Source organism: Clostridium sp. UMB9555A (assembly GCF_030222355.1).
GTDB classification, from domain to species: Bacteria; Bacillota; Clostridia; order Clostridiales; family Clostridiaceae; genus Sarcina; species Sarcina perfringens.
This window is the reverse complement of sequence record NZ_JASORQ010000003.1, coordinates 346030-435621: the sequence shown is the minus strand read 5'-3', so window position 1 is coordinate 435621 and position 89592 is coordinate 346030. Positions and strand designations below refer to the sequence as shown.

Genomic DNA, 89592 nt, shown 5'->3' with positions numbered 1-89592 from the left:
GAACACGACGGTTAAGCCTTTAGAAGCCGATGGTACTGCACGGGAGACTGTGTGGGAGAGTAGGTGGTCGCCAGGTTTTTATTTTATGGCTCGATAGCTCAGTCGGTAGAGCAGAGGACTGAAAATCCTCGTGTCGCTGGTTCGATTCCTGCTCGAGCCACCAAAAGCTTAGTGAATTATTCACTAAGCTTTTTTTGTACATAAATTTCAAACTCTTATTTAAAATAAGGAGTTCTAAATAAGAAATTATAATATTATATTGAAATTTGAATAAGTCATAAATATCTATAAAATAGTTAGCTTACAATAAGACTATAAGTATAAAAATATATATATTTGTTTTTATTAAATATAGAAAAGTTTTAGTGATAGTATAATTATTTTCTACATACATAGAGGCTATTTTTTATAGAGCATAAAAAATATTTTTATATGAGATTATTAAAATGTAAAATAAGAATATAATTTATATTTTTATTTTATACTTTGAATTTATATTTTGAACTTATGTTGAAAATCAAAAGAGGATCTTAATAAGATCCTCTTTTAATTTATTTCTTTTAATTTATCTAGAACTTTTTCTATGTGTCCTTTAACTCTTACTTTTCTGAATTCTTCTACTAATATTCCTTCTTTATTTATTAAGAAAGTGCTTCTTTCTACACCCATATATTTTTTGCCGTACATATTTTTTTCTTTTATTACATCATATAATTTACAAACTGTTTCATCTGGATCACTAAGTAATACAAATGGAAGTGATAATTTAGTAATAAATTTATCGTGAGATGCTAAAGAATCTCTAGAAATACCTAAAATAATTGCATTTAAATCATGAAAGTTTTGTATGTTATCTCTAAAATCACAAGCTTCTGTAGTACAACCAGCCGTGTTATCCTTAGGATAAAAATATAAAATTATATTTTTTCCTTTGTAATCACTTAGTGAATGTTCTTTTCCATCAGAACCCATAAGTTTAAAATCTGGAGCTAATTTATTTATTTCAATTGACATAAGAATCCCTCCTTAAAATTATATATATTATATAATAATTACTATTCATTATCAACAAAGTGGAAGAGAGATATTCATACGTATAAAATTTAAATATAAAAATTAAAATTTTAGAGGAGGAATTTATAATTTATAAGTAAGAAATTTTTAATTATATATTATTAAAATATAAACTTATTTTATAGATTAGGAAAATACTCAGAATTTCTTTTTAATTCATTAAATGTATGTTAATATATGAAGTATAGGAAAATAAAACTTTAATTAAAAAGGAGATAATATATATGGAAAAGAAAGTTCTAGCAACAGTTGGAAATACAGAAATAACTTCAGACTATATAGATGAGATAATAGCAAGATACCCAGCTCAACAACAAGCTATGCTTGCTAGTGATGAAGGTAAAAGACAAGTTTTAGAGCAAGCTATTGCTTTTGAATTAATGTCTGAATTTGCAAAAGAAACTGGATTAGATAAGACTGAAGAGTTTAAAGATCAATTAAATAAATTTGCTAAAGAATTATTAGCTCAAATGGTAATGAAAAAGACTTTATCATCAGTTACTGTAACAGATGATGAAGCAAAAGCTTTTTACGAAGAGCATAAAGAAAACTTCGTTGAATTAGAAACTGTAACAGCTAAGCACATCTTAGTTGCATCAGAAGAAGAAGCTAAAAAAGTAGAAGAAGAAATAGCTTCAGGATCAATAACTTTTGAAGATGCTGCTAACAAATACTCAAGCTGTCCTTCAAAGGAACAAGGTGGTAACTTAGGTTCATTCTCAAAAGGAATGATGGTTCCAGAATTTGAAGAAGCTGCATTTAACTTAGAGTTAGGAGTAGTTAGTGCTCCAGTTAAAACTCAATTTGGATATCACTTAATAAAAGTTGAAGACAAAACAGAAGCTAAAACTAAAGCTTTTGAAGAGGTTAAAGAGCAAGTTGTTAATATGTTAATTCAAGAAAGACAACAAAAGAAATACTTAGAATTAATAAAAGAATTAAGAGAAAAATATGGAGTTAAATTAGCTTAATTTAAGACTCTATTAAAAAGTTAGGTGTAGAATTTTATTCTATATCTAACTTTTTTTATTGTTTTTAGTGTAGTAATATGTATAAATGACAATACTTAAGTTAGAGATTCTTAATGAACTTAATTTATATATTTTTAATATTAGAAAGTATTAAAAATATAAATTCTAAATTCTAAATTATAATTTATATTCTAAAATTTAGAATAATAAGAATGCCCTATGAACTTACTTCTTAATAAGATTAGTCTATATTTAGTATTTATATTTACTAGTTTTTAATTTAATTGGGTTTTATATGAATTTGATTTGTTGAAAGAAAATATTATATATATTTGTAGCTTTTAAGAAAAGGCTTAAATAAGAAGTATATTTTGCTACTTTGTAAGAGAAATGTATAAATATTTATTAAGTATTTGTGGTATAATTAGGTTTAGTTATTTTACAAAAAAATAGATGATAAGCAGAGGTGAACAACTTGAAGGATTGGCTTGAGATTGAGAAAAGTATTTTTTCTCATTGGAGAATGATATTTAGCATATCCAAAAAAGAATTTAAAAAAGAGTTTGCTGGTTCTAAGTTAGGTATGGCTTGGGCTATAATAAAACCACTAGCTATGATAACTGTTTTCTGGATGATATTTTCAACTGGAATGAAAACAACAAGTACAAATGTACAGGTTAATTATTTAGTTTGGCTAGTCTCAGCATACATACCATGGATATTTATTTCTGATGTAATTATGTCAGGTGCAGGTTCCATAAGGGTTAATTCCTTTTTGGTTAAAAAGGTTAAATTCCCTGTAGAAATATTACCTACTATAAGAATAGTAATTAGTTTTTACACATTTTTAATTTTGCTAGTAATAAGTTTTATAATATTTGCAGTCAATGGTAACTTAAATCTAATAAATATACCTAAATTGATTTATGCCATTATCATAACTATAATATTTTTGGCAGCTTTATCAAGATTACTATCTGCATGGGTAGTAATGTCAATTGATATATTACATGGAATATCTGTATTTATGCAATTTTTATTCTGGATGTGTCCAGTTATGTGGCAAGCAGGAGAATTACCTGTAGGTTCTAGTATGCCTTGGATTGAGAAAATACTAAAATTAAACCCTTTATATTACTTAGCTGTTTTATTTAGGGACGCATATTTAGGAACACATACAGTTAGTTTAGCATATGGAGTTTATTTCTGGGTAGTAACTATAATATTATTCATATTTGGATCTAAAGTATTTAAAAAATTTAGACCAGAATTTGATGATGTTTTATAAAAAGAGAGGTACAGAATATGTCTGTTGCTATAAGAGTTAAAGACTTAACTAAAAAATATAAGTTATATCAAAAGAGATCTGAAAGATTAGCGAATGCTTTTGGTAAAGAAAATAATATAAAAGAATTTTATGCTTTAAAGGGCGTTTCTTTTGAGATAAGCAAGGGAGAATGTGTTGGTATTATCGGTCATAATGGGGCCGGTAAATCAACACTTTTAAAATTACTAACAGGAGTGGCTTTCCCTACTTCAGGAGAGATTGAGATAAATGGAAGATTAGCATCTATGCTAGAATTGGGGTCAGGATTTAATCCTGAGCTTACTGGGATGGAAAATATTTATTTCAATGGTAGTTTAAATGGTTTAACTAAGGAAGAGATAGATGGAAAATTAAAGGATATACTTGAGTTTGCTGATATAGGTAATTTTATAGAGCAACCAGTAAAAAATTATTCAAGTGGTATGTTTGCTAGATTAGCATTCGCCGTTGCTATTAATGTAGACCCTGACATATTAATAGTTGATGAGATTTTATCCGTTGGAGATGTTGGTTTCCAAGTTAAATGTATGGAAAAATTCAATGAATTTAAGAAAAAGGGAAAAACAATACTTTATGTTTCTCATGGTCTTGGAACAGTAAAAAAGTTCTGTGACAGAGCAATTTGGCTTCAAAAAGGTGAAGTTGTAGATGATGGGAATTCTGTAATTGTAGTAGAGAGATATTATAATTTAAATTTTAATCCTGCTAATATAGAACAATTAAAAGATCATAAAAGTGACATAATAAATAGTATAGTAGTTAAATCTAATACAAAAAATGTAGAATATTTTGAAAAATTAGATTTAGAGGTTGAATATGATCTTATTTCAAATGACTTAAAAGACCCTAACATAGTTTTAGAGTTTAGAAAAACTGACTATGAGCCAGGTACAACTAGAGGAAATGATCAGTTTGTTTGTGGTATAAATAGTAAAGATAATATAAAAAATATTCCTTTTAATTTAGGAGTTAATAAGTTAAAGGTGTCTTTAAATAAGGTTAACTTAGTTGCTGGAGTTTATTATATTGACTTTGTTTTAAGAGATGGTGAAGAGGAAGTATATAGAAAAATAAATGCATATAGTTTTACTTTGAATGACAAGTATAGAGGAGAAGGTTTCTTAATACTGGGGCATTCTTGGGGTAATTAATCGGAGGAATAGTATGAGTGTAGGTAGAATTGCTAGGAGAACAACGGAAGTTCTTAAAGAAGATGGTTTAATAGAAGTTATAAAGAGAGTTTTAAGATATATAAAAAGACGTATTAAAGATAAATTAGACAATAATGCATTAACCTATAGAAAAAATTATGAAGAGGCTAATGCTATATTTCATAAGATATTAAAAAAAGAGAAATTCAAAGCGGTAGTAGTGTTTGATTCAAGAGTTGGATGGAATATTCCTTTATTCCAACGTTCTCAACACATGGCAAATGAGCTTACTGATGATGGATATCTTTATTTCTATAGAACTTCAGAGCAGTTTGATCCACATGTAAAGACTGTTGAAAAGCTGAAGGATAGGCTTTACTTAGTTAACATGGCTAATTTTGCTTTACAAAATGCTATGTTTGATCTTCTTAAGGAGTATAAAGGTCATAAATTCTTATCTCTTTATTCAACAGATGTTTATTTAGATGAGCAATATATTAAAGAGAAATACATCGATAATGGTTTTAAAGTAATATATGAATATATAGATGAACTTTCAGATGAAATATCAGGACACTTACCTGATTTTGTATATGATAGACATAAGAATATTATAGAAGATAAGAGTAATATAGCTGTAGGGTCAGCAGATAAGCTTATAGAAGAAATAGAAGAGATTAGAGGAAAAGAAAATGTTGCAATGATAACAAATGGAGTTCAATATGATCATTGGCAATATAGAAGTGATGAGGTTCCAGAAAAATTAAAAGATATAGTAAGCAAAGGTAATCCTATAATAGGATATTTTGGAGCTTTAGCAAAATGGTTTGACTATGAATTGCTTAAAAAAGTAGCTAAGGAAAGACCAAATTATGAGATTGTATTAATAGGATTTTTATATGATAACAGCTTTAAAGATAGTAAAATAGATGAACTTGAAAATGTTCATTATTTAGGTATTGTTGATTATAAGGAATTAAATCAATATTCTCAATACTTCACAATATCAACTATACCATTTTTATTAAATGATATAACTGAGTCTACAAGTCCAGTTAAACTTTTTGAATATATGGCAATGGGCCATCCTATAGTTACTACTGATATGAGAGAATGCAGAAAGTATAAGTCAGTATTAATAGGAAAAAGCCATGAAGATTTTATAGAAAAACTAGACTTTGCATTAACTCTTGATAAAAAAGATGAGTATTATAACTACCTAAAAGAAGAAGCTCTAGCAAATACTTGGAGAGAAAAGGCTGCTATACTAGATAGATTAATTGATAAAAACATTTAAGAGTGAGAGGGTAATAGTATGAGTTTAAAAAGAAGAGTAAAAAATTTATTAAGACCTATATTGAAGCCAATGTTGCTTAAATATAGAGAAAAAGGACATGAAGATCAAAAACAAGTATTTTTTGATGAAATAACTGGTGCAATAAAGAATGGAAATTATGATGCTATAGTTATATTTGATGTTTACTTTGGATTTGAGGTTAAAATGTTCCAAAGACCTCAACATATAGCATTAAACTTAGCTAAGGAAAATGTTTTATATTTTTATAAAGCATCACCTTATGTTGATAAGGATATTAAAACTTACAAGAAGATGGAAGAAAATCTTTATCTAGTTAATACAGATCTATATTGGTTACAAGAATGTTTAATAGATATAGTATCTCAAAGTGGAGTTCCTGCTTTTGGTCAAATATATTCAACTTCATTTGTTGAATATGACAGTTGGTTAAAGAAGTTTACAGATAGAAACTTTAAAATAATATATGAATATGTTGATGATTTATCAGATGACATTGCTGGATTTAAAATATCAGATGAAATTAAAGCAAGTCATAAGAGAATGCTTGAAGATACAGAAAAAGTTTATGTAGTAACTACTGCAGATAAGCTTTATCAAGAAGCTAAAGAGCTAAGAGGAGAAAATAAATTAGCCCTTGTAACTAATGGAGTTCAATATGAGCATTTTGCTAATATTGATTGCAAAAAGATTCCTGATAAGATGAAAAACATTGTTAAGAGCAAGAAGAAGATAATAGGATATTTTGGAGCCTTAGCTAGTTGGTTTGATTATGATTTAATTAAAGAGCTTGCAGAAGAATTTAAGGATGATTATGAAATAGTTCTTATAGGAATAGATTATGATCAATCTTTAGGAAAGAGCGGAATATTAAAATTAGATAATGTTCATTATTTAGGAACTGTTAACTATAATGAGCTTCCAACATATTCTAAGTTCTTTAATGTTTCTATAATTCCTTTTGTGGTAAATGAAATAACAGAAGCTACTTCACCAGTAAAATTATTTGAATATATGGCTTTAGGTAAGCCTATAGTTACAACAGCTTTACCAGAGTGTAGAAAATATGAATCACCTTTAGTAAGTGATTCACATGAAGATTTCATAAATAACATTAAGAAAGCTGCTGAGTTAGAGAATTCTAAGGAATATATAGAATTACTTAGAAAAGAAGGTAATCAAAATACTTGGAGACAAAAGGCAAAGGACATTAAGGAGCTTATACTAAACTCTTAATGGGGGAGAAATCATGGAAAAGGCAATAGAAGTAAAAAATCTTTGTAAAAATTACAGAGTTTATGATTCAAAATCAAGTAGAATAAGAAACATAATAAATCCTTTTGCAAAAAAAGAAGTTAAAGAGTTTAAAGCCTTAACTGATGTTTCTTTTCATGTAAATAAGGGTGAAATAGTAGGTATCATTGGAAATAATGGTGCTGGTAAATCTACTTTGTTAAAAATATTAACAGGAGTTTCATTTCCATCATCAGGAGAAGTTAATGTTAATGGAAGAGTATCTTCTCTTTTAGAATTAGGAACTGGTTTTAATCCAGAGCTTACTGGAGAAGAAAATATATATTTTAATGGAAGTCTCATGGGATTAACTCAAGATGAAATTGATAAGGTAAAGGATAATATTATAGAGTTTGCTGATATTGGAGAATTTATAAATCAACCAGTAAAAAGTTACTCAAGTGGTATGTATGCTAGATTAGCCTTTGCCGTTGCTATAAATATTAATCCAGATATACTTATTGTAGATGAGATATTATCCGTTGGAGATGTTGGATTCCAAAAAAAATGTATGGATAAGTTTAATGAATTTAAAGAGGCTGGTAAAACAGTTCTTTATGTATCACATGGCCTTGAAACTGTTCAAACCTTCTGTGAAAGAGCTATATGGCTTGAAAAAGGAAGAGTAGTTGATATTGGACCATCCTTTGATATAGTTGAAAAATATTATGATAAACTTATGAAAAGTGATGACAAAGAAGAGCTTGAAACAGGTAAGTTTGTTGAGCTTATCAATGTGGAAATATTAGATGATAAAAAAGTTTATAAAAAGGGCGAATCTATAGAATTTTTAGTTGAATATGAGGTGTTTAATCCATCAGTTAAAAATGCTGGTATTACTATTGAAATGAGAAAGGCATACAGAGAGCCTTGTGAGTATAGAAATGCAGATCAGTTTATATTCTCAGTAAATAGTAATGTTGATGAATTCACTATACCTTGGAAAAAGGGAAGAAATAAAATTACTTTTAAAATTGATTCTCTAGATGTTAAGGAAGGAATTTATTATTTAGATGCTATATTTTCAGAAAGCCAAAATCTTGTTGCTTTAGAAACACAAGAAGACGTAGTTTCATTTGAGGTGAAAAATGAAGGAGAGTCTGAAGGTTTTGTATTCTTAGATTCTACATGGACATAAAAAATAGAGGATATGACCATAGTTTATATGGCTTATATCCTCTTTTGTGTACTAATTATATGAAAAGATGTTAATAATGAAAAATATTAAAGTCTTTTGATAAGGAGAATTCTTATGAGTAATATTTTTGAAGTTATGTTAAAAAAGAATATTGGAGATTTTACATATGAAGAGAAAAGGGAATTAAATAACTGGCTTATAGAAAATTTAAAACTTAAAGAACTTATATATTCTGGATTAGAACTTACTAAAGTTATTAATGAGGATGGGGAAGAAACAGCATACTATGAGAATAAAATAACCGAAGAAGATATTTTATCAGGAAATTTCAATGAATTATGTTCTAAGACATCTAAATATATAGATGATGCTATAAGCTCAATATTATTTGAGGGACAATTTAATTGTTTTTATGAAAAGATTAAAAGCATATTGGAATTAGAAGACTTTGATGAAATTATTGTTTTTCATGCTTCCTTTGGATGGAATATAGAAATGAAGCAAAGACCTCAACATTTAGCAGAGGCATTAAGTAAAAAGAAAGTATTATATATATATAGAAGCGATGTAAAAAATGATAGCATTTATTCAATTAAAAAGATAAAGGACAATTTATATGTTCTTAATTTAGATATGTATAGTTTAAATGTGGCATTTTTTGAGGCAATAAAATCAATTAATAAGCCTAAATTTGTACATGTTTATGCTACATGTTTAAACTCAGTTGATTACGAAAAGATAAAAACATATATGGATAAAGGCTTTAAAGTTATATATGACTTTGTAGACGAGTTATCTAGTGAAATAAGTGGATATAACATAACTTCTAAAATGATAGAGGATCATGAAAAACTCTTGAGAGATAAAGAAAATGTATTAGTTGTTTCAACTGCAAAAAAATTAAAAGATATTGCAAATAAATTTAGGGGAGAAAATGAAAATAATATTTTAGCTCCTAATGCTGTTAATTTAGAAGACTTTAAAAATCATGGAAATGAAATAGGTGAAAAAATTCAGCCTATAGTTAATAAGAGAAAGCCTATAATAGGTTATTATGGAGCTTTAGCTAAGTGGTTTGATTATAAGTTAATTGAGCAATTAGCAAAGGAAAGAGAAGATTACGAAATAGTTTTAATAGGAATGGATTATGATGGGTCTTATGAGCAAAGTAATCTAAAAGATTATTCAAATATATCTTATCTTGGTATGATTGATTATAAAGATTTAATAAACTATTCAAGATATTTTGATGTGTGCATTGTACCTTTTATAAAAAATGATATAACTGACTCCACATCACCATTAAAAATATTTGAGTATATGGCTTTAGAAAAGCCCATAGTAACAACTGATATAAATGAGTGCAAAAATTATGAATCTTGTTTGGTTTCAAAGAATTATGATGAGTTTATAAAAAATATCGATAAGGCATTAAAACTAGAAGTAAATGACAAAGAGTATTTTAGCATCTTAAGAAGAGAATCTGAAGAAAATACCTGGAATAATAGAGCTGAATTAATAAAAGAGGCTATTAAAAACCTAGAATAAAATAAATTTTACAAAAAACTCAATTTAAAACTTAGTAATGTTTTAAATTGAGTTTTTATTATTATAACTACATAAGTAGTTTATCTTTTTATTATGTATTTTGAGTTTTATAGTTTTATAGTTTTATTATGTAAGTATAATATTAATTTACAAGTAAATCATTAAATGAATCTATGTATTCATGTACAATTTCTTTGATTTGTGCTTTTTCTTCTTCAGAAACAGTATGTTCTTCCACGGCGAAAACTTTCATTCCAGCACTAAGAGCTCCTTTAACTGCTGGCAATATATCTTCAAAGACTGCACACTCTTTAGGCTCTAATCCTAATCTTTCAGCAGCTAACAAGTAAACATCAGGAAAATCCTTTCCTCTAGTTACTTCACCTGTTATTGTTATTGAATCAAATAAATGAAAGATATCATTTGATTTTAAGCAAACTTCTAGTAAAGGATAAGAGTTACTAGTAGCTAATCCTATTTTTATATTAGATTCTTTTAATTGCTCAAGAAATTCTCTTGCACCAGATTTAAGTTTGATATTATTTTTATACTCTACATAGGCCATATCATGCCAAGTTTTCATTATTTCTTCTTCTGAACTTGCTATATTAAATCTTTTCTTAAAATATTTAGCAACTTCTTTGAAGCCTAAATGAGTGATTTCTTCTTTAAGGTTTTTAGGAACTTCAAGACCAAGATCAGTTAGGTAATCAGAATCTATTTTAGCCCATACTCCCATTGAATCAACTAAAGTTCCATCTAAATCAAAGATTACACCTTTTATATTGCTAAGCATTGTTGCCTCACCCCCAATACAGTTTAACATATAAATTATATAGAAGGTAAGGTTAAATATTAAGCTTATAAGTAAATATGTTTTAGAATTCTCTTTCAAAAATAGATATTTTTTCTTTATCCTCAAAAGACTTTAATGAATTTATTCCTAATCTTAATAGGACTTCATCCATAGTATGGCTATGAGTAGCAACTTTTATTGGAGAATTATAAGCAACTTCATCAACGTGTTTTTTACCTATGCTAGGATCTACTATTCTTTTGGGACCACCAACGCATCCTCCAACACATCCCATACCTTCAATAAAGTTTGCTTTTAATTCACCAGATTGAACTTTATTTAAGAGTTCTTTACATTCTTTAACTCCATTAGCTTGAACTGCCTTAAATATCTTAGCTTTATCAGGATAGAGTTCTTTAACCACATCATTTATGGCCTCTGATACCCCTCCAGTTCGAGCATAAAGCCTTCCACCTCTAGAGGTATATTCTATAGAGGGGACACCTTTCATAGATGATGGATCTATTTTTAATGCTTCAAATATGCCTTTTAATTCTTCAAAAGTTAAGACATAATCTATGGTACCAACTAAGTCTTTTTCTCTTGCTTCAGCTTTCTTAGCTATACAGGGACCTATAAAAACTACCTTAGCATCTTTATTTAATTTTTTTATTACTCTCCCAGCAGCTATCATAGGTGAAACAGAAGGGGAGACATCCTTTACTAAATCCTTATAACACTTTCTTAACATGGCCACCCACATAGGGCAACAGCAAGATGTTATTAATATATCTCCAGTTTTCTCTACATGATGATTAAATTCAACAGCTTCTTTAATTGAAAGCATATCAGCGGCAAATGCAACTTCAATCATATCTGAGAAGCCTATTTTTATAAATGCTTCTCTTAGCATATCTAAGGAGACATTTTCACCAAATTGTCCAGCTATAGCAGGAGCTACCGCGGCAATTACAGTCTCATTATTTTTTATTAAATCAATAATAGGAAGAAGTTCAATTCTATCTAGAAAGTGACCACTTTCGCATACCTGAACACATATACCACAATTTTGACATAGATTTGGATCTATATATTTACTATTATCTATAGGATCAGTCAGTATTGCATCAAAGGGACAAAGGCTTTGACATTTACCTTTACTTTCTTTTGAACAGTTTTTTGTACATACAGAAACTTTATCAACTATATTTTTTTTGATTTTGTGTGTTGTTATAGCTTTTCTTATGTCATAAGCAATATTATCTGAGTTTTTATCTATATCAACTCCACATAGGGATGAAAGAACATCAATAGCATCTTCTTTACTATTAAAATTATTTTTTACTATATCATTTAATTTTTCATCAAAGTTATCTTCTGAATAATATGAAGAGATAAGTTCTTTAAATAAAGAGTCATACTTTTTATTCATAATAGATAGATCCTCCTACAATCATTTTAATAAAATTATTATGTACAAAAATTCAAATTGTATTAGTAGAGTGTATAAATTTTTATGTTTTGGAAAGTATTTTAAGTAGATACTAATTTAAAAAGAGGGAGATATACAATGAAATATATTATATTAACTGTGATATTAGCACTTATATGGATGTTTTATATGGCTTTATTTACTGCAGCCGCAAAGGAAGATAGGTACTTTGAAGAAGAATTTGCAAAGAGTATTAAAGAAGAGGGAAATGATAATTTAGAATAAAAAATATGTTTAAGAATATAATTTATTAATAAGATTAAAGTAGATTATATATTTTATATTAAAATTATCTACTAATAAAAATAATACTCCAGTTAAGTCTAAATAGATTTAACTGGAGTATTAATATTAAAATTTTATATAAAATAAAAAAAGGAATTGCTGTTGCAATTCCTTTTGGTCGGGGTGACAGGGATCGAACCTGCGACCTCATGGTCCCAAACCACGCGCGCTCCCATCTGCGCCACACCCCGGCGACATTTATTATTATATGAGAAAATAATAAGGTTGTCAACAAAAAAATAAAAAAAGTTTAAAAAATTAAAAAATATTATATTCTACTTAAAATATATTATATTTCTGTGAGGATGTTATAATGTTAAGTAGTAATTTAAAAATTAAAAGATGAGGTGAAACAAATGAAGATAAGTTCAATTGTTATGCTAGCAGCTAGTTTTTTCTTAATAGTTGTTGGAATAGTATTGTTTGCAAACAAAAAAAGATTTGAAGGAGAAAATCAAGCAGGAAAATATAGTGCTAAGTACATACAAAGCAATGCAATAGGAAATATTTTTATAGGATTTTTAGGAACTATTTTAGGAGTACTTGATAACTTCGTTAATGGAAATTCAATAAAAATAGCTTTCGTAATTATTATAATTGGTGGATCAATTATACAGAAATTAATTGGAAAACAAATCTCAAAATAGTATATATATGTAAGAAAGAGTTAAAAAAGTGTAAAAAAAGTGAAAAAATTATATTTATTTAACAAAAAAATGACAAATTTATATTGTTACAAAAAGGTTTCAAATGCTATAATGTATAAGTGTAAAACTTTTAACATAGGGGAGGGATGAGTTCCTATTTTTCATTAAATGGGAGCAAGTAGATATGAAGAAAAAAATAATTTCAACAGTTCTTGCTGCTACAATGACATTTGGAGTAGGACATAGTGTATTCGCAACTCCACTTACAGATGATCAAAAGCAACAAATGGAACAAGGTCAAGATAAATATGCAGATATAAATAGTAAGATAAGAGAGTTAGAAGATAAAATAGATGGTTTATCAGCTAAAATAGAGCCTTTATTTTTTCAAGTAGAAAAAAATAAAGAAGAAATAGCTAAAACAGAGGAATCAATTTCAACTGTTAAAGGTCAAATTGAGGAATCAAAGAAGAAAATAGAAAAACAACAAGAAGTTTTAGGTCAAAGAATAAGAGCAACATATAAAAGTGGTGGACAAGCAAACTACTTAACTGCTTTATTAGATTCTAATGGAATTGGTGACTTCTTATCAAGAGTACAAGCTATAAGTAAAGTAATGGGTATGGATAAGCAAGTTATTGATGAATTAACTTCTGAAAAGGAAAAGCTTGATAGCCAAGTTAAAGAATTAGAAGATAAGACTGCCGAATTAAATAAGCTTAATTCAGAAACTCAATCAAAAATAGATGAGTTAAACAAAATGAAAGCTGAGCAAGAAGGCGTTATAAAAGACATGAAAGCTGAGCAAGAAAAAGTTGTTGGAGAATTAGCTCCACTAGAAAGACAGTTAATGGAGCCATGGACTTCTAAAATAAATTCAAATAGTTCAATAAATGATTTAAATCAAGCTGTGACAGCCTTAAGAGGTTTAAGAAATCAAATAAAAACTCCAGAGGTAGATGCAGAAGCAGTTCAAGCTATAGAAAAAGCTAAAGATTTAATCGAAACTAAAAAAGCAGAAGAAGCAGTAAGTAGCGCACCTAATAGAGGTGGAGATGTTAATACTGGTGGAAGCTCATCTTCAGCTAGTAATGGAAGTTCATCATCAAATAGTGGAGGAAGCACAGTAGCTCCACCAAGTGAAGGGGCAGCTTCAGCAGTAGTATCATACGCATACCAATTTATAGGAAGACCATATGTATTTGGTGCAACTGGTCCAGATTCATTTGACTGTTCAGGATTTACTAGTTATGTGTATAGAAATGCAGTAGGTAGAGAAATTACTAGAACTACTTATTCACAAATAAATCAAGGTAGACCTGTATCAAGAGATCAGTTACAACCAGGAGATTTAGTATTTACTAATGGTGTAGAACACGTTGGAATATATGTAGGTGGTGGACAAATGATTCACGCTGCTAGACCAGGTGTTGGTGTAATAGTAGGACCTATATATAATTACTCATCAGCAAGAAGAATATTATAATTAAAAATATATTTATGCCAAACAGTAGAAATAGCTGTTTGGCATATTTTTTTATAAAAGGTTAAGAATTTTGAGTATATGCTATAATATAGACTATAACAATTAAAGAGGCCTTAATTTATTTACTGATTTTACAGGTCTACTGATTATAATAAAGGTGAGTGTGAAGAAGTATGAATAAAACTTTAAAAGAGTTGGATTTAACTTTAGTTAACGAGAATGAAACCATTGATGATTTACAGTTAGATGGATTACATCTAATTCAGAAAAAAGAAGGGTTTAGATTTGGAGTGGATGCTGTTTTACTAGCTAATTTTGCTAATGTTAACAGAAAACATTCTGTATTAGATTTGTGCACAGGTACAGGAATAATTCCTTTTATTATTTACGGAAAAAAAAATCCTAAAGAAGTAGTTGGAATTGAGATACAAGAAGAATTTGCTGAAATGGCAAATAGAAGTGCAAAGATTAATAATATTCAAGATAGAGTATCCTTTGTATGTGGAGATTTAAAGGATAAAGAGCTTAGCAAATCAATGCCTAAATTTGATGTTGTTACAGTAAATCCTCCATATAAGTTAAATAATGCAGGTATTGTAAATCCAGAAGATAAACTTGCCATAGCTAGACATGAGATTATGTGTAATTTAGAGGATGTTATAGCAGCAAGTAGAAGATTTCTAAAGGATAATGGAAGACTTTATATGGTACATAGACCTGAAAGGTTAGCTGATATATTTTGTCTTATGAGAAAATATAAAATAGAGCCTAAAAGGGTTAGAATGGTTCATCCAAATACAAAAAAAGCTGCAAACATAGTTTTAGTAGAAGGTCAAAGAGACGGCGGAGCTTTCTTAAAATGGGAAGCACCTTTATATGTGTATAAAGATGAAGGTGGATATAGTGAAGAAATAGATAAGATATATGGAAGGGAGAGTAAATAAAAATGAGTAAAGTTTATTTAGTACCGACTCCAATAGGAAATTTAGGAGATATAACTTTAAGAGCCTTAGAGGTTTTAAAGAATGTTGATTTAATAGCTGCTGAGGATACAAGACAAACACTTAAGCTTTTAAATCATTTTGAGATTAAAAAGCCTTTAATTAGTTATCATAAGCATAATGAGCAAGGTAAAGGTGAAGAAATACTTAGAAGAGTTAAAGAAGGAACTTCAGTTGCTATAGTTAGTGATGCTGGAACTCCAGGAATATCAGATCCAGGAAGTGTAGTTGTTGAGAAATGTATAGAGGAAGGTATAGAATTTGAAGTTTTACCAGGAGCAACAGCTTTTACAACTGCTTTAATATATTCTGGATTAGATACAACTAAATTTATGTTTAAAGGATTTTTCCCAAGAGAAAATAAGGATAAAAGATCTTTTATTGAAGATATAAAGGATAGAACAGAAACAATAATAATATATGAATCACCATATAGAATATTAGATACTATAGATACTTTAAAAGAAGGATTAGGAAATAGAAAAGTAGCTATATGTAGAGAATTAACTAAGCTTCATGAAGAAATATTTAGAGGAACTTTAGAGGAAGCAAAAATTCATTTTGAAGAAAATGCTCCAAAAGGTGAGTTTGTTTGTGTAATATCAGGAAAAACAGATAAAGAAATAGAAGAAGAAAATACTTCAAAATGGATTAGTATGTCTATAGAGGAACATATAATACATTATATAGATAATGAAGGAATGAAGAAAAAAGATGCTATAAAACAAGTAGCAAAGGATAGAGGCGTTGCAAAATCAGAAATATATAAATTTTCATTAGATATATAAATTACTTTAGATTTAACATAGAGGATTTAAGTATTATAATATTTAATTTAAGATATGTGGTAACTTTTAATAAAATTATATTTTAACTAAAGGGAAATTTAGTATATATAATTATTTGATTAGGATTAACAAATAAAAAATACTAATTTATAATTAAAGAATTGTAATTTAAAGAAAATATTTATTAAAGTATAGATAAATAAAAATAAAGCACTTCATAGGGGATTATGAAGTGCTTTAACACTATAAGGGGATATAGTGTTAAAAATTATTATTGGTTAGGGTTAAAATGTTAATTAATTATTTATATTAAATAAGTTAATTACTATTTTTTTAATTCATCTAAACATTTTTGGCAGATGTTTTTACCTTTGTAGTTAACAACATCTCTAGCATCTCCGCAGAATATACATGCTGGCTCATATTTCTTTAATATGATTTGCTCTCCATCTACATAGATTTCTAAAGCATCCTTTTCTGCTATATCTAATGTTCTTCTTAACTCTATAGGAATAACTATTCTTCCTAATTCGTCTACTCTTCTTACTACACCTGTTGATTTCATTATACTTCCTCCTTGCATTTTACAACTTTCGACAAAACGCATTATAATATTAACAAACTTGTCATATTAAGTCAATATGTTTTGTCAAAAAAAATGTTTGTTTACAATTTTTTTTATTCTCAATCAATTATATATTAAATATACTACCATTTTTTTGAAAAGTCAAGGTAAAGATTAATTTATTTTACATAAATAGACTAATTTTTATTTGACAAAAAGTTAAAAAAAAGGATAAATATTGATATATTAATATAAATTTATACTTAGAAAATAACAATTAACTTATAAAATATATATTTAAAAATAAAATTGGAAAAAAATAATAAAAATGTCGTATAGAAAATTATTTAATTTATATAATATTCTATGATTAAATTAATATATTGTTTATTATTATTTAAGAAAATAGGGTAAAATATATGAATTTAAAAATTTATAATGAAATATTTACTTTTTAATAAAAAAAATACATTAATAGATAAAATATATTTAAAGTTTTTCAAAAAAATTTGAATATATTTTACTTATATAGTATTAAATATAAAAAGCTTTTGTAATAAATATGATTTATTCTATATATTGTTTATAAATTTAAGTTATGTAAAACAAAATAGAGGGTATTAACTTGTAATGTGATTATAAATACTATATAATACATAATAAGGGTTTAAAACGAAATTTGAGGTGTGCTATGGATATTAATAATTTTAATTCTGAACAAATAAAAGTTTTGGCAGAAGAGATGTCAAAAAACAGTATGGTTTCTTATGATGATTTGCCAAAGTATGATTTATTTCTTTCACAGGTTATAGACTATCTAAATGATAAGTTTACGGAAGATAAATTTACTAATAATATAGTGCAAAACTATATTAAAAGTGAGGTAATATCAAAGCCGGAAGATGGGAAAAAACGTGGATATACTAAGGTGCACTTAGCTCAATTGGTTTTATTAAGTTATATGAGACCCCTATTAAAAACCGATGAGATCAAAAAAGTATTTGCTTTAGCATTTAATGATATTAATGATAGAAGCGATGATATAATATCTTGGGAAACGGCTTATAAGATGTTCGGAGAAGTACAAGAAGAGAGCATAAAAAGATTCTTAGAGGTGCCATTAGTTGATAACGATAAAATAGAAGAAATAATACAGGTTTCTGATATAAAAGAAGAAGATAGAGATTGCATAGTGACTTTCCTAACTGTTATGACATTAATAGCACAAGCAAGTGTAGTAAAGAAAGTAGTGCAAAAAATAGTTAATGGATATCATAAAGAAGAAAAATAAAAAAGTTGAAGATAAAGCTTCAGCTTTTTTATTTTTTTATTCAAAGAAAGATATATTATAGTTACAATGGAATTCTTTATTAGGCATAAGTGACTGGATTGCAGCTTTATCCTTAAATTCTCCATTAAATCCATCAAAGTCTGCATGTCCAAACCAAGGTTCTATACAAACAAATGGAGCACCAGTATCTTTTGTCCATAATCCTAAGTAAGGAAATTCACCAAAATCAAATTCTAGGTACTTTTTATGATTTTTTGATTTTAATGAAATTTTATTTGATTTTAGATTTTTAAAAACTAAAGCATCATTTTTAAATAAATCAGTAGATAGATTTATTATATTTTCATCCTTTAAATATGGTTTTTCTTCTTTTGAGAAATAACCAGGACCAACTAATTGCATTATGCTTGCATTTTCTTTCTCATTAAATTCGAAGTAGTAATCATCAAATTTATCATTTTCAATAGGACACATAAATGCTGGATGGGCACCAATTGAGAAATACATTTCTTTATTATCTAAATTCTTTACAATATAGTCTATGCTTAAGTTTATATCATTTAAAGTGTATTTTATTATAAGTGAAAATTTAAAAGGATAAACTTTTAATGTATCTTCAGAGTATTTTAGTTCAAAAGATATTGAGTTTTTAGTTTGTTCTATCATTTCAAAGTCACGAACTCTAGCTAATCCATGTTGAGGAAGTTCATAAGTTTTACCATCAACTGTGTATTTACCATTAAATACTTTACCAACTATAGGGAAAAGTATTGGAGCATGATATTTCCAATAAGCTTCGTCTCCAGACCATAAAAATTCAGTATTATCTTTTTTTCCCTTTATACTATGTAATTCGCCACCATGATTACTTAAAGAGATTTTTAAGTGTTGATTTTCAAGAGTATAAATCATAATCTTATCCTTTCAGAGTAGTATATTTTAAAATAATTATATCATTAATTCTCTATAGTAAAAAAGCTGAAAAACAATCTTTTAAGATTATTTTCCAGCTAGTTAATATATTATTTTGGATTAACATCCTTATAGATATAGTCTTGTATTTGTTCCTTTGTTTTAGCTTCATCAAATGTTAAGTACCAAACGCCATCAATCATTTCACCTTTACAATATCCATCTAGAGGGAAACGCATATTTTCAACTGGTGAAATACCAGTTGAGGCTACAGAAGTAGCAATACTAAGTATTTTAGATGGAGTTAAGTTTGTTTCAACATAAGGTAAAAGTTTTTTTACTGTTTCAGGGTATTCAGAAGGCTTTAATGCAGAAAGTTTTTTTATGATTCCATCAAGAACATTTCTTTGTCTTTCAGTTCTTTCATAATCTCCATCTCCAACATAACGAATTCTAGAATATCCAACAGCTTGAGTACCGTTTAATACTTGTTCACCTTCAGTAACTGGTTTATATTCTGTTCCAGCAATTTCTGCAACATTTTTAGCATAATTATTAACTTCCTTAACTTCATAAGGTTTTATGTTTATTGAAACTCCACCTAAATAATCTATTATTTCTGCTAAATGATCAAAATTAACAGTTACATAGTCTTTTATATCTAATCCAAAGTTTTCGTTTATTGTTTTTAATGCTAAAGTAGGGCCACCGTAAGCATAAGCGTGAGTTAATTTAGTTTTACCATGCCCATCAACTTCAACATAACTATCTCTCATAAGAGATGTAAGTTTTATTTTATCATGCTTAGTATCTATTGTAGCTATTATTATGGAGTCAGAACGCCCAACATTATTATGTTCCCTACTATCTACTCCAAAAAGAGCTATATTTAAAATACCATCTTGGAATAGGTCTTTATTTGATTCATCAATACCTAAAGATTTATCATCTTGAGCTATTTTCTTTATGTCCATTTTATTTAATGTTGAGTAAACATATGTAGCTCCAAGTCCTATACCTATAATTAATAAGAAGAATAATGTTAATACTATTACTTTCACTTTACTTTTTTTCTTAGGTACATTGCTTTTACTATTAGAATTATTATTTTTTGCATGTTTGCCTTGCGACATTGATTTCACCAACCTTCACCATTTAAAATTTTACACAATTCACTAGTATAATTTTATTCCTATAGATTAACAGAAAAGTTACATTTTTATTAATTATACATATTAATTATAAATGTGTATAATTAATATATCTATAGTTAATTATAGAATTAGTATGATTTATAAGGAGCAAGTTATGGAGAAGAAATCAAAAGGTTTTTTGAGAAAAACCGTAATATTTCTTGTTATGTTTATAAAAAAAATAGGAGATGACGATATTTTTGCATTAGGAGCTCAATTGGCATATTATATGGTATTATCATTTATTCCTTTTTTAATGTTCTTAATGACCTTAGTAGGATTTAGTCATTTAAATAGTGATGCAGTTCTTAATTTATTAAGTAATGTAATGCCAACAGAAGCCTTTAATCTAATACAAAGTACTGTTATTGAAATAGTAGACAGAGAGCAAACAGGATTATTATGGATAAGTATAGCTTTAGCCATATGGGTATCATCTTCAGGGTTTAAAGCCGTAATAAAGGGGCTAAATAAAGCCTATGGAGTTAAAGAAACCAGGTCTTATATAAAGTTAAAATTAATTTCTATGATATACACAATTTTATTAGCATTAATTGTTATAGCTACTTTATTCTTATTTGTATTTGGTGATGTAATAGGGGATTTCTTTATGAAAGTATTAGAGCATCCAGAGTTTATATATTATATATGGAATATGCTAAGGTATGTAGTAGTTATTTTAATAATGATATTATTTTTTATGTTTTTATACAATGCAACTCCTTGTGTAAGGTTAGGATGGCTTGAGGTAATTCCAGGAGCCGTCATAACAACATTAGGTTGGATATCAATTTCATATATTTTTGCCTATTATGTAAATAATTTTAGTAATTACTCAAGATTATATGGAAGTTTAGGAGCCGTATTTATGTTTATGACATGGATGTTTATAACTTCTATGATATTGATTTTAGGTGGAGAAATAAATGCTGTTTTAGCTGAAAAAAATAGATTAAAAGATTTATAGAGAAATAAAAAAAGAGTCATTGCCTTAATGGTTAAATGACTCTTTTTATAATTATCATTTATTATTTTTCATATCCATTTGGATGGTTTTTATGCCAATTCCAAGCAGTTTCAATTATTGTTTCTAATGAATTGAATTTAGGTTTCCAATTTAATTCTTCAATAGCTTTATCAGATGAAGCTATTAATATAGCTGGGTCTCCAGCTCTTCTAGGAGCTACCTCAGCTGGGATTTGGTGTCCAGTTACTTTTCTTGCAACTTCTACAACTTCTTTTACAGTAAATCCAGTACCATTACCAAGATTGTATATTCTGCTTTCTCCACCATTCATTAATCTTTCTAGTGCTAATGAGTGAGCAGATGCTAAATCTGATACATGGATATAATCTCTTACACAAGTACCGTCTTTAGTATCATAATCATCTCCAAACATCATTATTTTATCTCTTTTTCCTAATGCAACTTGTAATATTAAAGGAATTAAATGAGTTTCAGGAGCATGATCTTCTCCAATTTTTCCGTTAACATGAGCGCCAGCAGCATTGAAGTATCTTAAAGCAGTGTATTTTATTCCATAAGCAGTATCACACCATTTTAAAATCTTTTCAACAAGAAGCTTAGATTCTCCATAAGCATTTGTAGGAAGATTTTTATCAGTTTCTAATATAGGAATATTTTCAGGTTCTCCATAAGTAGCAGCTGTTGAAGAGAAAACTATGTATTTTACATTATGATCTCTCATAGCTTCTAATAAACTTATAGTTCCTGAAACGTTATTATTGAAATATTTTAAAGGCTCTGTCATACTTTCCCCAACAAGAGAGTAGGCAGCAAAGTCAATAACAGCTTCTATGTTATTTTCAGTAAAAATCTTGTCTAATATTTTTCTATCTCTTAAATCACCTTTATAAAGTTTTCCGCCAAGAATAGCATCTTCATGTCCTTTTTCGAAGTTATCTAAGATAACAACTTCTTTATTGTTTTCAATTAATTCTGCAACCATATGGCTACCTATATAGCCAGCACCACCACAAACTAAAATTGCCATGTTAATACCTCCAGTAAATTTTATTCTAATAACATTATATACTATTTTAGGTAAAAGTTTTACTAAAATAAACGAAATTTAATATGAATTTTGAATAAATTTCACTTTTTTGGTTAAAATAACAGGTGAGAATTTTTTAGGAGGTCATATTAAATGAATAAAATAGTTTTATTAGGACGTTTAGTAAAGGATCCAGAGTTAAGATATGTAGAGGGTGGGGAGAAGGTATATACAAAATTCACAATTGCTGTGGCAAGAAATTTTAAGTCTTCCACAGGAGAAAGAAAAAAAGATTTTATTCCAATAATAATGTGGGAAAAAAAAGCAGAGATAGCTTGTAAATATCTAAAAAAAGGAGATCTTTTAAGTGTTAGTGGAAGACTTATAACAAGAAGCTTTGAGGATACTGAAGGGAAGAGAAGATATATTGTAGAAGTATCTGTAGAAGATTTTAAATGTGTTAATTTTAATCATGATAGGGTAGATAATAACTTTTAATATAAAAAAGTAGTAAGCAAATATTTACTTACTACTTTTTGGTTAATGTATATTTAGTATAATTTAAGTTAAGAATTATTTTAAAGCATTTCCTATTTCAACACCAAAGTCGAAAGCTTTTTGAGCTTCTTCTTCTGATGGCTTAAATTTAATTCTTAAACCTTCAACAGGCATTTTCATTCTTAATTCTTTTAATCTACTTTCTATTCTAGGAACAGCTTCACCACTCCATCCATATGAACCAAAGGCACCAGCTATTTTTCCACCATGAACTACAGGGTTAAGTTTTGCCATTAAGTCTCTTACTGGCTCAACAAGTTCATTTACGATTGTTGGAGAACCAAATAATATAGCATCTGATGAACCAACTTCGCCAACTAATTCTGTCATATCATGTTCTATTATATTAAATAGATTTATGTCTAAGTTTCCAGTAGATTTAATACCTTCAGCTATTTTTTCAGCTAATTGTTTAGTATATCCATATGCAGAAACATAGAATATTGAAGCTTTTTTAACTTCCTTAGCTGGAGCTGGAGTACTCCATTCTTTATAAAGATTAACCACTTTATATGGGTTAGATCTTAAGATTGGACCATGACCTGGACAGATTATTTCTATGTCTAATTCTTTTATTTTATCAAGAGCTTTTAAAACATATGGTTTAAATGGTCCCATTATACAATCAAAGTAGTATTTTAATGCTTCCATATATTCTTCTTCATTAGGAATTAAATCATCAAACATTTCTTCACAAGAATAGTGGCTTCCAAATGAATCACAAGTGATAAGAGTTTTATCTTCTTCTACGTAAGTGTAGATTGTATCAGGCCAGTGTAAGAATGGTACTGACATGAATTTTAAAGTTTTATTTCCTAAAGAAATTGAATCTCCATCTTTAACTGGGATTGATTCGAAATCTCCATTAACTATTTCTTTTATATAGTTAATAGCTATAGGTGATGCTACTATTTTAGCATTAGGAGCTAATTCTAATATTTTACCTATAGAACCAGCATGGTCAGGCTCAGTATGACTTACAACGATATAGTCAATTTCTGAAGGTTCTACACCTAAGTCTTTTAATCTTGCTATATATTGATCAAAGAATTCAGCTTTTACAGTTTCAAATATTGCTGTTTTTTCACTACCTTTTACAACATATGAATTATAAGTTGTTCCGTAAGGTGTGTACATTATTATGTCAAATACTCTAAGGTTTGGATCTAATGCTCCTACCCAAAATAAATCGTCTTTAATATTTAAGTGCTTCACTACATACGCTACATATTTTTTGTAGAATAATATGCAGCTACCTCCCTTCAAAATGTAATATTTTTTATAAATTAAGAATTATTTTATACATAAACCTAAAATGATATTAAATTAATTAAAAGTACAAATTATCTTTATATATAATTACCAATAATTATTTTACTATGTTAAATAACTTTATAAATTTTTGATAAAATGATATAAAAAAACTTAATTAACTTCTTAATTAATTAATAATATCAAATAATAAATTTTATTAATTGATATTATTAATTATACACTTTTAGGGTTAAAAGTAAATAGAAATTGGGCATTATTAACTGATTTTTAAACTAAAAAACAATTGAGAATTTTCAGAAAATTAGCATGGATATTTAATAAGTTTTAGTTGAAAATTGCATGAAACCATTGGTATAAACTGTAAAAATATCTTTGGGTATAAGTAAAAATAGCCATACTTTAGTATGGCTATTTTAAATTTATTTTTATTTATAATTCATTATTTATTTTCTTTTTTTCTTTAAAGTTAAATAAACACCAGCAGATGATAAAGCAATTCCAGTAGTAGCTAAAGCACCAGCCCCTATAGGTGATCCTGTATTAGGTAAATTTCCATTATCTTTTTTCTTTGTAGTAACTTCTAATGATATTTTATCTGATTCTTTTCCATCTTTATCAATTGAAGATACTTCAAAGTTATATTTAGTGTTAGGTTTTAAGTCTTTAACTAAGAATTCAAGTGGTGTTTTGTCAGTAGGAACTCTACCAATTTCTTTTCCATCTTGATAAACAACATATTCTTGAATTGATTCTACTTTTTCAGGAGCCTTCCAGCTTAGTAAAGCACTATTTTCAGTGATTTCTTTACTAACTAAAGCAGATGGCTCAGAAGGTTTTTCACCTGGATTTTCTGTATCACCAGGTTTGTTTGGAGTTTCTGGTTTTTCAGAATCGCCAGGTTGATCAGGATTAACAGGCTTATCTGTATTACCAGGATTATCTGGGTTTTCAGGTTTTTCAGGATTATTTGGTTTGTCTGGATTTTCTGGATTATCAGGATCAACTGGTTTATTTGAATCATCAGGGTTCATTACAGGTGGTAAATCTACATTTCCATCTAATCCCTTTACAGCAACCTCGTATATTCTAGCTGCAGAGTCTGCACCTTGAGTTGGCTGAATAATATTTAATCTAACATATCTAGCTTTAGTAACAGGGAAAGCATCATTGCTTATAGCCTTTGTATTATCATCTACATTTAATACAGGAGTAAAGTTTTCACCATCATTACTAACTTCAAAAGAGTAAGCTTTAGTGTTCATACCACTGCTTTCTCCCCCTGCTTCTGCATGGCTTATTTCTAATTCTCCTATAGTTTTAATATCCCCTAAATCTATTGTTAATGTATGAGGAGCAGAGCCTACGGCACACCATTTAGTTTTAACATTTCCATCTAAAGCATATTGAGGAGCTTCATTCTCGTTTACAAAGCTTGATGCTGTAGCTGATTTATTAAGTGATAAGTTTACTAAACCATCTTTTGCAGCATTTGTAACAGTTATAAGTTCAGTTTTAGTTTCCACATTTTCTCCAGAAGAATTTTTAGCAGTAAGTATTACTGGATAAACACCTTCCTTTTCATAAGTAACTGTTGGATTTTGTTCTGTACTACTTTCAACTTTAGCACCTGGGAATTTCCATTGGATTTCTTCTGTAACTTCAGAACTAGTGTTAGTAAAGGTTACTGATTGTCCTGGTGCTATTAGTGTATTTGAAACCTTAAATGATGCTGTTGGAGCAGGGTAAGCAGGCCATTCCATATTTATACTTTGGCTATTTCCTCTGTTAAAGTTTTTGTTAACAGCAACTACCTCAAAATTAGTATTTGTTTCTTTATCATTTCTTCTTAAATCACTAACATAATAACTTGTATTAGGAGTTGCACCTAGTAAAACTTTAGTTCCATCATTCATAACTCTGTAAACTTCATAATGATGTACATCAGAAGAATTTCCTTCAGGGCTCCATGAAAGTCTAGCACCTGCATATATTCCATCTTTAAAGTCAACATCATTTAATTTAGCATTAGATATATTTACTTTTGAACTTGAGTTAGGAATTTCTATTGTTATATTACCTAAGTTTGCTGAGAAGTTATCAACACATACTGGGCTTGAAAGTTTATAAGAAATAGTTTTAATTGATTTTCCTACATATGGTGAAACATCATAAGTAAGTTTAGTCCAATCAGTACCAAGTTTCTTATCAGCAGAAATAGTAGTTTCTGTACCATCATGGAATGTAAGAACTAAATCCATATCTACAGTATTTCCATTAGCCTTAGCAGTAGTAGTGAATTGTACACCTTCAGGTAAAGTCAAATCAGAACTATAAAGTTTTATTGTAGAAGATTTTCCTTCAGCTAGGTAACCAGAAAGTTTAATTGAGTTACCACCATAGTAAGCAGTAGTATAATCTATGTCAGCTTTTACATTATTATTTTCTTCATTTGAAATAACCCATCTGTAAGTTGGCATTATATCATTTAAACTTCTATTATTCCAATCTTGAGTAGATACTTTATTACCATCAACATAAAAATCATATCCATTACCCATATTAAAGTTAGTTGTAAATGGAAGGCTAGTTACAGCACTTTTTTCAACAGAGTATGTTGAAATTCCTCTCCAATCAACTCCTTGGGCATTAGTTGCTTTTGATGGATCACCATGTTCATTAACCCATAATTTGCTTTCATTTTCTTGGAATTGTTCTGGAGTTTTAGCATCAAAATAAGTCCAGCTTGGACAATATAAACCTAATGAAGTAAATGGAGCTTGCTCATCTCTTTGATAATGAGTCCATCTAAGAGGAGTTTTATATCCATTTGCTTGAACATCTATTCCAGCATATAAGTCATAAGGGTTTATTCCTATTTCTTTAGCTTTTTCGTTAGATACTCTTAATAAATCTTTATCTTTTAAACTGTTATTTGTCCACCAGAAATTTAAGAACATACTATCAGCAACTTTGTTTTTATCTCCATCTAATAAGAAATATTCATTTTTATCAGTTAATGCATTTTGCCAATCCATATCCCCATCTTTTGTCATTGAATCATACCACATGATTTCAAGTTTTCCATTAGACTTAGCTTTAAATTGCTTTATTAATTCTTGCATAAGCTTAGCATGTTCAGGAGTTAAAGGCTCTTGTTCAGTTCCTTCAGTTTCTTGATTTATGAACCAACCATCAAAGCCATAGTTTTCTGCAACTTCAATTAATTTATCTACTATAGGGAAGTTTCCATTAGAATCTTTTTCAAGGAATTTATTTAACCATTCCATTTTTCCGCCATGAGCTGTCATAGGGAAGAATACAGTACCTAAAACAGGAACCCCATTTCTGTGTGCTGAGTCAGTAACATCTGGACTTGGAGGAACTATTAATCCTTCTCCAGCTGATCCACCCCAGTAAACTAATTTATCTATGTATTGCCAATAAGAGAATGTATTAGCACTAAATTTATTTGAACCTTGTGATGGGTTACCACTAGTGTTAGCATTCATTATTGAAATTGCTACAACTTTAACATCTTTATTTTGAGTATCATTAATAGTGTCAAGTTTATCTTTTTCGACTCTTTTTGCTAATGGAACTGTACTTTTATTGAATTGTGCATCTTTATCATTGTTAGCACTCCATTTTAATAAATCTTCTGGATACCAATAAGATGAGATTGGTTGATTCTGAATTGAGTTTGAAGTTTCTTCTTGAGTTTGTATCTGATTTACAATACTTGTGTTTTGTTTAGGTGTTGCGTAAGCTATCTTTCCTAAAGGATTAAAAGAAAATGCAAATGCTGCAAAAACACAAAGTAAAGCCCTTCTACGCTTACGCATTTTTTGTTTGTTAGTCATAAAAAATCCCCCTAATATTTAATTTATGTATAACGATTACAGGAAGAATTATTACATAATTAGATATTTTCATAAATATAACTAATTGCATAATAAGTGGATAAATTATAGCTTTTATATCGTTTTCATAAAATTTATTACTGAATTATGAAAAGATAAAAAAATAAAGATAAAAAAGAAGAAATTTTCACAGAAAAATACAAAAAAAATGAAATTTGGGTTTTGATTAAGAGACTTATGTCGTTAAATAACGATAAAAAATATATTTATATGTGCATGATTTGACATGTTTTTTTTAATAAAGGTGATAAGATAAAGATGATTAAGGTGTACATGCATATAACATAGGGAAATAAGGAGGAAATTAAATGAAAATCGTAAAAAATCTGTATAAGGAAATAAATTTAGAAGATAAATGTTACAAATTCTGTTATAGATTAATAGAAACTTGTTTTAAGGGAACAACAGTGTATGGAATAGAAGTTGAAAGAAAAGATTTTAAGGATTCAGATTTAATTAATATAGAAAGAGATTCAGTTGATAAGATATCTCCAAATAAAGATAAGGTAGAAGTCTTAGTGGAGAAATTGCATAAGTACGAAGTATCACCTATACATCTAATTGATGTTATAGGTGAAGACGTTGATAACTGTGTGGCTGATTTTGCTTTCTAGTAGTATCATAGTAGATAAATATATTAATGATTAAGGGAGAGGATCTCTATGATAATAGGTATTGGTGTGGACATCATTGAAATAGAAAGAGTTAGACAAGCTATTCAAAATAATAAAAAATTTTTAAGTAAGTTATTTACTGAAAGAGAAATAGATTATTTTATTAGTAGAAACATGAATAGTGAGGTTATAGCTGGAAATTTTGCTGCTAAGGAAGCTGTAAGTAAGGCTTTAGGAACTGGTATAAGGGGATTCTCTTTTAAAGATATTGAAATTCTTAGAAATGAATTAGGAAAACCTGAAGTTATTTTGCATAGTGGTGCAAATTTAATAGGGAATAAACTAGTTGGAAATAATAATTCACTAAGGATACATTTAAGTATCTCTCATAATAATAGTAATGCAATTGCATATTCTGTTTTGGAGGGTGAATATTATGGAAATATGTAGTTCTAATAGCATAAGAAATATGGATAAAGATTATATAGAAAAGTTTAATATGCCAAGCATAGTTTTGATGGAAAATGCCATAATTAAATTTTTAGAAAATATAGATTTAACTAAGGAAAGTTTTACTATTATTTCTGGAAGAGGCAATAATGGTGGTGATGCCTTAGGCATTGCAAGACATCTATTAAATAAAGGTAAAAAAGTTTATGTACATATATTAGAGAAAGAAAAAGAAGGATCTGTAGATTATAAAACTAACCGCACTATATTAGAAAATCTAGGTTGCTATATACAAGATATATCTAATACTAAGCATTTAGAGATATTAAAAAATAACATAATAAATAGTGAAATACTTATTGATGGTATTTTTGGAACTGGACTCAATAAAGAGATTTCTGGAATATATTTTGAAACTATAAAATGTATAAATGAAAATAGTAAATTTACAGTTTCTATAGATGTTCCATCAGGTATAAATTCAGATGATGGTAGTATTTGTGAAATAGCTGTTAAGGCTAATGAAACCATAAGTTTTCAAGTTTATAAATTAGGATTTTTAAATTACAAAAGCTTTGAATATTTAGGTGATTTAAAAATTGTAGATATAGGAATACCTAAGAGTATAGTTTATAAAAACTCAGATAGTATAAGATTTACAGATAGAGAATACATAAGAAATAAATTTCCTTATAGAAATAAATATGGTCATAAAGGTACATATGGAAGATCTTTGATATTTGCTGGACATAAAGGGTTTATTGGAGCTGCTTACATGGTAGGGCAAGCAACCATAAAGACTGGAGCTGGTTTAGTTACAGTATTTACTCATAAAGATGTCCAAAGTGAATTATCTATTAAGTTAAACGAAGGAATGACAGGAACATATAATTCTAAAGAAGAATACGAAGAATTTATTGGTGGGGCAAATGTAATTGCTTTTGGCCCTGGTATGGGGAATAATGATTTAACATTTGAAGTGTTAAACAATATATTTAATATTTATAGTGGAAATATTGTCATAGACGCAGATGGAATCAATGTATTAGAGAGAAAAAAATCTATTTTAAAAGAGTTTAAAGGGAACATAGTATTAACACCACATCCAGGAGAGATGGCAAGATTATTAGGTCTAGAGATTAAAGATATTGAAAGAGATCGAATTGGAATTGCTAAGGATTTTGCAAAAGAAAATGGAGTTATAGTTCTATTAAAAGGATATAATACAATAATAACTGATGGGGATAAAGTATTTGTGAATCCTACTGGGAATAGTTCTATGGCATCAGGGGGAATGGGAGATACATTAACAGGAATTATAACCTCATTAATATCCCAAGGAGTAAATAGTTTTGATGCGGCTATTTTAGGAGCATATATACATGGATACGTAGGTGATGAATTATCAAAGGAGAATTTCACAGTAAGTGCTATGGAAATTATAAAAAATATTTCTAATAAAATTAAAGAATTGATTAGCTTTTAGAATAAAAAGGATTACTAATTAATAGTATGTAAGGTATAAGGTTTCATTGGGAGGATTTTCATGAAGAGTAAAAGAAATGCCATACTCATAATACTATTAATTATAATCTTAGGGGTTATAGGTGGACTAGCTATCTATCAAAGAACTTATAATTTAATACCAGAAGATATATTGGAAGATATGTTTTCTATAGAATCTTATGAAACAGAAATAATATATGATGTTAAAAATTCTAGAGGTCAGTTCCAAGAAAAAGGTAGAATTTATTATGACGAAGAAGTTGGCACAAAAATTGTTTTAGATGATAGAGAACAATTATTTGAAAAGGACAAAATAATAATAAACTACGTTAAAGATGAAAAGACTTATGAAGTTGGAAGAGACTATGATCAGTTCTATAGATTTATGTTCATAAATGAATTAAAGGATTTATGTAATGAAGAACATGAATTTACTTACAAGTGGAATGATGAAAATGAGAAGTCTGAAATAATACTAGAATTTAAAAATTTAAATGGGAATGAAAATTTTTCGAGAGAAGTAATGATTATAGATGCAAAGAAAAAAGTTCCTAAAGAAGCTACAATTTATGATAGGGATGATTCAGAAAGTGTTTCTATAAAGTTCAACAACTTTAGTAAAGTTAAAAATTAAAATTAATATTGTGATTGCTTTTTTAGCAATCACAATATTAAAAGATTATAAATTATTTATATTTAGATATAGTTTTACATATTCAATATATTTTATTAAGAAAAAATAATAGTAAACAAGTTTAATAATAAATATTATGTCAAAAAATATCATGTGCATAAGATGAAATCTTTGACAAGGTGGCATATTTTGTAATATAATCTATACATAATTTTATAACTCTTTTTACATTTAGGAGTGATGTACATGTCAGTATCAAAGATTAATAAACAAGATTCAAAAAAAGAAAAAAAAATCGAAAATTTTAGTCAATTAAAAGGAAGAAATATAATAACATATAGTGAGGACAAAAAAGAAGACGACTTTTACGAAGCAATGAAGGAAGGATATAAGGCTATGGCTTTAATAAATTCACAATATGCTGAAGAAGGAACTTCTGTAGAATACTTTGATCAAATAGAATATGAGACATGGCTTTGCGGAGTGTGATATAAATGGCTAGTTTGAATGTAAAAAGAGGGGATATATTTTATGCTGACCTTAGTCCAGTTGTTGGATCAGAGCAAGGGGGAATAAGACCAGTCATAATAATACAAAATGATATAGGAAATAGGTATAGTCCAACTGTAATCGTTGCGGCTATAACTTCACAAATAAATAAGGCAAAATTGCCTACACATGTAGAAATTTCTTCTGAGGAATATGGGTTAAATAGAGATTCTGTTGTTCTTTTAGAGCAAATAAGAACTTTAGATAAGAAGAGATTAAAAGAGAAAATTGGACATATGACAGAGGACGATATGAAAAAGGTAAATAAATCTCTGTTAATAAGTTTAAACTTACAATAATTAGATAACTTAGGCTATGATTAAATATTTAATCATAGCCTTAATTTTTTAGTCTTAAAAAGGAATTTTTCAATATTTTTTAGCTAATAATATATAAAATTAAAAAAAATAATTAATTGTAATCGATATAATTTTTGTATAGTATTAAAGCTATAAATGTGATACTCTAATTAAAACTTTTTCATATAAAAATTTATCCAGGATATACTATTATAGTCTTTAATATTAAAAAAATGAGCTTAAGCTATAAAAATTAAAGAAAAATAGAGTAGTCTAATTAGGTATTAGAATACTCTTAATGAAAGCAAAAAGCATAAAAAGATTAGCATAAATAAAAAATTACTATATGAAAAATCAATTTTTTATGATAGAATGAACTTGGCAAAAAGGTAAAACAATATTTTAAAAAAGTTTACATAAATGTACAGGAGGTCATTATGAGCAACAAGATACAAGAGTTAAAAAGCATGTCTAAGGTTATAAGAAAAGACATAGTAACTATGCTTACTGAGTCAGCATCAGGACATCCAGGTGGATCTTTATCAATCGCAGATATAGTAACAATTTTATACTTCGATGAAATGAATATTGATCCAAAAAATCCAAAGGATCCAAATAGAGATAGATTCGTTTTATCAAAAGGACATGCAGCACCAGTATTATATAGTGCTTTAGCAAGAAGAGGATATTTTGATCCAGCAGAATTAACAACATTAAGAAAATTTGGTTCAAACCTTCAAGGACATCCAAATATGAACGACTTACCAGGAATCGATATGTCAACTGGTTCTTTAGGTCAAGGTATATCAGCAGCTGTAGGTATGGCATTAGCTGGTAAATTAGACAACAAAGATTATAGAGTATTTACTATTTTAGGAGATGGAGAGTTAGAAGAGGGTCAAGTTTGGGAAGCAGCTATGTCAGCAGCTCACTACAGATTAGACAACTTAACTGCTTTCGTTGACTTCAATGGATTACAAATAGATGGTGACATTAAAGAAGTAATGAGTCCATGTCCAATAGACAAGAAATTCGAAGCTTTTGGATGGAATGTAATAGTTATAAACGGACATGATTATGAAGAAATAATGAATGCTATACAAAAAGCTAAGAGTACAAAAGGAGCACCAACTTGCATAGTTTGTAACACAGTAAAAGGTAAAGGGGTTTCATTTATGGAAAATGAAGCAGCTTGGCATGGAACAGCTCCAACTAAAGAGCAATGTGAGCAAGCTATAAAAGAGATCGGAGGGGACAACTAATGGCGAAAAAAATAGCAACTAGAGAAGCATACGGAAAAGCATTAGCTGCTTTAGCTAACGAAAATAAGAATATAGTAGTTTTAGACGCAGACCTTTCAAAATCAACTAAAACTGCTGATTTCAAAAAAGCATGTCCAGAAAGATTTATAAATATGGGTATTGCAGAAGGAAATATGATGTCAGTAGCAGCAGGTTTATCAACTTGTGGAAAAATTCCATTTGCTAGTACATTTGCTATGTTTGCTGCTGGAAGAGCATTTGAGCAAATAAGAAACTCAATATGTTACCCAAGATTAAATGTAAAAATATGTGCTACTCATGCTGGTTTAACAGTTGGTGAAGATGGAGCATCACACCAAGCTATAGAAGATTTATCTTTAATGAGAAGTATACCAAACATGACAGTAATATGCCCATCAGATGCAGTTGAAACAGAAGCTGCAATAAGAGCTATTGCTGAATACAATGGACCTTGCTACGTAAGATTAGGAAGAGCAGGAGTTAATGTAATAAATGATAGACCAGAGTACAAATTTGAAATTGGAAAAGGTATAGAATTAAGAGAAGGTAATGATGTAACATTATTTGCAACAGGTATAATGGTTGATGTAGCTATAGAAGCTGTTGAAGCTTTAGCTAAAGAAGGAATTAATGCTAGATTAATAAACATTCATACTATTAAACCAATAGATTCAGAGCTTATATTAAAAGCTGCTAAAGAAACTGGAGCAATAGTTACATTAGAAGAGCATAATATAATCGGAGGATTAGGATCAGCTGTAGCTGAGGTTGTTGGAGGAGAATATCCAGTACCAGTAGTTAGAGTTGGTGTTAAAGATACATTCGGAGAAAGTGGTAAACCAGACCAATTATTAAAGGCTTATGGATTAACTTCAGAAGAAGCAGTTAAGGCTGCTAAAAAAGCAATAAGCTTAAAAAGATAATCTATAAGATATAGAAAAGAAGCAGCATGAGTAATTTTTCTCATGCTGCTTCTTATTTTATACATAAAAAGACAAAAAAGTATTAATTTGAATTTTATTGCCAAAATATGAATATAAATGTTAATATTAAAAATTGAGGGCAATAATATAAATGATGAATTAATAATTAATTTAAAATGGGGAGAGCAAATTAAATATAAATCTATTTAAGAGGGGGTTTTTAAAATGAAGATTAGTATGAAAACATTAAAAGAGTATGGAATAATTACTTTAGGAGTAATTCTCCTAGCTGTATCTTTAGAATACTTTTATTATCCTAATGATATTGCTGCTGGTGGAGTATCAGGTTTAGCTCTAGTTATTAATAAGATAACAGGTATATCACAAGGAATGTTTATGAATATTGCTAACGTTATATTATTTGCTTTAGCATTTTGGCTTATAGGTGGAAGTTTTGGAGGACGTAGTATATATGCAGCCTTTGGATTATCCATAACAATAAGTTTAATAGAAAGCTTTTTACCAACTTTTGCAGTAACAGAAAATATGCTTTTAGCTACTATCTTTGGTAGCGTAGTTGGAGCCTTTGGAATAGCATTAGTGTTTAGCCAAAATTCTTCAACAGGGGGAACAGCTATTGTAGCTAAAATATTAAATAAGTATTTACATATTGAAATAGGAAAATCACTTTTATGTGCAGATTGTGTTGTTGTAGTATGTGCACTTCTAGTATTTGGAGTTGATAAAGCCTTATTTGGATTAATTGGTGTTTTTATAATGGGAATATTGATCGACAAAATAATAGAAGGTTTTAACTCATGTAAACAACTTCTAATAATTAGTGAAAAAAGCGAAGAAATTTCTCAGGTAATAATGAAAGAAATTGAAAGAGGATGTACTAAAATAGAGGGTACTGGAGGATATTCAAAGGAACCTGTGACAATACTTTATGTAGTAGTAAATAGAAGACAGTTTATAAGTCTTAAAAAGAAAATTAAGGAAATAGATCCAAGAGCCTTTATAACAGTAAATGATTCTAAAGAAGTCTTTGGAGAAGGTTTTCTTGATTTAGTAGAAATGTAGAACTTTGTTATGATATAATTAAGATGCTTTACATTAAGGTATGAAATATTAACAAAAATTAAGTAGATTAATGTAGAAAAGTAGGGTAAAATAGTAAAATAGATTAGTGTTGATAGCAATCGGGTAAATTTATATATATTTTTTCTAAATATTTGTTTAGATTTTAATTTGTTGAGTAGAAAAAAGTTATTAAGGAGTGTTAACAATGATAGAATTTAGGAATGTTAGCAAGGTCTATAATAAGAATGTCAAAGCGCTTACAAATGTCAATATAAATATTGATAAAGGTGAGTTTGTATTCTTAGTTGGACCGAGTGGTGCTGGTAAGTCAACTTTCATAAAAATGTTATTAAAAGAAGTTGAACCATCAACTGGAAACATAGTTATGGGAAATGAAGATTTATCTAAGATAAAAAGAAGACAAATACCTTATCATAGAAGAAAAATAGGAATGGTATTCCAAGACTTTAGATTAATACCAACTCTTAATGTTTATGAAAATGTTGCCTTTGCAATGAGGGTAGTAGGGGCTTCACCAAAAGAAATAAGAAAGAGAGTTCCAATGGTATTATCACTAGTTGGATTATCTAATAAATATAAAATGTTCCCAACTGAATTATCAGGAGGAGAGCAACAAAGGGTTTCAATAGCAAGAGCTATCGTTAATAATCCAAAAGTTTTAATAGCTGACGAACCAACAGGTAACTTAGACCCAGAAACAGCTAAAGAAATTATGGAATTAATAGATGATATAAACAAGGCAGGAACAACAGTAGTTATGGCTACTCATGCTAAAGAAATAGTTAACTCAATGAAAAAAAGGGTTATAGCTATAGATAAAGGTGAAGTAGTTAGTGATGTTCAGAAAGGAGGATATGAATATGAAGTTTAGTACTATAGGATATTTCATATCAGATGCTTTCAAAAGTTTAAAGAGAAATAGAACAATAAGTATAGCCTCTATAGCAACTGTTCTTACTACATTATTTATATTTGGAGCATTTTTATTAACTGCTTTAAATGTTAAAAATGGGGTTACAGATGTTCAAGACAAAGTTGAGGTTAAGGTTTTCCTTAAAGATGACGTAACACAAGAGCAAAGGGGTGCAGTTGAAGCAAAGCTTAAGACTGTTCAAGGGGTAAAAGAAGTAGAATTTGAATCTAAAGATCAAGCATTCGCAAAGATGGAAGGTTCAAGTGATTATAATAAAGAGATTTTAGCTGGATATAGTAAAGAAAATAACCCATTACCAGCTTCATACATAGTAAGATTAGAAAGCCCAGAAGTAGCTTCAAGCGTTGAAAGCGCTATGAAGACTGATAATAAGTATATGGCTGGTGTAGAAGATGTAGGTAATGACGAAGAGCTTATAGGTACTATAAACTCCTTTGTAAAAGTTATTAATACAGTAGGATTAGTTTTAGGTGTAGTATTCGTAGGTGTATCACTATTCCTAATAGTAAATACAATAAAGATAACAGTTTATTCAAGAAGAAGAGAAGTAGGAATAATGAAATTCGTTGGTGCAACTGACTGGTTCATAAGATGGCCTTTCGTAATAGAAGGGATTATAATTGGTCTTGTAGGTGGTATTCTTTCAACACTTTTATTATTCGCAGGATATAACTTCTTATATGGAAAAATTGTATCTTCATCATCACTATATATGCCACAATTTGTACAACCAATGTATGTTTTAACAACAATGTCATGGCAGTTTATACTAGCAGGTATTGTTATTGGTGCAATAGGTAGTATAATAGCTTTAAGAAAATTCTTAGACGTTTAATATCTAATATAGAATATAAAAAGCTTAAAATACGTAAACTATTTAAATATAGCGTATTTTAAGCTTTTTTTTGAAAGGGTGGGTTTTTATGAGTCGCAATAAGGATGAAAAAAATAAATATAATAATATTATTAAAAATCTTAAGAAGAAAAAAGGATTCAGAGCTTTAGCCATGAGTGTTGCCTTAACTTTAATAATTGGTGTTTCTGTATATGCAGGAAATAGACTAACTGCCTTTGGGATTTTACCTATAACTAGTGTAAGTGCAGTTCAATCTTCCTTAGAGAAGGTAAATGATACAGAAAATTTTAAAAAGGTATTAGAAATAAGGGAAATGCTTTATAGATGGTATGATGGAGAAATTGATGATAGTAAGTTAGCTGAAGGTGCTATAAAGGGTATGGTTTCATCTTTAGGTGATCAATATACTTACTATATGAATGGAAAAGAGTTTTCAGATTTTAAAGAAAAAAGTCAAGGAAACTACATGGGAATTGGTATTCAAGTGGCTGCTAAAGATGGTAAGATAGTAGTAATTTCTCCTATTCAAGGAGGTCCAGCTGAAAAAGCAGGAATAAAAACTGGAGATGTTATCTTAAAGGTAAATGGAGAGCAAGTTTCAGGAAATGAATTAGATAAAGCCGTTTCAATGATGAAAGGTACTACAAAAGAAAATATAAAATTAACATTATATAGAGAAGGTAAAGGCGAATTTGACGTTGATGTTATGAGAGATGTGATTAAAACAGTTAACGTTAAAAGTGAAATGATTGATGGAGATATTGGATATATAGAAGTTTTAGCTTTTGATGAGGGAACAGCTAAAGACTTTGAAACTCAATTAAAAGCTTTAGAAGACAAAGGGATGAAGGGGTTAATCCTTGATTTAAGAGGAAATCCAGGAGGATTTATGAAGGAATGTGTAGACCTAGTATCAAACTTTGTTCCAAAGGATAAGGTTATAGTGTCTACAATAGATAAGTATGGTAATAAAGAGGAAAGTATATCTAAGGGCGGAATAGCACAGGGAATGCCTTTAGTAGTTTTAATTGATGGAGGTACTGCTTCTGCCTCAGAAATAGTAGCAGGAGCTATTAGAGACTATGATTTAGGAACTCTAGTTGGAACAACATCCTTTGGTAAAGGAATAGTTCAAGTTGTTTTAGATAAGATAGGTCAAGAAAAAGATGGTACAGCTTTAAAAGTAACTATTTCAAAATACTATACTCCAAATGGAGAAAATATTCACAAAAAGGGTATAGGACCAGATGTTACAGTTGAATATCCAAAAGAGCTTAAAGAAAAGACATATTCAAGAAGTACTGATCCTCAATTTGAAAAAGCCTTAGAAATCATACAAGAAAAGATAAAATAAATAAATTTTTGGAGGACTTAAAATGAATTTACTTATAGAAAATATAAGAGGTATATCTTATGCATTAGTAAGTCCTACCTTGTCTTTAATGTTAATAGTAATAGCTATCATATTTTATTTTAAAAATAGGAAGATAGCTTTTATGCAGAAGTTAATGCTTGGGAGGAGTATTCAATCTCCTCTTGAGATGACTTTATTACAGATATTAATTGGCATATTAGGAGGGCTAATAGCCAGTTTATTACTAAGTATTTTAGGAGTAACCTTTGAAAATAGTTCTTTAATAGATGTTATTTTAACAGTATCAGTATTTTCTATTGTCTATAAGAATAGATTTATTAAATTTCCGTATATAGCAGCCTTGCTAGGTATTATAGGCGTTTTATTAAGCAAAAATACTGAATACTTTGGAAGAGGCTTTAGTTTTTCTATTAATTTAACTTCAATTATTGTGTTAATAGGTGTTTTTTCAATAGTTGAAGGTATCTTAGCAATGATAGATGGAGACAAAGGTTATTTACCTATCTTTACTCAAAAGGATGGAAAGTTAGTAGGTGGATTTGGCTTTAAAAGATTTTGGGCACTGCCTTTATGCTTGCTAGTTGTTTTAGGAGCTAATAGTGGAAATTCAATTATTAATGAAGTTAAAGATTTACCACAGTGGTTACCATTTTTTAATGGAGATAAAGCAAGAGCACTAATGAGTGTTGCAGCCTTAGGAACCTTGGCTGCTTATGGAGCAACTTCATATGAAGGAACTACGTTTACTCAAAGCAAAAGATGTAAGGTGATAACATCTGGATTAATTAATATTGCATATGGTATAGTGGTTATAATATTAGCTTATTTATTAAAAGAAAGCTTTATTTTTACTATTGTATTAATTATTTTAATTCCATTACTATATGAACTTAGAATAAGAATGGAACTAAAATTAGAATCTCTTAGAGAGCCTTTATATTTTTCAAATGATGATGAAATATGTATTTTAGATGTTTTACCAAATTCTATTGCATACAAGAAGGGATTAAGAAGTGGAGATAAAATAATTAAAATTAATGAAGAAATCCCTAAGAATGAAAAAGAAGTATTTATGGCAATAAAGAGAAATTTTTATGGTTTAGATCTTGAAATAAGAAAAAATAATGGGAATATTGAGAAGCATACAATTACAGGCGAGGATAGAGGCAAGCAGTTTGGCATAGTGTTAGTTCCTAAGGGAATATCCTTTGATAAAGAGATAGATGAATTTTTAGAAAAATTGAAAAAAGCCAGTAAGGATGAAGAAGTAAAAAATAAATAATGGTTAACTTGGCTGTATCTAATATGCACTTATTAAGGTGATAATTGTTTTAAGATACAGCCTTTTATAGTTAGGAGGGAAAACATTATGGGAGAATTTAAAATACAATCAAAATTTAAACCTACAGGAGATCAGCCTAAAGCAATAGATACTTTAGTTCAGTCTATTGAAAATGGTAATAGAGGGCAAACTCTTTTAGGAGTTACAGGCTCAGGAAAAACATTCACTATGGCAAATATCATAGAAAGAACTCAAAAACCAACCCTTATTTTAGCTCATAATAAGACATTGGCAGCTCAACTTTGTGCTGAATTTAAGGAATTCTTTCCCGACAATATAGTAGAATATTTTGTTTCATATTATGATTATTATCAACCAGAGGCTTATGTGCCTCAAACAGACACTTTTATAGAGAAGGATGCATCTATAAATGATGAGATTGATAAACTTCGTCACTCAGCTACTTCTGCACTTTTAGAGAGAAGAGATGTAATAATAGTTGCTTCAGTTTCTTGTATATATGGACTTGGTAATCCAGAAGAGTATAAAAAGCTTACAATATCTTTAAGACCAGGTATGATTAAGGATAGGGATGAAGTTATTAAGAAACTTATAGAAATACAATATGAAAGAAATGACATAGACTTTGCTAGAGGAACTTTTAGAGTAAGAGGAGATAATTTAGATATAATTCCTTCATCTTCCTCTTCTAAGGGTATTAGAATTGAGTTCTTTGGAGATGAAATAGATAGAATAAGAGAGTTTGATGTTCTTACAGGAAATATAATTGGAGAAAGACAACATGTTAGTATAACTCCAGCTTCTCACTTTGCTGCCTCTGAAGAAACCTTAGAAAAATCAATAAAGGTAATAGAAGATGAACTTGAAGATAGATTAAAAGTTCTTACAGCTGAGGATAAAATATTAGAGGCACAAAGGTTAAAGCAGAGAACAAATTATGATATAGAAATGATTAGAGAAATGGGATATTGTCAAGGAATAGAGAACTATTCAAGAATATTAGATGGAAGAATGCCAGGAACTCCACCTCAAACTTTACTTGATTACTTCCCAGAAGATTTCTTAATGTTTATAGATGAAAGCCATGTTACACTACCTCAAGTTAGGGCAATGTATGCTGGGGATAGATCTAGAAAGACATCTTTAGTTGACTTTGGCTTTAGACTACCTTGTGCATTTGATAATAGACCTCTTAAATTTAGTGAATTTGAAAGCAAAATAAATCAAGTAGTCTTTGTAAGTGCTACACCAGGAGAGTATGAACTAGATCATTCTGAGATTGTGGCGGAACAAATAATAAGACCTACAGGACTTTTAGATCCTGTAATTGAAATAAGACCTATACAGGGACAAATTGATGATCTTTATGGTGAGATTCAAAGAACTGTACAAAGAGGATTTAGAGTTCTTATAACAACTCTTACAAAGAGAATGGCTGAGGATTTAACTAAGTATTTAAAAGACTTAAATGTAAAAGCTACATACATGCATTCAGATATAGATACCTTAGAAAGAATGAAAATAATAAGAGAACTTAGACTTGGAGAGGTTGATGTATTAATAGGTATAAACCTTTTAAGGGAAGGCTTAGATATACCTGAGGTTGCTTTAGTTGCAATATTAGATGCTGATAAAGAGGGATTCTTAAGATCTGAAACTTCCTTAATACAAACTATAGGTAGAGCAGCTAGAAACTCAGAAAGTAAGGTGATAATGTATGCAGATAATATTACTAAATCTATGGATAAGTCTATTAAAGAAACTGAAAGAAGAAGAGTTATTCAAATGGAGTATAATGAGGAACATAATATTACCCCTACTACTGTAATCAAAGGAGTTAGGGATATAATTGAAGCTACTAAGGTCTCAGAAGAAAAAGAAAACTATGAAAGCGAAGTTAAAAAGGCAGCTAAGAAAGATATTCCAGTAGAAAAACTTATAGAGCAATATGAGGAAGAAATGAAGGAAGCGGCTAAGAATCTTCAATTTGAAAGAGCTGCTGAACTTAGAGATATAATAAAAGATTTAAAAGAAAACTCTAAATAAAGATTTTTTTAGATGTATTTACATAATTATGTTTATTAAAGTAATTATTGTATTGAAAAGAGTTTTACAAATTTAAATTAGATGTTAAAATGGATAATAGATTATAAAAATAAACATAAAACGAGATAAAATATAATACAAATAAAAAAAGCATAAGTATATAATTAAAGGCACTATTAGAGTTAATTAAATAGATGGTAATGTTTAATTTTATAGGGAAATCTAAAAGAGCTGAAAGAATGTATTTAAGTTTTAGGAGGAATATATGGCTGTTAAAGTAATTACAGATAGCACTAGTTGCATACCAAAAGATTTAGCAGAAAAGTACGGAGTAGAGATAGTATCTTTAAGCGTTATAATGAATGGAGAAAGTTATAAGGAAGTTGATATAGATAGTGAAGCTTTTTATGATGAATTATCTAAATGTGATAAACTTCCAACTTCATCTCAACCACCAATGGATGAGTTTTATAATGCTTTTGAAAAATTTGCTAAGGATGGTCATGATATAGTCGCAGCGTTTATATCATCTAAATTAAGTGGAACATACACAACATCACATATAATAAAAGATATGATTTTAGAAAAATATCCTGATGTTAAGATTGATCTTATAGATTCTCAAACTTCAGTAATGGCACTTGGAATTGGTGTCTTAGAAGGAGCTAAGGCAGCTCAAGAAGGAAAAGATTTTAATGAAGTTTCAAAAATAGTTAGAAATACTATAGAAGAATCAGAAATAATATTCATACCAGGTACTCTAGATAACCTTAAAAAAGGTGGTAGAATAGGTGGAGCAGCAGCTTTATTTGGAAAAATGTTAAAAATAAATCCAATTTTAACAGTTAAAGAAGGCGCTGTTGTTGTAATGGATAAGGTTAGAACTAAGAAGAGAGCAATAGATAAGATCGTAGATGTAGTTAAACAAGATTTAAAGGAAAAAGGAATAAAGCAAGCAGTTGTATGTCATATATTAGCTGAGGATGAAGCTAAGGATTTAGCTAAGAGACTTAAAGAAGAATTAGATTTAGACTCTATGATTGGTGAAATAAGTGCAGTTATAGGTGTACATGTAGGAGTTAAAAGTGTAGGAATAGCTTACGCTAGAGAATCTTAATTAAATATAAATTAAAAAATAAGCCTGATAAACTCTAATAAGTTTATCAGGCTTATTTTATTGTTTTAGGTAAATAGAACATATATTTATAAAAGATGAATTTATAAATTTACGTAAAATAAACTACTAAGTATTAAGAGGTTTTGTGGTTAAAATTGTATTTAAAACTATAATATGTATATATATTATGTTAAAATAATGTTACTAAAACATTAAGGAGGGTCAAGAGAGTGATTATTTTAAAAGGGGTAGATAAGGAGTATACACAGGGAGTAAAAGCTGTAGATAATTTAAATCTAGAAATTAAAGATGGTGAGATATTTGGTATATTAGGACCAAATGGAGCTGGAAAGACTACTACAATAAGTATGATCACAGGAATAACAGAGCCTACTATGGGAGAAATAAAAATAAATAATATTGATATAAGTAAAAATCCTGTAGAAGCTAAAATGCAATTTGGATATGTTCCTGATAGTCCAGATATGTTTTTAAGATATAAAGGAATAGAGTATCTTAATTTTATGGGAGACGTTTATAATGTTAGCGAGTCAGATAGAGAAGAAAGGATTAAAGACTTAGCTAAAAGGTTTGAAATGACTAATGCCTTGGGAGATAAAATTCAAAGTTATTCTCATGGAATGAGACAAAAAATAATAATAATGGGTGTTTTAATTCATAAGCCTAGTATTTGGATATTAGATGAACCTTTAACTGGATTAGATCCAAAATCCTCATATATATTAAAAGAGATGATGAGAGAGCATGCAAGTGAAGGAAATACTGTATTATTTTCTACACATGTCTTAGAAGTCGCAGAAAAGTTATGTGATAGGGTAGGCATAATAAAAAAAGGGAAACTTATTTTTGTAGGTACATTAGAAGAGTTAAAAGAAGAATTTAAGGGTGATGAATCACTAGAAAAAATGTTCTTGGAGATTACTGAAAATGAATAGAATTAAATTATTATTGAAATATTTTATAGGAAACTCTTTTAATAATGCTTCTAGTAACATAAAATCTAGAAATCTAGCTATAGTTATGTATATCTTAATAATAATAGGAATATCTACACCTATAGCTAATATGATAGATTCTATGTACCCTAACTTTGCTAGTATTGGACAAGAAGGATATCTTCTTTCAATTATATTTTTAATTGGATCACTAACTTTATTGGTTTTAGGAGTTTATGATATTTTAGATTCATTTTTCTTTTCACAGGATATAGAACCCTTAATGCCATTACCATTTAAAAGTGGTGAAATAATGATAGGGAAATTCATAACATGTTTAGTGGATATGTATATTTATTTAAGCATTACAATAATTCCCTTAATCTCTTTTGGATTAAATGCTAAGATAGGATTTTCTTATTTTCTTATGATTATTCCAGTTTATTTATTCGCTCCAATTATAATAGTAATATTTTGTATATTAATAACTATGATTTTAATGAGTTTCATAAATGTATCTAAATATCAAAATACTTTTAAAATAATATTTGGTACATTAGGAATAGTCTTAATTTTAGGAGTGTACTCTTTAAATTCAACAGGATTAAATTCAGAGAATGTTTCAGTGGCACTAAGAAATAAAACAGCATTGGTAGACTTAACTAATAAAATATTCATAACTACTACCTTTAGTGTAAAAGCATTACTTTATAGTAATTCTCTAAAGGGATTATTAAACTTAGGTCTTTTAATTGGTATATCAATAGTAGCTTTAATAATTGCATATTTCTTAGGAAAATCAATGTATAACAAGATACTAAGTAGAAATTTAAATGTATATAGCGAGAGAAAGAATATACTAGAAAATAATAAGAATAAGGTTGTTGTAAGGAGTTCAGTAAGAAAAGCAATGGTATTAAGAGAGCTTAGAACAATATTAAGAGACCCCAGTAACTTTATAAACTGTGTTGTTATGATTGTTTATATGCCTATATTTATATTTATTTTCTTTATTAAAGGAAATATTTTAGTAAATGATACTCAATTAGCAAAGGATACAATAATAATGGCGGCTACTTTTATAGTTACAGCATTAACCATATCAGGTAACTCAGTTGCATCAACAGCCTTAAGTAGAGAAGGAAAAGAAATACTTATATCAAAATACATTCCAGTAGATTATAAGGTACAGATTCAATCTAAGCTTATAGTTTCTTTCATAGTAAATGGATTAGCTTGCTTAGTAATAGGAGGGTTTAATATAGGTTTAATTGTTACCAAAAGCCCATTAATAGTATTTTTAATAGACATGAGTATTTTGCTAATAGTAAGCTTAGTTTTATATAAAATTCTTATGAAAAAAGGATTAGAGGTTTATAAAAGGTTATAATAATTTATAAAAACGTAACCTTTTTATAAATAATAAAATAAGAATATTTGATATTATTTTAGTAAAGAACAAATTAAAATTACAAAATTTTAATTTGTTCTTTTTAAATATATAGACAATTTAAGATATATGCAAATATCATTGGATATTCATAATGAGTTAAAGTGAATATTTAAATGAAATATAGGCGAAATTTAAATTATAAGGAGGGAGAGAATGAAAAAGTTTTTTAAAGTATTAGGAATTATATTACTAAGTTTGATAATTATAATTGGGGCTTTAGCTTATTATTTTAGAGGACAAATAGGTTTTTATATAAACATAGGAAAAGAGTATTTAGAGTTAAAGGAAAATCCACCTAGTATTGAGGACTTAAAGAATATTAAAATGAGTGAGGATATGGATTTTAAGGATGTAGTTTATAAAAATACTAATGGCAAACCTCAGACTTTAGATATTTATGGACCAGAAAAGAAATTAAGACATGGGTCGCCAGTAATTCTTTATGTTCATGGAGGAAGTTGGGTCTATGGAAATAAAGAAATACCAAATGTTATAGCACCTCTTTTAGATTCTTTTAGGAAAGAAGGATATACCATAATAAGTGTAGGATATGAACTTGCTACTGATAAGGTTGATTTTAAGAAACAAGCTTCAGATGTTAAGGATGCCATAAGGTGGGTTTATAAAAATAAAGAAACTTATGAATTTAACACTGATGAAATAGGAGTTATAGGGGCCTCTGCTGGGGCGCATTTATCCTTATTAGCAACATATAGTGGAGATGATGAATTTGTTGATGACAAGGAACTCTCTAACTATCCATCAAAGGTTAAATATGTTGTAGACTTTTTTGGACCAACTGACCTTAGTGCCTTAGACATGACTATGGCTTCATGGGATTTAAATAATTCAATAGAGAAAACTGAAAAGCAATTAAGAGGGAAAGAAAGTATAACAGAATACATGTATAAATACAGTCCAATAAATTATGTTAAACCTAACTTACCAAAGACTTTAATAGTTCATGGACGTCAGGATAAATTGGTTCCATACAGTAATTCAATGGACTTATATAATAAGAGCAAGGATATGGGAAATGATATTCAAATACTTACCTTAGAAAATAGCGGTCATGATTTTTCACAAGTTGATGTAAATGAAGTGTTTGAACTAGGTTTCAAAGTTTTAAACTTTATACTTTTTAACACTAAGTTTTAATAGAAAGCTAAATTTTTATATATTTTAATAACTACTTATCATATAAGTTTTTTAAAATTAAAATTTATAAGTTATATGATAATTAGTTCAAATTTCACTTTTATTATAAAAGAAGATATAATAAAAACATCAATTTTTTTATGAAGGGCAAGGAGTTTTTATGAATAAGGGGTTATTAAAAGTATTAAAGTATGACTATGCAGTGGAAATGGATAAAAAGAGAAACTTAAAAGCAATAAGAACACTATATGATATGAGTGAAAAAGAAGAATACCATATAGATGAACAAACATGGCATGACTTGGATTTAGATAAGGTTTATTCAAAATTAGATAGAAATTATAGTAGCTTAGGAGAAGCTGCACTTTATTCAATGCTTAGAAATCCATTAAATGATGAAGAAAAGTTAAATAATAGAAGAGAAGAAATAGAATATTTTAAGGAAAATGAAGAAGTAAGATTTAATATTATGGGCATATTTTTTGAGTTAGGAAGGGATAAAAAGAATAGCTTGTTAGATATGATTAATGAAAAGCTAATAGAATCTAATAAGTTTAAATATTATTTCTATACAATTACAGGAAAGATATTACCCTTAATATTAATACTTACTGCAATCTTTGTAAGCGTAAGTGCAATGCTTGGCTTAATGGCTGTAACATTCTTTAATATTTATATAAATAGTAAGGAAAGAGATAGAATTAAGGCAAATGGACTTATGTATTTAAGAAGAGTAATAAAGGCGTCTAAGCAGGTAGTTAAAATTAATGATAAAAATTTAGAGGCTTTTAATATAAAGATAAGAGAAAACTTAAAAGATTTAAAATCAATAGATAGAAATACTATAATGATTAGCTTTATTAATATGTGGGGCGGAGTATTTGAATTTATATCCGTATTGTTTTTGCTAGAAGAAACTGCATATTATAAAATTGCTGATTCAATAGAGAAAAATAAAGATTCAATTTTAAGCCTTTATAAAAATTTAGGTGAAATGGAAGCAATAATATCTATTGGAAGTTATGAAGAAGAAAAAAAGGATAAGATAACTAGACCTAACTTCATAAGAGAAACAACATTAGAAATAAGAAATGGAATACACCCAATTATAGAAAATCCAGTGGCTAACTCCATAAACATGAGTAAGAGAGGAATTGTTCTTACTGGAACTAATATGTCAGGTAAATCAACTTTTTTAAGGATGTTAGGAGTAAATATGATTTTTGCTCAAGCTTTTAATTTTGTTTTAGCAGAAAAATATGAGGGGCCAATATTTAATATAGTTACTTCAATTAGTCCAAATGATGATTTAAGTGTTGGTAAAAGTTTTTACATGGCTGAAGCAGAATCAATTTTAAGAATAATAAGAGCCTTAGATAAAGAGTTACCAGTATTTTGTCCAATTGATGAGATATTTAGAGGAACAAATCCAATAGAGAGAATATCAGCCTCAGCAGAGATTCTTACTTATATCAATAATAGAAACAGTATTTCTATAGTTGCAACTCATGATAGAGAATTAGTTGACATATTAAAAGAAAGTTATGAGTTTTATTATTTTAGCGAAAATGTTGATAGCAAGAATGGATTAAGCTTTGATTATAAGCTAAAAAGAGGAGTATCTAAAACTAGAAATGCTATAAAACTATTAGATTATATGGGTTATCCAAAAGATATAATAAACAAGTCATATAGAAGATCAGAAAAGCTAGAAGGCTTTATTTAGAAAGGATTGTTAGGATGTTTAAACCAGTTAAAAACATGAAAGTTTATGAGCAGGTTGTTGATCAAATAAAAGAAATGGTTAGAATAGGACAGATAAAAAAGGGAGATAAGCTTCCTACAGAGAGAGTTATGGCAGAAGAGCTTCAAGTAAGTAGAACTTCTATAAGAGAAGCCATGAGAGCTTTAGAGGTTGTAGGATTAATAGAAAGTAGACAGGGAGCAGGTAATTATATAAGGGAAGAGTTTGATGATGTATTATTAGAACCGCTTTCAATAGTATTTATGCTTCAAAATGGAACAAATAAAGATATATTTGAATTAAGAGAAGTTTTAGAATTGTCTACTATATTTTTATCTGTAATGAGAATATCTGATGAAGAATTAAAAAAGCTTGGTGAACTTGTGGAGAGGTTTAAGACATCTAGGGATGAAGAAGAGAATGTTAAAATTGATAGCGAATTTCACAGCATAATTGTTAAAGGAGCAAATAATGTACTTATAACTAATTTGTTAGAAGGGGTATCTGAGTTAGTTGATAAGTTCATAAGTGAAGGAAGAAGAGCTATTTTAAGTGATGAGGGAAATAGAGGAAAGCTATTAGATTTTCACGAAAAAATATATTTAGCTATAAAAAATAGAGATGCTTATTCTGCATATAAACATATGCAAGAGCATTATGAATTAATAAAGGAAAATATTTAGTAATAGAAACTTTATCTAAAATTAAAGTGAATTTTAATCTATTATAAGTCTATATAATAACTGTAAAAATTGACTAAAATATCTAAAAGGTATATGGTTAAATTAGGGTATAAAAAGAGACTTTTAGTTATAAATATTAATATAGCATATTATTTTAATATGCTATATTTTATAAAAGAAAATTGGTCATACCAAAGTTTTTTATGGTATAAAGGTTATTGTGAGGGGAAAAAGAATTTAATATGTATCTTATGTTTTTTCTTGCTCTTATACCTATAATAATTCTAATTATAGGTTTAGGAGTTCTTAAAATTCTAGCTCATAAAATATGTCCTATAGCTTTAATAATTACCATTTTGCTTTTCATATTTATTGGAAGATGCCTGTTATAGATTCTTTAACAGCAGTCTTACAAGGTATTGCTTTAGTAATATGACCAATAATGATAGTTATTATAGCAGCAGTATTTATTTATAACTTAGTAGTTCACACAAAGGTATATGTAATTTTATTAGGTGTAATAAGTTATTTAAGAAGCTTAATTTTTATGGGATTCTTGAAAACGTTTATTGATGTTTCTTAATTAAAGTCTCAATTATTAAAGTATTAAAAATTAAAGGATTTATAAAGGGAATGGAGTGATTTTTATGAAGATTATGGTTTGTATTAAACAGGTTCCAGGAACTTCAAAGGTTGAGGTTGATGAAAAAACAGGGGTTTTAAAGAGAGATGGAGTAGATTCTAAAATGAACCCTTATGATTTATATGCTTTAGAAACTGCATTGAGGATAAAAGAAAAGAAAGGTGGAAATATAAAGGTTATAAGCATGGGACCACCACAAGCTAAGGCAGTAATAAAAGAGGCTTACTCTATGGGAGCTGATGAAGGAACCTTAGTTTCAGATAGAAAGTTTGCTGGGGCTGATGTTTTAGCAACTTCATATACATTATCACAAGGAGTTAAAAAATGTGGGGATTTTGATATTATTCTTTGTGGTAAACAAACTACAGATGGAGATACAGCACAGGTTGGACCTGAAATGGCTGAATATTTAGGAATTCCTCATGTTGCGAATGTTAGAAGAATATTAGATGTTAATGATGATTTTATTAAAGTTGAAATGGATATGCCTAATACAATAGAGGTGCTAGAAGTAAAATATCCTTGTCTTTTAACTGTAGATAAAGATATTTTTCAACCTAGATTACCTTCCTATAAAAAGAAACTTGAAACAGATGAAAGAGAAATAAATGTAATATCTTTAAATGATTTTGAAGATAAAGATGAGAAAAAATATGGTTTAAATGGGTCACCAACTCAAGTTGAAAGAATATTTCCACCAAGCAATAATGATGACCATGAGATTTGGACAGGAGATTCATCTGAATTAAGTGAAAGAATGGAAGATAAATTAAGAGAGCTTAAATTTATATAGGGGGTAAGAGTTATGGGAAGATTAGTTGTTCATCAAGATAAAATAGAGGATGCAAATAGTGTAATAAAAATTTGTCCCTTTGGAGCTATGGAAATAGTTAATGGGAAAGTTGAAATAAATGCAAGTTGTAGAATGTGTAAGGTATGCGTTAGAAAAGGATCTAAGGGAGCCTTTGAGTTTGTTGAAGATGAGAATAAGGTCTTAGTAAATAAGGATGAATGGAAAGGTATAGCCGTTTATGTTGACCATGTAAATGGAGAAATTCATCCAGTTACCTTAGAACTAATAGGAAAAGCTAGAGAATTAGCTGATAAGGTTAATCAAAAAGTTTATTGTTTATTTATGGGGAATGGAATAAAAGATAAAGCCGGAGAGCTTTTACACTATGGAGTAGACGAAGTTATTGTATATGATTATAAAGAGCTTGAAAACTTTAGAATTGAGCCATATACAGCTGTCTTTTATGACTTTATAAACAAGATTAAACCTTGTTCAATTTTAGTAGGAGCCACTACATTAGGTAGATCATTAGCCCCAAGAGTAGCTGCTAGATGTAGAACAGGACTTACAGCAGATTGTACTATACTTGATATAAAAGAAAATACAGATTTAGTTCAAATAAGACCAGCCTTTGGTGGTAATATTATGGCACAAATAGTAACTCCAAATTCAAGACCTCAAATGGCAACTGTTAGATATAAAGTTATGTCTGCTCCTGAAAGAAATGAGGAATGTACTGGAGAAATTAAGTACTTTGAAATAGAAAAGGATAAATTAAAATCAGATATAGAAGTTAAAGAAATTAAACAAAAACCTAAAGAACACAGTATATCTGATGCTGAGGTAATAGTAGTAGCTGGTAGAGGAGTTAAATCAGAAAAAGATTTAGAAATGATAAAAGAGCTTGCTGATTTATTAGGTGGAGAGCTTGCAGTTACAAGACCTCTTATAGAAAATGGATGGGCTGATGCTAATAGACAAGTTGGATTAAGTGGAAGAACAGTAAGACCAAAACTTATAATAACTTGTGGAGTTTCTGGAGCTATTCAATTTGTAGCAGGAATGAACAATGCAGATTATATATTTGCCATAAATAAAGATGAAAAAGCACCTATATTCAAGGTTGCTCACTATGGAATAGTTGGTGATATTTATGAAATTGTTCCTAAACTTATTGAAAAAATAAAAGGGGAAGGGGTGCTTTAATATGAGTTATAACAAAATAAATGAAAGTGGAATTGAATTTATAAAAGGAATAATAAATGATAATGAAAGGGTATTTATTGGAGAAGAAATAAGTGAAGATTATTCTCATGATGAGCTAGGTTCAGAAAAGCATCTGCCTGATATTGTTGTTAAGGCTATGAGTAGAGATGAAATTGTAGAAATAATGAAATATGCAAATAATAATAATATTCCTGTAACAGTAAGGGGAGCAGGTACTGGGCTTGTTGGAGCAGCAGTTCCAATACTAGGAGGAATTTTATTAGATTTAAGTGGAATGAATAAAATATTAGAGTTAGATGAAGATAACTTAACTCTTACAGTTGAACCTGGAGTTCTTATTATGGAAATAGCTAAATTTGTTGAGGAACATGATTTGTTTTATCCACCAGATCCAGGAGAAAAAACAGCAACCATAGGTGGTAATGTTAGCACAAATGCAGGTGGAATGAGAGCTGTTAAATATGGAGTAACAAGGGATTATGTAAGAGGAATGGAAGTAGTTCTTCCTAGTGGAGAAGTATTAGAACTTGGTGGAAAAGTTGTTAAAAATAGTTCAGGATATAGCTTAAAAGATTTAATTATTGGATCAGAAGGGACATTAGGAATAATAACAAAAATAGTATTAAAACTATTACCACTTCCAAAGAAGGTAATAAGTCTTTTAGTTCCATTTAATGATTTAGAAAGTGCCATAGAAACAGTTCCTAAAATAATAAAATCTAAGAATATTCCTACAGCTATAGAATTTATGCAAAGAGATTTAATAATATCAGCAGAGGAATTCTTAGGAAAGAAATTTCCTGATAACTCATCAAATGCTTATTTAATATTAAGCTTTGATGGAAACTCAAAGGAAGAGGTTGAAGGATATTATGAAAAAGTAGCTGACATATGTTTAAAAGAAGGAGCTTTAGATGTATTTATATCAGATACAGAAGAAAGACAAGAATCAATATGGTCAGCTAGGGGAGCTTTCTTAGAAGCCATAAAGGCATCAACAAGTGATTTAGATGAGGTTGACGTTGTTGTACCAAGAAATAAGGTAGCAGAGTTTGTAAAATTCACTAATGAAGTAGAGAAAAAACTTAATGTTAGAATAAGAAGTTTTGGACATGCTGGTGATGGAAACTTACACATTTATATATTAAAAGATGAATTATCAGAGGAAGAATGGCATAAAAAGCTTAATGAAGCCATGGAAATACTTTATAGAAAACAAAGAGAACTTAATGGACAAGTTTCTGGAGAACATGGAATAGGCTTAGCTAAGAGACTATATCTAAATGAATCCTTAAATAAGGCCACAATGGATATTATGAGAGGAATAAAATTAGCCTTTGATCCAAATAATATTTTAAATCCAGGTAAGGTTTGTGAATAAAATAAATTAAAAATTTAATTAGCATATAAAATTTAATAATAAAAAATACTCCTTTTAAACTTAGTTTAAAAGGAGTATTTTTTATTATGATGTCATTCCGATATACATACCTACAAAGTATGGTATAAGCCATATGAACCAAACTACTAAACTGAATTTGTGGAATATAGCTTTTGCTTTTTCACTACCTCTGTTTAAAACAATTGTTGCCCAAACAGCATGTATAAGCATTAAAATAATAGCAAGCATACCTGTTGATTGATGTATTAATAAATCAGTTGGAGTAATACCTTTGTCAGTTCCAGATGCAACGATTCTACTCATTGTATAAGTTCCAAGAGTATCGCATACTAAACCACACCAAAAGATAATTACATGTTTTTTCTTTAAGATACCTGCTCTATGCTCGCTCCAAACACCAATTGTATAAAATATTAGTGCTAATGTTATAAATATAATAGCTGGAATTAATAATTTAGGCATAAAAAAACCTTCTTTCTTAAATTAGAATAATATTTTATAGCCTGTCCTTAAGTTGAAGTTTTCATATATTAAAAGAAATCTAAAGTTTGGATTTACTTTAATATGTGAAAATTAAATTACCATTATGGACTAGGTTCATATTAATAATAACATATTCACAAAAAATTCATAGACCTAATAAGAAAGTTTTGTTCACAATTTGTTTAAAAAATGAAATTTATTTTTAATTTAATATATTTATCTAATTAAAATTAATTTTTAGTGAAACAATTTGTATTTTAAAAGAAATTAAAGAAAAAAATGTATTTGGTGGTATAATATATTTAATTAATTATAATAAAAATTAGGTTTAGAAAGGGGAATAGGAATGGCTAAAAACTTAAAAGAATACGTAGTTATTATTTTTACAGCAATAGTATTAACACTTCTTATAAATAAATTTTTACTTTTTAAAATAGTAGTTCCAACTCCATCAATGGCACCAACTATTGAGCCAGGAGATCAACTTTTTGCTACAAGAATACATAATTTATCTAAGATGCAAAGAGGAGATATGATAGTTTTTTATTCAAAGGAATTTGATGAAAGGATGATAAAAAGACTTATAGGATTACCAGGAGATAATGTGGAAATAAAAGATGATGGAACAGTATATGTAAATAATGAAAAGTTAGATGAGCCGTATATAAAATATCCAGGTGGGAAAGTGAATATGAATTTTGAAGTTCCAGAAGACAAATATCTTTTATTAGGCGATAATAGAGATAATAGTAAAGATTCAAGGTATTGGAGTGATAAATATATAGGTGGTGATGATATATTAGGAAAAGCTCAAATAACAGTATGGCCTTTGAATAGGTTTAACTTTGCTAACTAAAGAATAAGATTAAGGGGGTTCCTATGAGCACATGGTTATTTATAGATTGCTTTCTTTTAATATTAATTATATGGTGGATTTATGATTTGCTTAAAGGAAAATTTCTAATTAATAAACTAGGAGCAAAGGCGAGTTTTAGATGGTTAATTGGACTTTTAATTACTACTATAATAACAATTATTATTACATTTCCTTTAGTAAAAAATACATATGAAATAAAAACTTCTATTAAAGACTCAAGATTAAATCAATATATATCAAGTTATAAATTATCGGGATTTAGAGACTCTACTGTTATAGCAAAAGGTAATAATAAATTTGAACAATTAGACAATGATTTAAAGTTTGAGTATATGGATTCTGTTAGAAAAAAAATAATTTCTATTGTTTCATCTAATTATGGCATTGGCGATGGTGGATATATTGAAATTCATGAGATGATTTCAGATATGAAAGTAGAAGTTGATGTTGGAGAAGATAAGTATGTAACTAAAGGAAGTGACTTGAAGTTAAATGGAGAGATATTATATAAAAATGATTTAAGTTTAAGTTTTGGAGGTATTGGCGTTTCTGGTGAGGAGGATTTAGAATATGTACCTATATATTTTGACATAAGGGTATTTAATAATTTAGATGAGGGGTTTATAGAAAATATAATTTTTGATCCTATTGTAAATGAAGCATTAGAAAAAAATATTTATAAAAAAGAGGGACTAATTTCGAGAGAATATATAAACACTAGTCTAAGTGCCAAAGAATCTAGTCAGTATGAATATTGTATTATATTTAAAAAGAATGGTTTTACAAAGAATGAGATTGTGGAATTGGCAAAAAAAACAAAATTTAATGTTAGCTATGTTAAGTGTAATGGCAATGATAAAAAGTTTGAGCAAAAGCAATGGAGTTTAGAGTAAAGAGATGAATTTTAATATTTTTATTTAAAATAAAAATTTATAAAACAAGGAATTAGTTTTCACTTATATAAGAGACTAATTCCTTATTTTGTGTTAAGGTTAAATAGTTTTTATAAAAACTAAATTAGTTAGTATATTTTGTTTATGAATTTGAATTAGAATACTATAAAGTTTTATTTAGTTATTTAAAATATCTAATTAATTTTAAAGCCTTAATTTTTTCTTTGTCTGATATATCAGGATTATTATATTGAACTTTCCAGACATAAGATTCAATTAAGTAATATATTAATCTATAAATATTTTTTCTAATAATCTTTTCAGGAGAATCTTTTAATTCAATACCATATCCTTTTAAAAAGGATTCATTTATAATCCAAGGGTTTGCAAAATCAAAATCTATATCACCAAATAAGGCTCTATCTATATCAATTATTGCTGCCACCTTAGGATTTTTTGAATTATAATCTTTAACTAATATATTGCCTGTCCATAAATCACAATGAACAAGGTGAGGTTCTTTAATTTCATCCAATACTTGAGAGTTATCACGTATTATGGATTCAAAACAATCTAGTTCTTCTGTAGTGAAAACTTTATATTCATGAAGTTTAATCCTTATTTTTTGAAATTCATTAAGCATGAATTCGCTCCATGAATTGAATCCATTGCCCTTTAAGACATCATAAACTCTTCCAAATTGGTTAGCTGTTATTTGATGTAACTTACGAGTATATTTACCGGTTTTTTTGTATAGAGAATTTTCAATTTCTTTATCAAGTTTTAATTCACAAAGTGGTTTACTATCTATATATTCGATAATCATATAATCTCTAGAAATTAAGTTTTTACTTTCATCACATTTTAAAACTTTTGAACTAGGAATATTTCTATCTTCACAAAGAGAATATACATATTCTTCTCCTTTCATTAGATTAAGTTCAAATGGTAGAAGTAGGTTAGTGTTTATAGGACCAACCCTCAGTATGAATTTTTCTTTAGTATTTAATAATTTAATAAGGTATGTTGTATTGAACAACCCACCATTTATTAGGTTTGCTTTGAATTTAGTATTATGACCAAAATGATTTGTAATTATTTTTCTTAGCTCAAAGTCTGTTAACTCTTTAAAAAGGTTTGAATCCTTATTCATTAATTAATCCTCTCAATAATAAAAATATTAGATTTTGTTTTAAAAAGTGTTTAAAACATATAAGATAATAGAGTTTATGATTAAATTTTAATATTAATAATAAGTTGTAGATAGAGTATTTATTTAAGATTAACTTGTAACATTTCATAAATTAAATAAATATATTAAAAATGGAGCCAAAAATTAATCTCTAGTTTAAGTGGCTATCTTTGAATGAAGACTGCTACAAATGCAGATTAAAGGACAACTACATCTGCTAAAAAAGTTTAAATGGAGATTTAAGAATAGCTTTTTCTAGTGGAGCAATAATAGGATTAGTAGCTGTTGGTTTAGCACTTCTTAATTTAGGAGTTTGGTAGTATATTTCGGTAGCTACAGGTAAAGGATTTTTAATAGGCTCAGATTTTCATAAGGCATATGTAGTTAGAGATACTGTAGAAGATCCATTTAAAGATACTACAGGACCATCTATTTAATATATTAATAAAATTAATGTCTATGATTTCTATTGTATTTGCATCATTAATACTTGCAATAGGAATATTTTAAGGAATATTTGAATATAAGATAATAAATAGCTTAAAGATAGAAACTTAAAGCTATTTATCACATAGTGGTTGCTATTGTAGATACCTCTTCTGGGCTCTAAGGTTTTTTGCTTACCTTAGGGCTTTTTTTTAATAAAAGCAAGTTTGTCTATAAAAGATCCAATTAATATTCCTATGGTGTAACAAAGTAAATCACTCCAAAGGAAGCCATGTCCAAGAACCAGAGAACCTAGGGTTGTAGCTCTAATATTATTAATCCACTTGGCTTGATATATTTGGCTAAATTCTATTCCAAAGGAGAAAATAATAGCAATTAAAAAAGAAGTATTAGTACTTAGTTTGGGAAATAGAAATCTAAAGCCAAAATAAACCATAGTTGCCCAAAGTATATCACCTAAGTATGGTGCTATTAAACTAGGAATATAGGACATGAATTTTCTAGATAAAAGACCAAGAATCATGGTTAAAATGGTTAATATAAAATATTTTTTTCTCATAAATTTATACCTTTCATTAAATTATATTTTATTAAAAAACTTTATAGAAATCATAATTAAGATTAGCTTAATTAGGTTCTTTTAAATCATGATTTAATAAAGAGATAAACTTTATAATTAGTAATAGATTTAAAAGGTTTATTACCTAAATCATAGTTTTATATGAATCCTATTGTTTAAATTATATCAGATAATAAAGTGAAATTTATATTTTAATATATTACTTAAGTTTTTGTGTTAATTATTGAAGATTATGAATAATATAAAAGTAATTAGATGTATTTAATTAAGCAATCAATTTTTAGGAGGCGCTATTTAGTGACTGATAGAGTAGAATGTAAACTAAAAGCCAAGGAATTATTAAGAGGAAGATGGGAAAATGCTGTAGGAGCATGTTTGTTATTTTTTGTTTCAACATTTTTATTAAGTTTTTTATTATCTCCAATACCTATATTCGGGTGGATTATAATTGCACTAATCTCAACATTTTTAACTGGAAGCTTTATAAAGTATTGTATTAAGCTAAATGAAACAGAGGAAAAAGTAAAATACTTAGAATGCTTAATAAGTTTCAAGACTACTCTTAAAATTTTATTGAGTGATATTTTAATTGGATTAGTTGTAGGAATAGGTTGGATTATATTTACAATGATATTTTCAGTTGCTTTTATAGCTAGTCAAAGCATAGTAGTAATTATTGTAGTTCTTATTATTTTAGTTGCTTTAGGATTTTTTATAGAGGCAATATTATTCCCTGTACCTATGATATTAACAGAAGACGAAGGTGTTGGAGTAATGGAAGCTATAGAAATGAGCTTTAATATAACTAAGGGATATAGATGGAAGTATATAGTTATGAACTTAAGCTTTATAGGATGGATGATATTATCTTTCCTTACTTTTGGAATAGGTATGCTTTGGTTACAACCATATATGATGTTAACTTTCTATCTTTTCTATAAAGGAATAAGAAGTGCTAACACTACTATCTAATAAAAATATATAAAGGAATAAAAATAAATTTTATCACAATTGATAAAACTATTATTTAATTAAAAAAAGATTAAATTAATAATTAATAGTGAAATAGATAATTTAGAATAAAATTTAAGATTGTTATTTAATTAAAAAAGACTGTGCTAAAACTAAGAAATAAGATTTTAGCATAGTCTTTTTAATTATAATTATTTTGATATGTTTTTTTCTTTTTTGAAAAACTTAAGATAAATGAAAATAATCACAGCAATAATTAAAATAGCTAAAGTGACAAAGGTGTATTTCTCCATTATTGAACTTATAAGTGGTAGATTATCACCTATAAAATATCCTAAGGAAACTAAAAAAATGTTCCAAATACTTATACCTAAAGAAGAGTATAAGATAAAATATTTTAAGCTGAATTTTTCAGCACCAGCTAATAAAGATACATATGTACGAGTAAGTGGAACTATCCTAGCTAGTAATACAGCAGGTTTTCCATATTTTTTAAACCATTTATTTAATGCTAACATACTTTTTTGACTGCTTGGGAATTTACGTCCTAACCATTCTTGAAGAGGGACACCACCATAGTAGCCAATGGCGTAACAGATCAATGAACCTAATAATCCACCTATAATACTAAATATTATAACTCCAATAAGTGAAAATTCTCCTTGAGATGCACTAAGACCAAAGAAGGTTAAAACCACTTCGCTAGGTAATGGGAAACAAGCATATTCTAACCCAACTATTAATAAGATTCCAAAGTATCCAAAGGAACCTACAATATCAATTAAAAATGTTAATAGAGATCCTAAAAACTCCATGCAAAATAATCCTCCTGTATATTCTTAATTGGTATTATTAGATATAAATATAGACCATGCTAATACCATTGGCATGGTCTATAGAAAACTATAATTAAGCTGCTTTATTTTCTTTATTTGATTCTTGAACAGTGTTTATTTTATTTTTGTTAAGTTTTTCTCTTATAAATTTAACAACTTGAACAACTATGAAAGTACATAATGATAATCCATATATAGTTAATAAGTTATTAAGTGTAAGTGGAGCAACTTGGAATAATTCTTCAAATACAGGTACTAAAAGAACAATGTTTAATAGTACAAATCCTATACCAAATGCAGCCCATAAATATTTATTAGAGAATAATTCTTTTGATAATACGTGTTTTTTAGATTTACTGTTAAATCCGTGAACAAGTCTTGATAAACATAAAGTAGCAAAGGCCATTGTACTTGCTAATAGAGGTCCACCTTGGTTTAATCCAATATGGAAGGCTATCATAGTAACAATAGTAATAACCACACCTTCAAATAAGACATCTGTAATGAAGTCTTTTGTTAGTATAGAAGCATTAGCCTTTCTTGGTTTTTCTTTCATAACTTCTTTTTTATGAGGTTCAAGACCTAAAGCAATTGCAGGTAAACTATCAGTTAAAAGGTTTATAAATAATAAGTGTACCGCAGCAAATGGAACTGGTAATGCTAATATGGAAGCATATAATACTGATAATATACCAGCAGTATTACCAGATAATAAGAATTTAATAGCATTCTTAATATTTGAGTAAATATTTCTACCATTTTCAATAGCTTTTACTATGGTTGCAAAGTTATCATCTGTTAAGACCATAGAAGCGGCATCTTTAGCAACTTCAGAGCCTGTAATACCCATTGCAACACCTATATCAGCTTGTTTTAAAGCTGGGGCGTCATTTACACCGTCACCAGTCATGGCAACTACATTGCCTTTTTCTTGCCATGCTCTAACTATTCTTATTTTATGCTCTGGAGAAACCCTAGCATATACTGAAATGTGTTCTACCATATTCTTAAGTTCTTCGTCACTAACTTTATCTAAAGCAGAACCTTCAATAGCTTCACTTTCATCTTTTAATATACCAATTTGTTTTGCTATGGCAGAAGCTGTTATTTTATGGTCACCAGTTATCATTACAGGTTTAATTCCAGCTTCTATACAAGCTCTTACGGCTTCAGCAGATTCTTCTCTTGGTGGGTCCATCATTGATATAAGACCTATGAAGGTTAAGTCATTTTCATCATCAAGTTTTATATCTGTTCTACTTTCAATATTTCTATATGCAAAAGATAAAACTCTAAGACCTGTTTTTGAGAATTCTTGGTTAATTTCTTCTATTTTAGCTATATCTTCTTTAGTTATAGGTCTAACCCCTTCAGAAGTTTCAATCTTAGTAGATCTCTTAAGAAGAACATCAACAGCTCCCTTAGTAGCTATAATATTTTCACCATGAATGTTATAAACAACACTCATAAGTTTTCTATCTGAATCAAAAGGAATTTCACCAAGTCTCTTAAATTTATCCCTTTGAACAAGTTCATCTACTCCGTATAAATCACCTAAGTTTACAAGGGCAACCTCAGTTGGATCACCTATTTCTTTTTCACAATCTGTAATTGCATCATTACAAAGTAAACTCATAGTTAATAAATCATTATCTATTTTCTTTTCTAAGTTTAATTCATTTGAATCTATTACTTTTCCATCAACAAAAATCTTTTTAACAGTCATTTTATTTTGAGTTAATGTACCAGTTTTATCTGAACATATAATAGATACACTACCTAAGCCTTCAACTGCTTGTAATTTTCTTATGATGGCATTTTCTTTAGCCATTTTTTGGGTTCCTAAAGAAAGAACTATTGTTACTATAGAACTTAAAGCTTCTGGGATAGCAGCTACTGCTAAGGCAACTGCAAACATGAATGCATCTATAATAGCTTCACCTCTATAAAGACTAAGAGCAAATACTATTGCACAGATAACAAGTATTCCAATTGCAAGCTTTTTACCAAAGTTATCTAAGTTAGCTTGAAGAGGAGTTTTCTTTTCCTTGGTATCATTTAATAACTGAGCTATTTTACCTATTTCAGTATCCATACCAACGGCTGTTGCTAAAATAGTAGCTCTACCATAAGTTACTAAGCTTCCAGAGAAGACCATATTTTTTCTATCACCAATAGGAATTTCTTCTCCTTTTATTATTTCAGACATTTTAACTATGCTTTCAGATTCTCCAGTTAATGAGCTTTCATTAACTTGTAAGCTATAGTTTTCAAGAATTCTACCATCAGCAGGAACATAGTCTCCAGCTTCAAGAAAGATAATATCTCCAACAACTACATCCTTTGAGTCTATTTCTATTCTTTCACCATTTCTAAGCACCTTAGTAGAAGGAGAGGAGAGAGCCTTTAAGCTACTTAAAGATTGTTCAGCTTTAAGATGCTGAATAGTTCCAAGAGTAGCATTTACTATTAATACGAATATGATAACAGCGGCACTTTCAATATCTCCTAAAAACATTGAAATAGCGGCAGCACATATAAGAATTATTATTAGCATGTCCTTAAATTGATCAAGAAATACTTGGAAAGTAGATTTTTTCTTACCTTCAACTAATTCATTTTTACCATATTTTTCTTCCATGCTTTTAACTTCAGTGTCATTTAAACCGTTCTTGTTTACACCGAGTTCTTTAAAAAGTTCTTCTTTTGATTTTGAATAAACTTTCTTCATATTATTGTCTCCTTTCTTTAATATAAATTATTGATTAAGGATAATTTCTAACAAATAATATCTATGTATAGGAGGCAAAAAAATAAGACTCCTAATATAATCTAAGGAATAGTACATAAAATACCTTAAATTCCTTAGATTATATTAAAAGTCTTGTAACCAAATTGGTGTATAATACCAGGTAACTTTTCGTTAACCGCGATGTTGATATTATAACTTGCAACTACTCCCTCTTAATACAATAGATATTAAATATTAATAAGTTTAATATCATATTATATCTCTTTGAGTTGTCTGTCAATAAGTTTTTATTACGAAAATACTATGATTTTATTAAGATTTTGAAAACCCTCTTAATAAATACTATGAGCTTATATAAAGATGTGTGAATAAAGGCTTTAGTATTACGAAAAGAATAATAAGGGCTTTATTTCTTGGAATATTTTTATTGTAGAAGTTATATATTCTATGATAGTATGTAAAATAAAATTATGATTTAGTGTTGGAATAGATTTATTTATTGGAGGATGTGTATATGATGAATTCACATGAAATTGACTTTGAACTTTTTGGAGATGATATGCAATTTGTAGAGATTGAATTAGATCCAAGAGAAACTGTTGTTGCCGAGGCTGGAGCAATGATGATGATGGATAGCAGCATAGAAATGGAAACCATTTTTGGTGATGGAAGCAATAGTAGTGGATCAGGTGGATTTTTTGGAAAGCTAGGAGGAGCTGCTAAGAGAGTTTTAACAGGGGAAAGCTTATTTATGACTGCCTTTACAAATATGGGAGTAGGCAGAGAAAAGGTTGCCTTTGCTTCACCATATCCAGGTAAGATAATTCCAGTAGATTTAAGAAATTATGGTGGTAAACTTATATGCCAAAAGGATGCTTTTTTATGTGCAGCTAAGGGAGTAAGTATAGGAATTGATTTTAGAAGAAAATTAGGAACTGGGTTCTTTGGTGGGGAAGGATTTATACTTCAAAAACTTGAAGGAGATGGTATGGCCTTTATTCATGCTGGTGGTACTATTGTTAGAAAGAGACTTCTACCAGGACAAAAATTAAAAGTGGATACAGGATGCTTAGTTGCTATGACAAAGGATGTAAATTATGATATAGAGTATGTTAAGGGAATAAAGAATGCTGTCTTTGGAGGAGAAGGGATTTTCTTTGCAAGTTTAGTAGGACCAGGAGAAGTTTGGATTCAAAGTTTACCATTTAGTAGACTTGCATCTAAGGTTGTTTCATCTGCACCTCAAGTTCCAGGATCTAGAGATGTTGGGGAAGGTAGCGTATTAGGAGAGTTTGGACGACTATTCCAAGACTAGATTTTAAATAAGATTATATATATATTAACTCTATTTTAAAATTATCAGAGTAAGTTTTAAAGTTTTCATTTTTAGAAAATATAAAATTAGTAATGTTTCATTTCTAAGATATAATAAATTAAATAGGTTCTTTAATGTTTATATGTTCATTAAAATTTTTTTAGTGATAAAACTTTACATTGAAAGAATAAGTAGTTATAATACTACTTAATAACTTAATATGTACTTATATAAGTATATCGTATATGCTCGACGATATGGGTTGAGTGTTTCTACTAGGAGGCCGTAAACATCCTAACTACGAATATATAGGTGATTTCTATATTTTTTTGTGAGATTATTATATATTCCTAGGCTTTTTGGCTTAGGAATTTTTTTAATTCATATAAAATTATTATGTAAAAGCTTTAATTAAGCTTTCTTTTTAATATGCTTATAGGAATTATCTTTGTAGTAAAGTAGGCCTCTACATAGAGCTTTAATAGATTCAATAAGAAAATTCTAAACATAGTTATTTATTATAATGAAATAATTTTTATAGCAGGGGGAAAATGAAGATGGAAGCATTAAAAGAAAAGATATTAAAAGAAGGAAAAGTTAGAGAGGGAAACATACTTAAAGTTGATTGTTTCTTAAATCACCAAATGGATATAAAATTCCTTAATGAAGTTGGTAAGGAATTTAGAAAAAGATTTGAAGGTGAAAAAGTAGATAAAATACTTACAATAGAAGCATCAGGAATAGCTATTGCAGGTATCGCATCTCAATACTTTGATTATGTTCCAGTAGTTTTTGCTAAAAAGACTGAAAGTTTAAATTTAGATAAAGATGTTTATGAATCAAATGTACATTCATTCACAAAGAAAAAAGATTACAAGGTTAGAGTTGGAAAGCAATTCTTAAATAAAGGTGAAAGAGTTTTAATAATTGATGACTTCTTAGCTCAAGGATGTGCAACTAAAGGAATGATAGACTTAGTTGAGCAAGCAGGTGCTGAGTTAGTAGGAATAGGAATAGTTATAGAAAAAGGATTCCAAGATGGAAGAAAAGTTTTAGAAGATTTAGGAGTAAGAGTTGAGTCTCTTGCAATAATAGATAAATTAGAAGATAATAAAGTTTACTTTAAATAATCATAGTAACTTTTAGCACATAAGTTAGTTACATAATAAATATAAAGATATTGTTTAAAGAAGTTGTATCAAAATAACTTGTAAATAAAGCTTAAAAATAGTATGAAGTTTTATATATTCATAAGTTTTATTTATTAGTTTTGATATAGCTTCTTTTTCTTTATAAAAATATAGAGCTTTAATTTGTTTTATGAAAGTGTTAAAAAAATTAATTTTATAAACTTAGTATTGAATAATTATTAAAATTTTCCTTCAAAAATAATATGAAACTGACAACTTTTAAGAAAGTAAAAAGTTTTTAATTTTAATCAAGAACCACATTATAAGCTAATTTGAGTAATTTTAAGATATAACAACTAAAATTATATAATAGGGCAGAAAATGAAAGTTAATAAAAGTAAAATGTCATTTTTGGAGCTTTTAAATTTTCTTAATAAGTATATAATAGAATTTGTGTTAAAAACTTAGAAAAAGAGGAATTATAATGAACAATAAGCAGAAGGGAATAAGTCTAGTTTTAATAGCCACAGTTTTTTGGGGCATAATGGGAATAAGTAGTAGAATCCTATATGAAGCGGGATTAAGCACAATGTTTATAGCTTTTAGTAGAAGCTTTTTATCTTCTATTTGCTTTTTTATTTGGATAATGATAACTGATAGAAAAATTTTAAAGATAGATCGAAGAGGTTTAGCTATTTCAGCATTATATGGAATAGGAACTTTTGCATTATGTTTTATTGGATATAACTTGTCCGTAGAATATATACCTATATCTGTAGCTACAGTATTGATGTTTACTAACTCAATATGGGTAACAATCTTTGGGGTATTATTCTTTGGTGAAAAGTTCAATATGAAGAAGGGATCTGTTATCCTATTAACTTTAGTAGGATGCATAATGGTTTCAAATATGTCTTTAGGACATTTTAATATGAGTGCAATAGGAATAGCTGCTGGATTAGGAACAGGATTTTTATTTGCTTTTCAAATAATATTTCCTAAATTTTTTAGTGGTTATAGAAAAGACACATTGCTTATTTATGGCTATATATTTGCAAGTATATTTATAGGTTTATTTACAGACTTTAAAGAATCATTTGATATAATTGCAAATACACCTAATATTGGTATGGTCATATTAAATATATTATCTATAGGTATTTTAAGTACATTTATATCTAATACATTCTATATAAAATCAACTGAATACATAGAGGCTAGTGTTACCAGTATATTAGCTTCTATGGAACCAGTATTATCAAGTATATTTGCTTTCTTTATTTTTGGAGAAGTATTAAATGGTAAGCAAATAGTTGGTGCTATATTAATAATTATAGCTGCCATAATATTAGAGTTGAAATTAGATAAAGAAAGAATAAATAATGTATTTAAGTTGAAATTTATAAATCAAAATTAATTAGCTAATAAGTTATAATATAAATTTTAAAAATCCCTGACTTAAAATGAATATTATAAATTATTGATTAGGCTGTATCTATTTAGATGCAGTCTTTTTTTATGCAATAAAATATTTCTTAATGATGAATAAAGTGTTAACATATAATGTATAAAGCGAAATTTACTAAATTTAAAAGGGTGATTAATTTATGGAGATTTTTAAAAAGCAAAGCTTAAAAAGAATACTTAGCGAAGCAAATGAAAATAAGGAAAGAACCCTAAGTGCTTTGGATTTAACACTAATGAGTGTTGGGTCAGTAATTGGTACTGGAGTTATGGTTTTAACGGGGATTGTTGCAGCTAAACAGTCTGGACCAGCTACCTCCATAGCCTTTATTGGAGGAGGAATTGCGGCGGCTATAATAGTTTTATGCTATGCAGAATTTAGTTCAAGTATTCCAAGTGCTGGAGGGTCTTATTCATTTACTTATGTCTCTTTAGGTGAGATTATTGCATATATATCAGGATTGTGCATTGTTATTGGATATACATTATCTACAGCCACAGTAGCATCGGGATGGGGATCTTATCTTTTAAGTCTTTTAGATATTCTAGGAATAAAATTACCAAAGACATTTACAGCTATTCCAAGTGAAGGGGGAATAGTAAATCTACCAGCAATGATATCAATTTTATTTATAGTTTTTGTAATATCTTTAGGTACTAAAGAAAGTAAGAAGGTTAATGATATTATGGTATTTATAAAGATTGCAGTTATTGCTTTATTCATAGGAGTTGGAGCTTTTCATGTAAATACTAGTAATTGGCATCCATTTGCTCCCTTTGGAGTTAAGGGGATAGTCACTGGAACAGCTTCTTTATTCTTTGCTTATTGTGGATTTGATGCAACGGCCTCAGCTGCTGAAGAGGTTAAAAATCCACAAAAATCTTTACCATTAGGGCTTATAAGTTCTTTAGTAATATGCACAATTATATACATAGCTGTCTCCTTAGTCTTAACAGGAGTAACCTCATATACTAATTTAAATGTTGGTGATGCATTATCCTATGCTTTAAAATTAGTAGGACAAAGGGGAGTTGCCTTTGTAGTATCCTTAGGAACTGTAATAGGAATCCTTGCTGTAATATTTGCAGGGAATTTTACAACATCACACATACTTTTAGCTATGAGTAGAGATGGATTATTACCAAAATTCTTTAGTAAAGTTGATAAAAAAGATGTGCCATATACAGCATTATGGACTGTTGGTATAATAGGTGCCTTATTAGCAGGATTTTTTAATCTAGGACAGTTAGCTAACTTTGCTAATATAGCCTTTTTATTAACATATACTTTAGTTTGTATATCTTTAATAGCCTTTAGAAAAAAATATCCTCATGTAAAAAGAGGCTTTAAAACTCCATTGGTACCATTTATTCCTTTACTAGGGGCATTTAGTTGCTTATTTTTAATGAGTAATTTATCAGAAGAAACATGGAAAATATTTATTGTGGTTTTAGTTTTATTAATCATAAGTTATTTAATTTATGGAAGAAAGCATTCATTAATCAATAAAAACAATGATAATTAAAATAAAAAGAGCTATAAAATTTATTTTAAAATCTTTTATAGCTCTTTATTTGTGTTTTATATTATGAAGTTTAAAGTTTTTTATTTTCTTTTAGAATAATTTTTTTAAATATTTTTTAAAAATTACTTTTTAGAAGTTCCTTAATATAAAAGCTATTGAGGTTTTGTATTTTCCTTATTTGAATCTTCTTTTTCAAAGTAAATTTTAGCATTTTTTAATTCAGGGTTAGATAGAATATAAGCATTAATAGCATCTTTATCAATATAATCTTTAGAGTGATTTATAATAAACACAGGCAATTCATTATCTAAAATTCCACTGTAAACTTTAGTTATGTCATCAAACTTTCCTGGTAAGGATGAAGTAACTGAGTTTAATGCTGATGTAACATTATTATTGCTATTAAAGTTATTTTTTCCTTTATTTATTTCTAAATCACCTATAAAACCAGAATCTTGCTCTTTGATTTTATCTAAATACATTTTTAATTCAGGGAAATTATCAGTTGACTGTTGAATTATAAGTTTATATCCACTGAAATTATAATATTTTAATGTCTCTTGTAATTTTTCTTCTTCTGAATTATCTATGGTGTTACCTATTATAACTAAGTCTATTGTTTTATTCTTTGTGTTTATTTCTTTGTTAAGAATATATTCAGAAGGCATTTCATTTTCAATAAAGTTACTAAGATTAGTATTGTTTAAAAAGCTATTAACCATAGTTGCTGCTGATATTAAACTTGGTATAGTAACTAAAATAGTTGAAACTATGAGCATTTTTTTTAGTTTCTTTTGTTTTACTTCTGACAAAGTATTTCTAGTTGGTATTTTCATAAATTTCACAACAAGTAAGGTTGAAAGTGCTATGAAAAATGAGTTTATAAAAAATAAGTAACCTGCACCTAAGAATATATGAATGTTTTTAGTTGCTAAACCATAACCGCTTGTACAAAGTGGAGGCATTAAGGCAGTTGCTATGGCAACTCCAGGTAAAATGTTTCCTGATTTTTTACGAGTTATACCTATTATTCCTGCAATTCCTCCAGTAAAAGCTATTATTACATCCCATATATTAGGGGAGGTTCTAGATAAAATCTCACTTCCTGCACTGGATATTGGACTTAAAGAAAAATAAATAGTGGCAGTAGTTATACTTATGAATATTTCTATTATTAGTATAATTGCAGATTTTTTTAAAAGTTTTAAATTATAAATTCCTACTGAATATCCTATGGCTATTATTGGCCCCATAAGTGGAGAAATAAGCATTGCACCTATAATAACAGCAGTAGCATTCATATTTAAACCAACAGAGGCTATTATTATGGCACACATTAATATGATAAAATTAGCCCCACCTATATTAACCCCATCTAATATATTTTCATGAATTTCATCATATGTAGCTTGATCTTTCTTAAATTCATTAAAGAATCTTTCCTTAGTAATACTCACATTAATTCCTCTTTTCCTTTAATTTAAAAATAAGTTCAATAACCTATATTTTAAGCTAATTAACATTGTATGTCACTTTTCAAATCTTATGTAAATAGATGATAACTTTAAGATGGATTGAAAAAGCTAATTAATTTAAAATTTTTTATAATGATAATATTTCTTTTAATTATATAATTTTCATGTTTATACAATTAAAATAGAATTAAATATTTAAAATAAGGCATAATCTTATTAAAGATAATTGTTTATTAATTTGGGGAGTGATTTTATGTTAAGTAAAGATACTATTAAAAAAGTACTTTCTGTAGCTCTTAGTACAGGAGGAGACTTTGCAGAAGTTTTTGTTGAAGAAAAGTTAAATAATAATATTGTATTAACTTCAGGGGCGGTTAAGGATATTATTTCAGGAAAAGATTATGGAATTGGTATAAGAATTTTTAAAGGACTAAAGTGCATATATGCATATACCAATGATGATTCCCTTATGAGTTTAGTTAATACTGCTAAAAAGGCGGCTTTAGCTTTAGGGGATGTTATAAATGGACATACAGTTAATTTAAATTTAGTTGAAAGAATAAATACCAATATTCATCCTATTTTATATGTTCCTTCATCTATAAGTTCAGCTAAGAAAATTGAGAAAATGAAGGAAGCTTATAAGGGAGCAAAGGGATATAGTCATGAGATATCTCAAGTTACAGTTACTATGAAGGATGAGGATCAAAGGGTTTTAATTGCTAATAGTGAAGGATTATTTACTGAAGATAGAAGAATAAGATCAAGAATAGCCATAAGTTCCATAGCTTCAAATGGAGTAGATAATCAAGCTGGAACAAGATCTCCAGGGGCATCTATGGGATTTGAATTTTTTGATACCATAGATTTAAGTGATTTAGGAAAAGAAGCCTCTAAGTCAGCAGTAACAATGCTTCATGCAGATTATTGCCCAGCGGGTAAGATGACTGTGGCTATTGAAAATTCCTTTGGCGGGGTTATATTCCATGAAGCTTGTGGTCATTCTCTTGAGGCAACTGCTGTTGCTAAAGGAAATTCTATATTCTGTGATAAACTTGGTATGCAAATAGCTTCTAAAAAGGTTACTGCAATAGATGATGGAACTATAGCTAATGCATGGGGTTCATTAAATATAGATGATGAGGGAGAACCAACTAGAAGAAAAGTTTTAATAGAGAATGGAATACTTAAATCATATATGATTGATAAGTTTAATGGAAGAAGAATGGGTATGCCTTCTACAGGAAGTGGAAGAAGGGAATCTTATAAATATGCTCCTACTTCAAGAATGACAAATACCTTTATAGCAAATGGCGAAGATGATAATGAGAAAATCATAAAATCTATAGAAAATGGATTATATGCTAAGCAAATGGGTGGAGGATCAGTAAATCCTATAACTGGCGATTTTAATTTTAACGTTCTTGAAGGATACTTAGTTAAAAATGGAGTTATTGATAGAGCTGTAAGAGGAGCTAGTTTAATAGGAAATGGTGCTGATATCTTAATGAACATAGATATGGTTGGGAAAAACTTAGACCATGGGCAAGGAGTTTGTGGTTCCTTAAGTGGAGCAGTACCAACTAACGTAGGTCAGCCACTTTTAAGAGTTAAAGAAATCACAGTTGGGGGAAGATAGGAGGTATTTGTTATTATGGAATTTAAGGATTTTAAAGAAAGATTATTTAATAGAGCTAAGGAACTTAATTTTGAAAAATATGAATTATATTATGGTAAAAGTGAATCATTAAATATTACTTCATCTAATGGAGAGGTTGAAAGATACGGCTTAAGTACATCTATAGGAGTTTCTTTTAGAGGTATATATAGTGGAAAAATGGGATACTCATATACAGAGAAATTAGATGAGGAATCAATAGAAATTTTACTTTTAAAAGCAATGGAATGTGCTGAACTTGTAGAAAGCGAAGATGAGGAGTTTATATTGGGGGATAAAGCTAAGTATGTAGAAGTGAATTCATATGATGAAAATATTCTTATCTTAACTCCAAAGGAGCAAATAGAAAAGGCTTTAAAGTTAAGTACTGAGCCATCAAAGATAAATTCTGAAATAATAAAAAGTGAGTACACTAAATTTAATACAGCTAAGTTAGAGAGAGTAATAGTTAATTCAGAGGGAATTGATTTAAAAGAAGAAAAAACTATTGTTCAAGCTACAATTTCTCCTATAGCTAAAGATGGAGAAAATATGATTGTAGATGGAGTTTCTAGGGTTTCAACTAAGTTAAATGATGTTAATATAGATGAATTAATGAAGAAAGCAATAAATAATACTTTAAGAAAAAAAGGAGCTACTTCAATAAAATCAGGTAAATACAAAGTTATTATAGATGGAGAGGTTATGGCTTCCTTAATAAGAACTATGGAAGATAATTTCTTAGGTCATATAGCTCAAGAAAATAAAACACTTTTAAAGGATAAAATTGGAGAGAAGGTTGCGTCTAATAAAATTACTCTTGTTGATGATCCTTTCTTAGAGGGAGGAATTTCAACTTGTTCCTTTGATGATGAGGGGGTACCTACAAGAGTTAAAAATATAATTGAAAATGGAGTTTTTAAAGGATTTTTACACAGTTTAAAAACTGCGAAGAAGTCAAAGATTAATCCAACTGGGAATGGTTTTAAAGCAGGATTTAAATCTACAGTAAAGGCAAGTCCTACTAACCTTTATATAAAAGAAGGGGATAAGTCCTTTGAAGAGCTTTTAAGTTCTGTGGAAAATGGACTTTATATAATAGACTTAGCAGGTCTTCATTCAGGTGCAAATGCAGTAACAGGAGATTTTTCCTTAGCTGCTGAGGGGATAAAAATAGAAAATGGAGTTTTAAAAGGGGCAATAAAACATATAACTATTGCGGGAAACTTCTTTGATTTACTAAATAATATTGAAGAAGTAGGAAATGATTTAGAGGAAAGTGGAGTAACTTCAGGATACGGTAGTCCAAGTATTCTTATTAAGGAACTTTCTGTAGCTGGAGAGTAATATTTTTTATTAATAGTTTTGTATTATAGGACTATACCAAAATAAGATTTAAGGGTTTGTATTAAAATAACTTTTTATAAAACTTACAAATAGTATAAAGAAAATACCTATATAATTTTCAGAACTATGTTTAGAGTAATAATTCTAAAATCTTAGTGGAATATAGTAATTATTAAAGGGATTGATTTTGTATCTTTATAGGAAAATTATGCTTAAATAATGTGAGAATTTAACCATAAAAGTTAACAAAGTGTTAAAATAAAGGTATAAACCATTTGGGGATAATTTACTATAAGGAGTGGTTATTCATGATAACAAAAGATCTTGAAAAAAAGCTAGAAGGATTAGGAGCTTTTGAAATTAGTAGCAAGATGTTAAAGTTAGCTAAAAACAATGAAAAACACAATAAATTTTTAAATGCAGGAAGAGGAAATCCTAACTGGATAAATACTGAAGGAAGACTAGCCTTAAGCAGAATAGTAGAGTTTGGTGTTTTTGAATCAAGAAGAACTATACATGAGGGAAATTTAGCTGGATACACCAATTTAGATGGTATATATGAAAGATTAATGGATTTCTTAGATGGTGGTCATGAAGTAGATAAATTTTTACGTGATGCCATAGATTATAGCATTAAAACTTTAAATGTTAATAAAGATGAATTAGTTAAGGAATTTGTAGATGGAGCAATTGGGAATGATTATCCAGTTCCAAATAGATGTTTAGTAAATACAGAAAAGATTTTAAAATTGTATTTAGAAAAAGAACTTTTTGGAGGAGTAAAATTAGCTAATGAAACTAATGTATTCCCAACAGAGGGTGGAACAGCAGCTATATGCTACATATTTAATTCATTAAAAGAAAATGGATTAATAAAAGCTGGAGATAAGATTGCTATAAACACTCCAATATTTACACCTTACTTACAAATACCAGAATTAAAAGATTATGAGATGGTTGAAGTAGATTTAATTTCAAAGGAAGAAAATAATTGGGTTATAGAAGATTCAGAATTAGACAAGTTAAGAGATAGGGAGATTAAAGCCTTATTTTTTGTAAATCCTTCAAATCCAGCTTCTAAGGCCTTAAGTGAAGAGGCTTTAAATCACATAGCTGATATAGTTAAAGAGCGTAAGGATTTAATGATAATAACTGATGATGTTTATGGAACCTTTGTTGAAAACTTTAAGACCATATATTCAGTAGCACCTCATAACACCTTATTAGTTTATTCATTCTCTAAATTATATGGTGTAACAGGATGGAGATTAGGATTAATAGCTGCTAATGAAAATAATGTTTTTGATGAGTTAATAAGTAAATTACCAGAGGAAAAATTACAGGATTTAGATAAAAGATATGGCCTTGTAACTTTTGAACCAAGAAAGTTTAAATTTATTGAGAGAATTGTTGCAGATAGCCGTTCAGTTGGCCTTTATCACACTTCAGGCTTATCAACACCTCAACAAATTCAAATGGCTTTATTTGCTTTAACTTCATTGATTACTAAGGGCAGAGATCCATATATAGAAAGCTCTAAAAAATTAGTGAGAGAGAGATATCATGATTTATGCAATACCTTAGGAATTAAAGAAGATGATAGTAGAGAAAATGCTAAATACTATTCATTAATAGATATTTATGAGTTAGCTGGAGATTTGTATGATGATAAGTTTAAGGAATATCTAAAGGAAAACTTTGAACCTATTGATTTCTTATTACGTTTAGCAGAGATAAATGGAGTAGTCTTAATGGAGGGAGTAGGTTTTGGAGCAGCACCAGGAATATTGCGTGTTTCTGAAGCTAACTTGCCAGATGAGGCATATAAGAAAATAGCAAAACAAGTTTTAGAATTGTTATCTGAATATTATAATCAATATAAATCACAAAATTAGTATAGAATAAGTTATATAGAAAAAAAGACAAGCTTAAAAATTAATAGTAGGTAAATAATAAAAGTAAGGCAAGTAATATTAGATATTATTTGCCTTATTTTTATATTTTAGAAGTTTTAGTTAAAAGCATTAGAGTTATGTTTATAACAATTATTATTAGTAGAATATATAAAATTTTATATGAAAAATATATAGTATAATTAATTTATATATTTAGCCGAACACTATTGATCTAGAGATAATAAATGCATGTTTAAATATTGATAATGTTAATTTTAGTTTAATATGTGTAAATAATTAAAAGGGAGATGATGTTTATGAAAGAAAGTTTAATAAAAAAGGGATATTACAATTCTCCTATAGGAATTTTAGAGATAATAGAGTCAGATGGATATATAGTAGAGATTAACTTTGTAGAAGATGATAATTGTTTAGAAGAATTTATTAGTGAAGAGATAGAAAAGTGTAAAATAGAATTAGAAGAGTATTTTAATGGTAGAAGAAGTGAGTTCTCAGTAAAGGTTGATTTAGCAAAGGGAACTGAATTTCAAAAAAAGGTATGGAATGCTTTAAGAGATATTCCCTATGGAGAGACAGTTTCATACAAAGAAATAGCTGAGAAAATAGGAAATCCAAAGGCTGTTAGGGCTGTAGGAGGAGCAAATAATAAAAATCCTATTCCTATAATAATTCCTTGTCATAGAGTTATAGGAAAAGATGGATCATTAACAGGATATGGTGGGGGATTAAGCAAAAAGGAATGTTTACTTAATTTAGAGAATGAAAATAAGTAGTATTTAGCAAATAATTTTGTTGGTTTATAAATTGGAAGGAGAGAAATATTGAATAGAGCGAAAGAGATTTTAAAAAGTTTTTACGGATATAGTGAGTTTAGAAAAGGACAAGAGGAAATAATAAATGAGATTATAAGTGGAAATGATGTTGTAGCTATAATGCCAACTGGTGGAGGAAAATCAATTTGTTATCAAATTCCTGCATTGATTTTAGAGGGGGTTACAGTTGTAATTTCACCACTTATTTCTCTTATGAAAGACCAAGTTGATGCCATAAATAGTATGGGAATAGAGTCAGCATATATAAATTCTACTCTTAGTAATGAAGAGATAAATAATATATTTCAAAGTGTTAAAGATGGATATATAAAAATATTATATGTAGCACCTGAAAGACTTGAATCTATGGAGTTTTTAAATTTAGTTTCTAATATAGATATTTCACAAGTGGCTGTTGATGAGGCTCATTGCGTTTCTCAATGGGGACATGATTTTAGAAGTAGTTATAAGTTTATTGGAAGGTTTATAAATCTTTTAAGAAAAAGACCTGTAGTTTCAGCCTTTACAGCAACTGCAACAGAGGAAGTTAGAAAAGATATTGTAAAATTACTTGAGCTTAATAATCCAAAGGTTTTTGTTTCTGGATTTGATAGAGATAATTTAAAAATAATAATAGAAAAGGGAGTTAACAAGGCTCACTATATATTAGATTATTTAAAAGAAAATAAGGATGTTTCTGGAATTATTTATTGTGCTACTAGAAAAGAAGTAGATTCCTTATGTGAACTTATAAATTCAAGAGGAATAGGGTGCACAAAATATCATGCTGGACTTTCAGATGAGGAAAGAAAGAAAAATCAAGAGGATTTTGTTTTCGATAAGGTAAGTGTAATGGTTGCTACTAATGCCTTTGGAATGGGCATAGATAAGCCAAATATAAGATATGTAATTCACAATAATATGCCCAAAAACATAGAGGGATATTATCAGGAAATAGGAAGAGCGGGAAGAGATGGAGAAAAATCAGAGTGTATTCTTATTTTTTCACCAGGAGATGTTCAGACACAGAAATATATAATAGAAACTGGTACCTTAAATCCTGAAAGAAAGATAAATGAATTAAGTAAGCTACAAACAATGATGGATTTAGTTTATTCTAATGGATGTTATAGAAGATTTATACTTAATTATTTTGGAGAAGACCTAGAGGAAGACTGTCATAATTGTAGCAATTGTGAAATGGAAGGAGAATTAGTTGATAAAACAATAGATGCTCAAAAAGTTATTTCCTGTGTTTATAGGATGAAAAGACCCTTTGGAATAGGGGTAATAATAGATGTTTTAAGAGCCTCAAAAAATAAAAAGATAATTGACTTAGGGTTAGATCAGCTAAGTACCTATGGCATAATGAAGGATTATTCTAAAGAAGGGCTTAAGGACTTTATAAACACTCTAATTTCGCATAGATATATAGATTATATAGGGGAGTACCCTGTAGTTAGACTTAATCAAAGTTCCATAGATATTCTTAAGGGTAATGAAAAAGTTATGTTTAAGGAAAAGATAAAAGCTAAGAGGGTATCTAAAAATAATGAATTGTTTGATTTATTAAGAAGCTTAAGAAAAGAAATTGCTTCAGAAGAAGGGGTACCTCCATATATAGTATTTGGTGATAATACACTTAAAGAGATGAGTGTAAGAATACCAGTAAATGAGAGTCAACTTTCAGAAATAAGTGGTGTTGGGGAAAAGAAAATACTTAAGTATGGAGAAATGTTCTTAAATGTAATAAAGGAATATGTTAAGGTAAACAATATTGAGGTTAAGTGGGAATCAGGATTAAAAATTAATAAGGATGAGCTAGAAGAAAAGTTTAAAAAAGGTAATGGTAAGGATGGAAAGAAAAAATCCTTTGAAATTACCATAGATATGCTTAGAGAAGGGGAAAAATTTCATAACATTGCAAAGGAAAGAGAACTTTCTATTACTACAGTGCTTTCTCATATTCAGCAATATTTAGAAGAGGGAAATAAAATAGACTTTGAAATAGATTTTGATTCCTTATTTTCAAAAAGGGAAGAAGAATTGGTTTTAGACGCCATAGAGAAGGTTGGGTATAGCAAGTTAAAACCTATTAAGGAAAATCTAGAAGAGGATGTTTCCTATGAAAAAATAAGATTTATAGTGACTAAATTAATTATAAACAATCTAAGAAAAGAATAGTATAAAGTAAAAGAAAAAATATAAAAAATTTTTATATTTAAGTTAGAATAAGGCTAAGTAAAATTAAGTACGATAAGATGATTTCTAATAATAAATCTAACTTTTGTTATAATAAAATTAAGAGGAACTATATATTTTTTATAGTTCCTTATTTATTATAAAGTATTATATTTTGAAACACAGCTTTGTTTTTACTTGTATTTTTATAGACATGGTTTTTATTAGCCATAAATCTAATTGAATGTTCCTTTTGAAGAACAAAAGTCTCAGTATCTATTTCAATTTCAAGTTCTCCTTCTGTAACTATGATATATTCTTCAACGCCATCATTATGAGGTTTTGATATGTGATTACATCCAGGTTCTAGTTCTATAGTAAAGACTTCAAATCCCTCTTTAGGATCAAAGGGGAAAATAGGATATAATTTCATTTTATTATCATCCTCTATTATTGGAGTAATATCTCTTTGATATATTACTTTTAAATCTTCTTTATTTTCATCAATAAACATTGAAAAAGATACTTTTAATCCATTAGCAATTTTCCATAAGGTTGAAACTGTTGGGTTTGATTGCCCTCTCTCTATTTGACCTAACATGGCCTTACTAACCCCTGTTATTTCAGAAACTTCACTTAAACTTAAATTTCTATTATTTCTTATAGTTTTTAGTCTATTACCTATAATTAAATTCAAATCTTCCATTACAAAACTCCTTATGTTTTAAGGCTTATATCTTTCATTAATATATATAATTCTATAATATTATGTTGCTTTTGTAAATTACATATCATACAATATAACATATTAAATATGTTATATTATACGATATTTGTTAGGAGGAGTAATTTTGAAAAAAGCACTTACATATGGAATAGGATCGGCGTTCTTTTTTTCATTCACTTTTATATTAAATAGAAACATGAATATTTCAGGAGGAAGTTGGATTTGGAGTTCATCTTTACGTTATATTTTTATGTTGCCTATTTTATTTTTTATTGTACTTACAAAGAATCAATTAATTGATGTTTTAAAAAGTATAAAAAATAGTCCTATTAAATGGATTCTTTGGAGCACAGTAGGATTTGGATTGTTTTATGCACCATTAAGTTTTGCATCAGAATATGGTGCATCTTGGCTTGTCGCAGGAACTTGGCAAATAACTATAATTGCAGGAGCACTTATGTCTCCGTTATTTTTTAAATACATAGAAACTGAAAGTGGAATAGTTAAAGTAAGAAATAAAATCCCCAAAAAAACTTTAATAATATCTTCAATAATTTTAATAGGAATATTTCTAATGCTTTTTGGAGAAGCAGAACATATTTCTTTCTTAAAAAGTTTTTTAGTAATAATACCTGTCATTATAGCAGCATTTTCTTATCCTCTTGGAAATCGTAAAATGATGGAATTTTGTAGTGAGGATCTTAATACTATTCAAAGAGTTTTTGGAATGACTTTATGTAGCATGCCTTTTTGGATTATATTATCCATATATGGAATATCATCAGTTGGTTTTCCTAGTACACAACAAATTTTTCAAACATTTTTAGTAGCTATTTTTTCAGGGGTTATTGCTACAATATTATTTTTTAAGGCAACTGATATTGTAAGTAAGGATGCATATAAACTTGCAGTAATAGAATCAACTCAGTCTGGAGAAGTAATATTTACGGCCTTAGGTGGGATTTTTATACTTAATGATAGAGTACCAGGGGTGTTTGGAGTAATTGGAATAGTATTAGTTGTTTTTGGAATGATTTTAAATAGCCTTAGTAGAGAAAATTCTAATTAAATATAACTTATTATAGAAATATACTAACCTAGATTTATTACAAAATATTTAATAAACAAAAGATAGATTATTAGGATATATGAATGATAATTTTCAAATAATAAGGAATAAGTATTTTGTATAAAATGAGGTGAAAGTATGGAAATAAGAAATAATAAGGGATATGGAAAACTTAAAACTGTAATAGTGTGTTCTCCTTGTAATTTTAAAGTTAAAGGGAAGGTACAAATAAATTATCCTTTAATGTATGAACAATACAATAATTTTATAAATTTAATTAGCAGAGAAGGGGTTAAAGTTCAACTTTTAGAGCCTATATATGGAGAGAATCAAGTTTTTACAAGGGATGTAGGTTTTGTTATAGGTGATATATTGTTCATTTCTAAGATGAGCAATAAAGAGAGAATAGAAGAAACTAAAGCCTTAGAAAAGTACATAAAAAATCATAACTTAAAAGTATATAGAATGGAGAATAAAATAGAAGGTGGAGATGTAATAGTATATGAAAATTACATCTTTATAGGATTAAGCGAAAGAACTAGCTTAGAAGCGATTAAGGAACTAAAAGAATATATAAATGAATATAATATGGGATATGAAATTATAGAAATAAATTTTAATAAGGAAAAGATGCTTCATTTAGATTGTGTTTTTAATATATTAGGTAAGGATCAATGCATAATTAGTGATTACTTATATGATAAAGATAAAATTAAAAAGAGAATAAAAACTTGTTATAACATTGATAAAAAGACATCTGAAGAACTAGGAGCTAATATAGTAGCCTTAGGTGATGGAAGAATATTGACTTCAAATAAAACAGTGTTTGATATGTTAAAAAATGCTGATTTTGAAGTGTTTTATTTAGATTATTCAGAGATTTTAAAAGCTGGAGGAGGATTTACATGTAGCACTTTATATTTTTATATTGAATAATTTTTACTGAGACTTATTTCTTATTAAGAATCATGTTATTATGATATAGTGTTTTTATCTAATGATTTCTTTAGTTATTAGATAAATTTTTTTAAATAAAATATATGAATTAGGGGGAGATTTTTTGTTTAGACTTTCACCAATGTATTTTGGAGTCTATTTCTTTGTTACAGCTTTGATTATATTAGGAGTAACTTTATTTCTAAAAAAGAAGCTAGTAGGTAAAGATAGAGAATTTTACAAGGTATTATTAGTTTTATGTATTCCAATAATAGTTCAAAACTTTATATCAACTTCTGTAAATGTAATTGATACAGTTATGATAAGTAGTTTAGGTGAGGAATCTATAGCAGCTGTTGGAGTAGCTAATCAGGTATTTTTCTTATTTAATATGGGATTAATAGGATTAACAGGAGCTACAGGACTTTTCATATCTCAATTTTATGGGAGTAATGATAGAAAAAGTATAAAGAAAGTTATGGGACTAAGTACTATTTTATGTGTAGGATTTAGTTTTATATTCTTTGTTTTAGCCTTTTTCTTTCCAGAGCTTATAATAGGAATCTTTTCTACTGACCCAAAAGTAGTTGAACTTTGTAAGAGTTATTTAGTTGTTATTGCGATTTCATATCCTTTAACAGCCTTGAGCATGGTAATAAGTGCAGGGGCTAGGGCTGTGAGAAATCCTAAACTAGGAATGTTTTGTAGTGGAGCTTCTCTTATTATAAATATTATATTTAATTATTGCTTAATATTTGGAATAGGTATATTCCCAGAGTTAGGTGTTAAGGGAGCAGCTATCTCTACTGTATTTGCCAGAATAATAGAATGCTTATTACTAGTTGGATATGTTATTTTAAAAGATAAAGATTATATAATTAAGTTTAATATTAATGATATTAAAGGAATAAATAAAGACTTTTTCAAAGTTTATATGTCTAAGGGAATGCCTATATTTATAAATGACTTCGCTTGGGCTATTGGATCAGTTTCATACTCTGTAGCTTATGCAATGGTTGGCACATCAGCAATAGCAGCAAGTCAGATTGCAACTAGCACAGCTAATTTATTTATAATGTTAGCTATGTGTATTGCTACTGGAGCAGCTATTATGCTTGGAAATGAGCTTGGTGCAGATAATACTGATAGAGCTATAGATTATTCTAATAAGTTTTCTAAGATAGTTTTTGTTGTGGGAAGTATTTTAGGAGGAATGTTAATATTAAGTATTCCAATATTACTTAAAGTTTATAGTACATCTTCAACTATGGCTGGAGATTTAACTAAAATTTTTGTAATAATGGGAGTTCTAATGGGCTTAAAATCATTTAATATTCTTGTCATTGTAGGAATATTAAGAAGTGGAGGGGATACAAAGTATGCCTTTGCACTAGAATTTGGCTGTATGTGGCTTGTATCAATACCATTAACATTCTTTGGAGCAATAAATGGCTTTCCAATATATATGTTAGTATTATTTACTTATTCAGAAGAAATAGTTAAAGCCATCTTTGGATTACCTAGAGTTTTATCAAAGGTTTGGGTAGTTAATTTAACTAAAGACATAGAAATAAGTGGGTAATAGTATTTAAAAAATAGAAAGTATATTAACTTAGTTAAGAGGTTACATTCATATTAAGTGAGTGTAACCTTTTTATTTTAAAATATATTAATATTTTCTCCTTGACTCTAACATTATGTTAGGGAGTAATATAAATTCCAGGAGGTGGTTATATGTATAGAGTTAAGGAAGTTTCAGAATTAACAGGAATCTCAGTTAGAATGCTACATCATTATGATAAAATAGGACTTTTAAGACCTACAGCTATAAGTGAAGCTGGATATAGATTATATAAGGATAATGATCTAAAGCTTATTCAACAGATATTAATTTACCGTGAATTGGATTTTTCTTTAAAAGAAATAAAAGAAATTTTAAGTGATGAAAATTTAGATTTAAAGGAAACTTTAAGGAGACAAAAACAATTCATAATAGATAAGAGAAATAGATTAAATAAAATAGTTGAGACCATAGAAAATACAATTAAAGATATGGAAGGGGAATTTATAATGAATAAAAAAGGTATGTTTGAAGGATTTGATATAGAAAAACACAATAAACTTTATGAGGAAGAAGTAGAAAATAAGTATGGAAAAAGTGATGCTTATAAGGAGTCAAAGGAAAAAACAAGTAAATATTCAAAAGAAGACTGGAATAATATAATGGGAGAAATAGATGATTTATATAAAAGTTTAGCAGAACTCATGGATAGAGAGGTTTCAGATGAAGAGGTTCAGAGTTTAGTTCATCAGTGGAGAATGCTTATAAGTAAAAATTTCTACAAATGTAGTATTGAGATATTTAAAGGGCTTGCAGATATGTATATCTATGATGAAAGATTTACTAAGAATATAGATAAATATGGAGAAGGATTTACTAACTTTTTAAGTGAGGCAATGAATTATTATTGCAATAAAAATTAATGTTTATTTTAAACAAATAAAATAAAACTTAAAATAATTAATAATAATATTAAATAAATCAATATATAAATTAATAAAATTAATTTATATATTGATTTTTATTAATTTAAGATAGTATAATGTATATAAAAGGAGGTGCTTTTTTGAGATACGTAAGACCAAGCAAATGTCCAGTGTGTAATAGTGAATTAAAAATAGTTAAATTAGAATGTGAAAAATGTAAAACTAAAATTGAAGGTGAATTTAAGGGCTGTGATTTTTGTAATTTAACTCCAGAAGAGCAATATTTTCTAAAGATATTTGTTAAGTGCAAAGGAAGTATAAAAGAAATAGAAAAAGAACTAGATATATCCTATCCCACTGTAAAGAGTAGATTAAACCAACTAATAACAGCTTTAGGGTTTGAAGATAAAGAATTAGAAGATGAAAAAAAGGATAAAAAAAGGGAGAGGGGGATTATACTTGGAAAGCTAGATAGAGGAGAAATAACATCTAGTGAAGCTTTAAAGGAATTAGAGAAATTAAAATAAAGGGGGAGAATTTTTATGGATGAAAAGAAAAAAATATTAGAGATGATAAGTGAAGGTAAGATTAGTCCAGAAGAGGGAATGGAGTTATTAAATGCCTTAGGGGAAAATAAAGAAGAGTTTATTATAAAGAAAAAGATATATAAAACACTTAAAGTTAAAGTTGAAGTTGAAAATGAGGAAGTAAAAGTTAATTTAAGTATTCCTCTAAGTTTAATAAAGGTTGCTAGTGGATTTACTAAATTTATACCAGAAGATGCTATGAATAATATTGAAAAAGGTGGAGTTAATTTAAAGGATATTGACTTTAAAAAAGTAATTGAAGAAATTGAAAATGGTGAATTAGATGATCCAACTATTTGTAATGTTGATATAAACGATAAAGATGATGGAAAAGTTATAGTAAAAATTTATGTGGACTAAGAAAAATTTTGTTTATATAAAAATAAGTTTACCTAGTATTAACTGGTTAAGAATTAGCCTTCCTATTGCTGTGATTAATCTTATATTAAATGATATTATAGATTTATTAAGTTTTCTAAAGTGGATATTTAGGTTAAGAAAATTAGAAAATTATATTAATTATCTATATGGTGGTTTAGAAGCATTAAAGGAATTTAGAGAGTGTGAAGAAAGTGAAATTCTTGATTTGAGTTTAGGAAAAGAAAATATAAGTATAAAGATTAAACTAGTATAGGAGGAAAAATGAGGAGAATAATTAGTAATTTTTTTATTAACCTAATGGTTGTATTGATATTAATTTACCTTTTTAATCTTGGAGAAGCAAAAAGTGTGCTAAATATAGTTCTATTTTCAGCAATTTTTACTATACTAGGGTTTATTTTAAGACCTATTCTTCAAATTATATCTTTGCCAATTACAGTTCTTACTTTTGGAATATTTCTTTTTCTAGTAAATGTATTTATAGTATATATAGCCGATATATTTACTATTGGATTTAATATATCTGGATTTTTAAATAATCTAATAGTATCAATAGTATTATTTATAGCAAGTTTTATAGTTAATAAGTATAGATTAAAAATTAAAATTAAAAAAATTAACAAAACAGTATAAAAAAGAAGAACCCATTTATATTTTGATAAATAGTTATTATCTAAATATAAATGGGTTCTTTTAGCTTTATTATGGTTAATTTAAGTCTACACAAATATTTTCTAACTCTTCTTTATTAATAATTTTTATTTCATTTTTATCTTTTAGGATTATTCCTTTTTCAATTAATTTATTTAAAACTCTGTTTAAATGACGATAACTTGTACCTAATAAATCTGCTAAGTTTGAATAATTATCAATTCTAATTATATGCTTACTATTCATTGCTAAAAGATAACTAGCAAGTTTGGTTTCAAGTGGATAAGTAATAGTTATGGAACTTGTTACAGAGCATTTTGCAAGTTTGCTTGAAAGGTTTTTAGTTATGTACATAAGAAAATTAAGGTCTTTAAGAGCTATTGAATTTACGGCTTGTATAGGAATAGCTATACAAAGACTAGATTTTAATGCTTTAACATTACAGTTTGCCTTTATTTTAGATATTACCTCTAAATCACCTATTAATTGGACAGGTTCGTAAAATTCTAAAAGTAAAGACTTCCCATTAGGCAAGGTTTTGTATACCTTTGCTTTGCCATGAACAAAAAAGTAAAAGTAGTTAAGTTCTTCATTCATAAAGCATATATGCTCATTTTTTTTAAACATATGAAGTTCTAAAAAAGGCATAATTTCTTGTGAAAATATGGAATTAAGTTCGTATTTATTTATTAATTCAAGTAGTTTTTCTTCATTTTTTACCAATATCAATGGCCTACCTCCTATAAAAGCAAATATTATAAGACATATGTCATAACTATACATATAGTATACATGATAAAATAAATTTGTTAATAGGTGTAAGTAAAATGTTTACTGAATTAACAATAAAATTGCCTTAATACTTTAAATTCTATAAAAGAGTGGTAAGCAAATTGATGCTAACCACTCTTTGTTTTTTAAATAGTACTTATTTCAAAAAATAAATCCTCATCTTCCTTAAAACTATATGAGTAATATGAATTATTCCATTCATTTATATCAATAATATTTTCGCATGGAATTTTAGAGGAAAGGTTGTCTAAAAAATCATAATAGATATTCTTAGTACTTTGAATATTCTTGATTTTAAACAATTCTATTATGTCTTTAAAATAATTTTCAACATAAAGAGTAATAAAAGGATATAAGTCACATTGATTATTTAGATAGTTATAAAGAGGTTCTTTCTTGTAATCCCAATCTAAATAAAGTTCAATCAATCTTTCACTTACATTAAAAGGTATATTGGATTTTATGGCATTACAACTTATAAAATCATCATTTATTGTACAAACCTTAATCATACATTCACCAGATTCCCTCATAATAATCCTCCTATAAAGCTATATAAGTGGTTTCATATTAATTTAGGCATTAATAGTTTTTTGTTTTGGAGGAGTATTTTATTAAAACAAAATAAAACTTAATATTAATGCCTAAATGAGATGGCTTTTAAAGGTTTTATTACTATATAATATGAAAAAATACTAAAAAGTATTCTGAATTATCTGAAAATTTAGAAAATAATTTAAGGATAATAATTATTATAAAAAAAGAGTTTGACATATAAATGAGAGAGAATTAAAATATTATTATGCGAACTTATGTTTGGTTTTAGAAGAGACTAATCTGGTAATAATATAATGAAATGACTTAAATAATTTTTCATGTAAAACTAAATAAATTATACTTATTAAAGTTATATTACTGCTTTGATTAGAGATTTACATAACAAATAGTAAATAAAGATAGGGTTTAATTGGTAGGCTTATAGTCTTACTAAAGTTTATATGTTTATTAAGGAGATTTTTATGAAGGATAAGATAATAGTAAAAGGAGCAAAAGTACATAATTTAAAAAATGTAAGTTTAGAAATTCCTAGAGATAAGCTTATTGTTTTTACAGGACTTTCAGGTTCAGGTAAAAGTTCTTTAGCTTTTGATACAATCTATGCAGAAGGACAAAGAAGATATGTAGAATCTTTATCATCTTATGCAAGACAATTCTTAGGACAGATGGATAAACCAGATGTTGAGTCCATAGAAGGACTTTCACCTGCTATATCTATTGACCAAAAGACAACTTCTAGGAATCCAAGATCTACTGTAGGTACAGTAACAGAGATATACGATTATTTAAGATTATTATATGCAAGAGTGGGAGTACCTCATTGTCCTAAGTGTGGAAAAGAAATCACTCAACAATCTGTGGATCAAATAGTAGATCAAATTATGGAATTGCCAGAGAGAAGTAAAATAATGATCTTGGCTCCAATAATAAGAGGAAGAAAAGGAACTCATGAAAAAGTTCTTGAAAATATTAAGAAGCAAGGTTTTGTTAGGGCTAGAATAGATGGAGAAATTTATGATTTAACAGAGGATGAGATAAAACTTGAAAAGAATATAAAGCATAATATAGAAGCTGTAGTTGACAGAATAATTGTTAAGGACGGAATAGAAGGTAGATTAACAGATTCTATAGAAACATCTCTTAAAATGGCTGAAGGATTAGTTTTAGTCAATATAATAGGGGAGGAAGATAGACTTTATAGTGAACATTTTGCTTGTGCTGACTGTGGTATAAGCATAGATGAACTTGCACCAAGAATGTTCTCATTTAACTCGCCCTTTGGAAAGTGTGAAAGATGTGATGGATTAGGAACTTTAATGGAGATTGATGAGGATTTAGTGGTTCCTAATAAGGATTTAAGCATAAGAGGAGGAGCTATTTCTACTTGGGGAGACTCAAGAATGAAGGAAGAATCTTGGACTTATTGCGTTCTTAAAGCTTTAATGGAAAAGTACAACTTTGATTTAGACACTCCATATAAGGATTTACCTAAGAAGGTTCAAGAGGTTTTAATGTATGGAGAGCCAGAAAAGTTAAAGGTTACATATACAAAAGAAAATGTAACGGCTGTATATAATCATTCCTTTGAGGGAGAAATAAACAATTTAAGAAGAAGATATATGGAAACTAACTCAGATACCATGAAGGCTGAAATAGAAAAATATATGAGTGATAATCCATGTCCTAAATGTAAGGGTGCAAGGCTTAAGCCAGAAGCTTTAGCCGTTACAGTGGGAGGAAAAAATATATTTGAATTCACAAGTATGGCTATAAGAGAAGAGTTAGATTTTATAAACTCCATAGATTTCTCAGAAAAGGATAAGATAATAAGTAGTCAAATTATAAAGGAGATTCAATCTAGATTAAGTTTCTTAATAAATGTTGGCTTAGATTACTTAGACTTAGCTAGAAAAGCAGGAACTTTATCTGGGGGAGAAGCTCAGAGAATAAGACTGGCTACTCAAATAGGATCTCAACTTATGGGAGTATTATATATATTAGATGAGCCTTCAATAGGATTACATCAAAGGGATAATGATAGACTTATATCAACATTAAAACAACTTAGAGATGTGGGAAATACCCTTATAGTAGTAGAACATGATGAAGATACTATGAGAGAAGCAGATTACATAGTTGATATAGGGCCAGGAGCTGGAGAACATGGTGGAGAGATAGTTGCCTCAGGAACTTTAGATGAAATAATGTCAAATGAAAATTCCTTAACTGGTAAGTATTTAACTGGGGCTAAAAAGGTTGAGCTTCCAGAGGAAAGAAGAAAAGGCAATGGAAATTTCATAACAGTTAAGGGTGCTAAGGAAAATAACTTAAAAAATGTTACTGCTAAATTTCCTTTAGGAACTTTAACTATGGTTACTGGAGTTTCAGGATCAGGAAAGAGTACTTTAGTTAATGAAATTCTTTATAAAGGATTAAATAAAATCGTAAATAAAGCTAAGGATTTACCAGGAAAGTTTAAAGAAATAACAGGCTATGAAAATATTGATAAGATTATTGATATAGATCAAAGTCCTATAGGAAGAACTCCAAGAAGTAACCCAGCTACCTATACTGGAACCTTTGATATAATAAGAGAGCTTTTCTCACAAACTCAAGAAGCTAAAATGAGAGGGTATAAACCAGGAAGATTTTCTTTCAATGTAAAAGGTGGAAGATGTGAAGCTTGTAGTGGAGATGGAATAATAAAAATAGAAATGCAGTTTTTATCTGATGTTTATGTTCCATGTGAAGTTTGTAAGGGAAAAAGATATAATAGAGAGACCTTAGAAGTTAAATACAAAGGTAAAAATATAGCTGATGTATTAAACATGACTGTTGAGGAAGCTTTAGAGTTCTTTGAAAATATTCCAAGAATAAAAAATAAGCTTCAAACCTTAATGGATGTTGGTTTAGGATATATAAGATTAGGTCAACCTTCAACTCAATTATCAGGTGGAGAAGCTCAAAGAATTAAATTAGCCTATGAATTATCTAAGAGAAGTACAGGAAAAACCTTATATATCTTAGATGAACCTACAACAGGCCTTCATATACATGATGTAAATAGACTTGTAAAAATACTTCAAAGATTAGTTGATGGAGGAAATACAGTAATAGTAATTGAGCATAATTTAGATATGATTAAATGTGCAGATTATATAGTTGATTTAGGTCCAGAAGGCGGAGATAAAGGTGGAACTATTATTGCCACAGGAACTCCTGAGAAAATAACAGAGGTTAAGGAATCTTATACAGGTAAATATTTAAAGAAATATCTTTAATAAGGAATATAATTTTAAAAAGTAAATATATTATTTAAGAATAGATTAATCTAAATAGCTACCAGAATTTATGGCTATAAATTCTGATAGCTATCTTTTATTGATAGATATTATATTAAGTTAGTAAGTTAATGGTTATAAAATTAAAATAATGTTAGAAAAATATAAAAAGAAGTAAAATTAAAATATAAATATCATAATTTTCCCTTTTTTAGATGATATAATAATTAGGGATTTTAATTATGATTATGAAATTGTAATCTTTTATTGTATAATCAAGTTATTAAATAAAGTAAAATATAAAAGAAATATAAAATATGTAGAGGTGAAGTGATGTTTTCGAAACTAATGACATGGGTTTTTGGAATAATATTTATAGTAATACTATATTCCATAATTTATTATGCATTAAAGATAATGTATAAAGATGTTAAAGGCGGGAAAAAGAAGAAAGCCCCTGGAAAGAAAGCACATGGATTAGAAGTCTTAAAGACAATCTCTAATGGAACTCTAGGCATTGGCTCGGTTATACCAGTGACGAGTACTATATCTATTGGTCGAAGAGAAGATAATTCAATTGTGCTAAATGATCAGTTTGTATCATCATATCATGCTAAAATTTATGTTAAAAACAATGATTTTTATTTAGAAGATTTAGCAAGTACAAATGGTACATTTATAAATGACTCAAAAGTAGAGGGAAGAGTGAGATTAAAAGTAAATGATCAAATAAGAATGGGAAGCACCGTATTTAAGGTTATAGGATAAAAGAGGTGATAATATGAATACTACTTTAAAGTATGAAAAAAGGATGTTGCTATTAGTCTATCTTTTATGCTTAGCCTTATTTACTAATATAGCTGTTAAGCAAACCCCTATAGACAAAATGGCCTTTATAATAGCAGGTATATTAATAATTATTATTGGTTTTTCACATTTTATAATAAGAAAGTTTTATCCTGATGGGGATAAATATATGCTTATTTTTGCATCGGTTTTAGCTGTAGTTGGAATAGCAGTTCTTTATAGATTAGATCCTAAATTAGCAATTAAGCAATTAGTTTGGTTTAGTTTAGGAATAGCCCTTTATATGGGAATTGTAATAGTTATGCCAGATTTAAAAAGTTTTGCTAAGTATAAGTATATTTATATGGGTGGTACTTTAATTTTTATGG

79 protein-coding genes, 2 tRNA genes, 2 pseudogenes and 1 riboswitch (1 of these 84 only partly in view) are annotated in these 89592 nt (G+C 28.2%); of the genes and pseudogenes, 64 read left to right on the top strand and 19 right to left on the bottom strand.

Annotated elements, in window-relative coordinates; all coding sequences use genetic code 11:
* The first annotated feature begins 87 nt into the window (after positions 1-87).
* Positions 88-163: transfer RNA gene (locus QP548_RS11945), tRNA-Phe, on the top strand.
* Positions 164-546: 383 nt separating this feature from the next.
* Here the strand turns inward: QP548_RS11945 and QP548_RS11940 are convergent.
* Positions 547-1014, bottom strand: a complete 468-nt coding sequence (locus QP548_RS11940; protein WP_061426212.1) for a peroxiredoxin — start codon at positions 1012-1014, stop codon at positions 547-549.
* 284 nt (positions 1015-1298) lie between these two features.
* On the opposite strand from QP548_RS11940, the gene QP548_RS11935 reads away from it, so the two are divergent.
* The 7 genes from QP548_RS11935 to QP548_RS11905 all read left to right on the top strand — a co-directional run bounded on the left by QP548_RS11935 (position 1299) and on the right by QP548_RS11905 (position 9817).
* Positions 1299-2045 carry a peptidylprolyl isomerase gene (locus QP548_RS11935; RefSeq protein ID WP_061426213.1) on the top strand — a complete coding sequence of 249 codons (747 nt, stop codon included), beginning with the start codon at positions 1299-1301 and terminating at the stop codon, positions 2043-2045.
* Positions 2046-2511: 466 nt separating this feature from the next.
* Positions 2512-3333, top strand: a complete 822-nt coding sequence (locus QP548_RS11930) for an ABC transporter permease (RefSeq protein ID WP_236907321.1) — start codon at positions 2512-2514, stop codon at positions 3331-3333.
* A gap of 17 nt (positions 3334-3350) precedes the next feature.
* On the top strand, positions 3351-4523 hold the full coding sequence (locus QP548_RS11925) for a polysaccharide ABC transporter ATP-binding protein (RefSeq protein ID WP_061426215.1): 1173 nt from the start codon (positions 3351-3353) through the stop codon (positions 4521-4523).
* A 13-nt stretch (positions 4524-4536) separates the two neighbouring features.
* Entirely contained in the window at positions 4537-5820 is a 1284-nt protein-coding gene (locus tag QP548_RS11920) for a glycosyltransferase (protein ID WP_061426216.1), read from the top strand.
* Positions 5821-5838: 18 nt separating this feature from the next.
* Complete coding sequence (locus QP548_RS11915; RefSeq protein ID WP_061426217.1) at positions 5839-7074, top strand: glycosyltransferase; 1236 nt, start codon at positions 5839-5841, stop codon at positions 7072-7074.
* A 13-nt stretch (positions 7075-7087) separates the two neighbouring features.
* Positions 7088-8269 carry an ABC transporter ATP-binding protein gene (locus QP548_RS11910; protein ID WP_003460432.1) on the top strand — a complete coding sequence of 394 codons (1182 nt, stop codon included), beginning with the start codon at positions 7088-7090 and terminating at the stop codon, positions 8267-8269.
* Between the two features lie 114 nt (positions 8270-8383).
* Complete coding sequence (locus QP548_RS11905) at positions 8384-9817, top strand: glycosyltransferase (RefSeq protein ID WP_061426218.1); 1434 nt, start codon at positions 8384-8386, stop codon at positions 9815-9817.
* Positions 9818-9959: 142 nt separating this feature from the next.
* On the opposite strand, the gene QP548_RS11900 is transcribed toward QP548_RS11905, so the two are convergent.
* Both QP548_RS11900 and QP548_RS11895 read right to left on the bottom strand, forming a co-directional pair.
* On the bottom strand, positions 9960-10613 hold the full coding sequence (locus QP548_RS11900) for an HAD family hydrolase (protein ID WP_061429410.1): 654 nt from the start codon (positions 10611-10613) through the stop codon (positions 9960-9962).
* An 82-nt stretch (positions 10614-10695) separates the two neighbouring features.
* Positions 10696-12045, bottom strand: coding sequence for a [Fe-Fe] hydrogenase large subunit C-terminal domain-containing protein (locus QP548_RS11895; protein ID WP_061426219.1), 1350 nt, complete (start codon positions 12043-12045; stop codon positions 10696-10698).
* Between the two features lie 138 nt (positions 12046-12183).
* On the opposite strand from QP548_RS11895, the gene QP548_RS11890 reads away from it, so the two are divergent.
* Entirely contained in the window at positions 12184-12330 is a 147-nt protein-coding gene (locus QP548_RS11890; RefSeq protein ID WP_170869537.1) for a hypothetical protein, read from the top strand.
* 175 nt (positions 12331-12505) lie between these two features.
* On the opposite strand, the gene QP548_RS11885 is transcribed toward QP548_RS11890, so the two are convergent.
* Positions 12506-12581, bottom strand: a tRNA-Pro gene (locus QP548_RS11885).
* Between the two features lie 165 nt (positions 12582-12746).
* Here QP548_RS11885 and QP548_RS11880 point away from each other — a divergent pair.
* The 4 genes from QP548_RS11880 to rsmI all read left to right on the top strand — a co-directional run bounded on the left by QP548_RS11880 (position 12747) and on the right by rsmI (position 16312).
* Positions 12747-13037 carry a hypothetical protein gene (locus QP548_RS11880; protein WP_061426220.1) on the top strand — a complete coding sequence of 97 codons (291 nt, stop codon included), beginning with the start codon at positions 12747-12749 and terminating at the stop codon, positions 13035-13037.
* Between the two features lie 184 nt (positions 13038-13221).
* Entirely contained in the window at positions 13222-14523 is a 1302-nt protein-coding gene (locus tag QP548_RS11875) for an NlpC/P60 family protein (protein WP_061426221.1), read from the top strand.
* 173 nt (positions 14524-14696) lie between these two features.
* Positions 14697-15467 (top strand): tRNA1(Val) (adenine(37)-N6)-methyltransferase, encoded by a 771-nt coding sequence (locus QP548_RS11870; protein WP_061426222.1) that lies wholly within the window; start codon positions 14697-14699, stop codon positions 15465-15467.
* Positions 15468-15469: 2 nt separating this feature from the next.
* Positions 15470-16312: a 16S rRNA (cytidine(1402)-2'-O)-methyltransferase gene (rsmI, locus tag QP548_RS11865; protein WP_003453470.1), complete on the top strand. Its 843-nt coding sequence runs from the start codon at positions 15470-15472 to the stop codon at positions 16310-16312.
* 325 nt (positions 16313-16637) lie between these two features.
* Here the strand turns inward: rsmI and QP548_RS11860 are convergent, their stop codons facing one another.
* On the bottom strand, positions 16638-16877 hold the full coding sequence (locus QP548_RS11860; RefSeq protein ID WP_003476163.1) for an AbrB/MazE/SpoVT family DNA-binding domain-containing protein: 240 nt from the start codon (positions 16875-16877) through the stop codon (positions 16638-16640).
* Positions 16878-17568: 691 nt separating this feature from the next.
* Between QP548_RS11860 and QP548_RS11855 the strand changes: the two genes are divergently transcribed.
* A complete protein-coding gene (locus QP548_RS11855) occupies positions 17569-18168 on the top strand; it encodes a DUF1836 domain-containing protein (protein WP_003458091.1) in 600 nt (199 codons plus the stop codon).
* A gap of 36 nt (positions 18169-18204) precedes the next feature.
* On the opposite strand, the gene QP548_RS11850 is transcribed toward QP548_RS11855, so the two are convergent.
* Together QP548_RS11850 and QP548_RS11845 are read right to left on the bottom strand one after the other, a co-directional pair.
* Positions 18205-19080, bottom strand: a complete 876-nt coding sequence (locus QP548_RS11850) for an aldose 1-epimerase family protein (RefSeq protein ID WP_003458008.1) — start codon at positions 19078-19080, stop codon at positions 18205-18207.
* 110 nt (positions 19081-19190) lie between these two features.
* Entirely contained in the window at positions 19191-20213 is a 1023-nt protein-coding gene (locus QP548_RS11845) for an LCP family protein (protein ID WP_061426223.1), read from the bottom strand.
* 175 nt (positions 20214-20388) lie between these two features.
* Here QP548_RS11845 and QP548_RS11840 point away from each other — a divergent pair, with 175 nt between their 5' ends.
* Entirely contained in the window at positions 20389-21240 is an 852-nt protein-coding gene (locus QP548_RS11840; protein WP_061426224.1) for a YihY/virulence factor BrkB family protein, read from the top strand.
* A 61-nt stretch (positions 21241-21301) separates the two neighbouring features.
* Here QP548_RS11840 and galE read toward each other — a convergent pair whose 3' ends face one another.
* Positions 21302-22288: a UDP-glucose 4-epimerase GalE gene (gene galE, locus QP548_RS11835; RefSeq protein ID WP_003476178.1), complete on the bottom strand. Its 987-nt coding sequence runs from the start codon at positions 22286-22288 to the stop codon at positions 21302-21304.
* A gap of 153 nt (positions 22289-22441) precedes the next feature.
* On the opposite strand from galE, the gene QP548_RS11830 reads away from it, so the two are divergent.
* Positions 22442-22786: a single-stranded DNA-binding protein gene (locus tag QP548_RS11830; RefSeq protein ID WP_003457980.1), complete on the top strand. Its 345-nt coding sequence runs from the start codon at positions 22442-22444 to the stop codon at positions 22784-22786.
* Between the two features lie 75 nt (positions 22787-22861).
* Here the strand turns inward: QP548_RS11830 and QP548_RS11825 are convergent, their stop codons facing one another.
* Together QP548_RS11825 and QP548_RS11820 are read right to left on the bottom strand one after the other, a co-directional pair.
* A complete protein-coding gene (locus QP548_RS11825) occupies positions 22862-24061 on the bottom strand; it encodes an FprA family A-type flavoprotein (RefSeq protein ID WP_061426225.1) in 1200 nt (399 codons plus the stop codon).
* 503 nt (positions 24062-24564) lie between these two features.
* Positions 24565-27981, bottom strand: coding sequence for an endo-beta-N-acetylglucosaminidase (locus tag QP548_RS11820; RefSeq protein ID WP_061426226.1), 3417 nt, complete (start codon positions 27979-27981; stop codon positions 24565-24567).
* 368 nt (positions 27982-28349) lie between these two features.
* Between QP548_RS11820 and QP548_RS11815 the strand changes: the two genes are divergently transcribed.
* From QP548_RS11815 to QP548_RS11705, 24 genes and pseudogenes are all read left to right on the top strand, one after another.
* Positions 28350-28655 (top strand): DUF6514 family protein, encoded by a 306-nt coding sequence (locus QP548_RS11815; RefSeq protein ID WP_061426227.1) that lies wholly within the window; start codon positions 28350-28352, stop codon positions 28653-28655.
* Between the two features lie 48 nt (positions 28656-28703).
* Positions 28704-29105 (top strand): holo-ACP synthase, encoded by a 402-nt coding sequence (gene acpS / locus QP548_RS11810; protein WP_061426228.1) that lies wholly within the window; start codon positions 28704-28706, stop codon positions 29103-29105.
* Positions 29092-30591 (top strand): bifunctional ADP-dependent NAD(P)H-hydrate dehydratase/NAD(P)H-hydrate epimerase, encoded by a 1500-nt coding sequence (locus tag QP548_RS11805; RefSeq protein ID WP_061426229.1) that lies wholly within the window; start codon positions 29092-29094, stop codon positions 30589-30591. Before acpS ends, QP548_RS11805 begins: the two co-directional genes overlap by 14 nt.
* 60 nt (positions 30592-30651) lie before the next feature.
* Complete coding sequence (locus QP548_RS11800) at positions 30652-31245, top strand: germination lipoprotein GerS-related protein (RefSeq protein ID WP_061426230.1); 594 nt, start codon at positions 30652-30654, stop codon at positions 31243-31245.
* A 246-nt stretch (positions 31246-31491) separates the two neighbouring features.
* Positions 31492-31734 carry a hypothetical protein gene (locus tag QP548_RS11795; protein ID WP_003465652.1) on the top strand — a complete coding sequence of 81 codons (243 nt, stop codon included), beginning with the start codon at positions 31492-31494 and terminating at the stop codon, positions 31732-31734.
* Between the two features lie 5 nt (positions 31735-31739).
* Positions 31740-32093, top strand: a complete 354-nt coding sequence (locus QP548_RS11790) for a type II toxin-antitoxin system PemK/MazF family toxin (protein ID WP_003458025.1) — start codon at positions 31740-31742, stop codon at positions 32091-32093.
* Between the two features lie 437 nt (positions 32094-32530).
* Positions 32531-33355, top strand: a complete 825-nt coding sequence (locus QP548_RS11785; RefSeq protein ID WP_060794791.1) for a transketolase — start codon at positions 32531-32533, stop codon at positions 33353-33355.
* A complete protein-coding gene (locus QP548_RS11780) occupies positions 33355-34299 on the top strand; it encodes a transketolase family protein (protein WP_061426231.1) in 945 nt (314 codons plus the stop codon). Before QP548_RS11785 ends, QP548_RS11780 begins: the two co-directional genes overlap by 1 nt.
* A gap of 225 nt (positions 34300-34524) precedes the next feature.
* Positions 34525-35382, top strand: a complete 858-nt coding sequence (locus QP548_RS11775) for a YitT family protein (RefSeq protein WP_057258056.1) — start codon at positions 34525-34527, stop codon at positions 35380-35382.
* A gap of 205 nt (positions 35383-35587) precedes the next feature.
* The gene (ftsE, locus tag QP548_RS11770; protein ID WP_003458050.1) at positions 35588-36274 is read left to right on the top strand and encodes a cell division ATP-binding protein FtsE; all 687 of its coding nucleotides are present in this window, start codon (positions 35588-35590) and stop codon (positions 36272-36274) included.
* A complete protein-coding gene (ftsX, locus tag QP548_RS11765; RefSeq protein ID WP_061426232.1) occupies positions 36264-37172 on the top strand; it encodes a permease-like cell division protein FtsX in 909 nt (302 codons plus the stop codon). Before ftsE ends, ftsX begins: the two co-directional genes overlap by 11 nt.
* Positions 37173-37260: 88 nt before the next feature.
* On the top strand, positions 37261-38547 hold the full coding sequence (locus QP548_RS11760) for a S41 family peptidase (protein WP_061426233.1): 1287 nt from the start codon (positions 37261-37263) through the stop codon (positions 38545-38547).
* Positions 38548-38569: 22 nt separating this feature from the next.
* Complete coding sequence (locus tag QP548_RS11755; protein ID WP_061426234.1) at positions 38570-39850, top strand: PDZ domain-containing protein; 1281 nt, start codon at positions 38570-38572, stop codon at positions 39848-39850.
* Positions 39851-39937: 87 nt separating this feature from the next.
* Positions 39938-41917, top strand: a complete 1980-nt coding sequence (gene uvrB / locus QP548_RS11750; RefSeq protein WP_061426235.1) for an excinuclease ABC subunit UvrB — start codon at positions 39938-39940, stop codon at positions 41915-41917.
* 265 nt (positions 41918-42182) lie between these two features.
* Positions 42183-43034, top strand: a complete 852-nt coding sequence (locus tag QP548_RS11745; protein ID WP_061426236.1) for a DegV family protein — start codon at positions 42183-42185, stop codon at positions 43032-43034.
* Between the two features lie 230 nt (positions 43035-43264).
* Positions 43265-43990 carry an ABC transporter ATP-binding protein gene (locus QP548_RS11740; RefSeq protein ID WP_011009725.1) on the top strand — a complete coding sequence of 242 codons (726 nt, stop codon included), beginning with the start codon at positions 43265-43267 and terminating at the stop codon, positions 43988-43990.
* A complete protein-coding gene (locus QP548_RS11735; protein WP_061426237.1) occupies positions 43983-45380 on the top strand; it encodes a putative ABC transporter permease subunit in 1398 nt (465 codons plus the stop codon). Before QP548_RS11740 ends, QP548_RS11735 begins: the two co-directional genes overlap by 8 nt.
* Before the next feature lie 216 nt (positions 45381-45596).
* The gene (locus tag QP548_RS11730; protein ID WP_061426238.1) at positions 45597-46601 is read left to right on the top strand and encodes an alpha/beta hydrolase; all 1005 of its coding nucleotides are present in this window, start codon (positions 45597-45599) and stop codon (positions 46599-46601) included.
* A gap of 160 nt (positions 46602-46761) precedes the next feature.
* Entirely contained in the window at positions 46762-48327 is a 1566-nt protein-coding gene (locus QP548_RS11725; protein WP_061426239.1) for a MutS-related protein, read from the top strand.
* Positions 48328-48341: 14 nt separating this feature from the next.
* Positions 48342-49028, top strand: a complete 687-nt coding sequence (locus tag QP548_RS11720; RefSeq protein ID WP_061426240.1) for a FadR/GntR family transcriptional regulator — start codon at positions 48342-48344, stop codon at positions 49026-49028.
* Between the two features lie 251 nt (positions 49029-49279).
* A pseudogene (locus QP548_RS17020) lies at positions 49280-49551 on the top strand (L-lactate permease); the annotation flags it as partial.
* Positions 49552-49675: 124 nt separating this feature from the next.
* Positions 49676-50464 carry an electron transfer flavoprotein subunit beta/FixA family protein gene (locus tag QP548_RS11715; protein ID WP_004457632.1) on the top strand — a complete coding sequence of 263 codons (789 nt, stop codon included), beginning with the start codon at positions 49676-49678 and terminating at the stop codon, positions 50462-50464.
* 12 nt (positions 50465-50476) lie between these two features.
* The gene (locus QP548_RS11710) at positions 50477-51670 is read left to right on the top strand and encodes an electron transfer flavoprotein subunit alpha/FixB family protein (protein ID WP_061426241.1); all 1194 of its coding nucleotides are present in this window, start codon (positions 50477-50479) and stop codon (positions 51668-51670) included.
* Between the two features lies 1 nt (position 51671).
* Positions 51672-53072, top strand: coding sequence for an FAD-binding oxidoreductase (locus QP548_RS11705; RefSeq protein WP_061426242.1), 1401 nt, complete (start codon positions 51672-51674; stop codon positions 53070-53072).
* Between the two features lie 84 nt (positions 53073-53156).
* On the opposite strand, the gene QP548_RS11700 is transcribed toward QP548_RS11705, so the two are convergent.
* Positions 53157-53555 (bottom strand): HsmA family protein, encoded by a 399-nt coding sequence (locus tag QP548_RS11700; protein ID WP_061426243.1) that lies wholly within the window; start codon positions 53553-53555, stop codon positions 53157-53159.
* A 367-nt stretch (positions 53556-53922) separates the two neighbouring features.
* On the opposite strand from QP548_RS11700, the gene lepB reads away from it, so the two are divergent.
* A complete protein-coding gene (gene lepB, locus QP548_RS11695) occupies positions 53923-54432 on the top strand; it encodes a signal peptidase I (RefSeq protein ID WP_061426244.1) in 510 nt (169 codons plus the stop codon).
* A 23-nt stretch (positions 54433-54455) separates the two neighbouring features.
* Positions 54456-55346 carry a hypothetical protein gene (locus QP548_RS11690; protein WP_236907323.1) on the top strand — a complete coding sequence of 297 codons (891 nt, stop codon included), beginning with the start codon at positions 54456-54458 and terminating at the stop codon, positions 55344-55346.
* A gap of 181 nt (positions 55347-55527) precedes the next feature.
* Here QP548_RS11690 and QP548_RS11685 read toward each other — a convergent pair whose 3' ends face one another.
* The gene (locus QP548_RS11685) at positions 55528-56499 is read right to left on the bottom strand and encodes a phosphotransferase (RefSeq protein WP_061426245.1); all 972 of its coding nucleotides are present in this window, start codon (positions 56497-56499) and stop codon (positions 55528-55530) included.
* A 395-nt stretch (positions 56500-56894) separates the two neighbouring features.
* Here QP548_RS11685 and QP548_RS11680 point away from each other — a divergent pair.
* Positions 56895-57048: pseudogene (locus tag QP548_RS11680) on the top strand (sodium/proton-translocating pyrophosphatase); the annotation flags it as partial.
* A 115-nt stretch (positions 57049-57163) separates the two neighbouring features.
* On the opposite strand, the gene QP548_RS11675 reads toward QP548_RS11680, so the two are convergent.
* Entirely contained in the window at positions 57164-57544 is a 381-nt protein-coding gene (locus QP548_RS11675) for a DUF2809 domain-containing protein (protein ID WP_061426246.1), read from the bottom strand.
* A 318-nt stretch (positions 57545-57862) separates the two neighbouring features.
* Between QP548_RS11675 and QP548_RS11670 the strand changes: the two genes are divergently transcribed.
* Positions 57863-58537 carry a DUF975 family protein gene (locus tag QP548_RS11670; RefSeq protein ID WP_061426247.1) on the top strand — a complete coding sequence of 225 codons (675 nt, stop codon included), beginning with the start codon at positions 57863-57865 and terminating at the stop codon, positions 58535-58537.
* A gap of 191 nt (positions 58538-58728) precedes the next feature.
* Here the strand turns inward: QP548_RS11670 and QP548_RS11665 are convergent, their stop codons facing one another.
* Positions 58729-59352, bottom strand: coding sequence for a DedA family protein (locus tag QP548_RS11665; protein WP_061426248.1), 624 nt, complete (start codon positions 59350-59352; stop codon positions 58729-58731).
* Positions 59353-59446: 94 nt separating this feature from the next.
* Positions 59447-62104 (bottom strand): calcium-translocating P-type ATPase, PMCA-type, encoded by a 2658-nt coding sequence (locus QP548_RS11660; protein ID WP_061426249.1) that lies wholly within the window; start codon positions 62102-62104, stop codon positions 59447-59449.
* A 535-nt stretch (positions 62105-62639) separates the two neighbouring features.
* On the opposite strand from QP548_RS11660, the gene QP548_RS11655 reads away from it, so the two are divergent.
* The 4 genes from QP548_RS11655 to QP548_RS11640 all read left to right on the top strand — a co-directional run bounded on the left by QP548_RS11655 (position 62640) and on the right by QP548_RS11640 (position 67560).
* Positions 62640-63440 carry a TIGR00266 family protein gene (locus QP548_RS11655; protein WP_003471391.1) on the top strand — a complete coding sequence of 267 codons (801 nt, stop codon included), beginning with the start codon at positions 62640-62642 and terminating at the stop codon, positions 63438-63440.
* A 218-nt stretch (positions 63441-63658) separates the two neighbouring features.
* A riboswitch (purine riboswitch) is annotated at positions 63659-63761 on the top strand.
* Positions 63762-63997: 236 nt separating this feature from the next.
* Positions 63998-64570 (top strand): xanthine phosphoribosyltransferase, encoded by a 573-nt coding sequence (locus QP548_RS11650; RefSeq protein WP_003458080.1) that lies wholly within the window; start codon positions 63998-64000, stop codon positions 64568-64570.
* A gap of 484 nt (positions 64571-65054) precedes the next feature.
* A complete protein-coding gene (locus QP548_RS11645; protein ID WP_061426250.1) occupies positions 65055-65987 on the top strand; it encodes a DMT family transporter in 933 nt (310 codons plus the stop codon).
* 190 nt (positions 65988-66177) lie between these two features.
* The gene (locus QP548_RS11640) at positions 66178-67560 is read left to right on the top strand and encodes an APC family permease (RefSeq protein ID WP_003471538.1); all 1383 of its coding nucleotides are present in this window, start codon (positions 66178-66180) and stop codon (positions 67558-67560) included.
* A 152-nt stretch (positions 67561-67712) separates the two neighbouring features.
* Here QP548_RS11640 and QP548_RS11635 read toward each other — a convergent pair whose 3' ends face one another.
* Positions 67713-69017 (bottom strand): TIGR00341 family protein, encoded by a 1305-nt coding sequence (locus QP548_RS11635; RefSeq protein WP_061426251.1) that lies wholly within the window; start codon positions 69015-69017, stop codon positions 67713-67715.
* 271 nt (positions 69018-69288) lie between these two features.
* On the opposite strand from QP548_RS11635, the gene QP548_RS11630 reads away from it, so the two are divergent.
* The 5 genes from QP548_RS11630 to recQ all read left to right on the top strand — a co-directional run bounded on the left by QP548_RS11630 (position 69289) and on the right by recQ (position 76951).
* Positions 69289-70674 (top strand): TldD/PmbA family protein, encoded by a 1386-nt coding sequence (locus QP548_RS11630; RefSeq protein WP_061426252.1) that lies wholly within the window; start codon positions 69289-69291, stop codon positions 70672-70674.
* 15 nt (positions 70675-70689) lie between these two features.
* The gene (locus QP548_RS11625; RefSeq protein ID WP_061426253.1) at positions 70690-72039 is read left to right on the top strand and encodes a TldD/PmbA family protein; all 1350 of its coding nucleotides are present in this window, start codon (positions 70690-70692) and stop codon (positions 72037-72039) included.
* Positions 72040-72347: 308 nt separating this feature from the next.
* Complete coding sequence (locus QP548_RS11620; protein WP_061426254.1) at positions 72348-73934, top strand: bifunctional aspartate transaminase/aspartate 4-decarboxylase; 1587 nt, start codon at positions 72348-72350, stop codon at positions 73932-73934.
* A 317-nt stretch (positions 73935-74251) separates the two neighbouring features.
* Positions 74252-74728, top strand: coding sequence for a methylated-DNA--[protein]-cysteine S-methyltransferase (locus QP548_RS11615; protein WP_061426255.1), 477 nt, complete (start codon positions 74252-74254; stop codon positions 74726-74728).
* 48 nt (positions 74729-74776) lie between these two features.
* A complete protein-coding gene (gene recQ, locus QP548_RS11610; RefSeq protein WP_061426256.1) occupies positions 74777-76951 on the top strand; it encodes a DNA helicase RecQ in 2175 nt (724 codons plus the stop codon).
* A gap of 148 nt (positions 76952-77099) precedes the next feature.
* Here recQ and QP548_RS11605 read toward each other — a convergent pair whose 3' ends face one another.
* Positions 77100-77654 (bottom strand): helix-turn-helix domain-containing protein, encoded by a 555-nt coding sequence (locus QP548_RS11605; RefSeq protein ID WP_061426257.1) that lies wholly within the window; start codon positions 77652-77654, stop codon positions 77100-77102.
* Positions 77655-77799: 145 nt separating this feature from the next.
* Between QP548_RS11605 and QP548_RS11600 the strand changes: the two genes are divergently transcribed.
* The 8 genes from QP548_RS11600 (at position 77800) to QP548_RS11565 (ending at position 83768) form a co-directional block, all read left to right on the top strand.
* Positions 77800-78744 (top strand): multidrug resistance efflux transporter family protein, encoded by a 945-nt coding sequence (locus tag QP548_RS11600; RefSeq protein WP_061426258.1) that lies wholly within the window; start codon positions 77800-77802, stop codon positions 78742-78744.
* 138 nt (positions 78745-78882) lie between these two features.
* A complete protein-coding gene (locus QP548_RS11595; RefSeq protein ID WP_061426259.1) occupies positions 78883-79680 on the top strand; it encodes a dimethylarginine dimethylaminohydrolase family protein in 798 nt (265 codons plus the stop codon).
* 124 nt (positions 79681-79804) lie between these two features.
* Positions 79805-81262, top strand: a complete 1458-nt coding sequence (locus QP548_RS11590) for an MATE family efflux transporter (RefSeq protein WP_061426260.1) — start codon at positions 79805-79807, stop codon at positions 81260-81262.
* 152 nt (positions 81263-81414) lie between these two features.
* On the top strand, positions 81415-82164 hold the full coding sequence (locus QP548_RS11585) for a MerR family transcriptional regulator (protein WP_061426261.1): 750 nt from the start codon (positions 81415-81417) through the stop codon (positions 82162-82164).
* 143 nt (positions 82165-82307) lie between these two features.
* Entirely contained in the window at positions 82308-82694 is a 387-nt protein-coding gene (locus QP548_RS11580) for a DUF2089 domain-containing protein (RefSeq protein ID WP_061426262.1), read from the top strand.
* Between the two features lie 15 nt (positions 82695-82709).
* Positions 82710-83114: an SHOCT-like domain-containing protein gene (locus QP548_RS11575; protein WP_061426263.1), complete on the top strand. Its 405-nt coding sequence runs from the start codon at positions 82710-82712 to the stop codon at positions 83112-83114.
* Entirely contained in the window at positions 83104-83388 is a 285-nt protein-coding gene (locus tag QP548_RS11570; RefSeq protein ID WP_061426264.1) for a hypothetical protein, read from the top strand. Before QP548_RS11575 ends, QP548_RS11570 begins: the two co-directional genes overlap by 11 nt.
* Before the next feature lie 8 nt (positions 83389-83396).
* Complete coding sequence (locus QP548_RS11565; protein ID WP_061426265.1) at positions 83397-83768, top strand: phage holin family protein; 372 nt, start codon at positions 83397-83399, stop codon at positions 83766-83768.
* Between the two features lie 75 nt (positions 83769-83843).
* On the opposite strand, the gene QP548_RS11560 is transcribed toward QP548_RS11565, so the two are convergent.
* Positions 83844-84515 carry a cyclic nucleotide-binding domain-containing protein gene (locus QP548_RS11560; RefSeq protein ID WP_061426266.1) on the bottom strand — a complete coding sequence of 224 codons (672 nt, stop codon included), beginning with the start codon at positions 84513-84515 and terminating at the stop codon, positions 83844-83846.
* A gap of 188 nt (positions 84516-84703) precedes the next feature.
* Positions 84704-85111, bottom strand: coding sequence for a hypothetical protein (locus tag QP548_RS11555; RefSeq protein WP_061426267.1), 408 nt, complete (start codon positions 85109-85111; stop codon positions 84704-84706).
* 486 nt (positions 85112-85597) lie between these two features.
* Between QP548_RS11555 and uvrA the strand changes: the two genes are divergently transcribed.
* From uvrA to QP548_RS11540, 3 genes are all read left to right on the top strand, one after another.
* Entirely contained in the window at positions 85598-88417 is a 2820-nt protein-coding gene (gene uvrA / locus QP548_RS11550; protein WP_061426268.1) for an excinuclease ABC subunit UvrA, read from the top strand.
* A gap of 333 nt (positions 88418-88750) precedes the next feature.
* Positions 88751-89185: an FHA domain-containing protein gene (locus QP548_RS11545; protein WP_003473867.1), complete on the top strand. Its 435-nt coding sequence runs from the start codon at positions 88751-88753 to the stop codon at positions 89183-89185.
* A 13-nt stretch (positions 89186-89198) separates the two neighbouring features.
* Positions 89199-89592, top strand: partial view of an FtsW/RodA/SpoVE family cell cycle protein gene (locus QP548_RS11540; RefSeq protein WP_003457997.1) — the beginning only. It continues 836 nt past the right edge of the window; only the first 394 of its 1230 coding nucleotides appear in the window; the start codon lies at positions 89199-89201; the stop codon falls past the right edge of the window.

Bases quoted from the DNA above. Each gene is read 5' to 3' on its own strand.
- QP548_RS11880 (WP_061426220.1), top strand. From the start codon at position 12,747: ATGAAGATAAGTTCAATTGTTATGCTAGCAGCTAGTTTTTTCTTAATA.
- QP548_RS11625 (WP_061426253.1), top strand. From the start codon at position 70,690: ATGGAATTTAAGGATTTTAAAGAAAGATTATTTAATAGAGCTAAGGAA.
- QP548_RS11730 (WP_061426238.1), top strand. From the start codon at position 45,597: ATGAAAAAGTTTTTTAAAGTATTAGGAATTATATTACTAAGTTTGATA.
- QP548_RS11935 (WP_061426213.1), top strand. From the start codon at position 1,299: ATGGAAAAGAAAGTTCTAGCAACAGTTGGAAATACAGAAATAACTTCA.
- QP548_RS11650 (WP_003458080.1), top strand. From the start codon at position 63,998: ATGGAAGCATTAAAAGAAAAGATATTAAAAGAAGGAAAAGTTAGAGAG.
- QP548_RS11615 (WP_061426255.1), top strand. From the start codon at position 74,252: ATGAAAGAAAGTTTAATAAAAAAGGGATATTACAATTCTCCTATAGGA.
- QP548_RS11735 (WP_061426237.1), top strand. From the start codon at position 43,983: ATGAATAGAATTAAATTATTATTGAAATATTTTATAGGAAACTCTTTT.
- QP548_RS11690 (WP_236907323.1), top strand. From the start codon at position 54,456: ATGAGCACATGGTTATTTATAGATTGCTTTCTTTTAATATTAATTATA.
- QP548_RS11575 (WP_061426263.1), top strand. From the start codon at position 82,710: ATGGATGAAAAGAAAAAAATATTAGAGATGATAAGTGAAGGTAAGATT.
- QP548_RS11660 (WP_061426249.1), bottom strand. From the start codon at position 62,104: ATGAAGAAAGTTTATTCAAAATCAAAAGAAGAACTTTTTAAAGAACTC.
- QP548_RS11675 (WP_061426246.1), bottom strand. From the start codon at position 57,544: ATGAGAAAAAAATATTTTATATTAACCATTTTAACCATGATTCTTGGT.
- QP548_RS11790 (WP_003458025.1), top strand. From the start codon at position 31,740: ATGGCTAGTTTGAATGTAAAAAGAGGGGATATATTTTATGCTGACCTT.
- QP548_RS11860 (WP_003476163.1), bottom strand. From the start codon at position 16,877: ATGAAATCAACAGGTGTAGTAAGAAGAGTAGACGAATTAGGAAGAATA.
- QP548_RS11890 (WP_170869537.1), top strand. From the start codon at position 12,184: ATGAAATATATTATATTAACTGTGATATTAGCACTTATATGGATGTTT.
- QP548_RS11875 (WP_061426221.1), top strand. From the start codon at position 13,222: ATGAAGAAAAAAATAATTTCAACAGTTCTTGCTGCTACAATGACATTT.
- QP548_RS11855 (WP_003458091.1), top strand. From the start codon at position 17,569: ATGGATATTAATAATTTTAATTCTGAACAAATAAAAGTTTTGGCAGAA.
- QP548_RS11655 (WP_003471391.1), top strand. From the start codon at position 62,640: ATGATGAATTCACATGAAATTGACTTTGAACTTTTTGGAGATGATATG.
- QP548_RS11595 (WP_061426259.1), top strand. From the start codon at position 78,883: ATGGAAATAAGAAATAATAAGGGATATGGAAAACTTAAAACTGTAATA.
- QP548_RS11840 (WP_061426224.1), top strand. From the start codon at position 20,389: ATGGAGAAGAAATCAAAAGGTTTTTTGAGAAAAACCGTAATATTTCTT.
- QP548_RS11895 (WP_061426219.1), bottom strand. From the start codon at position 12,045: ATGAATAAAAAGTATGACTCTTTATTTAAAGAACTTATCTCTTCATAT.
- QP548_RS11640 (WP_003471538.1), top strand. From the start codon at position 66,178: ATGGAGATTTTTAAAAAGCAAAGCTTAAAAAGAATACTTAGCGAAGCA.
- QP548_RS11780 (WP_061426231.1), top strand. From the start codon at position 33,355: ATGGCGAAAAAAATAGCAACTAGAGAAGCATACGGAAAAGCATTAGCT.
- QP548_RS11555 (WP_061426267.1), bottom strand. From the start codon at position 85,111: ATGAGGGAATCTGGTGAATGTATGATTAAGGTTTGTACAATAAATGAT.
- QP548_RS11850 (WP_003458008.1), bottom strand. From the start codon at position 19,080: ATGATTTATACTCTTGAAAATCAACACTTAAAAATCTCTTTAAGTAAT.
- QP548_RS11900 (WP_061429410.1), bottom strand. From the start codon at position 10,613: ATGCTTAGCAATATAAAAGGTGTAATCTTTGATTTAGATGGAACTTTA.
- QP548_RS11910 (WP_003460432.1), top strand. From the start codon at position 7,088: ATGGAAAAGGCAATAGAAGTAAAAAATCTTTGTAAAAATTACAGAGTT.
- QP548_RS11905 (WP_061426218.1), top strand. From the start codon at position 8,384: ATGAGTAATATTTTTGAAGTTATGTTAAAAAAGAATATTGGAGATTTT.
- QP548_RS11760 (WP_061426233.1), top strand. From the start codon at position 37,261: ATGAGTCGCAATAAGGATGAAAAAAATAAATATAATAATATTATTAAA.
- QP548_RS11775 (WP_057258056.1), top strand. From the start codon at position 34,525: ATGAAGATTAGTATGAAAACATTAAAAGAGTATGGAATAATTACTTTA.
- QP548_RS11785 (WP_060794791.1), top strand. From the start codon at position 32,531: ATGAGCAACAAGATACAAGAGTTAAAAAGCATGTCTAAGGTTATAAGA.
- galE (WP_003476178.1), bottom strand. From the start codon at position 22,288: ATGGCAATTTTAGTTTGTGGTGGTGCTGGCTATATAGGTAGCCATATG.
- QP548_RS11800 (WP_061426230.1), top strand. From the start codon at position 30,652: ATGAAGAGTAAAAGAAATGCCATACTCATAATACTATTAATTATAATC.
- QP548_RS11585 (WP_061426261.1), top strand. From the start codon at position 81,415: ATGTATAGAGTTAAGGAAGTTTCAGAATTAACAGGAATCTCAGTTAGA.
- QP548_RS11605 (WP_061426257.1), bottom strand. From the start codon at position 77,654: ATGGAAGATTTGAATTTAATTATAGGTAATAGACTAAAAACTATAAGA.
- QP548_RS11870 (WP_061426222.1), top strand. From the start codon at position 14,697: ATGAATAAAACTTTAAAAGAGTTGGATTTAACTTTAGTTAACGAGAAT.
- QP548_RS11725 (WP_061426239.1), top strand. From the start codon at position 46,762: ATGAATAAGGGGTTATTAAAAGTATTAAAGTATGACTATGCAGTGGAA.
- QP548_RS11710 (WP_061426241.1), top strand. From the start codon at position 50,477: ATGGGAAGATTAGTTGTTCATCAAGATAAAATAGAGGATGCAAATAGT.
- QP548_RS11845 (WP_061426223.1), bottom strand. From the start codon at position 20,213: ATGTCGCAAGGCAAACATGCAAAAAATAATAATTCTAATAGTAAAAGC.
- QP548_RS11830 (WP_003457980.1), top strand. From the start codon at position 22,442: ATGAATAAAATAGTTTTATTAGGACGTTTAGTAAAGGATCCAGAGTTA.
- acpS (WP_061426228.1), top strand. From the start codon at position 28,704: ATGATAATAGGTATTGGTGTGGACATCATTGAAATAGAAAGAGTTAGA.
- QP548_RS11920 (WP_061426216.1), top strand. From the start codon at position 4,537: ATGAGTGTAGGTAGAATTGCTAGGAGAACAACGGAAGTTCTTAAAGAA.
- QP548_RS11720 (WP_061426240.1), top strand. From the start codon at position 48,342: ATGTTTAAACCAGTTAAAAACATGAAAGTTTATGAGCAGGTTGTTGAT.
- lepB (WP_061426244.1), top strand. From the start codon at position 53,923: ATGGCTAAAAACTTAAAAGAATACGTAGTTATTATTTTTACAGCAATA.
- QP548_RS11940 (WP_061426212.1), bottom strand. From the start codon at position 1,014: ATGTCAATTGAAATAAATAAATTAGCTCCAGATTTTAAACTTATGGGT.
- QP548_RS11745 (WP_061426236.1), top strand. From the start codon at position 42,183: ATGGCTGTTAAAGTAATTACAGATAGCACTAGTTGCATACCAAAAGAT.
- QP548_RS11665 (WP_061426248.1), bottom strand. From the start codon at position 59,352: ATGGAGTTTTTAGGATCTCTATTAACATTTTTAATTGATATTGTAGGT.
- QP548_RS11795 (WP_003465652.1), top strand. From the start codon at position 31,492: ATGTCAGTATCAAAGATTAATAAACAAGATTCAAAAAAAGAAAAAAAA.
- QP548_RS11645 (WP_061426250.1), top strand. From the start codon at position 65,055: ATGAACAATAAGCAGAAGGGAATAAGTCTAGTTTTAATAGCCACAGTT.
- uvrA (WP_061426268.1), top strand. From the start codon at position 85,598: ATGAAGGATAAGATAATAGTAAAAGGAGCAAAAGTACATAATTTAAAA.
- QP548_RS11805 (WP_061426229.1), top strand. From the start codon at position 29,092: ATGGAAATATGTAGTTCTAATAGCATAAGAAATATGGATAAAGATTAT.
- QP548_RS11565 (WP_061426265.1), top strand. From the start codon at position 83,397: ATGAGGAGAATAATTAGTAATTTTTTTATTAACCTAATGGTTGTATTG.
- uvrB (WP_061426235.1), top strand. From the start codon at position 39,938: ATGGGAGAATTTAAAATACAATCAAAATTTAAACCTACAGGAGATCAG.
- QP548_RS11815 (WP_061426227.1), top strand. From the start codon at position 28,350: ATGAAAATCGTAAAAAATCTGTATAAGGAAATAAATTTAGAAGATAAA.
- QP548_RS11570 (WP_061426264.1), top strand. From the start codon at position 83,104: ATGTGGACTAAGAAAAATTTTGTTTATATAAAAATAAGTTTACCTAGT.
- QP548_RS11630 (WP_061426252.1), top strand. From the start codon at position 69,289: ATGTTAAGTAAAGATACTATTAAAAAAGTACTTTCTGTAGCTCTTAGT.
- ftsE (WP_003458050.1), top strand. From the start codon at position 35,588: ATGATAGAATTTAGGAATGTTAGCAAGGTCTATAATAAGAATGTCAAA.
- QP548_RS11925 (WP_061426215.1), top strand. From the start codon at position 3,351: ATGTCTGTTGCTATAAGAGTTAAAGACTTAACTAAAAAATATAAGTTA.
- QP548_RS11620 (WP_061426254.1), top strand. From the start codon at position 72,348: ATGATAACAAAAGATCTTGAAAAAAAGCTAGAAGGATTAGGAGCTTTT.
- QP548_RS11820 (WP_061426226.1), bottom strand. From the start codon at position 27,981: ATGACTAACAAACAAAAAATGCGTAAGCGTAGAAGGGCTTTACTTTGT.
- QP548_RS11715 (WP_004457632.1), top strand. From the start codon at position 49,676: ATGAAGATTATGGTTTGTATTAAACAGGTTCCAGGAACTTCAAAGGTT.
- QP548_RS11915 (WP_061426217.1), top strand. From the start codon at position 5,839: ATGAGTTTAAAAAGAAGAGTAAAAAATTTATTAAGACCTATATTGAAG.
- QP548_RS11545 (WP_003473867.1), top strand. From the start codon at position 88,751: ATGTTTTCGAAACTAATGACATGGGTTTTTGGAATAATATTTATAGTA.
- rsmI (WP_003453470.1), top strand. From the start codon at position 15,470: ATGAGTAAAGTTTATTTAGTACCGACTCCAATAGGAAATTTAGGAGAT.
- QP548_RS11705 (WP_061426242.1), top strand. From the start codon at position 51,672: ATGAGTTATAACAAAATAAATGAAAGTGGAATTGAATTTATAAAAGGA.
- ftsX (WP_061426232.1), top strand. From the start codon at position 36,264: ATGAAGTTTAGTACTATAGGATATTTCATATCAGATGCTTTCAAAAGT.
- QP548_RS11755 (WP_061426234.1), top strand. From the start codon at position 38,570: ATGAATTTACTTATAGAAAATATAAGAGGTATATCTTATGCATTAGTA.
- QP548_RS11700 (WP_061426243.1), bottom strand. From the start codon at position 53,555: ATGCCTAAATTATTAATTCCAGCTATTATATTTATAACATTAGCACTA.
- QP548_RS11685 (WP_061426245.1), bottom strand. From the start codon at position 56,499: ATGAATAAGGATTCAAACCTTTTTAAAGAGTTAACAGACTTTGAGCTA.